Origin of the sequence: Streptomyces sp. NBC_00237 (assembly GCF_026342435.1) — a bacterium.
In the GTDB taxonomy this organism is placed as follows: Bacteria; Actinomycetota; Actinomycetes; order Streptomycetales; family Streptomycetaceae; genus Streptomyces.
The window spans coordinates 399781-515123 of record NZ_JAPEMT010000003.1 but is presented as its reverse complement, the minus strand read 5'-3'; the positions used below and the strand labels follow the sequence as shown (position 1 = coordinate 515123).

The window sequence follows — 115343 nt, the reverse complement described above, 5'->3', positions numbered from 1 at the left end:
GCAGGGCGGCCCGGTCGCGGAAGCGGTGCACGACGATCCACGGGGCGTCGGCCGCGGCCGGGCGGAAGAGGCCGCCGCCGAGGTTTCCGGGGAGTTCACCGGCAGCGGCCAGCACGCTCAGTGCCCAGGTCCGGAACTTCTCCTCGTGACCGGGTTCGACCGTTCGGGCGGCGATCAGGGCCACGTCTCCGTGCGGGGTGAGGACGGTGGTGTCGGGGGCGGGCACGGCGTCCGGCATGGCGGGGCTCCGGGGCGGGTCGTTTCGTACGGAGCCCCGGTCGTAGGCAGTTTTGGGGAGACGTACGAGAGAAGGGAGGGGCGGAGGGGTGGGACAGAACGGTGGGGTTCTGTCCCACCCCGCAGACCGCGTCAGGCGCGCGGCGCCGCGTGGACGAAGTGCTTGGTCTCCTGGAACTCCTCCAGGCCGCGCACCCCGTTGAGGCGTCCCATGCCGCTCTGCTTGAAGCCGCCCTCCTCGAACATGTCGTGCACGACGGCCCAGGTGTTGGTCCACACCGTGCCGGCCTTGATCTCGCGCTGGATGCGCAGCGGGCGGTCCACGTCGCGCGTCCAGATCGACGCGGCGAGTCCGAACTCGGTGGCGTTGGCGCGGGTGACGGCGTCGGCCTCGGTGTCGAAGACTTCGAAGGTGGCGACCGGGCCGAATACCTCCTGCTGCACGATCGGCGCGTTCAGGTCCTCGACCTCGACGAGGGACGGGGCGAGGAATGCCCGGTCGCGTGCGCCCTTGACGAGGATCTTCGCGGAGGCGGCGGCCTCGGTGACGACGTTCTCGACGCGCTGCGCGTTGCGCTCGTCGATCATCGGGCCCATCTCGCTGGCCGGGTCGTCGCCGGGGCCGACCTTGACCGCTTCGAGGGAGGCGATCATGCGGCGGCGCAGTTCGTCGGCGATGCCCCGCTGGGCGAGGATGCGGCTGCCGGTCATGCAGAACTGGCCGGTGAAGGTGGTGATCGCCTTGGTGAGGACCGGCACGACGGCGTCCAGATCCGCGTCGTCGAAGACGAGCATCGGGCTCTTGCCGCCGAGTTCCAGGGAGAGCGGCTTCAGGGTGGGCGCCGCGTTGGCCATGATCGTACGGCCGACGACGGTGGAGCCGGTGTAGCTGACGACGTCCACGTCCGGGGAGGAGATCAGGAGCGGGGCGCCTTCGTTGCCGGACTCGGTGAAGACGTTCATGACGCCTGCGGGCAGGTTCTCCGTCTGGGCGACGAGTTCGCCGATCAGGCCGTTGACCAGGCCGGTCTGGCCCGGCAGCTTCAGTACGACGGTGCAGCCCGCGGCCAGTGCGGGGGCGAAGGAACGTACGGCCAGGACGACCGGGGAGTTCCACGGTGCGATGACTCCGGCGACACCGGCGGCCTCGCGCAGGGTCATCGAGTAGAGGCCGGGGCGGACTTCGCCCGCGCTGCCGTGGTCGCTGAGGGCGAGGGAGGCGTAGTAGCGGAGTTTGGGGATGGTGAGGTCGATCTCGAAGGCGGCCTCGCCGAGGATCTTGCCGTTCTCGCGGGCGAGCAGGGTGATGAACTCCTCGCGGCGTGCCTCCAGGTGGTCGGCCATCTCGAAGAGGGCCTTGGCGCGGAGGTTGCGGTCGCGGGCCCAGTCGGTGGTCTCGAAGGCGGCACGGGCGGCGGCGATGGCGGCGCGGGCCTCGTCGGCTCCGGCGTCGGCGAAGGTGCCGAGGACTTCGCCGGTGGAGGGGTTGAGGGACTCGGTGCGGCGGGGGGAGTCGGTCCACTCGCCGTTGATGTAGTTGCGGGCGTGCTGGGTCATGACATGTCCTTGCGAATGAAGTGAGTTGACGGGACGTCAGATCTGGCGGGCGATGTGTTCGGCCGTCGCGATGACCGTGAGGTTGGTGGCCGCCGACGGGACGTCGGGGAAGATCGAGGCGTCGACGACGCGCAGCCCGGTGACCCCGCGCACGGCGCCGAGCCGGTCGGTGACCGCCGTCGGGTCGTCGTCGGCGCCCATCGGGGCGGTGGAGGTGGGGTGGTGGTACGTGTCGAGGGTGGCCAGCATCGACGCCTCGATCGCGGCGTCGGTGTCCGCCTGCGGGCCGGGGTTCAGTTCGGCGCTGATCAGACCGGCCAGCGGCTCGGTGGCGGCGATGCGACGGGCGAGCCGGATGCCCTCGACGAGGCGGTGCCGGTCGTCGGGCTCGGCGAGGAAGTTGAGGTCGATGCGGGGCGCGGCCTCGGGGTCGCGGCTGGCCAGGGTCAGGGTGCCCTGCGACTGGGGGCGGACGAGCGCGACCGCGAGGACGAAGCCGACACCGGTGGGGCTGGTGGCGTGGTCGAAGAGGTGGGTGGCGGTGATGTGCAGATCGAGTTCGCCCTCGGCGGCCCCGACGGAGGCGGTCCACGCCTTGGCGCCGATGACGGGGGTCTGCGCGCCGATGCGGTCGGGGTCGGCGGCGTACGCGTTGTAGAAGAAGGGGTGGTCCTGGAGGCGCAGGCCGACGGGCAGGTCGGCGACGACGGGGATGCCGAGGGCGGTGAGGTCCTCGGCCGGACCGATGCCGGAACGGAGCAGGGCGGCGGCACTGCCGTACGCACCGGCCGACAGGATCACCTCGCGGGCCCGGATCTCGGTGCCGTCGGCCAGCAGCACGCCGACGGCCCGGGTGCCCTCGAACAGGACGCGGTCCACGAGGGTTCCCGCACGGACGGTCAGGTTGGGGCGGGCCCGCACGGCGTCGGTGAGGTACGCCATCCCGGTGTTGACGCGGACGCCGTCGCGGACGTTCATGGGGTAGGGGCCGACGCCGTGCGGGTCGGTGCCGTTGAAGTCGTCGACGGCCGGGATGCCGTCGGCGAGGGCCGCGTCGACGAAGGCGCGCTGCATGGGCGAGACGTCGTCCCGGGTGAGCTGGGCGACCGGCAGCGGTCCGGTGCGGCCGTGCAGGGCGTCGTCGCCCGCCCCGGTGGCCTCCAGCGCCTTGAACGCGGGCAGCAGGTCCTCGTACGACCAGCCCTTGAGCCCCCGCTGCGACCAGCGGGCGAAGTCGGACGGCAGGGCGCGCACCGCCACCGAGCCGTTGACTGCGGACGAACCGCCCAGCACCTTGCCTCGGAAGGTCTCCACGGGGTGCCCGATGAAGCCGGGCTCGGAACGGTAGCCCCAGTCGTGGCCTGTCCAGCCGCCGAGGACGCTGCTGGAGGCGACGGACTCGGGGTAGCCGTCGGGGGCGTAGGCGGGTCCGGCTTCCAGCAGGAGGACCGTGCGGTCGGGGTTCTCGGTGAGCCGGGCGGCGAGTACGGCGCCTGCGGAGCCGCCGCCGACGACGAGGGTGTCGTGCGGTGCGGGGGTGGAGGGGGTGTTGTCGTGCATGGGGAACTCCTGGGTCGTCCGCCGGCCGGTCAGCCGAACGAGGACGACGCTAGGTGGGCCCCGGCGGGTGCGCATCGGTCGCCGTATCGGTCATGGCGGACATCGGCCCGCCACCCCTGTATCGGTCACGGCGGACACCGGGCCGCCACCCCTGTATCGGTCACGGCGGACACCGGGCCGCGCACCCGTACCGGTCACTGCGGACACCGGCCCGCGCCCCCGTGTCGGCCGTGGAGGGCACCAGCCCGCCCCCGTCGTGTCGCGGTACGGCTCAGCCGACGGTCCGGCGGTAGACCTGCCGCGACCCGCCCTCCGGACCCGGCTCCGCCGCCTCGGCGGGGGTGAACCCCAGAGACGCGTAGAAGACGCGGGCCCCGCTGGCGACGGCGCCCGGGTGGTCGGCGCCGAAGGTGACCACTTCGAGGGTGCCTGGCCCCCGGACGAACCGTTCCGTGGCACCGGCCATCAGCGCCCGGCCGACGCCCTTGCCCCGGCCCGCCTCCGCGACCACCAGCCAGTGGACGTGGTGGACCGGAGGCTCCGCGCCGAACAGCAGCCCGCCGACGATCCCCGCCTCGGGGGTTTCGGCGACCAGCGCCATGGACCGGCGCAGGTGCGCGTGCACCGCGTCGTGGAAGCCCGGCTCCTCGACCATCGGGCCGAACCAGTGCTCCACCTGGCCCGCGAGGGCGAGGAAGCCGGGAAAGTCGCACTCCTGCGCACGTCTGACGATCATCCGGCCATTCTGCCAGCGGGGGCACTCCCCTCGATCGGCTGAGAGACGGCTCCGCCCCTCACGCGATCAGCCGCATCCCGTTGTCGAAGTCCACCCGGGCCAGCTCCCCCCGCGCGACGATCCCCAGCTTCGGGAAGACGTTGGAGAGGTGGTGGCCCACCGTGCGGGGGCTGATGAGGAGATGGGCGGCGATCTCCCGGTTGGTCAGCCCTTCGGCGGCGAGGCGGGCGACGCGCAGTTCCTGCGGGGTGAGTGCCGCCTCGTCGCGGACAGTGTCGCGGCGGAGCTGTTGGCCCGTCAGTTCCTGTTCGTTCAGGGCCCGTTCGAGCAGCGGTCGGGCACCGAGGCGGCGGAAGACGTCGGCGGCCTCGGCGAGCTGCACGCGTGCGTCGGTACGGCGCCGGGCGCGCCGCAGCCACTCGCCGTACAGGAGGCGGGTGCGCGCGTGGGTGAACGGCCGGTCGGACGCCCCGGGTACGTCGAGGGCCGCCCGGAACTCCTCCTCGGCGCGGTCGGCGGCCAGCAGCGCCGTGCTCTGGTGCGCGGCGGCGATCGCCCAGGCGGCGCCGGTGCGGTCCGCCCAGGAGCGCAGCGTCCGCAGGGCGGCTTCACCCGCTTCCGGGCGGCCCGCGCGGACGGCCGCCTCCACGGTGTCGGCGGCGGCGAGCAGGACGAAGGTGGCGTGGGCCGCCCGGTGTCCGGGTTCGGCGAGGGGCAGCAGCCGGTCGAGGGCGTCCTGCGGGCGTCCGGCGAACAGGGCGGCCTTCGCCCGGTGCCAGTACGCGGCTGCGCTCAGCGCGCGCACTCCGCGCGGCACCGACTGCTCCAGCGTGCGCGCGGTGAGCCGGAGGGTCTCGGACTCGTCGCCGCGCAGTGCCGCGAGCCAGGCCAGGGAGTTGCGGCACTGGGAGGCGGCGTGGTCCGCACCGATCTCCTCGGCGAGCTTCAGCGTCTCGGAGGCGTCCGCCGTGGCCTCGGTCCAGCGCCCGCCCATGATGTCGATCATGACGGTCTGCGGCACGGCCAGCACCAGGGCGCTCGTCGCGTCCGTCCCGCGCAGTTCCTCGGCCTTGCGGCGGAACGCCTCGGCCAGGACCGGCTCGACGCCCCACGCGACGGCCAGCGGCGCGGGCGGCATCAGCCGCCAGGACACCGCGCCGAGCCGGGCGACGGTCTCCTCCGCCGGGACCCGCTCCCCCGCCCGACCGTCGCCCCACCACTGGGTGAGGGCGGGCAGCAGGGCCGCCTCCGCCGCGCCCGGCCCCTCCGTGCCCGCCTCTCGGGTGAGTTCGGCGACCCGGCACAGTGCCGTGGCCTGCCGCTCCGGGGAGCCGCCGGCCCAGCCCGCCCGTACGGCGAGGCAGGCCAGTTCCACGGCCTGCGCGGGGTCGGACACGGCGAGGCTGTGGCGGAGCAGCAGCTGGTGGGCGCTCTCCTGGTCGCCGTGGGCGAACTCGATGATGCCGCGCAGCCCGCCGCTGGCCTCGGCGGCTTCGGGCTCGGACACCAGTCGCGCCGCCCGGTCGAGAAGTTCACCGGCCTTGCCCAGCTGGCCGCACTCCCAGGCGGCGCGTGCCGCGAGGGCGAGCCGTCGGGCGGCGTCGGCGGGCGCCGGGGACAGTTCGGCGGCCCGGCCGAGCGCGCGGGCGGCGGACGCGAAGCCGCCTCGGGCCCTGTCGGTGCGGGCGCTGCTTTCGAGCAGGGCCGCCACCTCTTCGTCGCAGTCGTCGGCGGCGGCTGCCAGATGCCAGGCCCGCAGGCCGTTCTCGACACCGTGTGCGCGCAGGACCTGCGCCAACGCACGGTGCACCGAACGGCGTTCGGGGAAGCGGGCCTCTTCGTAGACGACCGCGCCGACGAGCGGCGCGAGGAACCGGACCCGGCCGTCCTGTACGGCGAGCAGTCCCGACCGCGTCACCTCCTCCCAGGCGCTCGCTCCGGCGTCGAGCCCGGTCGCGGCCTCGCGCACGAGGCCGGGGTCGCCCCGGTCTTCGGCGGCGGCGACCAGCAGGAGGGTTCGTGCGGAGGGGGAGAGCCGTGCGGTACGGGCGCCGAAGGCGCGGCGCAGCCGGGGACCGACGGGCAGCCGCTCCCCCGATTCGGCGGTGAGGGTGGGGAGTTCGCGCAGGGCGAGGGGATTGCCGCAGGCGACCCGTACGGTCCGCCGCACGGTCTCCTCGTCCGCGTCCGGCACTTCGGAGCGGAGGTACTCCGCCGCCTCGGTGTCGGTCAGCGGCGGGAGCGCCAACGGCCGCAGCCCCTCCCAGGGCCCGCACGCGGCGGGGTCGGTGTGACCGGTCAGCAGCAGCACCACGGGGTCGGCGGGCAGCCGCCGGGCGACGAACCCCAGGCACTCGGCGGTCGGTTCGTCGAGCCAGTCCGCGTCGTCGACGGATATCAACAGGGGCCGCTCCGCCGCGAGTTCGGTGAGCAGGGTCAGGGTGGCGACGCCGATGAGGAACCGGTCGGTGACGTCTCCGCTGTGGCCGAGTGCCGCGTGCAGGGCGGCGGCCTGCGGCGGGGGCAGGGCGTCGATGCGGTCGGCCAGCGGCCACAGCAGCCCGTGCAGGGCGGCGAAGGCGAGCCCCGATTCCATCCGGCTGCCCCGGCAGCCGATGACGGTGAAGCCGTCGGCGCGTTCGGCCGCGTACTCCAGCAACGCGGTCTTGCCGATGCCCGGGTCGCCCCAGAGCACCAGTGCCGCCCCCTTGCCCGCGCGCGCCCCGTCGAGGGCGCGGTCGAGCTCTGACTTCTCTTCGAACCGCCCGTACACAACCATTTCCCTTGGATCCTATGCGGCTCCGCGTGCGGCCCGACGGGGGCCTGCGGCGGGGCCGACCGATACGGTGACCGATGCGCGGGAGTGGTCGGGCTCCCTAGTGTCACCGCCATGACCAGCACTTTCTTGGCCAGCGCTTCTGTGGACAGCGCTTCGTTGGCCAGCACTTCCTTGGCCAGCGCTTCGTCGGCCAGCCCTTCGTTGGCCGGTGGCGCTCACGTCGCCGGGCCGGACGGCACCGGACACGACGGCACCGGACACACCGGGGCCGCGCTCGTCGAGCAGGTGGCCGGGGCGACCGGTGCCGACCCCGGCGACCGCCTCCTGCACGCCCGTGGGGCGTGGGCCGTCGGCGGGTTCACCCCCTCGGCCCGGGCTGCGGAGCTGAGCACCGCCGCTCTCTTCATCGAGCCCGCGACCGCCGCCACGGCCCGGTTCTCCAGCACGCTCGGCGGCCCCGGCGGGCACGACGGCGATCCCGGCGACCACGGTCTCGCGGTCCGGATCGGCGGTCTGGACCTCGTGATGTTCACGCTGCCGGTGTTCTTCGTGCGGACCGGCGCGCACATGGTCGAGTTCCTCCGGGCGACGAACTCCCCGGACCCCGACGCCGTGCCCGCGTTCCTGGCCCGCCGCCCGGAGGCGGCGACCGCCCTGGGGCTCGCCCAGCAGTCCCGCCCGGCGGCGGGCTTCACCGCTCTCGCCTACCATTCGGTGCACGCCTTCGGGCTGACCGACGCGGCGGGCACGGTCCGTTGGGCGCGCCTGAGCTGGCGGCCCCTGCGGCCGGTCGATCCGCTCTCCCCGGAAGATGCCTCGGCCCGGCCGGGCGACTACCTCTCCCGGGGCCTGCCCGGCGAACTCCCCGCCCGTTTCGACCTCGTGGCCCACCTCCCCGGGGACGGGGACGAGGTGCACGACCCGACCCGCCTGTGGGCCTCGGACCGTACGGTGCCGCTCGGCACCCTCACCCTGGACCGTGCCGGAACGCCGTCCGTGGAACCCGACTTCGACCCGCTGCGGCTGCCGGAGGGCGTCGCCGCGCCCAGGGACCGGCTGGCGGCCGACCGCAGCCGGGTGTACCGAGCCGCGCGGGCGCGCCGCGCCTGAGCCGCACGCCCCGCACCTGACGGCGGCCGTACGGCACACGACCGTACGACTGCCTCCTCGTGCTCGTCCCGGGGACGAACGGCCCCGCCCCGTCCTCGGCGATCCCTCTCCACCCTCGACCGATCTGGAGCCACCCCACCATGTCCGACCTGCGTTTCCTCGCCCTCTCCGGCAGTCTGCGCCGCGAATCCCACAACACCGCCCTGCTGCACGCCCTCGCCCGCCGTGCCCCGGCGGGCGTCACCGTCGAGGTCCACGAGGGCCTGGGCGAACTGCCGTACTTCAACCAGGACCGGGAGGACGTCCCGCCCGCCTCGGTCGTGGACCTGCGCAACCGGGTCCGGGAGGCCGACGGCCTCGTCATCGCGACGCCGGAGTACAACTCGGCGATCCCCGGCGTGCTGATGAACGCCCTCGACTGGCTGTCCCGCCCGGCCGGGGACTCCAGCCTGCTCGGCAAGGCCACCGCGATCCTGGGCGCCTCGCCCTCCCAGTTCGGCACCGCGCGCGGGCAGCTCGTCCTGCGGCAGATCCTGCACCGGGTCCAGGCGCCCGTGGTGGCGCACCCCGAGGTGACCGTCTTCCGATCCCACCAGCGCTTCGACGCGGACGGCACGTTCCTCGCCGACGAGTTCACCGAGAGCCTGCTGAGGGAGTTGCTGAGGGAGCTGGTCCACCTCGCGCAGCACACCCGGGCGCGCGCGGAACTGGAACTGGCGGAACCGTCTGCGGTCTGACCGCCTCTCCGGCGGGCGCCACCGTGCCCGCCGACCCCGTGCCGGGGGCCACCGCCGTGGTCCCCGGCACCGGCATGTCCGCAGCGCGCGGCGCGGGCGCTGCGACCGGAGCCGTGAGAGGCAGTACGTACCGGGTGCGGGGCCGCGTCCGGCCGTCCGGCGTGCCGGCACCGAGCACTCCGTGGGCGATGGTGAACGCCGCGCAGGCCAGCAGGACCGCGCCCAGCCCCTTGCCCTGCCGGGGACGACGAGCGCGAGACCCAGCACGACGGCGGCGGCACAGCCTTCCCGCAGGCGTCGCCGTGCGAGGGCGACCACCACGATCAGGGCCAGACTCACGGCGGGGAGCAGCACTTCGTGCGTGAGGGGCGGCGGGCCCCAGGACTGGGCGAGGGGGAAGATCCTCGCCTGGTCGGCGTAGCCCGCCACCAGCGCGTTCTCCGCACGCCGGCCGATCGGCGTCCCTACGGCGACGACGTGGAGGACCGCGAACGCCAGCAGGTACGCCGCTGTCCTGCGGCCGGAACCGGAGCGGAGGAAGGCGGGCGTGGGGCGGGCTGGCATGGCGCGGGTTCTGCTTTCGTACGTCGGGATCGCGGGCCCGTGGAGATGCGGGCTCACGGACCGGGGGACGCGGGCCCGAGAGGGGCTCGGGCCCGACGGAGCGCTCCGGACGGCACGATGCCGTCCGGAGCACGGGTGTTGCCGGGAGGCCGGCCCTGTGGGTCAGGGTCGGCGGGTGGCCCGGTCCGCCTGCTGGACGAGGCGGGTCACGGCCTCCGGGTTGCTGACCATCGCGGCGTGCGAGCTGCGCACCTCCGTGATGTGTGCGCCCGCGCGCCGGGCCATGAACCGCTCCAGGCTCGGCGGGATCGCCTGGTCCTGGGTGGCGACCAGGGCCCAGGAGGGCAGCTTCTTCCAGGCGGCCTCCTTCGTGGGCTGCCCGAACACCTCGACGGCGATGGGGCGTTGGGAGGCGGCCATGAAGTCCGCTTCGCGGGCCGGTACGTCGGCGGCGAAGGCGGCGCGGAAGCGGGCGGGGTCGAGGAAGACGTCCGTGCCGGTGGTGTTGTCCGGGCGGGTGTACGTGAACGTCTGCTGGGGCAGCGCCGGGACGGTGGGGTCGGCGTGCTCCTCCAGCAGGGAGCCCAGCGACTCCCCCGTGTCGGGCACGAACGCGGCGACGTACACGAGTGCCCTGACGTCGGGGACGGAGGCGGCGGCATTGGTGATGACCGCGCCGCCGTAGGAGTGGCCGACCACGATCTTGGGGCCCTTGATGCTCTTGAGGAGACCGGTGACGTAGGCGGCGTCGTGGTCGAGTCCGCGCAGCGGGTTGGCGACGGCCCGTACCGGATAGCCGTCGCGGCGAAGGCGGTTCACGGTGGCCTCCCAGCCGGAGGCGTCGGCGAACGCGCCGTGGACCAGGACCACCGTGGGCTTGGTCCGGTGCGCCGCAGGGTGGGCGGGCGCGGGGGCCTGGGGAGCGGCCCGGTCGGGCGTCGCCGAGGCGGCGGGGGTGAGGGTGGCGAGCGCGGCCACGGCAGCGGCGGCGGTGGCGCCGACGGCGAGGGTGGTGCGGGGGCGTGCGAGCTTCACGGTGTGTCCGTTCCTGGGAAGGGTTCTTGGGAAGGGTTGTGAGGACAGTTCTGGAAAAGGTTCTGGGTTGGGGGCGAGGGGACTTGGTGGTTCAGCCGCTGCGCGAGGACGCCGGTGGCGGTGTCGGTCACCTCGGTGCCTGCCGCGCTCGCGAGTGAGGTCCACCGCTTCGGTGGCGGTTTCGTGCGGTGCTCCTGCGCGGGGTTTCGGCAGGGCTCCTGCGCGGGGTTTCGGCGGTGCTCACGCGCGGTGGGTGAGGACGGCCTTGACGGTGGAGCCCGCCCTGACGTCGGCGACCGCCTGGTTGATGTCTGCCAGCGGGTAGGTGGTCACCAGCCGGTCCAGCGGGAAGCGGCCAGACCGGTACAGGTCGAGGAGACGGGGAACGAGGAGTCCGGGCGCCTGGTGGCCCATGACGGAGCCGGTGACGGTGCGGCCCTTGAGGAGTTCGAAGGCGTTGGCCCTGAGGTCGGCGTCGAGCGCCGCGACGCCGAGGACGGCGGCGGAGCCGAGAGGGGCCAGCACCGACACGGCGGCGTTCATCACGGGGACGACGCCGGTCGACTCGACGCTGTGGTCGACGCCGCGCCCTGCGGTCAGCTCCCTTATTGCTTCCGCCGCGTCGGCGGTGGAGGCGTCGATCACGTCGGTGGCCCCCAACTCGGTTGCCAGGGAAAGGCGTTCGGGGTTGCGGTCCACAGCGATGACCCGCGTCGCCCCGGAGGCGACGGCGGCCATCAGCGCCGCGAGCCCGACCGCTCCGAGCCCGAACACGGCGACGCTGCTTCCGGCACGCACCCGCAGCGAGTTGAAGACGGCGCCCGCCCCGGTGATGAGCCCGCAGCCGAGCGGGGCGAGGGTGGTCAACGGCAGGTCCGCGTCGACCTTGACCAGGCCCCGGGGGTGGGCGAGGCCGTGCGAGGCGAACGAGGACTGGCCGAAGAAGTGGTCGTGCACGGGGTCGCCTGATGCGTCGCGCAGGCCCACGGAGCCGTCGGCGCGCCGGGAGTGGAAGTTGAGAGGGACGTGGTGGTCGCAGTAAGCGGGCTGCCCGGCAAGGCAGTTGGGGCAGACCCCGCACGAGTCGAGGCTCAGCACGACCCGGTCGCCCGGTGCGAAGCCGGTGACCGCCGCGCCGACGGCCTCGACGGTGCCCGCCCCCTCGTGACCGAGGACCACCGGGTGCGGGGTCGGCAGGTTCCCGGCGGCGGCCTCCAGGTCGGTGTGGCACAGTCCGGCCGCCGTGTAGCGGACGAGGACTTCGTCGGGGCGGGGGTCGTCGAGTCGCAGTTCCTCGATCTGGAACTCCTCGCCGGGCTTGCGGGACACGGCGGCGGTGACGGTGGTGGGCACGATGGGGCCTTCTTCGGTTTCGGGTTGCGGGTTTCGGCTTCGGCTTCGGCTTCGGCTTCGGCTTCGGCTCCGGCTTCGGCTTCGGCTTCGGCTTCAGGTGAGGACGACTCGGGGGTGGGGTGGACGACCGACAGGGGCCCGCTCGCCCACCCCGCCCGGCCCGGTGCGGGGGCCGGGCTTCGCTGCCGTTCGGCCGGATCGGACCGCGTACGGCACGGGACTGGGTCTACTTCGCGCTGCGGCCCAGCAGCAGGTCCGCCGCCTTCTCGCCGATCATGATGCTCGGCGCGTTCGTGTTGCCGGTGGGCTCGTGCGGCATGACCGACGCGTCGGCGACGCGCAGGTTCGACACCCCGTGCACGCGCAGTTCGGGGTCGACGACGGACATCGCGTCCAGGCCCATCCGGGCGGTGCCGACCTGGTGGTGGCCGGAGACGACGGTGGCGCGGACGTGGTCGCGGAGCTGGGCACGGGTCGCGACGCCTTCGCCCGGCAGCACCTCGCCATCGTTCCACTCCTTGAGCGCGCCCTGCCCCGCGATGTCGCGGAGCTGCTCCAGGTTGTCGACGAGGGTCTCCACGTCGCGCGGGTCGGAGAACACCTTCGGGTCCAGGACCAGCGGGGCGGCCGGATCGGCGGAGCGCAGCCGCACCTCGCCCCGGCTGTACGGGTGCAGGAGCTGGCCGACCGCCGAGAAGCCGTGCTCGGGCAGGTCCGCGCCCGGCACCGGGTAGGGGAACGACAGGAACAGCGGCTGCACGTCGGGGACGGCGAGCCCCGGCCGGGTGGCGGCGAAGTACTGGGCCTCCAAGCCCTGCGCCGCCCACGCGGGCAGCGGCTGCTTCGCCTTCCAGACCAGTGGCGCCGACCAGTGGTCCTGGAGGTTCTGCCCGACGCCCGGCAGGTCCGCCCGGACCCGCAGCCCGAAGGACCGCAGGTGCTCGGCGGGACCGATGCCGGACAGCATCAGCAGCTGCGGGGTGCCGAACACGCCGCCGGAGAGCACCACTTCGTGTGCGGAACGGGCGATCCGCTCCTGTCCGTCGACGACGTACGCGATGCCCGCCGCCCGGTCGCCCTCGAACACGATCCGGGTGACCAGCGCGCCGGTGACCACGGTCAGCAGCGGGCTGTCCTGCACGGCGTGTCCGTACGCCACCCAGGTCGACTGGCGGCGGTGGTCCTTGATGGTGTGCTGGGTGAAGCTCACGCCGTGCTGGTCGCCGCTGTTGTAGTCGTCGTTGAACGGCAGGCCGTACTGCTGGGCCGCCTCCACCCAGGACCGCACCAGGGCGTCCGGGCCGGGGTTGCGCTGGACGTGCAGGGGTCCGCCCGTGCCGCGCCCGCCGTCGGTGCCGCCGTCGAAGTCCTCCATGCGGCGGAAGTACGGCTCCACGTCCCGCCAGGACCAGCCCGCCGCGCCCCGGTAGGCCCAGGAGTCGTAGTCGGCCTGTGCCCCGCGCACGTAGATCATGCCGTTGAACGAGCTGGAGCCGCCCAGGGTCCTGCCGCGCGGCCAGGGCAGCCGGCGTCCGTCGGCGTGGGTCTGCGGCTCGGTCTGGAAGGCCCAGTCCCAGGGGCTGTTCCAGAGCTGGATGGAGCCCGTGGGGTCGTGGATCGCCTCGGTGTCGTCGACCGGGCCCGCCTCGACGAGGAGGACCCTGCGGCCCGCGTCGACCAGCCGCCGCGCGACGACGGAACCGGCCGAACCGGCGCCCACCACGATGTTGTCGAAGTCCCTGCTGTTCATGGCTGTACCACTTTCCGCTGCTTCCGTACTGCTCGCCGATGTCCCCTCCTGCCCGGCAGGGGGAGCCGATCGGCCCGTGCGGTGATCACTGTGGCGGGAACGGGCGCACGGCGGATCGGTCATCGGATCTGTCACCGTGACCGGGATCGGCGGCCAATGCCCCACGGCATGACCGGGCATGACCGGGCGTGACGGGCTGTGATCGGGTGTGCGGACACAAGAGCGTGCAACGCCCCATACCGGGTGCCAAAGTTTCGCGTTGTGGACAGCGCCCGCGACTCTCTGTTGTGCTCTCGTCAAGAATTCAACCTGTTCCCGTATCATCGCCGCGGTGATGATCGGAAGAATGACGGAGCTGGACGCGGTGCGCCGCGTCCTCTCCCGGGCGTCGGAGGGCGCCGGTGGCGGCCTCCTGTTCGTCGGGGAGCCAGGCTCGGGCAAGACGACACTCCTGGACCGGGCCGCGCACCTGGCGGAGGGCATGACCGTCCTCGACTGCCGAGGGGCCCTCGCCGAGAGCCATCTGCCCTACTCGGGTCTGCACGAGCTCCTGTGGCCGCACACCGCGGAACTGCACCGGCTGCCCCCGGCCGGGCGGGCCGCACTGGAGTGCGCGCTCGGCGTCGAGACCGGGCGCGCGGAGCGCTACCTCGTCGCCACCGCCCTGTTCCGACTGCTCACCCTCCTCGCCGAAGACCGTCCCGTCCTGCTGCTCGTCGACGACCTCCAGTGGCTCGACAGCGACTCGCGCGACGCGCTGCTGTTCGCCGTGCGGCGGCTGCGCGCCCACCCGGTGGCCGCCGTCCTCTCCACCCGCCCCGGCATGCACCACCTCGCCGGGCACACGGGCCTGGAGCACGCCGCCCTCGCCCCGCTCACCGACGCCGAGGCACGCGACGTCGTGGCCCGCCACCTGCCCGACGCCGACCCGGCGACCGTGGAGCATGTCCTGCGCGTCTCCCGGGGCAACCCCCTCGCTCTGCTCGAAACCGCGAAGGCGGCGGCCCCGCACTCCGCGTCGCGTCCCCTTCCGGTGGGCCAGGTGTTCTCCCATGAAGTACGCCAACTGTCCACCGTCGCCCAGGACATGCTGCTCCTCGCGGCGGCCGGACAGCACGAGCCCCTGGAGACCCTCCTGAAGGCGGCCGCCCGCCTGGGCCTCGATGCGCGCGGCCTCGACGAGGCGTTCACCGCGGGGGTGCTGCGCTTCGACCGGGGCCGCACCGAGTTCCGCCACCCGCTGCTCCAGCAGACCGTGTACGAGGAGGCCAGTCCGGTCCGCCGGATGCTCACCCACCAGGCGCTCGCCGAAGTCGCCACGGCGGAGCGGCGGGTGTGGCACCGGGCGGCCGTCCTCACCGACCCGGACGACGACGTCGCCACCGCCCTGCACGAGCACGCCGCACGGTGCCTGGAGCGCGGCGCCCCGCACGCGGCGTCCCAGGCCCTGACGCGTGCCGCCGAACTCTCCACCGAGCCCGCCGACCGGTCGCTGCGCCTGGCGAAGGCGGCGCACACCGCGTGGCTCGCGGGCGACGCCCGCCAGGTGCGCGAACTGCTGTCCCGCATCGACCCGGCTCCGGCCCCGGCTCCCGTACGCGGCCGGGTGCTCGCCCTGCGCGCGCTGCTGGAGTACTTCACCGGCTCGGCGGAGCGGGCCGCCCGCCTCGCCGTCGAAGCGGGCCTGCTGCTGGCTCCCACCGACCCGGAGTACGCGGCGGGGGCGCTGCATCTGGCCGTGCGCGCCCTGTGGTCGCACGGCGACTTCGCGGGCATCGCCGCCCTCACGGACGGTCTCCCCTCCTTCGCCGGGCGCGAGGACCTGACCGCCGAGCTGACCCAGCGCATCCGGCTGAGCCTGAACTCCGTGCCCGTACCGGCGTCCCGCGACGACTGGCCGCGCACGCAGTTGCAGCGCCCCCCGCAGCACGGCGGGTTCGACCTGGGCCCGGTCCCCTCGCACCACGCGGTGTCCACGGACACCGAGGACCTGGCGGCCGACTCCTACCACAGCCGCGCAGGACAGCTGCGCCGCTCGGGCGCGACCCAGGCCCAACTGCCCGAGGTCCTCACCGAGTTGGCCGCCACCGAGATCCTCTCCGGGCACTGGCAGCAGGCCGGGGAACATCTGCGGGAGTCCCTCCAGCTGTCCCAGGAACACGGCCTCGTGGTCCTCCAGGCGGCCAACGAGATCAGCCTCGGCTGGCTCGCCGCCCTGCGCGGCGACGAGGACGACGCCCGCCACCGCGTCGACACCGGCCTGCGTCTCCTCTCCCCCCACCCGCGCGTCTTCATGACCGCCCTCGCGCACACCGCCCTCGGCCTGCTCGAACTCGGCCTGGGCCGCCCCTCGCAGGCCCTCGACCACTGGCTCCCGGTGCTCGCCGACAAGGGCCCCGCGGCCCACCCGCCCACGGCGGCGCTGGTCGCGGCGGACGTCGCGGAGGCGGCGGAGATGAGCGGACGCGTCGACGAGGTACGCGCCTTCTGTGCCGCCTACGCGGCCCACGCCGACCGCAGCGGCACGCACCCGGGCACTGCCCGGGTCACCGCCCACCGCATCAAGGGCCTCCTCGCCGAGGACCAGGAGGTCGCCCTCGCCCACCTCTCGCTGGCGGTCGAGGCCGAAGCGGGCCGCACCCCGCACCGCCCCTTCAACCTGGCCCGCGCACACCTCCTGCACGGCGAGTGCCTGCGCCGACTGCGCCGCAGGTCCGAGGCGCGTACGGCACTGGAAGCGGCCCGTACGATCTTCCGCTCCCTCGGCGCGACCCCCTGGGAGTCCCGCGCCGAACGCGAACTCGCCCACGGCCACCCCTCCGCCGCTCCCCCCAGAACGCGTCTGGGCCTGACGCACCAGGACAGCCGCCACGCGGCCCGTGGCCACACCAACAAGGAGATAGCCGCCCGTCTGCACCTGAGCCCCCGGACGGTCGGCTACCACCTCTCCAACGCGTACGCGAAACTCGCCGTGACCAGCCGCTCCCAGCTCCGCCACATCCCGGCACTGGTGACGCCTGAGCCCTGACCCACGGCCTCTCCGGTGCCGGGCCGGTTTCCGTCACGGCGCGCCGAGCCTCTACCTTGAGTTCCGACGGACTGCACAAGTCGCTCTGAAACCAACGGAGTTGAGCCATGGCATCAGATCCGGCGGACACGGTCTCCGCCAGCGGAGTCGGCTTCGGGGACTACTATCGGGCGCACGTGGGGCCGCTCGTCGCCCTGTCGCTGCTGCGGGGCGCGGACCTCGTGGAGGCGGCGCGGCTCGCCCAGGACGCCATGACGGTTGCCCGCCGGTGGACGGACCTGCTGGACGAGAACGCGGCGGGGACCGTGAAGGACGCCAGGACCCCCGTGGTGACCGCTCAGGCGCTGCGGTCCTGGACGTGCCGGATGACCGTCGGCGGCGGCTGCGGGGTGCTCCGCCCGGTGCGCGGGACGGTGCCCGCCCTGCTGGGGCAGGGCAGCGCCGACGCCCTGGTGCAGGCCCGTATCGTGGTGGCGCTCGCCCCGCTGACAGAGCTGAACGAGCGCCAACTCGACGTCACGGCCTTCCGGTTGGCGGGCTGTGCGCCGGGAGCGATCGGGTACGAGCTGGGCCTGTCGATGCGGAAGGTGCACCGCACCCTGCGCCACGTCGACCAGCTGCTCGCAGCGGAATCAGCAATTCTGCGGGCCGGAAGGGCCGAGGGGACCACAGGGGCGGACGTCAGGCTCGCGGAACTGCTGGGCGAGCTGACTGCCGCACTGGATCCCGTACTCGACCTGCGGGCGGGGCTGGACGAGGTGTGCGGCTCCGCGAGTACGGCCCAGGTGTACGACTCCGCGAGTACGAGTACGGAAAATACCACCGCCCATCGCGCCCCCCTGGCGCCACTGTGGAACCTCGGCTCCACGCTTCCCGTGCCGCCCTTCGGCGCACCGGTGCCGCACTCGTTCGCCGAGCCCACGCCGTCCGGGGTACGGGCGTACGCGGCCGGTCTCGCCCGGTGCGACGCGCAGGACCGCGCGGCTGCCCTCGGCGGGTTCCCCTGGGCCGAGCTGGCAGCCGTACGTATCGGAGCGGTGCTCGCTCTCCAGGTGGAGCGGTTCCGGCGGGAGGCCGAGAGGTCCGGGACCCGGGCCACCAGGGGCGAGTTCCCGACGGAGGACGCCCGGGCGTTCGCGGTCGCACTGGCACAGGACGCCGCGCTCGCCGCGCCGACGTTCGACGCGGTGAAGGACCTCGACGTCCCGCGCCGCGTCGGCTTCCTTGCGGCGAGCCTCGCCCATGACGACCCCTGGACGAACGAGGTCTCCTACGACGGGATCGAAGCCTCCCTCGCCCTGGCCCAGTTCCGGCGAGCGGCGGTGCGGGCGGCGCTGCGCGCGTCGGACCGGCCGGGCGAGGTCCCCTCCCCCGGGCCCGGCGGCTCGCTCACCGAGGCCCTCACCCAGTCCCTGCGCGACACCCACCGGATACTCCTCCAGCTCGACGAACTGAACAGGGACCTCTCGCGCGCCGAGTCGACCCTGCCGGACGGCTACTACGTCGACATGACCCGGGACTTCGACCTCCACCAGAGCTTCCACGCGGACCTGGCCCTGGGTATCGACGCGGTGCGCAAGGCCCTGTCGCAGCCCTGAGGGTCGCTGGTGGACCAGCGGCACAAGGTGACTGGGCGCCCGGTGCGGGCCGGGCCCATGCGTCAGGACACGTCGAACACCAGCCACTTCCCGTCGCAGTGCTCCTCGCCGTGGGAGGTGTGGTTCGGTACTCGGGCAGCTCGGCGTCGTCGGTCCGCGCTTCGCGTCGAGCCGGAACACGGTGCCCACGCCCTGCTCGCCGAGCCGTTCCAGGTCCCCTAGGCTGAAAAGCACGGATCGCCCGAAAGGACCGAAATGCCGCATGCCCGCGTTCAGCAGCTGTCCGACCAACTGGTGGCCAAGTGGACCTCGCCCCAGGGCGTTGAACTCATGGCGGCGGGTGCCAAGGTGGTGGCCGGCCTTCTCGAACACGGCCCGCTCACCCCGCAGGAGGCCGCACGGCTGCTGGGCTGGCCCGCCGACCAGGTCCTGGACCGCTTCCACGCCATGAACTTCGGCCTGGAGACCGACCCGGACGGCCGCATCACCGGGGCTGGCGTTTCCCTCAACGACCGCCACCCGCACACCATGGAGCTCCACGGACGCCGTCTCTTCGGCTGGTGCGCCATGGACGTCCTGATGTTCCCCGTTGTCTTCAAGGAGCGCGCGAGTACGGTCACTTCGCGCTGCCCCACCACCCGTGAGCCGATCTCCCTCACCGTCACCCCCGACGGCACTCGCGATGTCAGCCCCTCCACGGCCGCCGTCACCCTCGCACCCGCCACCGGCGCCGACATCCGCGAAGTCTTCTGCAACCGGGTCAACTTCTACGGCACGGCGCAGCTCGCCGAGCAGGTAGCAGCCCAGGACCCCGACCTGGCCGTATGCAGCGTCGACACGGCCTGGACCGTCGGCAAGCGCCTGGCCGATCTCTTCTGATCATCCGGTCCGCCCTGTCGGCAGGATCACAGCGCGCATGACGGGAATCAGGCGTGCGGCGGGGAGCGCGCCGCCACAATGAGGGCCGGAGCCGGTGCCCTCAAGCGCTCGGGGGAGCCGTCGTGATCTGCGGCGGGAGGGAATCCGCCCTCCCGGAAGTGGAGTTGGACGTGCCGAGAGTCATCAGCCCGAGGCGTGGAGTCATCGCCTCTTCGGTTGCCGTCGTCCTGCTGGCGGGCTGCACCAGCGAGCCGCCGCCGCTGGAGTTCGGGACGGCGAAACCCTCCGGGCCTCGGCTCGACGCACAGCCCCCGAAGGGGGGTTCACTGCCGTTGGCGCAGTGGCCGGACGCCTGCGCAGTCCTCCTGGAGGAGGAGATCCGGGCGATTCTGCCGCAGGCGAAGGACTTCGAGCGGGACCCCATCAAGGTCTCCGTCCTCAACTTCAACCCGCTCGCCACGTCCGCCCCGGGAACCACGGGTGACGTGCCCAAGGGCGGCTGCGAGACCGAGTTCGGCCTTCCGGCCAAGTATGTGAGCAAGCAGAACAGCAGGATCACCATCGTCTTTCAGGGGCTCGCCGACCCCGCACTCGTGGCTGAGGGATACGCGAAGGATCGCGCGTACGAGGTGAAACACGGTACGAAGGGAGCCGAGAAGTTCCAGGACCTCGGGGCCTCGCTCGGGCCGACGGGCTGCTTCACCAAGGCGCCCGGAGCGCTGGTCTGCCATCAGGGGCCGTACGAGTTCGAGGTGGACGGTTCGTCGACCGCCGACGGTGTGGGCGAGTACACCGAGTCCCGCAAGAACTGGCGGGAGAAGGTCCTGGTCCCTGTCGTCCGTACGCTGAGTGCCCGCATGCCCGCCGGATCCTGACCTCCAGCTGTGCGGTCCTGTGCGTGCTGCGACCGTACGCCGAGCTGAGCGGAGGCGTCCCTGGGACGTACGCGATACTCACGGGATGACCCATGGAATGCTGGCCGGCAAGGCCGTAATGATCACAGGCGCGTCGAGCGGGATCGGGGCGTCCGCCGCCCGTCTGTTCGCTTCGGAAGGCGCGGCGGTGCTGCTGATGGCCCGCCGCGAGGGGGCGCTGAAGCAACTCGCCCAGGAGATAACCGCAGCGGGCGGCCGGGCGGCGATCAGCGCGGGCGACGTCGCGGTGCCCGAGGACGTGCAGCGCGCCGTGGACGCCACGCGCGAGAACTTCGGTGCCCTGGACGCCGCCTTCAACAACGCGGGCTACGCCGGTGAGGAGTTCCTGCCGCTCCACCAGCTCGGCGACGACACGTTCGACCGCACGATGGACGTCAACGTGCGCGGCACCTGGAACTGCCTGCGCTCCCAGATCCCGGTGATGCTCGAAGCCGGGAAGGGAGCGATCGTCAACACCGCCAGTACCGCCGCCATGGTCGCCACGGGCGCGCCCGTGCCCTACGTCGCCGCGAAGCACGCGGTGCTCGGCATGACGAAGGCCGCTGCGGCCGAGTACGCCAACCAGGGCATCCGGATCAACGCGCTCGTCGTCGGCACGACGCGGACGGAAATGATCGCTCAGGCGGTCGAGGCGCGGCCCGAGTTCGAGGAGGCATTCGTCGCGCGGCAGATGCAGAAGCGTATGGCCGACCCGGTCGAGATCGCCCAGGCCGCCCTGTGGCTGTGCAGCGACCTCTCCTCGTTCTCCACCGGAACGGCACTGGCCGTCGACGGAGGACTGACCTCGAACTGACGAGGAGCGCTCGCGGGTCCCGGGCCGAGGTCCCGGGCCGAGAGGGAACGACCGAGGCCGCCGCTCCGACCACCGGCCGCATCCGCACGCCTCCCCCGCACCTCTCCCCCGCGTCTCCGAAACCGGACGGTGTTCGATCGCGTCCTGAACCTCGATACGCTCGGTCGCCGTACCGCACGGACACGGGGGACAGCATGCATCAGCCGCTCTATACGGAACGGTCGTGGAATCCGCTGGCGCGGACCGTCGAACTGACGGAGGAGGGCCTGCTTCGCGGCGGCAGGATCACGCCGCTGAGCGAGCTCAACCTGGCGGCCATGGCGGAGGCGTTCCGCCGCGGCCAGTGGCTCGGCGGCGGTGGCACGGAGCGACCGCTGGAGCGGCTGGCCGAGGGCAGCGGTGTCGTCCCGGTCACCCGGGTCACCGGGACGACGGCCCCCGTGCGGGTGCGCCAGGCCGCGGCGTTCGCCCGGGCGCTCGGCGAGTTGGCCGTACGGTGCTGCGGCGGGCCCGCGCGGCTGGACGTCCTGGCCGGGCAGGCGCGCGGGGAAGGGGTGCCGCTGTGGATCGCGCGGCGGTACGCGCATGGTCCCGCCGGGCCGGTGGGCGTGGCGGTGGACCGCCGGCTGGTGCGCGTGGACGTCTGGGGGCCGGGAGCTCCCGCCGTACGGATACGGGCGCCGCACGGTTGCGTGAGCAGCACCGCCGACCGGGCGCAGGGGCTGCGGATGACCGTCGGCGACGTACCGGCTGTTCTGGTCCTGGCGAAGAAGATGCGCAAGTCGAAGAGCTACGTACAGGCGCGACTCCCCCAGGGCGTATGGGAGTTGTGGCGGGCGAACCGTACGAGCTCGTGGTTGCTGCGGGACGGGCAGCGGGTCGCCCTGATCCAGCGGCCCCCGCGCCGCCCGGTCCTGGACCCCGGCTCGGTGCTGCTGCCCCTGGCGGCCGTGCGCTACGAGAGCGCGGACCCGCTGGACGCCGTCATGGCCCAGACCTTCGCGGTGGCTCTCGGCCTGGGCGACACCACGGGCACGGCCCGCTTCCGCATCCGGCGCACGGGCTCCGACGAACCGATCGCCACGGACGTCGACTGGGACCGCACCTGGTTCAGCAACCTAGGCAGCGGCAGCGACGACAACGAGTCGGGCGGCTCGGACGGCTGGGGCTCCGACGGAGGAGACGGCGGCAGCGGCGGGGGCGACAGCGGGGGCGGAGACGGTGGGGGCAGTGGAGGCGGGGGCGACTAGGCCGTCTCAGCTGGTTCTTGACGGCTGGGCCCCGCTGCCGGAGCGCGCGCCGGGACGGCATCGCGGACTCGAGGCGCCCGATGCGCTGGAGCAGCACCCCGGTGGGCTCCCCCGCCGCGTGCGCGTACCCGGCGATGCTGAGCAGATCGGACCGCAGGCCCGGGAACCGGGTGGTGATCAGAGCTCCTTGGCAGACGGCCCCGGCCTGCACGAGCTCCGCCTCGCGCTCTGGCCCGGCGGGCAGCTTCAGGCCCCGGTCCACGCGGGAACGGGCGTCGGCCAGCATGGTGCGGACCATGGGAACGGGGCGAAGGCATCCGCCTCATCGGGCTCGGGCGGCTCCTGTTCGAGGGGCTGTGGTTCCTCCGCCGGCGGGGCGGACCCCTGCGTCTGCTCGGACCGTGAGCCGTCCGGCTACACCAGGAGCTTGCTGAAGCTGAAGCCGTACGGAACCGGCGCCTGCCCGTCGGACCACGCGGCGGACGCGGAAGCGCCACCGTCGGCCGCACCCCACTGCGACCGCGCCGGGACCGTCGGCACCCAGGCACGCGTAGCGGGCCCCACCCGCACGCGGGGTTGAGCAGCAGGCCGCAGGGGAAACCTCAGCAGGGAGTTGATGCATGGTGGAACGGCGCATGTCGGTGGCGACCCACTGGGGCAGCTTTGTCGCGGTGGTCGATTCCGGTCGGTTGGTACGCATCGAGCCGAGGGGCGATGACCCCGCGCCCTCACCCATCGGCCCCGGGATGGTGACAGCCGCCAACGACAGCGCCCGCGTGTTGCGCCCCGCAGTGCGCAAGGGCTGGCTGAACGGCCTGCCGCGCGCTCACGACACGGCCAGGGGCGCGGACGCGTTCGTGGAGGTGAGCTGGGACGACGCGCTCACGCTGGTGAGTGACGAGCTGCGTCGAGTACGTTCACAGCACGGAGACAGCGCGGTGTTCGGCGGGTCCTACGGCTGGGCGAGTGCGGGCGCGTTCCACAACGCGCAGGGTCAACTCCACCGGTTCCTGGCGTTGGGCGGGGGATACACCGACTCTCGCAACACGTACAGCACCGCCGCCTTGGAGGTCATCCTCCCCCACGTGATCGGCGGTCATCCGTGGAGCTACCAGTCCCGGATGCCGATGTGGGACGAGATCGCCGAGAGCTGCGAGCTCGTGGTGGCGTTCGGTGGGCTGGCCCTCAAGAACAGCCAGATCAACCCTGGCGGGCTGGCCAGACACCAGACGCAGAACCTGCAACGCCGGTGCCGCGAGGCGGGGGTGCGGTTCGTGAACGTCAGCCCCATCCGCAGCGACACCGCAGGCTTCCTCGACGCGGAGTGGCTGCCCGTCGTCCCCAACACCGACACCGCCGCGATGCTCGGTATCGCCCACACCATGCTGGTCAACGGGTGGCACGACGAGGACTTCCTCCGCCGTTGCTGCGTCGGCTTCGACCGCTTCGCCTCCTACCTGACAGGCGAGATCGACGGCGTCCCCAAGGACGCCGCCTGGGCAGCGAGGATCACGGGCATCAGCCGTGACACGATCACCGACCTCGCTCGCCGCCTGACCACGCGACGTTCGCTCATCATGGTCAACTACGCGGTGCAACGGGCAGACCACGGCGAACAGCCGATCTGGATGTCCGTCGTGCTGGCCGCCATGGCGGGCTCGATGGGACGGCCGGGCTGTGGCTGGGGCGCGGGTTACGCGACGATGGACGCGACCGGCGTCGCCCCCGGCCGGCCCTCCGTGGCTGCGATTCCCCAGGTTCCCAACCCCGTTCCGGACTTCATCCCGGTCGCCAGGATCGCCGACACCCTGCTGCATCCGGGGAAGACCATCGACTACGACGGCCGGCGCCTCACGCTGCCCGAGCTTCGCCTGGTCTATTGGTGCGGAGGCAACCCGTTCCACCACCACCAGGATCTCCACCGGCTGTCCCGCGCCTGGCAGACCCCGGACACGGTGGTGGTGCACGAAGCCTGGTGGAACACCACGGCCAAGTTCGCGGACATCGTCCTCCCCGTCGCCACCAGCCTGGAGCGTGACGACTTCGCCGCCGGATTCTCCGATCCCCACCTGGTCGCGATGCCGAAGGTCCGCGAGCCGGAGGGCGCGTCACGTACCGACCACCTGATCTTCGCCGCCCTGGCCTCCCGGCTCGGATACGAGCAGGAGTTCACGGAGTCGCGTTCCGAGGCCGCATGGGTCCGGCACCTCTATGAGCAGACGAGGGCCGAGCTGGGCGACGATGCCGCCCTGCCCGGCTTCGACGACTTCTGGCGCGACACCACCGCCGCGCTGCCGACGTTGACCGGGCCCTTTCCCGGCAGCTTCGAGGCGCTGCGTACAGATCCGCGGCGTTTCCCCCTGCCGACGCCGTCGGGCCGGATCGAGATCTTCTCCGAGGAGATCGACTCGTTCGGCTACGACGACTGCGCCGGGAATCCGACGTGGTTCGAACCGGCGGAGTGGCTCGGTGCTGATCTGTCCGGCCGTTTCCCGCTGCACCTGATCTCGAATCAGCCCGCCTCGCGCCTGCACAGTCAGTACGACAACGGTGGCCACAGCCTCAGTTCGAAGATCCGTGGCCGTGAGCCCGTGACGCTCAACCCGTCGGACGCCGCGTCGCGCGGCATCGAGGACGGCATGATCGTACGTGTCCACAACGACCGGGGCAGTTGTCTGGCGGGCGCGGTCCTGTCGGAGGACGTCATGCCCGGCGTCGTGCAGCTGTCCACGGGAGCCTGGTGGGATCCGGTCCAGCCGGGCCTGAGCGGAACTCTGGACCGCCACGGCAACCCGAACGCTCTCACGGCGGATCGGCCGTGCTCGCGCCTGTCCCAGGGGCCGAGCGCTCTCAGTGCGCTGGTCGACGTCGAGTTGCACACCGATCCCCTTCCCGATGTGCTCGCCTTCGCGCCACCGGACCTCGAACACTGACGCGAAGGCGCTTCACCCGCCGTTTGCGCCTGCGTAACCGCATGAATACTGTGCGCATTTGTGACTGCACTTCAAGACCTCAAGTACGGCCAGTGGTTCAAGGGCGCCGACGTCGACGGCGACGGGTTCATCACCCAGCAGGACGTCCGGATGATGAGCGAGCGCTACATCGCCGCCCGAGGCGCCGCGCCGGACTCCACGACCTCCCGCCAGCTCTCCGAGGGGATGGACGGGTTCTGGATGAACGTGATCGCCCCGATGGATCAGGACGGTGACGGGAAGGTCGATCTGCGGGAGATGACCGAAGGCTTCAGGCGGGTCCTGACCGATCCCGCCCTGTACCCGGAACAGATCGCGCCGGTGACCGACCGCTTCTTCGACCTCGTCGATCTCAACGGAGACGGCAAGATCGACCAGGCGGAGTTCCAGCAGATGTTCGACTCGGTCGCCGGCGTTCCCGGCGAGGACTGCGCCTCGGTCTTCGCCGCCTTGGACCGGGACGGCTCCGGCGCACTGGACCGCGCCGAGTTCCACCAGGCGATCACGGAGTTCTTCTACGGCGACGATCCGGACGCCCCCGCCAACCACCTCTTCGGCAGGATCACCGGCTGACGGGGCCGCACACGGCGCCTCACCAAGTCCCGTCGCCCGAGGCCGCACGGACAGCCCTCACGCCGCGCACCAAGACCGTCGTCCGGTTCACCCGCACGGCAGATCGGGCCTCTTTCCCCTCATTGGGCTCGCTCGCCCCCTGTCCGCCGTCGGGCTCTTCCGCCGCGCGGACATGGCGGAATGAGCGCAGCATGGGCGTGGTTGGCAGTTCCTCGTTGGGGAGTGCTCATGGCGACAGACCAAAACCCACGGCCCGCAAGCGGTGATGAGGGCGGCGGCGAGTGGCTGCCGGTTCTGGATGTGCCTGCTCCCGGGCGGCAGCGGCGTTGGACGGTACTGCTGCGCTGGCTGTTGCTGGTACCGCAGTTCATCGTGGTCGGGGTGTTGGGGGTCGCGGCGTTCTTCGTCACGATCGTGGGCTGGTTCGCCGCCCTGTTCGCGGGGCGGCTGCCGGACGGCGTCTTCCGGTTCCTCGGCTCCGTCCTCGCGTACAGGACCCGGGTCAACGCGAGTGCGACGCTCCTCGTGGACCGGTATCCGCCCTTCTCCTTCGCGGCCACCGGCTATCCGGTGCAGATCCAGGTGCGGCCCACTCCGCTGAATCGTGCCGCGGTGTTCTTCCGGTTGGTCCTGATGATCCCTGCGGTGATCATCGGCGGTCTCCTGCAGAGCGGCTGGGCTGCGGTCAGTTGGGTGTTCTGGCTCGTCACTCTCGTTCTGGGGCGTCTGCCCGCACCGCTGTACGCCGCGACGGCCGCTGTTGCGCGGTACACGCTGCGGCTCAACGCGTACGTCTCCCTGCTCACCCCGGCCTATCCCCAGAAGTTGTTCGGCGACGCCCCCGCCCCGACGAAGGAAGCGGCGGCGTCCGGGACGCGGCCCCTGGTGCTCGACACCACGGGCAGGGTTCTCCTCGTCCTGTTCCTGCTCCTCGGCCTGGCCGGGCACATCGTCAACGCCACCACCGACTACCGGTCCGACGACAGCGGTTCGACGGTCATCTCCACACCCTGACCGCCTGGTGCGGGCGGGGACCGCCCCGGAGGGCATCCGCGTGCAGCCGTTGGAGCGGGCAGGTGCCGGTGGGCCCACGTGATCACCTGGCCGGGCAGCCCGGTGGGCGAGGGGGTGGACAGCCTTCTGTTTTCGGACATGTTCCTGCCCTGCGCGTGCGGTACGGGGAGTACGGATTTCCGAAGGATCTTCACGGGAGAGCCATATTCACAGGGGAATCTCCTCTTCCGGGTGGAGCGGGCACATGCCGACAGTGAGATCGAAGACGGTAGCGACCTCCCGGCCCGTTGCGACATGTCCGTATGACGGCCACCCGGACGGGCGCCCCTACCGCGGATGATCACCCTCCGTGTAGTCATGGCCAAAGCGGCTCCGCCGAGTCCAGGACCGCCACCGCCATGTACCTAGGGGTTATCTGTCATGTCCGGAATCACCCGTCGTCAGGCCGTGAAGGCCGCCACAGGAGCTGCCTCAGGCGTGGCTCTCGTCTGTGCGGCCACCTCCTGGGCGGCCAACGCGTCGACCAAGAACACCAGCGAGGCCGCCCCGCCCAACAGGAGCGGCGATCCCCAGTCGTTCGACGAGGTCTTCCAGGGCCGTCGTATCCAGGGCCGGCCGGCCGGCGGGTCCGGCGCCCGGATGTCCGAGCACGCCGGACACGGTGGTGGCTACCGGGTCCTGATAGACGGCCGGGAACTCCATGTGATGCACCACGAGAAGAGCGGCTGGAGCAGCGCGATCAACCACTACGAGAGGTTCGCGACCCCACTCGACGCGGCACGCACCGCGGTCGTCTCCCTCAAGGGCGCCTTCGTCGTCCCCTTCAACCCCACCGCCTGAGCCGGGAGCTGCCGTCATGACCGTACGCAAGAACCAGGCGAACCTCACGTCGTCCGAGAAGAAGGCGTTCGTCGACGCCGTACTGGAGGTCAAACGCATCGGCGTGTACGACGAGTTCGTCGCCGCCCACCGCCTCCGCTTCGCGCTGGACATGAACACCGGGGTCTACGTGGGCCACTTCGGCCCGTCGTTCCTGCCCTGGCACCGCAAGTTCCTCATTGACTTCGAGAACGAACTCCAGAAGATCGACCCGTCGGTGTCGATCCCCTACTGGGACTGGACCGCCGACAACACCGTCGCCTCCTCGGTCTGGGGTCCTGACCTCCTCGGCGGCACCGGACGCCCCCTGGACGACCAGGTGATGGACGGCCCCTTCGCGTACTCCGCAGGCAAATGGCCGATCACGATCCAGGTCGACAGCCGCCCTTTCCTCGCCCGCAATCTGGCCTACCGCGTCCCCACGCTCCCGAGCAGGGCCGAGGTCGACGCCGCCCTCGCCCTCCCCACCTACGACTCCGCGCCCTGGCGCGACGGCTCGGCGGGCTTCCGCGCCACGCTCGAAGGCTCGGCGGGATACATGAGCATGCACAACCGGGTGCACACCTGGGTCTGGGGGCAGATGGAGACGAGCGTCTCCCCGAACGACCCGGTGTTCTGGTTGCACCACGCGTTCGTCGACAAGCTCTGGGCCGACTGGCACGCGCTGCATCCGACCAGCGCCAAGTACCTCCCCGCCGGAGGAACGGCCGATGTGATCGATCTGAACGACGCCATGCCGCCCTGGACCGACACGACCCCGCAGAGCATGCTGGACCACACTCCCTTCTACACCTACGCATGAGCCTTCTCGCCGCCGCTCTGTGATCACCAGGAGACCTGTGCCTTCGCCAGTCCTGGAAGTCAGGCGGTGCACAGGGTCGCGGCGGGGCGACGCCCCGCCGCGAACACGGCCGACGCGTGCGCCGCGCTCGCACCCGGGCAGGCGGTAACGCGCTGATCCCGCAGCGCGCGCCGGGTGCGGAGGGGGCTGCGCTTCCGCCGGACGACGAGCGCGTCCTGGCGGCCATGCAGCCATGCGAACTGGGCCGTGCCCACTTCGTACACCGTGGCCGGTGCTTCCCTGCCGCACCCCGTCCGCCCCACGAATCGTCAACCGTGCACGCCGTCTTGTCTGTTGACACGGCCACTGGAACAGTGCCCACGTCAACTGTTCTCCGACTGGTAGGAGAAATCGATGTTGCGAAAGACGGCAGGGCTCTTAGGCGCCGCCGCAGTCCTCACGTTGGGGGCTACGGCTCCGGCCGGGGCTGAAACCGCACCGGCAAGCGGCGGGAAGTTCGCCGCGCAGGCCACGGCAGCCGGACTCGATGCGAGTCAGGCGGCCGCGTTGCAGAAGCGGGTGGGCAGCCGGATCGCCGAGGAGGGCGGTCGTCAGGTCTCAGCGAACCGGATAGCCCTGGACGGAGCCAGCATCCTGGTGGTCGTTCCGGGAGAGACGTACGCGCGTGACCTGGCTGGCGGCCAGAGCGAGGCCCAGGCGAAAGAGTGGAACTGCCCCGAGAAGTACTTCTGCATGTGGCGCGGTACCAACGCGACCGGCGAGCGGAAAGACCTGTACTACTGCCGGGACTACGGGCTGACCAACTGGACGGGCAACGGCTCCTGGTCCAACAACCAGGTAGGCAACGTACAGGCCGCGTTCAAGCGGCAGAACGGCACCGTCATCCACTGGTCGCTCCCCTCACCGAGCCACAACACGAATTACAACTGGGACCCGGTGTGGGCCGTGAAGCCCTGTTAATGCCGCCTACACCCGTACGGCCCGCACCTCCCAGGTGCGGGCTCACCGGCGGACCGTCGGTGGTACTGGCCGCACCGTCCAGCAGGGCCAGGACCGTTCGCGCTGCCCGAGGGTGACGGCCGTCCCGACGGCCCCGTCGGCGAGGTCCTGGCGACGTACACGCTCGTCGCCGAGCCGCTCGGCGACGGGGCCGACGGGCAGGGTTACCGGGCGGTCTTGGGAGGCTGCCACGAGGTGGGCCGGTGCGACGCGGACCGCCGCCTCCCAGCCACAGCTCGGGGCGTTCACAACTCCGCGCGTCGCGCTGTGCCTTCAGGCAGGTCGGCCGCGTTCACGGCTCGCCCGCCTCACGGACCCCGCCGGTCGTGCCGAATCCCGGCAGCGGCTGATTTCCCCGAGGGCGCTCAACCCTCCGCCGACCTCCTGCGGTCCTGTTGTGAAGGCGGTTCCGTCACGTTCACGGGAACCGCACACATCCCGCACGGCACGGACAGCGACGAGGAGCACGGCATGACGTTCACGACGTTTCGGAAGACCGCACGGGTCGGCGCGGTGGGTATCGCGGCGGCGGCGATGGCGGCCACCGCCTTCACCGCCCCCGCCCAGGCAACGCCGGACGCCGCACGCGGCGCGGCAGGTCACGAGGCGACCCGGCGCGCCATGGACGCCGAAGTGACGGCGGGCATCCCCGGCATCACGGCACAGGTGCGTGACGCGCACGGCGTGTGGAAGGCGACGTCGGGCGTCGGCGACCGGACCACCGGTGCGCCGCGCGGCAAGAACGACCGGTACCGGGTCGGCAGCATCACCAAGACGTTCGTGGCGACCGTCCTGCTCCAGTTGGAAGCCGAAGGGAAACTCGACCTCGACGACACCGTGGAGGACCACCTCCCCGGCCTGGTGCGGGGCAACGGCAACGACGGCAGCAAGATCACCGTGCGTCAGCTGCTCAGCCACACCAGCGGCTTGTTCGACTACCTGGCCGACGAGGAGTACGTCGCGACGTACCTGCGCGGCGAGGGGTATCTCAAGCACCGCTACGACACCTTGCCGCCCCTGAAGCACGTGAAGGTGGCGCTGTCCCACCCGCCGCTGTTCACGCCGGGGAAGGAGTTCTCGTACTCCAACACCAACTACATCCTGGCCGGGCTGATCCTGGAGAAGGCGGGCAAGCGGACGTACGAGGCACAGGTCCGCGACCGGATCATCAAGCCGCTGGGCCTGAAGGAAACGACCAATCCCGGCAACAGCATCCGCATCCCCCGCCCCAGCAGCCGCGCCTACTCCAAGCTGTTCGACGCACAGCCCGACCGGATCGACGACGTCACCGAGATGAACGGCTCGCAGGGCTGGGCCGACGGCGACATCATCTCCACCAACGGCGACCTGAACCGCTTCTACCGCGCCCTGATGCGCGGCCAACTGCTCCCGCCCCAGCAGCTCAAGGCCATGAAGACCACGGGCCCGTTCACCGGCAGCCCCACCATGTCGTACGGGCTCGGTCTCACGAAGACGCGGACGAGCTGCGGCATCACGCTCTGGGGCCACGGCGGCGGCATGGTCGGCTCGACCTCCCTGGCCGTGACCACGGAGGACGGCCGCCACCAGTTGGCGTACAACCGCAACGGAGACTGGAGCACGGGAGCCCCGGACGCCATCATGGAGGCCGAGTACTGCCCCACGAAGGCTCCCCGGAACTGAGCCCTCGGTAGCGGCAACGCCACGATGCCGTGTCCGAGGGCGGAGTCGCAGGCCGCGCAACTCTCCTCGGGGGAGCGGGCGTTGCTCGCCCGTCGGGCACGGCTCGGGCCGGGAGCCGGAAAACCCGGCCGGTCTGATCCTGACTACCCGTCAGATTGATCCATGACGTCAGAGAACCTCACAACGTGCCCTCTTTCCTTGCGTGTTGACCTGGGTGTCATGCCGTCATCGACCGGGCATCGCCGACGAAAACGCACCTTCCGCACTTCTCAACACCCACACGAGGAAAGACCTCACGGTCCGTCAACTCGCGGGTAGCATCGCACGATGATCGGCTCCGCTCCCGGCACCGGCCGATCGAAATCGTCCCCCCACCCGAGGATCTCGATGACCTCCATACCCGAGGCGCTGTTGTGGTGCCTCAGCGCAGGTACGGCTGCCGCCGTGGTTCTGACGGCAGCCGTGGCCCGCGCCCGGACGCACAGCGCCGACCTTCGACAACGCCTCGCCACGTCCGAGGCGCAGCACCTCGCCTCACAGCAGTCCAACAGCGAACTGACCGCCCGGCTAAGGGCCGTCGAGGCGGAGATCCAGCACCTCGCCGGCGCCCGGCTCCCCGATCTGTCGCAGGCGCTCGCCCACCCCCACGTGCCCGTGCGCGGCCTGCTCGACAACCGGTTCGCGGGCACCGGCACCGACCTCGCGCTCAGCGCCGTACTGGAGCAGACCGCCACCGCCGTGACCAAGGAACGCGAGCGGGTCGACGCGGCGGCACAGTCCACGCTGCGCGGCGCGACCACCACCATCCAGGCGCTGCTCTACCGGCTCCAGACCTCGCTCCAGGACATGCAGCACCGCTACGACGACCCGGGCGTCGCCCAGGACCTGCTGGCCGCCGACTTCCTCAACGAGCAGGCGCTGCGCCGCATCCAGGCCACCGGCGTGGTCTGCGGGGCCTGGCCGGGACTGACCCGGGAGGACTCCTACCTCGCGGAACTCGTCGTCGGGGCCTCCTCCCGACTGCGCGGATACGAACGGGTGCAGATCAGCAACCAGTTGCGCGACCCGGTCGCCGTGGTCGCCCGAGCCGTCGAACCGATCGCGATCACCGTGACCGAGCTGCTGGCCAACGCACTGCACCACTCGCACCACGGGCTGCCCGTCGCCGTGACCCTCCAGCAGGGCAACCGAGGCGCTTCGGTCATCATCGACGACTACGGCGTCGGCATGCACCCGGACGAACTCCGGCGCGCGGAGGAGCTGTTGTCCGGTGACGACGAGCTGCTGTTCACCCAGCTCGGCGACCCGCCCCGGTCGGGCTTCGCCGCCGCGGGCCGACTGGTGCGCCAGTACGGCTTCGGTGTGCACGTCGAGCCTTCGCCGTACGGCGGGGTGCGCGCCGTCGTGTACGTCCCGGGCGATCCTCTGCTGACCGTACTCGACGAGAACGTGCAGCCCATGTCCGTCATGGCGCCGCTGCCGCACCACTCCGGTGCGCCGGACCGCCCGCACACCCCGCTGCCGTCGCGCGCCGCGCAGGCGGCCCCGAGCGCCTCTTCGGCGGCGCAGGCACCTGCCGCACGGCGCGAGGCGGGCGCTGATACGCCCGTCCGCTCCCGCACGCGTGCCACGCAAGCCACGGATGCCACCGCCGGTGGGTCCCCCGGCGCTCCGGCCGATGCCGCAGCCGAAGGCGGACTTCCCCGCAGGCAGCGCCGCAGGCCCGCTGCGGAGGCCGAACAGAGCCTCCCGCGCGCCGAACCCGCCCCCGCGCGCACCCCGGAGGACAACGCCTCCCGCTGGGCCGCCCTCCAGCAGGGCACCGAGTCCGGCCGGGCCGCCGGACGGGCCGGGACGGAATCCGGGGAACAGCCTCCCGGCGACCCCCGGCCCCCTCGTCACCCCGAAGGGAACGCACTCTCATGAACAGCCCCGTACGCCGCCGCGTCACCGAGGACAAGTCCTGGGTGCTGGCCCCGCTCCTGGAGCTGCCGCACGTCACCCACGCCGCCGTGATCTCCGGCGACGGGTTCGTCGAGGGGGCCTCCCCCGGCCTTCGGCGCGAGGCGGCCGAGGGCGTCGCCGCGATGATGTCCGCGCTCCAGGGCGCCGGACGGGCGGTGACCGCGGCCTTCGCCGAGCAGGAGGACGCGACCCTGCGGCAGACCGTCATCGAGTCCGAGGAGGGCTGGGTCTTCGCGATCCCCGCAGGCCGCAACACCTGCCTCGCCGTGTTCGCGGCGCCCGAGGTGAACATGGGGGTCGTCGCCCATCACATGCAGGTCCAGGTGACCACCCTCGGCGCCAAGGTCATGAACAGCCCGGCTCGGGATCTCGGCAGCCCCGCATGACCCCGCGCCAGAGCAACAGGCGTCTGGTGCCTGCCTATCTGGCGACCGGTGGTCGCGCCACGCCCAGCCGCAACACGTTGGACAGGCTCTCGCTCCTGCGCGGTTCGGGAATGCCCGTCACCAGTGAGGTACGCCCTCAGGAGCACCGGGTCCTGGAACTCCTCGGGCCCGGGGCGCTGTCCCTGGCCGAGGTGGCGGCCCACCTGGGGCTGCCCGTCAGCGTGACGAAGGTGCTGGTGGCCGATCTCGTCGACGCCGGGCGGCTGTACGCCCGTGTCCCCATACCCGAAGCCGAACAGTTCGACCGGCAGATCCTGGAGAGGGTTCTCGATGGACTCCGCTCTCTCAAGTCCTAGCAACTCCGCTGCCGCAAGCCCGAGCACCGGCGGCATCTACCTCGCGAACGACGACCAGACCCTGGTCAAGCTGCTCGTCGCGGGCCCGTTCGGCGTCGGCAAGACCACCCTCATCCGGACGCTCTCCGAGACGCCGCCGCTGCACACCGAAGAGGTCATGACGCAGTCCGGCGCCGTCGTCGACGACCTCGCCGGGGTCCGCAACAAGACCACCACCACCGTCGCCATCGACTTCGGGCGGCTCACGCTCCCCGGCGACCTGGTGCTCTACCTGTTCGGCACCCCCGGCCAGAAGCGGTTCAGGCCGCTGTGGCAGGACATCGCACGGGGTGCCCTCGGTGCCCTGGTCCTCGCCGACACCCGTCGTCTCGCGGACTCCTTCGAGGTGATGGACATCGTCGAGGAGGCAGGACTGCGGTACGCGGTGGCCGTCAACACCTTCCCCGACTCCCCGCACCACGACGCCGAGAAGCTCCGCGAGGCCCTCGACCTGCACCCCGAGACGCCGCTCGTGCTGTGCGACGCCCGCGACCGGAACAGTTCCGTCGACGCGCTCATCGCCCTCGTCACCCACGTACTCGCCCATACGCCCCTGGAGAATCCTTGACCTCCCCCCACCCGCCGGGCGCGGCCCCGCCCCGGGGCTGCCCCGCGCACGCCCAGGGCACGGCCGACCCCTACGCCCTGCCGCAGCCGAGGCAGGACCGGGGCCCCGCCGGTCGTGGCGGCCATCCGCTCGACGGCGCCGACCTCGACACGCTCGTACGGCTCTACGACCCGGAGTTCGCCGCCGACCCGCACCGCTACTACGCACACCTGCGCCGGTACGGAGCCCTCGCACCGGTGGAGATCGCACCCGGTGTGACGGCGATGCTGGTCACCGACTACCGTGCCGCGCTGGAACTGCTCAACGACTCCGCCACCTGGTCCAAGGACTCGCGCGCCTGGATGGAGACGGTGCCGCCCGACTCGGCGGTCCTCCCGATGCTGGGCTGGCGGCCCAACGCCCTCTTCAACGACGGTGACGTGCACCGCCGTTACCGCCAGGTGATCACCGACAGCTTCCGGCTCGTCGAACCGCACGAACTGCGCGCCCGGGTGCGGCACGCGGCGGACACCCTCATCCAGGGCTTCGGCGCGAAGGGCATGGTCGACCTGGTCGCACAGTACGCCCAGTTGCTGCCGATGCTGATGTTCAACAACCTCTTCGGCATGCCCGACTCGTACGGCAGGCAACTGATCGCCGCCGTCGGCGGGTTGATGGACGGGGCCTCCCCCGAGGAGGCCACCAGCGCGAACGCCGCGTTCGAGGCGTACATCACCGAGATGGTCGCCACCAAGAAGGCGCGGCGCGGTCCGGACGTGACCTCGTGGTTCATGGACCACCCGCACGCCCTGTCCGACGAGGAGGTCATGCAGCAGATCGTGCTGACCATGGCGGCGGGCAACGAACCGCTCGCCAACCTCATCGGCAACGCGCTGTCCCGGATGCTCTCCGACGACCGCTACTACAGCACTCTCACGGGCGGCGCGCTCACCGCGCGCGACGCCATCGAGGAGGTGCTGTGGAACGACCCGCCGGTGGCCAACTACGCCGCGCACTACCCGCGCCGCGACGTGTTCTTCCACGGCACCTGGGTCAGGTCGGGGCAGCTCGTCCTGGTGTCCTACGCGGCGGCGAACACGCAGTCGGGAGCCGTCCTCCTCGAACAGGGCAACTCGGGCCGCGGAGCCCACCTCTCCTGGTCGGCGGGCCCCCACGCCTGCCCGGTGCAGCGGCACGCGCTGGTGATCGCCACCACCGCCATCGAGCGGCTCACCGCCTGGCTCTCCGACATCGAACTCGCTCTACCGGCTCAGCAGTTGGAGTGGCGGCCCGGCGGTTTCCAACGGGCTCTCTCGGCCCTTCCGGCCCGCTTCACCCCCATCACCCCCCACCAGACAGGAGCCACACCGTGGGACAGCAGCCCATCGCCATCGACCCGTCCGGATCCGACGTCCACGCCGAAGCGGCCCGCCTCCGCGACCTAGGCGACGCGACCCTCGTCCGACTGCCGGACGGCCCCGAAGCCTGGGCCGTCACCCGGCACGGCCTGCTCAAGGAACTCTTGACTGACCCGAGGGTCTCCAAGGACGCCCGGCAGCACTGGCCCGCCTGGCAGCGCGGCGAGTACCAGGACACCTGGCTGGCGACCTGGGTCGGCGTGAACAACATGTTCACGGCGTACGGAAGCGACCACCGGCGGCTGCGCAAACTGATCGCCCCGGCCTTCACGGCACGGCGCACCGACGCGATGCTGCCCTCCGTCGAGCGCATCGCCGCCGACCTCGTCGACCGGCTGGCGGCCACCCCCGCCGGAACCCCGGTCGATCTGCGCGCGGCCTTCTCCCACCCGCTGCCGATGCAGGTCATCTGCGACCTGTTCGGCATCCCCGAGGGCGGCGGCACCCGCACCGAGCTGGCCCGGATGTCGGAGATCATCATGACCTCCGTCGACCCGGAAGAAGCCGGCGGGGCCTACGCCGAAATCCAGGGGCTGCTGCGCGACCTCGCCGAGCTCAAGCGCCGGGAGCCCGCCGAGGACCTGACCAGCGTCCTGGTCACCGCGCGGGACGAGGACGGACAGCGGATGAGCGAGCAGGAGCTGATCGACACGCTCCTGCTGGTCCTGGTCGCGGGCCACGAGACCACCGTCAACCTCATAGGCAACGCGGTGCACGCCCTGCTCACCCACCCCGAGGACCTGGCCCTGGTGCTGGCCGGTGAGGTGTCCTGGAACGACGTCATCGAGGAGACCCTGCGCTGGGCGCCCAGCGTGGCCAACCTGCCGCTGCGGTACGCGGTCGAGGACATCGAGATCCCCGACGGGCCCACCATCCGCAAGGGCCAGGCGATCCTCGCCTCGTTCGCGGCCGCCGGACGCGATCCGCGCCAGCACGGGGACACGGCGGACGTGTTCGACGTACGGCGTCCGAGCCCCGAGCACCTGGCCTTCGGCCACGGCATCCACCGCTGCGTCGGCGCCCCGCTGGCCCGTATGGAGGCCCAGATCGCACTCCCGGCGCTCTTCGCCAGGTTCCCCGACCTCCGGCTCGCGGTCCTCCCGGAGTCCCTGGAACCGGCGGGCGGCTTCATCGTCGGGGGCCTGCGCGCGCTCCCGGTCCTGCTCACCAAGGACTGACCCGCGACGGCCGACCGGCCCCTCCCGCTCCCGTCGGCACGACCGGCGGGAGCGGGTACCGGCCGCACGGGAGACATCCGGCACCCGCGGTGGCAAGATCGGCGCAACGCACCCGCACCACACGCAACGCACGCGCACCACGACCGCACCACGATTCCGTTCGGCTCGCCCCCTGGGGCATGGGCCGAACCCCTCGTCTGGAGGCGTCTTGTCCGCTCGCACCGTGCTGCCCCTCGTCAAAACCGTCACGACCGTCACCGCCCTCACCGCCCTCGTCCTGGTGACCACCGGCTGTACGAGCACCAAGACCGCCGGTTCCGGCGGCGGTTCGCAGATCTCCCTCGTGACCGAGGGCAAGCTCACCACCTGCACTCATCTGCCGTACGAACCCTTCCAGTTCCGCAAGGGCAACGAAGTGGTCGGCTTCGACGTCGACATCGTCGATCTGGTCGCCAAGGACCTCAAGGTCACCCAGGAGATCGTCGACACCCCCTTCGAGGGCATCCAGACCGGCGAGGACCTGAACGCGGGCAAGTGCGACCTGGCGGCAGCCGGGATGACCATCACGCCGGTGCGCGAGCAGAACCTCGACTTCTCCGGGCCGTACTTCGACGCCACCCAGGCCCTGATCGCCAAGAAGGGCTCCCCCTACATCTCCCTCGCGAGCCTGAAGGGAAAGAAGCTGGGCGTCCAGCAGGGCACGACGGGCGAGACGTACGCGAAGAAGAACGGCGCGGGCGTCGAGACGGTGCAGTTCGAGGACGTGGCGCTGCTGCTCACCGCCGTGAAGACGGGGCAGGTGGACGCCGCGATCAACGACAACGGCGTCCTCTTCGAATACGTCCGCAAGAACGCCGACACGGCGGTCACCGCCGAGTTCGACACGGGCGAGAAGTACGGGATAGCCGTCCGGACCGGCAACACGGCCCTGCGCAAGAAGATCGACGAGGTCGTCAAGGCCGCGCGGGCCGACGGCCGTTACGACGCCCTCTACAAGAAGTGGTTCCCCGCCGCTCCCAAGAAGTGAGGAACCCCAGCTGATGACTGTGTCCCAACAGTCCCGACTGTCACGGCTGTCCCGACGACAACGGACCCGGGCGGTACGGGGATTTCAGTACGCCGTGCTGCTCGTCGTGGCACTCGTGGTCGCGCTGGCCGCCGACTGGGGCGAGATCCGGCGCGCCTTCTTCGACGTCGAGGTCGCCAAGGCCCAGTTCCCCGACATCATCACCACCGCGCTGGTCAACACCGTCCTCTACACCCTGCTCGGCTTCGGCTTCGGCCTGGCGCTCGGGCTGCTGCTCGCGCTGATGCGGCTCTCGAAGGTGCCGCCGTACCGCTGGCTGGCCGTCGCGTACATCGAGTTCTTCCGAGGGGTGCCCGCGCTCCTGGTCTTCATCGCGCTGGGCTTCGGCGTCCCGCTGGCCTTCCAGCTCTCGCTCAACCAGTACGTGACGGTCATGCTGGCGCTCGGCCTGGTCGGCGCCGCGTACATGGCGGAGACGATCAGGGCGGGCATCCTGGCGGTGCCCAAGGGGCAGACCGAGGCGGCCCGTTCGCTCGGGATGTCGCAGGGCAGGGCGATGGTCTCCATCGTCATCCCGCAGGCGCTGCGCATCGTACTGCCGCCGCTCACCAACGAGTTGATCCTGCTGACCAAGGACTCGTCGCTGGTCTATCTGCTGGGGCTTTCGCTGTCCCAGTACGAACTGGCGAAGTTCGGCAGGGACGCGCTGAACCAGAACCGCAGTCTGACCCCGATCCTGATCGCCGGACTCTGCTACCTGGTGATCACCCTGCCGCTGGGCCATCTCGTCCGGCGGCTCGAAGCACGTACGTCAAGGGCGAGGTGAGCGAGGTGGAGAACTCTCCGGCCGCACGAAGGGTGCCGGACGCGCCCGCGATCGAAGTGCGCGACCTGCACAAGTCGTTCGGCCCGCTGGAAGTGCTCTCGGGCATCGACTTCACCGTCGCGTACGGCGAGGTGGTCTGCGTCATCGGCCCCTCGGGCTCCGGGAAGTCCACGCTGCTGCGCTGCGTGAACCTGCTGGAGGAGCCGACCTCCGGCACGGTCCGGGTGGCGGGCGACGAAGTCACCGACCCGGACGTCGACATCGACCGGGTGCGCCGTGGCATCGGCATGGTCTTCCAGTCCTTCAACCTCTTCCCGCACCTGACGGCCCTGGAGAACCTGACGCTCCCTCAACGCCGGGTGCTGGGAAGGGACAAGGCGGAGGCCAACCGGATCGGCCGGGAACGCCTGGCCCGGGTCGGCCTCACCGACAAGGAGGCCGTCTACCCGGCGAAGCTCTCCGGCGGCCAGCAGCAGCGCGTCGCCATCGCCCGCGCGCTGGCGATGGACCCCCGGCTGATGCTCTTCGACGAGCCGACCTCGGCGCTCGACCCCGAGCTGGTCGGCGACGTACTGGCGGTGATGCGCTCGCTGGCCGACGAGGGGATGACCATGCTCGTGGTCACGCACGAGATGAGCTTCGCCAGGGAGGTCGCGGACCGGGTCGTCTTCATGGACGGCGGAGTCATCGTCGAGGAAGGCACGCCGGACCAGGTGATCGGCTCCCCGAGCCACGCCCGAACCCGCTCCTTCCTCGCCCGCCTCCTCGACCCGGCAGCGGCGGGCCTGGGCGAGGACGGAACGGGAGGGGGGTCACCGGGAACCCGGACCCCTCGGCCGTAGCACTCCGTGATTCACCCATCACGAAGCCCGCCGGAGCGACCGCACTCGCACAACACCCTTTGGTTACTTGTGAGTTGTGCACGGTCGGCTGGTGACAGTTGTGACTGCCGGGCTCCGCTTCCTCGTGACAGATTCGTCACCGTCAGCAAGGCGAGAGGGCGGGCGAGGGTGAGGGAGAGCGCGTGAACAAGGGGTATGCCGTGTTCTGCGACACGGACCGGCACTTCTACGACGCGCCGCACCGGATGAGCACCGAGGCGCAGGGCGGCAGGGGCTCCCTGTACGCGGCGGCCACTCTGCCCGTGCCCGAAGGCTGGCAGCGGCACCGGTCGGGCGACTGGCTCGCACTGCGGCCCGTGGAGGCCCAACTGCCCTTCCAGGGCTGGAAGATCCACGTGTCGGCCACGCTGGACAACGCCGAGTCGGTGCTGGAGCAGGTCATGGCGTACTGCCTGCCGCGCTCCATCGCCTTCAAGTTCGTGCCCAGCCGGTACCTGCTGCACAACCGCAACGCCAAGTACGCGGACCGCGCGGCCAGCGGCAAGTTCATCACCGTCTACCCAACCGACGACGAGCAGTGCCGGAGCATCGCCACCGACCTGGACGCGGCCCTCGCCGGATCGCAGGGTCCGTACGTTCTCAGCGACCTGCGCTGGGGCGAGGGGCCGGTGTACCTGCGGTACGGCAGCTTCACCCGGCGGGACTGCTACGACGAGAACGGCGAGCAGCAACCGGCCCTGGAGAACGCCGACGGAGTCCTCGTGCCCGACCTGCGCGGGCCCGCCTTCCGGATACCGGAGTGGGTCGAGACCCCCGCGTGGCTGCGGCCGCACCTCGACGCGCGGAGCTCCGCGACCGTCGCCGACATGCCGTACGTGATCGAGAAGGCGCTGCACTTCTCCAACGGCGGCGGGGTGTACGTCGGCAAGGACCGCAGGTCAGGAGCCAAGGTGGTCCTCAAGGAGGCCAGGCCGCATGCGGGGCTCGCGGCCGACGGGGCGGACGCGGTGGCCCGGCTGAAGCGCGAACAGGACGCACTGGAGCTGCTGTCCGGGCTCGGCTGTACGCCCGAGGTGCTGGACTCCTTCGTCCTGGGCGACCACCACTTCCTGGTCCTCGAATTCGTCGAGGGCAAGCCGCTCAACTCCTTCTTCGCCCGCCGCCATCCGCTGATCGAGGCCGATCCGGGGCCCGAGCGGCTCGCCGAGTACACGGCGTGGGCGCTGCGCATCCACGCGCTGGTGACGGAGGCGGTGGCCAAGATCCATGCGCGCGGTGTGGTCTTCAACGACCTGCATCTGTTCAACATCATGGTGTCCGAGGACGAGTCCTCGGTGACGCTCCTCGACTTCGAGGCCGCGGCGCCCGCCGCAGAGAACCGGCGGCAGACGGTCGCCAACCCGGCGTTCGTGGCGCCCGCCGACCGGCGCGGCTTCGACGTGGACCGGTACGCGCTGGCCTGTCTGCGGCTCTCGCTGTTCATACCGCTGACCAGCCTGCTCGCACTGGACCGTACGAAGTCGGCCCATCTGGCCACGATCGCGGCCCGGCAGTTCCCGGTCGCTGAATCCTTCCTGCGGGAGGCGGTCGAGGAGATACTGCGCGATCCGCAGGCACCGGCGGGCGCAGCGAGCACGGCGGGCATCAAGGGCACCAAGGGCCTGACAGACCCGACGAGCGCCGTGAGCGCGGAATCGTATCTCCCCGTTGCCCCCGGCGACTGGCCGCGCAGCCGGGACTCCCTCGCGGAAGCCATCCTGGCCACGGCGACGCCCGGCCGCGAGGACCGGTGTTTCCCCGGCGACATCGCCCAGTTCGCCACCGAGGGCGGCGGCCAGAGCTTCGGGTACGGCACGGCCGGGGTGCTGTACGCACTGGCCGAGAGCGGTGCCCCTCGCTCCGCTGCGGGCGAGGAGTGGCTGCTGAGTCGTACCAAGGAGCCGGAATCCGGCACTCCGCTCGGCTTCTACGACGGTCTTGCGGGCGTCGCCTGGACGCTGGAGGGCCTCGGCCACCGCGCCCGCGCCCTGGAGCTCACCGAACTCGCCCTCGCCCAGCCGTGGCAGGAACTCGGCCCCGACCTGCACAGCGGCCTCGCAGGCTTCGGCCTCGCCCTCGACGCCCTCGGTGCGGCGACCGGCGAAAGCGCCCTGCACGAAGCGGCGCTGCGCTGCGCGGAACTGGTCGCACGGCCGCACGGCGCGGCACCCGGCGGCAGGGCGCCGCGCGCCGGACTCCTGTACGGGGCTTCCGGAGGCGCCCTCCTCTTCCTGCGGCTGTACGAGCGCACGGGGGACGCCGCCCTGCTGGACCTGGCATCCGACGCGCTGCGTCGGGACCTCGACCGGTGCGTGCGCAGTGCGAGCGGCACCCTCCAGGTCGACGAGGGCTGGCGCACGATGCCCTACCTCGGGGCGGGCAGCGTCGGCATCGGGATGGTGCTCGACGACTACCTCGCGCACCGGCCGGACCCCGACCCGGACGGCGACTTCGAGCGGGCCCGCCGGGACATCGTGGCCGCCGCGCAGGCCACCTTCTACGCGCAGCCCGGACTGTTCCGGGGCGCCGCCGGCATGGTGCTGCACCTGAGCCGCACGACGACCGGCGGCCCCGGCACCGGACCCGCCGACGTACGGCGCCAGATCGACGCGCTCGCCTGGCACGCGGTGCCCCACCGGGGGCATCTCGCCTTCCCCGGCGAGCAGATGATGCGCCTTTCCATGGACCTCGCGACCGGCTCCGCCGGTTGCCTGCTGGCACTCGCTGCCGCCTCCGGTCGTCCGACCGTCGACGGCCGGTCCGCGCAGCTGCCCTTCCTGCCGCCTCCCCCGGCGGCCCACGAACCGGCCCCTTCCGGGGTCGTACCGCAAGACGACCGTCCCCAATGAAAGGAAATGTCATGAGCATTCTTGACCTCCAGTCGATGGAGACCCCGCAGGAAGAGACCATGGGCGGCGGGGGTGGCAGCCGCGCGAGCCTGCTGCTCTGTGGCGACAGCAGCCTGAGCCTCACCACCTGTAACTGACGTCGGCACTGACGCCGTCAGCGGTTCGGGGCCCCGGGCGGAGCTTCTCCGCCCGGGGCCCTCGCCACGTCGGGCCCCGTACACGTCAGGCCCGGTACACGCCGGGCCGGGCCCGCGCACGGCCCGGACGGCGCTCGACCCGGACCACACACGCGTACGTACGAGGGAGTGGGACGCCACCTGTGACGACCCGGACCCGCAAACACCTGACCTCCCCGGCCGACCGGCTGCTGCTGGCCGTGGCCCGGCACACCAGGGGCCGCGCGACGGGTGTGTTCACCGCGTCCGCGCTCGCGGCCTGCGCTGCTGTCGCACTGCCCGCCGTCGTCGGGCGCACCCTGGACCTGCTGCTCGCACGCGATCCCGAGGCCAAGGGCTGGCTGGTGCTGTGCGTCGTCCTGGTGGTCGCCGAAGTGCTGCTGGAGGCCGCCGAAGCCCTGTTCACCGGGACGGCTCAGGCCAGGTCGACCGCGTGGCTGCGCACCTTCGGCATGGCACGACTGCTGGGTTCGGCTCCCGGGAACGCCGCCCGCTTCTCCCCCGGCGACACCGCGACCAGACTGTCGGTCAACGCGACCGAGGCCGGTGCCGCGCCGGGTGCCGCCGCCGGTCTGGCAGCGGCACTGATCGCCCCGACCGGCGGTCTCGTCGCGCTGGCCCTCGTCGATCCGTGGTGCGCGCTGGCGTTCGCGGCGGGCCTGCCGCTGCTGCTGCTGGTGCTGCGCGCCTTCGCCGTCGGGACGTCCGACAGCGTCGCCCGCTACCAGCAGGTCCAGTCCTCTCTGGCGTCGCTGCTGACCGAGGCGCTGGCCGGGGCGCGCAGCATCGCCGCCGCGGGCAGCGTGGACCGTGAGCGCTCCCGGATCCTGGCACCGCTGCCCGAACTGGGAGTCCAGGGAGCCCGCATGTGGACCGTGCACGGCCGCGCCGTGGCGCGCAGCGGTGTCCTCCTTCCCCTCCTCACGACCGCGGTGACGCTGGTGGGTGGACTGGGCGTGGTGTCGGGCCGGATGAGCGTCGGCGAACTCCTCGCCGCCTCCCGGTACGCGGCCCTGGCCGCCGGGGTCGGCACGGTGGCCGGGCTCCTCGGCTCCCTGGTCCGCAGCCGCACGGCGGCCCGCCGCCTGTCGGCGGTCCTCGCGCTGCCCGGCCTCGCCCACGGCGGCCTTCGGCTGCCGCCGGGCGGCCCCGGCACCTTGGAACTGCGCGACGTCTCGGTCGCGCACGACGGAAAGTCCCTGCTCAGCGGGGTGTCGCTGGTGCTCCCCGGCGGTACGACCACCGCCGTGGTCGGTCGCAGCGGCTCCGGCAAGTCGACCCTGGCGGCGGTCGCGGGGCGGCTGCGCGACCCGGATGCGGGGACCGTACTCCTGGACGGCGTACCGCTCAGGGAACTCGAAGCCGATCAGCTCCGCTCCGAGGTGGGGTACGCGTTCGAGCGCCCGGCGCTCTTCGGGGCCACCCTCGCCGACGCGCTGGCCTCGGGTGCGCGCACCGCGTCGCCCGCCGAGGTGCGGGCGGCGGCGCGGGCGGCCGGTGCGGACGACTTCGTACGGCTGCTGCCGCAGGGGTACGACACGGCCCCCGGCGAAGCACCGCTCTCCGGCGGGGAGTTCCAACGCCTGGGCCTGGCAAGGGCGTTCGCGCACGCGGGCAGGCTCCTCATCCTCGACGACGCGACCTCCAGCCTGGACACGGCGACCGAGCGGCGCGTCGAGGAGGCACTCGCCCACGACGTGGGCCCCGGAACCCGGCTGTGCGTCGCGCACCGGCTCTCCTCCGCCGCGCGCGCGGACCTGGTCGTCTGGCTGGACGAGGGGCGGATACGGGCGGTGGGGCCGCACCGCGAACTGTGGCGCCAGAGCGCCTACCGCGCGGTGTTCGCCGCAGACCCGGCCTCGGCCCCTCAGCGGGGGGACGCGTCGCTGGCCCCCTCGACGGGGGACGTGTCATGAGGGCGGGCTGGAGCGGGGCGGCCGCACGGGGGGCTGCCGGGCACGAGGGCGCTCGGAACGGCGGCGCACGGAGCGAAGGCGTCCGCGCCTGGCTGTGGCGGGACGGCCGGAGGTTTCTCGCGCGGCGCAAGGGGGTGGTGGGGCGGATCGCGGCGTGGTCGCTGGTGGAGTCCGCCCAGACCTTCCTGGGCGGCTACTGCCTGGCGCAGGCGCTCGACCGGGGCTTCCTCGTGGGACGGGCGGGAGTCGGTGCGGCATGGCTGGCGCTCGCCGCGCTGGCGATCCTGGCGGGCGGGCCGGTGACGCGCGGCGTCTTCACCCAACTCGCCCTGCTGGTCGAGCCGTTCAGGGACGCCCTGGTACGGCGTGCGGTGGATCAGGCACTCCACCACGCCGTCGCGGGGCGCGACGGCGCGGACATCGAGGCACCCGGGGCGCGTCCCCGTACGACAGGTGCGTCCGGCAGTGCTGTCTCCCGGCTTTCCCAGCAGAGCGAGATCGCCCGGGACAGCTTCGCCGGGCTGGTGCTCACGGCGCGGTCGTTCGTCTTCACGGCCGCGGGCGCGCTGGCCGGAATGTTCGTACTGGCACCGGAGTTGCTGCTGGTCACCACCCCTCCCCTGGTGCTCGGACTCGGGCTCTTCCTGGCCACCTTGCGGCCGATGGCGGGAGCCCAGCGGGCCGCCCTGGATGCGGAGGAGGAGTTCACCGACCGTGCGCGTACGACCGCCGCCGGATTGCGTGACGTGGTGGCCTGCGGTGTCCAGGCGGAGGTGGGTGCGTACGGCACGGAGTCCGCACGGGCGGCGGAGCGGGCGGCGGGCGTGCTGGCGCGCTGGGCGGCGGTGCGGTCACTGGCGCTGGGCATGGCGGGTCAACTGCCTCCCCTGCTCCTGCTGTTGGCGGTTCCGTGGTTGCTGGACCGGGGCCTCACCGCAGGCACGCTCACGGGTGCGCTGACGTACCTCGTGCAGTCGCTGCTGCCCGCCCTGCACACGCTCATGACGGCACTGGGAGCGGCGGGCACGCGACTGCTGGTGGTGCTGGACAGGTTCGCCCCCGCTCGCGGGAGCGACGGTAACCGTGCGGCCGACGCCCCGGCCCGCACCGCAGTCGAACCCGCCCCCCCACCTCCCGCTCGCCTCCGACCCCCGGCCGCCGAACTCCGTGACGTCACCCTCGCCTACGGGCCCGGCGCGCGCCCCGTCCTGGACGGCCTGCACCTGACCGTCGGTCACGGGGAACACCTGGCGGTGGTGGGCCCCAGCGGCATCGGCAAGTCCACGCTGACCAACGTCCTCGCGGGACTGCTGACACCCGACCGGGGCACGGCCCTCCTCGGCGGGCGTCCCGTCCGCGACCGTACTCCCGCCGAACTGGCGCGGTGGCGTGCGCTCGTTCCCCAGGAGGCGTACGTCTTCACCGCCGGCCTCCGCGACAACCTCACCCACCTGCGCCCCGACGCGACGGACACCGAGCTCGCGGAGGCCGTCGCCGCACTGGGTCTCGGGCCGCTGGTGGCTCGGCTCGGCGGCCTCGACGCCACCCTCGTACCGTCGCAACTCTCCCAGGGAGAGGCGCAGTTGCTCACGCTGGCCCGCGCCTTCCTGTCGCCCGCCCCGCTCCTCGTTCTGGACGAGGCGACCTGTCACCTGGACCAGGAGTCGGAGGAGAGGGCCGAACGTGCCCTGGCGCAACGGCCGGGAGCGCTGGTCGTGGTGGCGCACCGGATGTCGTCCGCCCTGCGTGCGGACCGGGTCCTGGTACTGGACGGCGTACGGGCGGACTGCGGGACGCACCGGGAGCTGCTGGAGCGGTCCGCCCTCTACCGGGACCTGACGGGACACTGGCGGGAGGGACCACGGGAGCGGCCCCCGTCCGCTTCCGGGCCGGACGGGCCCCCCTCACACCCAGCCGGCACCGTGCGCGATGCGTATCGCGTCCACCCGGTTGCGGGCGCCGGTCTTGCGGATGGCCGCCGCCAGGTAGTTGCGCACGGTCCCCCGGGACAGATGCAGGGAGAGCGCGATCTCACCGACGCCGGACCCGGCGGCGGCCAGGGCGAGCACGCTCAACTCCCGTGGCGTCAGGGGGATTTCCGTGGCGTGCAGGAGGCCGACGGCCAGTGACACGTCGACGTACCGCTCTCCTCTCGCGACCGCGCGGATCCCTGCGGCCAGTCGCTCGGGAGAGCCTCCCTTGTCGACGTAGCCGAGAGCGCCCGCGTCGAAGGCGCGGCGCAGCACGCCCGGCCGGTGGGGGGCTGCCAGCACCAGCAGCCCGGCACCCTTGGGCCGCGTGGGGTCGGCGGGGCGCGCCGCGTCGCGCGGTGCGTCGGGGGCCGTGGCCGGTAAACCGAGTAAGCCCGCCGAGCCCGGTAAGCAGGCCGCGTGCGACGGTGCGGGCCGAGGCAGGAACTCCTCCGCGTCCGTCACCCACACGTCCGCCCAGCCCGGGTCCTCCGCGACGGCGTCCGCGGGCCCGCGGAACACGTCGAAATCCTCTTGCTCACGCAGCAGCACCACGAGGGCCGAACTGAACAGACCTGTCGGATGGGCGACTTGGACACGTATCACACTGCACTCCTTCACCAGGGACCCCGCGCGGGCCCAAAGGGACTCCGCCACTCCAGTGCCCATGCCGGAAGCGAAGCAACACCCCGGGCCGGATCCCGCGAAGCACGGGGGGCTCATCGCCCGTCGCCGTGCGCCACCATGCGCTCCGAACAAGCGTGCGCGCAGGTCTCCCGGTGGAGGCCGGGCGGGGGGGAGGCGGAGACGCCAGGGCCACGATCGGCACGTTGGTCGCACACCGCGCGATCGGGTGCGGCCCATGCGTCGCACCTACGCCGCCCTCCGCACTTTGACGAACAGAAGTACGCCTCACAACTCCTTCCCCACAGGGGAGTTGCTGCATACGGTCGCCCCAACCAGCCGTTACCCCTATGCCGAGGAGTAAGTACATGAACCCCAACATCCGTGCCGCAGCCGCCACGGCGGCACTCGTCACCGGACTCCTCGCGGCAGGCGGCGTCGCCGGCGCGGCGGAGAGAACCGACGCCGACAGCCTCTCCGCGCACATTCAGAAGGCCGTCGTCGCCGAACAACAGCTCGACGGGACCACCGGCGGACCGGTCCTGGGCTTCATCGTGAATCCTGCCGCCGCCGAAACCGCGACCTCCTGACCGTAGGGAGGTGCCTACCGTGGACGATCACGGCGAAGACCACGTCAACTGGTGTCCCAGCGGGGACGCCCACCGTCCCGAGTCCCTCGTCCTGGGCGTCAGATCGGGCGAGCACGGCCAGGTCGTCTACCTCGACGAACCGGTGCCCGCGGCGGACGTGCTGTCGAGCATCCCCGCAGGCATCGCACCGAGCCGGATCCTTCGATTCGCCTCGCACTGCACGCCCGCCTGCGCGAACCGGGTGGGAGACGACTGCGGCCTGATCCGGCGCATCCAGACCCTGCCGACCCCGCGTGACAGCGGAGCCGTGCCGCGCTGCCACCTCCGTCCGCGCTGCAAGTGGTGGAACCAGACCGGAGTGGACGCCTGCCACCGCTGCCCCGCCCTCGCCACGCTCCACTCCGCCGACGACCAGCTCGCCACGCTGGTCGCCGACCCGTCCACGACCGTCGAGCAATTGGAGGACTGGATCGCCGAGGCCGAGCGAACCGGGTGAAATGGGGGCGTCGCCAGCAAGGTCCGGCGGGGCCTGCGCGATGCCCCCGCACAAGAGCTGAATCATCGTCGCGCGGCGTGCCATGCTCAGGGCATGACTGACCGCGATGAGCTGGGAGAGGCTCCACCGAGTGGCGAAGGCTGTGGGGACGTGGACGGCACCCCCGTCTTGTCCACCAGCCACTACGTCGTGCCCCGGCGACCCGTGGGGGACGACGGCCAGTCGCTCGCCGTGTCGGTGTCCGCGGTGCAGGAGGTCCTGAACGCTCTGCCCGGCTCCGCCACGTTCCTGATGCCGGTGTACGGGCCCGACAGCGCGGTCGTGGACTTCCGGGTGGTGGCCGCTTCACCCGATGCGGTCGACATCGGCGGCCGCCGGGGCAAGGAGATGGTCGGCCTCAGCGTCCTGGAGACGTACCCGACGGTCGCGGACAGCGACGTGTGGCGCGGGTACCTCGCGGTGCTGGAAGGCGGCGGCCGCTACGATGGGGAGCCGTTCGAGTACGAGGAGGCGCTCGCCGGAATACCGCGCCGGTCGCGCTTCGCCGTGCGTGCGGCGGCCTGCCACGGCGGGCTGATCGTCTCCTGGGTGCGGCTGGACACCGGCGAGCGCGAGCAGCGCCGCCTGGCGGTGATGCAGCGTCTGGGCGGGATGGGGTGGGCCGACTGGGACCTGGTGCTCAACGAGATCACCTGGTCGGACGAGGTCTTCGCGGTCTTCGGCCGTGACCGGGCGCTGGGCCCGATGACGCTGGAGGAGCTTTCCTCCCAGGCGCTCCCGGAGGACCGCCCCGGGGTGGGCGAGACCGTGCGGCAGTTGCTGAGCGGGGGCGACCCCGTCGACCACTCGTTTCGCATCACCACACCCGACGGCGAATTGCGGCACGTACGCATCGTCGCGGAGGCGGAACTCGACGTGGACGACGTACCCGTGGAGGTCCACGGCTTCTTCCAGGACCGCACCGGACTGAACCGGGCCGCGCAGGAAGTGCTGGAGCACCAGCAGGCGGCCTCCGCCCAGCGCAGTCTGCTGGCCGCCGAGAAGGACCTCGCCGCCCGCCTCCAGCACGCCCTGCTCCCGCTGCCGCAGCAGTCCCTGCGCCTGTCAGGACTGACGGTGGACGTGGCGTACCACCCCTTGCAGGAGGGTCTGAACGTGGGGGGCGACTGGTACAGCGCCATCGAACTCCCGGACGGCAGCGCCCTGTTGGTCGTCGGGGACGTCGCGGGGCACGGGCTGGACGCGGTCGCCACCATGGCCCAGTTGCGCTTCACCGCCAAGGCCATGGCCATCACCGGCACGCCCCTGCCCGAGATCCTCACCCGCCTCAACACCCTGCTGCTGCACACCGCCGGGCGGAACTACGGCACCGCCACGATGATCATGGGCCGGTACGATCCCGCCACCGCCCGGCTCACCTGGGTGCAGGCTGGGCACTTGCCGCCGCTGCTGCTGCGCGAGGGCCAGCCCCGCTATCTGCCGGTCCCCCGGGGCATCCTGCTCGGTGCCATGGCGGCGCCCGTCTACGAGGAGGCCACCCTCCAACTGCTGCCCGGCGACCACCTGTTGCTCTTCACCGACGGCCTGGTCGAGGTGCCGGGCCGCGACGTCTACGAGGGCCTCGCCCGCCTCGCCCGCTCCGCCGCGGACCACGCGGGAGACACCCGCATCCTGGACGCGCTGGTCGGTCCCGACTCCCGCCACGACGACACCTGCGCACTGCACGTCGCCCTGTGACCGTGCCGCCGCGGGGGCGAGACCTCCCGCCGCCACGTCAGATCGCCATGGCCTCCTGGGTCCACCGGCTCACCCGGTAGGGAACCCACCAGGCCAGCGGGCCCAGATGGAGGACGAGGCGTTCCCCGGTGAAGTCGTCGAGCGCGTCCCGGGGCACGTCCTGCTGCGGGGCTCCGTAGGCGAGCGCGTCGACGGCGGTGCGGTAGTGCGGCTCGTCCGCGGTGAAGCGCTGGAGGTTGCCCCAGCGGCGGTCGCGGATCTGGAAGAAGCCGGGGCCGTTGCGCCACAGGCACTTGCCCAGGTAGTGGCCACCGCGCCAGGTGGCCAGCGCGGCCTGGGCGTCGGGATGGCCGTGCAGGGTGCGGGGCGGCTGGAGGTGGCTGAGGACGAGCGGGTCTTCGGGGCGGGCGGGGTCCAGGCGCAGGTCCCATTCGACGAGTACGGCACGGGCGGTGAGGTCGCGGACCAGGCTGAGCGCCCGTACGGTGCGGCGGGCGGCGGCGAGGCCGTCGGTCGCGGTGAGGTCGACGGGCTCGGCGAGCCGGACCCGTCGGGCTCCGCTCTCCCAGAGCCGGTCGGCCTCCTCGGCGATGGGGCCGGTCAGTTCGAGGTCGCCCAGGAGCATTCCGGGAAGGGCGCAGGCGACTTCGTCGTAGTCGCGCCAGGCGGTGACGGCGAGGGGGGAGGCTGCTTCGGCGGGGGCGAGGGCTGTGTCCATGGCGGCGGTCTTTCCGTCTCGGGTCGGCGGGCGGGCTCGGTCAGGCCAGTGCGGGGGTGAGGTCCGGTGCCGGGTCCCGCTCGGGGCCCTGGTCCGCGTCCGGTGCCGGGACCGTGTGCCGGTGGCGCATGAAGTCCAGGCGCAGGAGGTCTTCGTTGACGGCTGCCGGGGCGAGGTGGACGTACTGTCCTGCGTCGGTGAAGACCAGGCCGAGGCGCACCCACTCGCTGAGGAGTGCTTCGACGTCGGCCTCGGTGCGGTCGTGGTCCCGTACGCGTGCGGTCGCCTTGCGCAGGAGGGCGGCGGGGGCGTGCGGCTGGTCCAGGAGGCGGAAGAGGGCGATCTCGAAGGGGTCGGTGAGTTCTTTCGTGTGCCAGTCGAAGGCGCGCCGCCTGCTGACCAGGACGATGCGCTCACCGAGGTCGGTGTGGGTGAGGCGGGCGTCCGCGTGGTGCTTCTTCCAGAGGGCGAGGACGTCGTTGAGGGCGGACACGGTGGGTTCGCCGATGCCGCGTTCGGGGGCCTCGAAGACGTACGCCAGGTCGTACAACTCCCGTTCCGGGAGGTCGTAGGTGAAGCGGTAGTGGGCTTCGGGGCGCAGGCCGTCGAAGCCGAGTTCGGGGCGGTTGAAGTACGGGCTGAAGCGTTCGATGGCGATGCGGGCGGAGAGGTCGACGGGCGGGTCGAGGTGTTCGAGGGCGGCGATCTGGCCGATGACGCCGTCGTAGTCCTCGGCGCTCTCGCCGGGGAAGCCGTGGAGGTAGTTCCAGGAGACGGAGAGCCCGGTCTCGGCTCCGTCCCGGAGCATGCGGACGTTCTGGCAGCCGCTGACGCCCTTGTCCATGAGGTCCAGGACGCGGTTGTTGAGGCTCTCGATGCCGGGCTGGACGTAGATGAGGCCCGCGTCGGAGAGGGTGCGCAGCTGGCTGCGGCGCATGTTGGCCTTGATCTCGATGTGCAGGCGCAGGTCGTAGCCGCTGTCGATGATGCGGGGCAGCACGGTGTTGAGGTAGCCCATGTCGAGGATGTTGTCGACGACGTACATGTCGAGGACCTTGTGCGTGCGGGCCAGGTCCATGATCTCGTCGTAGAAGACGTCGGGGCTCTTGCTGCGGAACTGCATGAAGGAGCCGTTGAGTCCGCAGAACGTGCAGTGGTGCTTCTCGCCCCACCAGCAGCCGCGCGCGCCCTCGACGACGAGTTTGGGCTCGACCCAGTTGCGGGCGACGGAGGCGGCGAGGCGTTCGAAGTAGCCGCTGTAGTCGGGCGGCAGGATCGTGGCGGGCGGCAGCGGGCTGGTGGCCATGGCGTTCGGTACGGACTCCCCGTCGTCGGCGCGGCGGCACAGGCCCGAGACCTTGCTCAGGTCGCCGTCCTCGCTGAGCGCGGTGAGCAGCTGGGGGAAGGCCGCCTCGCCCTCGCCGCGTACGACGAAGTCCACGAAGTCGAAGTTGCGGTGCAGGGCGGCGCCCTGTTCGGCGTCGCAGTTGGCACCGCCGATGACGGTCTTGATGTGCGGGGCGAGCCGCTTGACGTGCTTGGCGGCGGCCAGCGCCGCGGTGTTCTGCTGGAAGGTGGAGGTGAAGCCGACGACGTCGGGGTTCTCGGCGACGATGCGGCGGGCGATCTCGTCGACGAACTCCGGTACGACGGCGTGGAGTTCGTGGGACATCTTCATGCGGGCCTTGTTCAGGCGGGTCCGCATCGTCTCGGTGAACTCCTTCTGCCGCCAGGCCGGGTCGTCGTACAGGGCGGAGGAGAACACCCAGTCGCCGCAGCCCATGAAGTAGGAGGAGAGGGCGTAGTACTCGTAGTCGTCGGCGGTGAACTCGGTGCGGGCGGTGATCCAGTCGGTGAATTCGAGGTTGGCGTGCAGGACGGTCGCCGTCGCGCCGGGCACGCGCTCGTCGACGCTGCGTTTGAGTATCCCCAGGGCGAGCGACGGAAGGTCGATGGGCGACCAGGGCATATTGACGAGCAGGACACGCACGGGGAGCACTCCTTGGGGGCGGGGAGGGGTGGAGCCGGTCCGGGGCGCGAACGCCCCGGACCGGTCCTCTGTACGTACGTACGTGAGTGGCGAGTCGCCCACTCCGAGGTGCGGGAGCGGCGAAGTGCCTACTCCTCGTCCTGACCCTCTTCGGTGTTGCGGAAGGGAACCGTGACGGTGATGCCGACGCTCGGCTTGCGGTTCTCCTCGTCACCCGCGAGCGGGTCGTTGTTGATGATGTCCTTCTGCATGGTGGGTCGTCCTCTCCGTGGAGTGGTGCGATGTGCTGTCACCGGCCGGTACGGGCTTGCGCTCCGTGGGACCGGACTCCCCGCGCCGGGCGGCGGGGGATGCTGTGGGGGTGGTGCGCGGACGGCCTCGCGAAGCGCCGTCGCCGCGCGGGGTGCGGGAGCCCCGCAGGGTGCGGTCGAGGAAGAGGACGGCCGTGCGCAGGGCCAGGACGTGGTCGGCGCCGTCGTAGCCGTCGTGACCGGTGTCCAGCCAGAGGAGGTCGTGCTCCTTCTGACGCTTCGTCAACTCCGCCGCGTAGTCGTCGATCTGACCGGGCGGGCACTTCGCGTCGTGCCGGGCCGCGACGATCAGGAGAGGGGCCCGGAGGTCCGGGAGCCAGGTGTGGGGCGAACTGCGCGCGTACGCCTCGGGCAGCTCGTCGGGGGTGCCGCCGAAGAGCCGTTCGTCGAGGGCGCGCAGTGCGGGGGTGGTCGTGGCGTGGGCCCGGGCGAGGTGGGCGACGGGTTTCACGGCCACCCCCGCCTGCCAGAGGCCGGGGCGGACGCCGAGGGCGAGCAGGGTGAGGTAGCCGCCCCACGAAGTGCCCCACAGCGCGAGGGAGTCGGGGTCCGCCCAGCCTCGCTCGACGAGGTCGGCGCGGGCGGCGGCGAGGTCGGCGACCTGGGTGAGGCCGACGCCCTCGGTCATCGCGGCCCGCCAGGCGGGCCCGTACCCGGTGGAGCCCCGGTAGTTGACGCGGGCGACGCCGAACCCGGAGGCGACCAGGGAGTGCACGGTGCCGTCGTAGGCGTCCCGGTCGTGGTCGGCGGGCCCGCCGTGCACGAGGAACACCGTGGGCACGGGACCGCGCGCCCCCTCCGGGAGCGTGACCAGGGTGTGCAGGTCACCGTCCGCGCCCGGGGTCCACACGTCGTACGACACGCCGGGCACGGGGTCCGGCAGGCGCGGCAGGGTGGGCAGCGGGGTGCCCGCACTGGAGGTGGCGCGCGGGGGTTCGGCGGTGCTGGTCCAGAGCGTGTGGAGGTCGCCGCCCGCGTGTTCGACGGCGTCCAGGAGGGTGCCGGGGGCGGTGGGCAGGACGGTGAGGGTGCGGGTGTCGAGGTCGGCGCGGTGCAGGATGCTACGCCCGTGCCGGTCCTGGCGGATCAGTACGCTGCGGCCGTCCGGCCGCCAGCGCGCGGTGATCTCCGTGTCGAAGCCTGCCCAGGCGTGCGTGCGCACGGGCTCGCCCGGCCGCCAGGTGGCGAGGAGGTACCGGCCCGCGTGCTCCCGTACGAGCAGCAGATCACGGCGGCCCGCCGCAGAGGTGAAACCGAGCGACCACAACGCCGCACGTTCTTCGCCGAGTTGGGCGACGCGGGCCCCGTCCGACGTACGGAACACGGTCACGGCGTACGGGGAACGGGCCTGCCCTCCGACCGCGAGGAGGTCTCCTTCGGTGCTGATGCCGGTCAGGCTGGCGTGGTACGGAAGCCGGGTGACCCGGCGTGCGGGCCCGCCGCGCCGCCCGCCGTACACGGTGGTGCCCTCCCCGTCGCCCAGCGCGAGGGCCACGGCCCCACCGGCGCTGACCGCGAGTCCGCGCGCCTGGCCGACGGGAACCCCGCGCAGACCGTCGTGCGTCGGCCCGCCCTCGAAGGGCTGGAACCGCCACCGGCCGAAACCGTGCGTGTCCTCCTCGAACCACCACACGTGGGCGTCGGCGTCGACGGAGCAGTGGAAGGTGCCGCCCGGCCGGTCGGTGACCTGGCGTGCGGTGGCGGTGACGGTGTCCCAGGTGAAGACCTCGCAGCGGCCGTCCGCGTCGGCGGTGAACGCCATGCGGGTGGGGTCGAGGGAGCACACCTCGGGGAGGGCCGCGCGAAAGACGCGGTAGCGGGGAGCGGGGGCGGTCATGAGAGGCTCCCGGTCCCGGCGTCGTCGGCCCCTGCCACGCCGCCGGTACGGCTCTCCGGCTGCCCTGCCGTACCGCCCGTGAGCGCGCGGGAGCGGGACCGGCTGGTGTACGCCGCCAGGGCGAGCAGCGCCGCAGCGCAGCCCAGCGGGGGCCACGCCGCACCCGCCTCGGCCAGCACCCCCGCCGTCGCGGGGCCGAGCGCTGCCGCCCCGCCCGCTCCGGTGGCCAGGACCGCCCCGGCCCTGGCCTGGAGGTGCGCCGGGGCGGCGGCGATGGCCCGGGACTGGAGCACGACGGTGGCCACGGGCATGACCAGGCAGATCCCGCCGAACAGAGCCGCCTGCCACCAGGGCGAACGGGTCGCGGCCAGGGCCCCGGTGAGCGGTACGAGGAGCCAGGTCACCGCCAGCACGCTGCGGGCCGCTCCGATGCGTACGGCGAGCGCGGGGGCGGCCAGCGCTCCCCCGATTCCGGCGGCTCCCGCGACGGCCAGAACCGCTCCGGTGGCGGTGCCGCCGTGCCCGTCCTGCTGAAGGGTGAGCAGAACGCCGAAGTAGAGCGCGGCCAGCACTCCGTTGACGACGGAGGTCCAGACGAGCACGAGGCGCAGGACCGCCGAGTCGGCCACGAGCCGCAGTCCTGCGGCGAGTTCGGCGCGGGGCGAGAACCGGGAGCGGGTGGGAGCCGGGCCGGGCACGGCCGGTGCGGTGGCCTCCGTAGGGGGCTCCGCCGGTTGCGCCTGGCCCTTCCCCGTCGGCCCGGCGGAGCCGCCCGGAGCACGCAGGTCGGCCCGCATCGACCGTACGCAGACGGCCGTCACCGCGTACGACAGGGCGTCGACGGCGAAGGGCCAGGCGCGGCCCAGTTGGTAGAGGGCGCCCCCGAGCACGGGGCCGAGGACGAGGGCCAGCCGCTCCCCGACCTCCAGTCGGGCCACAGTACGGGCGTAGCCCTCCGGCGGGGTGAGCATGGCGACCGTGCCGCGCGCGGCGGCCTCGTACACGGCGGTGGCGAACCGTTCGACCAGCACTCCGGCCAGCACCAGCGCCAGAGGCGGTCGCCCCGTGGCGACCGCGACCGCCACGACCGTCATGGCCACGGCCGCCGCGCACGCGGACCACACCATCACCGGTTTACGGGCTCCACGGTCGGCGGGCACGGCCGCCAGCGGTCCGAGGACCAGGCCCAGGACCGCCGAAACGCCGACCACGACGCCGACCGAGGCGGGCGAATGCCCGAGGGCCAGCAGCAGGAGCGGAAGGACCACGCCGGAGGTCTGGCTGCCGAGGGCGTCGGCGGTGTTCGAGGTCCAGAAGAGGCGCAGGTCGCGTGGCGCGGCACCGCTTCCCGCCGAGCCCGGGACACCGCTTCCCGCCGAGCCCGGGGCACCGGACATCGGCGGTCTCGGGGGGCCGGACATCGGCGGCTCCGGGGAGCTCGGGTCGTGGTCCGCCTGCGCCGCCGAAGCCTCCGCCATTGCCCGCCCCCTTCCGGTTCTCCCACTCGTGCACGGCGGCACTGCCCGGCTCACACGGGCACACCACACCTGTTCACGATTCGTCCAAGAAATTGCAGAAAGAGCGAAGGAACGGAAACGAGCCGGAGCCTAACCACCCGACTTCGAGCCCCACAAGACTGCTGCCACACCTGCCGAGTGACGCCCGGCGGCTCAATTCCGTTTGTGCACAAGGAAGTTGTAGGCGGCCACACCACCATTCGGCGCTTACCGGCGCCGGGCCCTGCGCCGCAGCCCCGCACACCCGGAAGCCGCCTCCTCGCGTCCGGGGAGCATTCGCTCGGGCACACGGGCGTCACGCATTCCCTGACCGGAACCGGACCACTTCATTCCCAGAGGCGAAGGCTCACGCCGGGCGCGTCGCCGTGCGGCCCGGGAACGCCGCTCAGGGCCGAGGCGATGCGCTGACGGAGCCGGACTTGTCGGGACGCCGCACCGAAAGCCCTTTCCCTCGCCATCATTGGCCGGAAGCGATCGTGAAGCTTCCAGCGTTTTCCGGCCGCGCCAGGACGGCGATTCCAGCCGTGCGGCGTTCTTGCCGCGGTTCTTCCCGCCGTTCGTCGACTCCGGGGCACGCACGAAACCCACGGGCCCGTGACCGGGGCCCCACGGCCGGGGCCCCGAGGCCCCGGCCCTCCCTGGCTCAGGGGGCCGCGAGGAATTCGAGCGTGTCGATCACGCGGTTCGAGAAGCCCCACTCGTTGTCGTACCAGGCGACCACCTTGACGTGGCGGCCGTCGACGCGGGTGAGGGCCGAGTCGAAGATCGACGAAGCGGGGTTGCCCGTGATGTCGGACGAGACGAGAGGGTCGTCGGAGTATTCGAGGACTCCGGCCAGCGGGCCTTCCGCCGCCGCCCGGTACGCCGCCAGCACGTCGTCGCGCGTCACGTCGCGGGCGACGGTCGTGTTGAGTTCGACGATCGAGCCCACCGGCACGGGCACGCGGATCGAGTCGCCGGAGAGCTTGCCTTCGAGGTTGGGCAGCACCAGGCCGATCGCCTTGGCGGCGCCCGTCGTGGTCGGCACGATGTTGACGCCTGCGGCGCGGGCGCGGCGGGCGTCGCGGTGCGGGCCGTCCTGGAGGTTCTGCTCCTGGGTATAGGCGTGCACGGTCGTCATGAACCCGTGCTCGATGCCCGCGAGTTGGTCCAGGACGGAGGCCAGCGGGGCGAGCGCGTTGGTGGTGCAGGAGGCGCTGGAGACGACCGTGTGGACGGCCGGGTCGTACGCGTCGGTGTTGACGCCGAACGCGAGCGTGACGTCCGCGCCTTCCGACGGCGCGCTGACCAGTACCTTCTTCGCGCCCGCGTCAAGGTGGGCACGGGCGGCCTTGGCGGAGGTGAAGCGGCCGGTGGCCTCCAGGACGATGTCGACGCCGAGTTCGGCCCACGGCAGCTGCGCCGGTTCGCGCTCGGCCAGCACCCTGATGCGGCGGCCGTCGACGACGAGGGCGTCCCCGTCGACGGTCACCGGGCGCCCGAGCCGTCCGGCGGTGCTGTCGTAGGCGAGCAGCCGGGCCAGAGTGGCGGGCTCCGTCAGGTCGTTGACGGCGACGACCTCCAGGGCGCTGTCGCGCTCCAGCAGGGCGCGCAGCACGTTGCGTCCGATGCGGCCGAATCCGTTGATGGCGATACGCGTCATGAGTGGGGCCTCTTCCCGTGTGTACGAGTGTGTACGAGGTGCTTTGCCCCACCAGACTCGCCCGTGGCAGCCCCCGCCGACAGTGGCGGGAGCGCCATGGTTCACCAGGATTCCGCCAGGTGGGACGCCCGGGTCCGGCGCGCGGATCACCGGCCTCTGGTGAAGGTCCGCCGGTACTCGGTGGGGGTGGTGCCGAGGATGCGCTGGAAGTGCAGGCGCAGGTTCGCGCCGGTGCCGAGCCCGGTGTCGGCTGCTATCTGCTCGACACTGTGCTGGGAGCGCTCCAGCAGTTCGCGTGCCAGGTCGACGCGGGCGCGCATCACCCACTGCATCGGCGTGCAGCCGGTCTCCTCGACGAAGCGCCGGGAGAACGTGCGCGGCGAGACCCCCGCCCGGCGCGCGAGCAGGTCGAGGGTGAGGGGCTCGCCGAGCCGGTGCAGCGCCCATTCGCGGGTGGCGGCGAACCGTTCGCCGAGCGGCTCGGGAACACTCCGCGGTACGTACTGGGCCTGGCCGCCGCTGCGGTACGGGGCGGCGACCAGGCGCCGGGCGGCGTGGTGGGAGGCGGTCACGCCGAGGTCGCCGCGCAGGATGTGCAGGCAGAGGTCGATGCCGGAGGCGGCGCCCGCCGAGGTGAGCACGCTGCCCTCGTCGACGAACAGCACGTTCGGGTCGACGTGGACGCGGGGGTGCCGGGCGGCGAGGGCCCGCGTGTAGTGCCAGTGGGTCGTGGCGCGCCTGCCGTCGAGCAGGCCGGTGGCGGCGAGTGCGAACGCGCCGGTCGAGATGGCGGCGAGCCGGGCGCCCCGGTCGTGGGCGGCGACCAGGGCGCCGACGACGGCGGGCGGCGGATCGTCACGGTCCGGGAACCGGTACCCGGGCACGAACACCACGTCGGCCCACTCCAGCACCTCCAGCCCGTGGGCGACGTGGTACGCGAGACCGTCGCCGCCGGTCACGAGCCCGGGCGCCGCGCCGCACACCCGGACTTCGTACGGCATGCTCACGCGGGTCGTGAACACCTGGGCGGGGATGCCGACGTCGAGCGGCTTGGCGCCTTCGAGGACGAGGACGGCGACGCGGTGAGGTCGGGACGAGGACACGGGAAGAGGCTACGCGGGGCCGTGGCCCGGGCCACCGGCCGGTACCGCGCGGCGACGGGCCACGGGACGCGGCACCCACCGCCCACGGTGCAATCGCTGGACTCCGGGCGGGGCGCCCCGGAAGCACCCTGACCTCACGCACTCTGCTCGCGAGGCCGGGCCGCCCCACGTCACGGAGGTCCACGAGGCAGTGGCGACCGGGCGTGACGTGGAGGTCGGCTTCCTGCGGATGGGTGTGCTCACGTCGGACACCCCGCACGCAGCACCGGAGGGACCGACTCCCCCACCAGAGGGACAGGCACCCCAACCCACCTCTCTTGCAGGGGAGTTCCACCCAGTCCGACCAACAACTTGGGGTGACGACCCATCAGGTCCGGGGCATGATACTCCGTCAGCCCGCGAAGATAGATGCCCCCCACACGCTTATGCCCCGCAGGCCGGATGCTTGCATGGTGTGATGATCGTTTATCCGCAGGAAACAACCGGACAGAAGACGTATGTGGACCGCGTCCTGGAGCGCTGGCAGGAGGACGAGGACACCGAGGCCCTCGTCCAGGGGGAGCAGCGGCTCACCCGGGCCGAGGCACGGCGGCGGCTCTTCGGGCTCGGGCACGCGCTCCGGGCGCAGGGGCTCGCACCCGGGGACGGCGTGGGGCTGTTCCTGGCGAACCGGGTGGACTCCGTCCTGGTGCAGCTCGCGGTTCATCTGATCGGCTGCCGCGTGGTGTTCCTCCCGCCGGAGCCGGGTCCCGGCGAACTGGCCGCGCTGGTCGAGCAGTCCGGAGCGAGCGCCGTGGTCACCGACCCGCTGTTCGCCGAGCGCGCCGCCGACGCCGCCGCGCGCAGCGTCCACTCCCCCGTACTGCTGAGCCTCGGCCCCTGCGCGCAGCCCTGCACCGACCTCCTCTCCGTCGCGGACGGACGGCCCACGACCCGCCCCGACGGGGTGCCCCCGCTGACCGCCGACGAGCCCGTCACCGTGCTCTACACCGGGGGCACCCTGGGCCGCCCCAAGCTCGCCGCGCACAGCCGTCGCCTCTACGACGCGCTGGTGGAACTCGTGGACGACGACGCCCCGGAGGGCTCCGCCGCCACCTTCCTGCGGTCCGCCGACCCGGGTGCGGAGAGGGTGCTCGTGGCCACCCTGCTCACCCACGGAAGCGGCCACCTCACCACGCTCCAGGCCCTGGTGACGGGGGCGACGCTCGTCGTGCTGCCGGAGTTCGACGCGGACGCGGCGCTGACCGTGCTGCGCGAGGAGCGGATCACCGCCACCATGTTCGTACCGCCGATGCTGTCCGCGCTCCTCGACCATCCGGAGTGCCTGCCGGGTGCCCTGCCCGCGCTGCGCAGGATCGCGGTCGGCGGCGCGGCCATCTCTCCCAGCAGGCTGCAACAGGCATTCGAGGTCTTCGGCCCGGTGGTCAGCCAGGGGTACGGCCAGTCCGAGGCGCTCGGCATCACCGTGTTCGGCGCGGACGAACTCGCCTCCGAAGGCCCCGGACGACCGGAACTCTGGCGCAGCTGCGGGCGCGCGATCTCGGACGTGCGGGTCGAGATCCGCGCCGAGAACGGCACGGAGCCGCTGCCGCCCCGGCAGGTCGGCGAGGTGTGCGTGGCGGGCCGTACGGTGATGCTCGGCTACTACCAGGACCCCGCCCGCACGGCGGAGGCCCTGCACGAGGGCTGGCTGCGCACGGGCGACTTGGGCTACCTCGACGCCGACGGCTACCTCTACCTGGTGGACCGGGCCAAGGACATCATCGTCACCGGCAGCACCAGCGACAACGTCTACTCCCGCGTGCTGGAGGACTTCCTCCTCACCCTGCCCGGCGTGCGCGACGCGGCGGCGCTCGGCGTCCCCGACGCGGAGTACGGCGAGGCCGTACAGGTCTTCCTCGCCACCGCCGAGGGCGCGGACGTCGTCCCGGAGGCGGTGGGCGCGGCGGTGACGGCCGAACTGGGCGAACTGTACGCACCGCGCGGAACGGTACTGCTGGACCGCCTCCCGACGACCAAGGTCGGCAAGGTGGACAAGAAGGCCCTGCGCGCGGCATGGGCGAACGGAACCCTGGACGCGCGGTAGCGGCCTCGGGGCCGTGGAGGCGGTGTGGCACGGACCCGTGCGGCCGGAACGCGGGTGGTGCGCTCGGGAGCTACCGTCGTGACCATGACTGACAACTCACCGCGCTCCGTCACCGTCGAGCGCTCCGGTCCCGGCCGGTTCACCGTGACCAACGCCCGAGGGGGCACCCTGAGCTTCGGCATCGGCGGGGACTCCGACTTCACGCCGGTCGAGCTCTTCCTCGCGGCGATCGGCGGCTGCACCGCGGTCGACGTGGAGGCCGCGACGGGTCGGCACACGGAGGCGACCGTGTTCTCCGTCACGACGAGCGGCACCAAGGTCGAGGACGAGGGCGGGAACCGGATGACGGACCTTCAGGTCGCCTTCTCCGTGGCGTTCCCCGACGGCCCTTCCGGGGACCGGGCCAGGGCGATCCTCCCCCGGGCGGTCAAGAGCTCGCACGACCGGATCTGCACGGTCAGCCGCACCGTCGAGGCGGGTACCCCGGTCACCACGAGCGTGCGGGACGCCGCCTCGGGACCCGGCACGGAGTGAGTCCCCCGGCCCGCCCGGAACCGGGTTCCGGGCGGGCCGGGGCTGGCCCGGGAACGCGTCGAGGGCCATGATCGACGCAGTCGAACCGACAGGACGGCAGGAGAAGACCGTGAAGTTCCGGAGTCTGGTGGAACCGCCCGAGCCCATGCGGGGGCTGGAGGTTCCGCCCCAGGTGGTGGAGGCGCTCGGCGGGGGTGCCCGGCCGCCCGTGACGATCACGGTCAACGGCCATTCCTGGCGGAGCCGGGTCGCCGTTCTGCGGGGCCGTCATCTGCTCGGGCTCAGCAACGCCAACCGGCAGGCCGCCGGTGTCGCGACCGGTGACGAGGTCGAGGTCGAACTGGAGCTGGACACCGCACCCCGCGTCGTCGTCGAGCCCGCCGACTTCGGCCAGGCCCTGGACGCCGATCCCGCCGCCCGGGCGGCGTACGACGCGCTCTCGGACAGCCGCAAGCGCGAGCACGTACGGTCCGTCGAGAGCGCGAAGAAGCCGGAGACGCGCCTGCGGCGCATCGAAAAGGCCCTCACCACCCTGCGGGGCTGAGCCCTACCACCCCGGACCAGCGGCTTTCGCCCCCATCTACTCATGTGGGGGTACCGGCACGGCGTGCTTGGATGGGCCTGTGGCCCAGATAATCGATACACCGTTCGTCGGCCGGGCGAACGAACTCACCCGTCTCACCGGCGTGCTGGAGCGGGCCGTGGCCGGCGACCCGCGCGCCGTCCTCGTGGCCGGGGACGCCGGGGTCGGCAAGACCCGCACGTTGACCGTGGTGGCGGCGCGTGCCGCCGCGACGGGCATGACCGTACTGACTGGCCACTGCGTGGACCTCGGCGACGTCGGCCTGCCGTACCTCCCGTTCACGGAGATCCTGGGTGCGGCCGCCGCCGACGAACGGCTCGCCCCGGCCTTCGCCGCGTACCCTGCGGTGGAACGCCTGATGGGCACCGCGGCGGGGGCAGGTCCCGGGCCCGACGCCGGCGGTCGCCTCCAGCTCTTCGAGGGGATCGCCGGGCTCCTCGCGGACCTGACGCTCCTGACTCCGCTCCTCCTGGTCATCGAGGATCTCCACTGGGCGGACCAGTCGTCGCGTGACCTGCTCCGCTTCCTGCTGAGCCGGGGTGTCCTGCAACGGCCCACGCCCAGCGGCCCGCCGCACCGGCTCGCGGTCTTCGCCTCGTACCGTACGGACGACCTGCACCGCCGTCACCCACTGCGGCCCCTGCTCGCCGAGCTGGTCAGGCTGCCCGCCGTCGACCGGCTGGAACTGCGCCCGCTGGCCGACGCGGACGTGGCCCGGCTCGTGCACGCGGGGCGCACCGGACCCGTCTCCGACCGTGCGGTCCGCCGCATCGTCGACCGCGCCGAGGGCAACGCCTTCTACGCCGAGGAGCTGCTCGCCGCGCTGCCAGAGGGCGACGAGGAAGCGGACGCGGCCGCCATGCCCAGCGGCCTGGCCGACGTCCTGCTCATCCGGATCGAGCAGCTGTCCGAGACCGCCCAGCAGGTCCTGCGCACGGCGGCTGTGGCGGGGCGGCGGGTCGGGCACGACCTGCTGCGCGACGCCGTACAACTGCCGCAGCAGGAGCTGGAATCGGCACTGCGCGAGGCGGTGGGTCACCAACTGCTGGTGACCGACGACGCCACGACGTACTCCTTCCGGCACGCCCTCACCCGCGAGGCCGTGTACGCGGATCTGCTGCCCGGCGAACGGGTCAGACTGCACGGGGTGTTCGCTGCGATCCTCGCCGACGAGGGCCGTTCGGCGAACAGCGCTGCGGAGCGCGCCCATCACTCACGCGCGAGCCACGACCTGGCCGACGCGCTGGCGGCCTCCCTCGAAGCCGCCGACCACGCCCAGCACCTCCGTGCGCCCGCCGAAGAACTGCGCCACCTGGAGGCCGCACTCGAACTCCTGGCCGTGGTGGACGCGTCCGCGCATCCCGAGCACAGCGACCCGGTCACGCTCACCCTGCGTGCCTCGGCCGCCGCCGCACACGCCGGGGACCCCCATCGCGCGGTCCAGCTCTCCCGTTCCGCGCTCACGCGGGCCGGCTCGGAGGCCGACTCCGAACTCGCCGCCCGCCTGCGCTACACCCTCGCGGGCAATCTGATCCGGATCGACAATCTGGAGGCCGCGTTCGCGTACAGCAGCGAGGCACTCGGGCTGATCCCGGCCGAGCCGCCCTCGCGCACCTGGGTGTGGGCGGCCGCGACCCACGTCATGGCCGCCCGTTCCATGGGCCGTGACGCGGACGCCGAACGCGTCGCCCGGCAGGCCCTGGACATCGCCGAGCGGCTCCGGCTGGCGGACGCCCAGGCCGATCTGGTGATCTCACTGACCGGCCTTGAGGCGCACAACCGGCGTACTCCGCAGGGTCTCCAGCGGCTCCTCCAAGCCCGTGAGCTGGCCCGCACCGCCGGGAACCTCCAGGTGGAGATGCGGGCGCTGTACAACCTGGCGATCGGTCGCTACGAGTGCGGCGACATGGACCAGTGCCTGTCCTGGGTCGGCGAGGGGCTCGACCGCGCCCGCCGTTCCGGCCTCCTCTCCTCCCCGTACGCCATGGAGTTGCACTATCTCCAGTCCCTGCTGCTCTACACACTGGGGCGCTGGGACGAGTGCGTGGAGAAGGCCACCGGCGACGTCACCCTGCGCACGGCCAACTCCGGGTTGGTGACCGCGCCCGCGCTGTGTGTCGCCCTGGCGCGCGGCGAGTTCGACGTGGCGGTCGGTGGCTCCCGTGCACTGCTCGACGGCCCCCCGGACTGGATGGCCTCGGTCGTCGCGAGGATCGTGCTCATCGACGCCGCGGCGCTGCGTGGTGACACCGAGGACTGTGTACGGCAGTTGAGTGCCGCGGTCGACACGCTCACGGAGGGCGTGCCCACCGACAGGCCCGACGTCTTCGTCCGGCTGGCCGCGCTCGGCCTGTCGGCCGTCGCGGACGCGGCGGAGGAGTCCCGCCTGGCCGGTGACGCGCAGGCCACCGGCCGCTGGACGGACACCGCGGCCGAGCTCGTCGAGCTGGCCAGGACCACGGCGGACCACCAGGACGGCTCCGAGCTGGGACCGGAGGGCCTGGCCTGGCTGGCCCGCGCCCGGGCCGAGGCGGTGCGTGCCGTCACCGGCCCGGACGTCGCCGCCTGGGAGCGGGCCGTGACCGCGTTCGGCTACGGCGAGCCCTACGAACTCGCCCGGTGCCGAAGGCGGCTCGCGGAGGCGCTGCTCACGGCCGGCCGCCGCGACGAGGCGGCCGAGCAGGCCCGTGCGGCCAAGGAGACGGCCGTGCGGCTCGGTGCCGTACCGCTGCGGGAGGCGCTCGACGCCTTGCTACGACGCGGCCGTCTTGCCGACGCACCGGCCGCCGGGGAGCGGATCGCCGACCTGACCGCCCGGGAGAGCGAGGTGCTGCGGCTGCTCGGTCAGGGGCGCACCAACCGTCAGATCGGCGAGGAGTTGTACATCAGTGGCAAGACGGCCAGCGTTCACGTCTCCAACATCCTCGCCAAGCTGGGTGCCGCGAGCCGTACCGAGGCCGTCGGCATCGCCTACCGCGAGGGCCTGATCGAGCCGGAGACCGGCGCGTCGGGCTGAGCGGCCACTGCGCGATGCCCGGTGCGGGGAGGGCCCTGTGGGGCGCGGATTGTTGGAGCACCTCGCAGGCGGTCCCTGCGTAGGCGAACGTCTCGGATGCGATGTCCCACCGCTGCCCGACCCCGGTGGCGAGGGCGTGCTCACCGATCCCTGGGGTTCCCGGGGTGCCGGGACGTCATGGCGGCCGCACGGTTACTGCGCGGTGGCCGCGAGCAGGCGCCGGTAGCGGCCGACCGCGCACGCACCCGTGCCTCACATCCGCGTCCGCGTCCGTGTCCGTGTCCGTGTCCGCATCCGTGTCCGCATCCGTGTCCGTGTCCGTGTCCGCCGAACACTGGCAGACCCCCGCTACTCAGTGATACTTTGTAGTGGTACTCAGCAATACGCAGTACCGCAAGGACCGAGGAGAACTCGTGAGGTCCTGGACGACTTGGCAGTACGTCTCATCACGCATCGACAGCCTCAAGGAGGGCGGACGATGAACTTCTGGGAAACCATCACGGGCAGCGATCTCACCAGGGAGTGGAAGGCGTTCGAAGCACAGGCCGCAGCCCTGCCGGACGACTACCGCGCCGCATGGGAACAGATCAAGGTCAACCTCTTCCCCCACGGGGACTTCACCGGCCGCAGCCTGCTGCCGATCCTCGACAGCGCCCTCGGGCTCCTGGAAGAGACGGCTGCCGACGAGCAGAGCATCCACGACGTCCTCGGCGACGACATCCCGGGCTTCTGCGCGGCGCTCGCCGGTGGCGAAGGCGCCCGCACCTACCGCGACCGGTGGCGCGAGCAGTTGAACAAGAACGTCGCCAAGAAGCTGAGCCGGTTGGGAGGCTGACATGACCATCCAGGACATCATCGAGGGCAAGAAGCAGTGGCGGGCGCACACGGCCCGGGTCAAGGCACTGCCGCCGGATTACCAGATCGTCTACAAGGAGATGCAGAAGTACTTGTTCAAGGTCGGCCCGGTCGACCTGCCCGACGGGCCCCTGCTCCCGGGAATAGTCGACTTCTTCGAGGAGGGCGTCATAGCGGGCAAGGGAGTCATGGAATTCATCGGCCCCGACGTCGCCGCCTTCTGCGACGACCTGATCAAGGACTCACCCACCTACGCGGACGCCTACCAGCAGTCCCTCGGCGGGGACCCCGGCACGGCCGGGAAGTAACACCCGATCAGCATGTTCGGGAAGGGTGGTGACGACCCGGCACCGACGTAGCCCGGCGGGGGCGGGGGGACGGATACGGGCATGCCGTGTCGGCGGTGACCCGATCCGGCCGTGACCGGGGACGCCCCGGCCTCAGCCGGGGCACCCGGATCGCATCCCGTAGCGGTACCGACTGCGGGTTGTCACCGGCCTGCCCGGGTGTCAGCAGGTCCGACTGTGGACGGCCGCGCCCGTCAACAAGCCTCTACCGCTCCCGCCCCGGCGCGACCTGTCCGGTTACCGCCCACCTGGACATTGTCAGGCGGCTCGGCTGACGTCCAGCCGTTCGGCCGACGGCTCGTATCCAGCCGCCCTGTAGGTGGCGACGGCGGCAGCGTTCGAGCTCGGGGTACTGACGAGTGCGCTTGACGCACCCATGTCCCGCAGCGCCGCCGCAGCGGCGACGCTGATCGCCGTCCCGTAGCCGTGACCGCGATGGTCGGCGTGCACGCCCATCGGCTCCAGCAGACCGGGCTTGCCGGGACCGGCCGACCAGACCGTCGCTGCGGCCACCGCGTTGTCCTGGTCGTCGTAGCCGATCAGGCAGCGGGCGTCGGCGTAGACCGGCCCGGCTGCGAGGACGTGCCAGACCTCCTCGGTGAACTTCTGGCCGCCGAACGCCGAGCGGTGCACCGCGGTCCGCACCCCGGCCGTCTGGGGACCGGCCACCTCGATCCGCAGGCCGGAGTCCTTCACCGGCTCGGAGAGGTCGCGTCGCAGCGGCGTCCACGGCTCGTCCGGATTCCAGCCCGCCTCCAGGAGGACCTCGCGGAGCAGGGCGCCGTTGGGGATTTCGAGGCCGATCTCGCCGGGCGGCAGGACCCCGCGCTCCGGATCGTCGAAGTCCGCCAGCAACTGGCGCGCCAGGGCATCGTCCTGTCGCAGGTCCGGCGCGGTCGTCAGGCGCAGCACATCGGGGCCGTCCAGGTATCCGACGGCAATGATCCGTCCGTCCACGCTCCAGGTGCGGACGGACGCGGCCAGCCGCTCAGCGCCCAGTGCCCAGGCCCAGCCGAGGTCTCCCGGATGGAGTTGCAGGGGCGTGTGATCGTCCTGCCATGCGCGGAGGGCATCTACGACCCCGGTCAGCCCGTCAACACCGGGCTCGTCAAGAACGATCGTCATGTCCCGCATCTCACACCGTCAAAGCGACCGGCCGCATCTGGATTTCTGCTCGTCGATCGCCTGGGGTGCCCGGTCGCGCCGCTGGCGCGCGGCGCGACCGGGACGGGGTTCAGCTGATCGGGCCGAAGATCTCGGTGCGGTCGAAGTCGGCGTCCATGCCGTCCAGCACCGCTCCCAATTGCTTCTCCTCGTACCTGAAGTGCGTCTCCATGACCGCCTCGATCCCGTCCAGGTGACGGTGTGCCACCTCCGGGTCGGCCGAGTCGGCCAGTGCCTTCCGCAGTCCGCCGATGAGGTGCTCGATCATGTTGTGGTCCTGCGTCAGCTTCGCGACCACCGGCGCCAAGTCGGGTCGCGCCCGCACCAGTTCAGGGAACAACGAACCGTCCTCGGCGCGGTGGTGGCCGGACAGGGCGGCGCAGAAACCGTGGCAGAAGAGCAGCAGGTCGGTGGCGGCGTCGGCGGGGTGGCCGCCGTCCAGTCCCGTACGGGCCAGCGCCAGCGCGGTGCGCAACGTGCCGTGCACCCGCCGCAGTTCCTCACCCCAGGCGGTGACGCGGTCAGTCGACAAGGACGCCCTCCCGTCGCAGCCAGGCCGCGCACGCGGTCGTCCAGGACGCCGTGTGCGGTTCGCGCGCGATGAACGTGTGCGGCCGGCCGCCGTACTCCACTCCGTCGGCCAGGCCGATGCCGTGGTTGCCGCCCGGGTAGACGTGCAGCTCCACCGGTACCCCGGCGGCCGCCAGTGCCCGGGTCCACTCCAGGGCGTTGGGCAGGCCCGGCGGGTCCTGAGCAGCGGCCCATACGAAGGTCGGGCACACCGACGCGTCCACGTGCTTGGCCGGGGACAGCTCGTCCTTGATGGGCAGCAGGTCACCGAGCAGGCTCTCCACCACCGGCGGCGGCAGGAGGTCGAGGTCGGCCAGCGCGTAGGCCAGGATGGCGAAGTCCGGTCGGGGCGGATCGACGACCCCCTCCTCGATGGACAGGACCCGGCCGGTCATGAGCAGGCCGGCGAGTTGGCCGCCCGCGCTGGAGCCGATGACGCCGACCCGGCCGATGTCGAGGCCGTGGTCGCCGTTGCGGATGTGGTCCAACCCGGCCCGGGCGTCTTCCAGAGGGGCCGGGAACCGGTCCGGCAGCAGCCGGTAGGACAGGACGAAGGCGTGGAATCCGAGGCCCGACAGCCAGCGCGCGTAGCCTTCGCCTTCGTGCGGGGGAAGTTCCCGGAAGCGGCCGCCCGGCAGGACGAGGACGGCGGGTCGGGGGCCGAAGAAGCGGTCCTCGGCGGGGTAGAGCGTGATCTTCTGTGAGATGGGGGTGGTAATGGCCGTAGCCACCTTTCGATATGACGCCTCCATGCCTGACGATCGAACCGCCACCGGCACGCGACGCTGCCCGGCATCATAATCGCGAAGATCGCTGGTGCGCCATCGCACCGCATTCCGGCCGGTTCCGGCCAAGAAGACGTCCGGCCACGGCTGTTGCTGACCGCCGAACCGATCGGCCCCTCCACCTCGGCTCGGCACCGAGGCGATGGAGGCGCATATGACGGGGCGTCATGTCGCTTGTGTGGACGCTGTGTTGCGGGAGTGCAGGACCTCTTGTGAGGTCAAGGGGGATGGGTCAGTCTTTCGGTGTCGGCCGGTCGGCGGCAAGCCGGAATCCACCGCACGTTGGCTTGTCATGCCCCTGTCGCGTGTTCCCCCCGCAGCTGCACCTCGGTGCACCACCCCCATGAGGAGGATCCCTCCGATGTCGATGCGTCCTGCACCTTTCCTCACCGGTTCCGTCGCCCGAAGATGGGCGGTGGCCGGTGCCACCTCCGTCGCCGCCCTCGCGCTCGGCACCGTCTCCGTGCTGCCCGCCGCCGCCGCTCCGGCCGCCGCCGAGGGCCGGATCGAGAACGCCGGCGCCGCCGGGGCCGTTCCCGGCAGCTACATCGTGACGCTCAAGGACTCCGTCGTCGACGCCGAGTCCGCTCAGGGCCAGGCGCTCGCCAAGCGGTACGGCGCCAAGGTCAAGGACACCTACGAGCGGGCCCTCAACGGCTACGCCGTCGAGCTGTCCGAGGCCCAGGCGAAGAAGTTCGCCGCCGACCCCGCGGTCGCCTCGGTCTCCCAGGACCGCGTCTTCACGATCGACGCCACCCAGCCCAACCCGCCCTCCTGGGGCCTGGACCGCATCGACCAGCGGGCTCTGCCGCTCGACCGGAGCTACACCTACCCCGACACCGCGGGCGAGGGCGTGACGGCGTACATCATCGACACCGGTGTACGCATCACCCACAGCGACTTCGGCGGCCGCGCCAGCTACGGCTTCGACGCGATCGACAACGACAACACCGCCCAGGACGGCAACGGCCACGGCACGCACGTCGCGGGCACGGTCGGCGGCACCGCGTACGGCGTCGCCAAGAAGGCGAAGATCGTCGGCGTCCGCGTGCTCAACAACCAGGGCTCCGGCACCACCGCCCAGGTGGTCGCGGGCATCGACTGGGTGACGCGGAACGCCGTGAAGCCGGCGGTCGCCAACATGAGCCTCGGCGGCGGAGTGGACTCCGCACTCGACACCGCCGTACGCAACTCCGTCGCCAGCGGCATCACGTACGCCGTCGCCGCGGGCAATGACAGCGCCAACGCGCAGAACTACTCCCCGGCACGCGTCACCGAGGCGATCACCGTCGGCTCGACGACCAGCACCGACGCCCGCTCCAGCTTCTCCAACTACGGCAGCGTGCTGGACCTGTTCGCCCCGGGATCCTCCATCACCTCGTCGTGGAACACCGGCGACACCGCCACCAACACCATCTCCGGTACGTCGATGGCCTCCCCGCACGTGGCGGGCGCGGCCGCGCTCTACCTGGCGGGCAACAGGACCGCCACTCCGGCGCAGGTCTCCACCGCGCTGACCACCGCCGCCACCCCGAACGTGGTCGGCAACCCGGGCACCGGCTCCCCCAACAGGCTTCTGAACGTGGGGAGTTCGACCACTCCGCCCGGCCCGCGCTTCGAGAACGCCACCGACGTGGCAATCGGCGACAACACCACCGTGGAGTCCCCGGTCACCGTCAGCGGTGTCCCGGGCAACGCTCCGGCGGCCCTGAGCGTCCCGGTCGACATCAAGCACACGTACATCGGTGACCTGAAGGTCGACCTGGTGGCCCCCGACGGCAGCGTCTACAACCTCAAGGCGTTCGGGACGGGCGGCAGCGCCGACAACATCGCCCAGACGTACACCGTCAACGCGTCCTCCGAGGTGGCCAACGGCACCTGGAAGCTGCGGGTCAGCGACAACGCCGCCCAGGACATCGGCAAGATCGACCTCTGGGCCCTCCAGTTCTGATTCCGGCACCGGCCGCCGACGACCGCGCGCCGGACTGACGTACAGCGCATGACCCACAGCACATGACGTACAGCACATGACGTACAGCAGGGGGCGGACGCCATACGGCGCCCGCCCCCTGCCTCACGCGCGCGGGCGTCCGTCAGTCCCCCTCGCGGGGTCGTCGGCGCGGGAGGTGACGGCGTGCCCGGCGGAGGGCTCGGGCGGGGATTCTCCGGCGGCGAGGTGCTCCAGCACCTCGGCGAGTTCCCGGCAGGCGTCCTCCACCGATCGCCGGGTGGCGCGCTGTTCGGCGACCATCGCGGACAGCATGAGCGCCGTCAGCGCGGTCGCACCGTTGAACGCCTGGAGTTTGACCATGACCTCGACGGCGGACAGACCGAGGAAGGCACCCTGCTGCGTATTCGCTTCGAACGTGGTGAGCACGGACGCGAACAGCGCGCACACCATGCTTCCGGCCAGCTGGAATCGCAGTGCCGCCCAGATCAGCAGCGGAAAGACGAGGAAGAGCAGACTCAGTTCACCCAGGACGGCCAGGGGCACGATGATCACGGCCGCAAGGCCCAGGCACAGCATCTCCTTCCAGCGGCCCAGCTCCACCGGTCCGGCCGCTCCCGCCAGCACGAGCAGGAGCGGAGTGACGAGCAGGACGCCCATCGCGTCGCCCACCCACCAGGCCAGCCACACGGACCAGAACTCCCCCGCTCCCAGGGAGCCGGTCACCACTTGCAGCCCGACTCCTGTCGTCGCGCTGATGAGCATGGCGCCGAGCCCACCGAGGAACACCAGGGCCAGTCCGTCCCGCACACGGGAGACACCGACCCTGAATCCGGCCTTGCGCAGCATCAGACAGGCGCAGATCGGGGCGAGGGTGTTGCCCGCCACGGTGACGAGCGCGACGGGGTCGGGCGTGGTGAGGGACGCGATGACGAAGAAGGATCCGGCGGCGATCCCCGGCCAGACCGAGAGGCCGTAGACGAGCAGTGCGGCGACGGCGACGCCGGTGGGCGGCCAGAGGGGGGTGACCGTCGCGCCTTCGACGGTGAGCCCGCCGAGCAGGCCCAGACGCCCGGCCACGTAGTACAGGAAGGCAACGGCCAGCGTCCTGAGAACGGCCTCCGAGGACAGGCGGAATCGCCGGGTCACCAACACAGTAGCCATCAGACACCGCGTCGGCCGTTTCAGCCATGCGAATGCTCCGCCGGTCCCCCAGGAGTACGTCCGCGACCTCCGGGGACGCTCAGCCCCTCGCCCGCCCTTCCGGCGTGCGGTGGCCGCCGCTACCGGGCACCACCGTCGTGGCCGACGATGAGCACGGCGGCGTCGTCCTCGTGCCCCACGGTGTCCGCCAGCCGCATGACGCCGTTCACGAGAGCGTCGATCCCCAGGTCGGCAGCGGCGTAGATCTCGGCCAGCCGCATCACCCGGCGCAGCCCCTCGTCGAGGCTCAGGGACGGTCCCTCCACCACCCCGTCGGTCAGCAGCACGACGACCCCGCCCGTGGTGAGCCGGTGGCAGACCACGGGGTACTCGGCGCCTTCGAGTACGCCGAGCGGGGGGCCGCACTCTCCTTCGTCGGCACCGGACCGTCCGTCGGCAGTGGCCCAGATGTGCGGGATGTGGCCGGCTCGGGCGCATTCCAGGACGCCGGTGGCCGGATCGAGCCGGAGGAAGGTGCACGTGGCGAACAGGTCCGCGCCCAGGGAGACCAAGAGGTCGTTGGTACGTGCAAGCAATTCCCCGGGGTGGTTCGTCACGTGGGCCAGCGCACGGAGCCCCACCCGGACCTGCCCCATGAAGGCCGCGGCCTCGATGTTGTGCCCCTGCACGTCTCCGATGGACAGGCCGATGCGCCCGTCGGGCATGGTGAAGGCGTCGTACCAGTCCCCTCCGACGTTGAGCCCGTGATGGGCGGGCATGTAACCGGCGGCGAGCCGGACGCCAGGGGGGCTCGGCAGGTCCTGAGGCAGCATGCCGCGCTGTAGGGCCACGGCCAGCTCGACCCGGGAACGCTGCGCCTTGGCGAGCTCCCGGGCCTGGGCGGTCAGCGCGCCGAGCCTGGCAAGCAGTTCGTCCCCGTCGTCGGCGGTCTGCGTACGAAACATGCGATCGCCCCGGTTCCGTGAGAACACCTCACGTCGGTCAGTGGCCTTCCGCCGGGCGCACCAGTGGCACGGCCTGGTGACTCACTCTGCCGGGGGACGACCGTGATCGCACCCTGTCGCGGCAGACCTCGCCGCCGCCGGGCCGTCCTGGCACACCCGGCATATCGCGGACGTATCGAGAAGCGCATACACGGGCGCATCAGCGCTCCGGCTTCAGTGGAGACGCGAACACCAGAAGACAGGGCAGCAGAAGGGAAGCGTGGCATGAGCTCGGGTTCCGCACGCGGGGTCGGCAGGCGGCAGTTACTCGGATGGAGCGGGGTGGCGGCCACCGGGGCGATGGTGGGCGGCGCGCAGTTGTCGGGGGCCGGGGCCGGTCATGCCGCCCCGGCCGGCCCGGACGCCGTTCCGCCGGACACGCGGCCCGGCGGCGCCTACGACCGGTACGTGGCGAAGCTGGCGGCGGAGGGCAGGTTCTCCGGTGTGGTGATGCTGGCGCACCGAGGCCGAACGGTGCTGTCGCGGAGCTACGGCATGGCCGACAAGGAGAGAGGTGTCCGCAACCATCCGGGCATCGCGTTCAACCTCTCCTCGGCGGGCAAGCCGTTCGGCCCGGTGGCGGTCCTGCAGTTGGCGCAGCAGGGCAGGCTGCACCTCTGGGACACGGTGGGCACCCACCTGAAGGGCTTCGCCAGGGAGGTCGCCGAGAAGGTGACCATCCACCACCTGCTCTCCGGCACCTCCGGACTGGACAACCCGCCCGAGGACCTGGAACGCGTCTTCCAGAGCCGCGAGGAGGTACGCGAGTACAGCGAGCGGTGGGCCCGGCAGGCGAAGCTGGTGGCCGCCCCCGGCTCACCGACCGAGCACATCGGTGCCGAGATCGCCATTCCCGCGATGATCGTGGAGGCCGTGACGGGGACGACGTACTGGGACTACGTCGAGGAGAACGTCTTCCGGCGCTGCGGCATGACGGGCACGGCGTACTTCACCAGGCCGCAGTGGCTCACCGACCCGCACATCGCGCACTCGTACATGCGCCAGGCGGACGGCAGCCTGGTGGATGCCGTCCGCAACCTGGACAAGGGCAGCCCGGACCCGTACCAGCTGGGCAAGAACCCCGCCCGCACCTTCATCGACGCCCCCGGCGACGGCGGCTTCGCGACCGCCCCCGACCTGGTCAGATTCGCGCAGGCGCTGACCGGAGGAACGGTCCTGGACAGCCACTACGCCGAACTGCTCACCGGCCCGAAGATCCCCCACGGCCCACAGGGCGGCGGCCTGGCGCGCGGGACGGCGGCCCCCGTCGACGCGTCGTTCGGGGCGTACCAGATGCCGGTCGGCATCGTCAACGGCCAATGGCTGAAGGGACGCGCGGGCGTCAACCCCGGCAGCTTCGCGAGCTGGAACATCTACCCGGACACCGGCTGGGTCGGCGTCATCCTGGGCAACCAGGACGGCGCACCCTTCCCCCAGATCATCGAACAGGAGATGCAGGCCGTCCTCGGCCCGGCCCGGCTCCCTTCCCGGTAGGCCCCCACCACGGCCGACCCGGGAGCACCAGAAGAGCGGGGCCGTGTCTCCCGACGGCCCCGCTCCGTACCTCCGCCCGTCTCGTACTCCTAGCGCACCCGGTACACCTGTCCCGTCTGCGCCCCCTCGACCGCGCGGACGTACGCCGTCGCGACGCGTGCCACCGGGACGGCCTCCATGCCGACGAAGAACGGGCCGTACGCGGGAAGGGACTCCTCCACCACGGTGGGACTCACCACGTTGATCCGCTGCGGGGCGATCTCGATCGCGGCGGCCCGCGCGAACGCCTCCACCGCACCGTTGGCCGCCGAAGCAGCGGCGCCCGCCACGATCGGCTCCTCCGTCAGAACACCGCTGACCAAGGTGAACGAACCGTTCGGTGCCACCGCCCCGAGGCCCTGGCGGACCAGCTCCACCTGGCTGAGCGCCTTGCCCCTGAGCGTCGCCGCGAAGTCGTCCGCCGCCAGGTCGGCCAGCGGCTTGAACACGGCGTCGCCCGCCGCCACGGCCACCGCGTCGAGTCGGCCGACCTGCGCGTACAGCCGCGACACGGCAGCCGGATCGGTGACGTCGCAGATCACGTCGCCGCCGGTCCGTCCCACACCGACCACCTCGTGGCCGCGTTCCACGAGCGCCTTGCCCACCGCGGAGCCCAGCGTGCCACCCGCGCCGACCAGAAGAATCCTCACAGCCCACCGTCCCTGTCTGTTGCAAGCGAGAACCGGGCCCGATCACCCGGCAGGTCCGACGCTACGGTCCCTTCCCGTTCGCCGGAAATGCCGTCTGGGCAGCGACTATGCTCCCCAGGCATGGATGTCGAGCTGCGTCACCTCAGAGCCCTGGCGGCCATCGCCGACGCGGGCACCGTCACCGCCGCCGCGGCCGAGCTGCACATGACGCAGCCCGCCCTCTCGCGCACCCTCGCCCAGTTGGAGACCCGTACGGGAGTGCGGCTGGTCGACCGCTCCTCCCGACGGCTGAGCCTCACCTCGGCCGGGGCGACCCTCGTCGGCCACGGGCGCGCCATCCTCGCCCACCTCGACGCGGCACTCGCCGAGGCCCGGGCCGTCGACCGGCCGCTGAGGCTCGGCTACACCTGCGCCGTCCTCGGGCAGCAGACCGTACCCCTGCTGCGTTCCTGGCGGCGCACGCACGCGCGGACGCCGCTGAACGTCGTACGGGAGGACAACAGCACCGCGGGGCTGGCCACCGGCGACACCGATGTGGCGGTACTGCGTACCGTGCCCGCGGATCCGCGCATCCGCACCGAGGCCCTCTACACGGAGGACCGCGTCGCCGCCCTGCCCGACGACCACCCGCTGGCCGCCCGGGACACCGTGAGCCTGGCGGAGCTCACCGCCGGTCCCGCACTGCCGCTGGCCCTGTGGCCGGACACCGGCACGGCGTCCGTGGAACTCTGGCCCCCGGCGCAGCGCCCCGGCGGCACGGTCGAGGTGCGCAACGTCGACGAGTGGCTGAACCTCATCGCCACGGGCGGGGCCTTCGGGGTGGGCGCGGCGGGCACGGCCCAGAGCCACGGTCACCCCGGGGTGCGCTTCGTCCCGCTCGACGACGCCCCCGCCGCCACGGTCTACCTCGCGTACCCGGTCCACCCCACGCACCCGCACACCGAGGAGTTCCTGGCGGCGGTGCGGGAGGTGGTGAGCGTCAGCCCTTCGGGTACGCCCCGCTGACGAGCTTCTCGCGCAGCACCTGCCACTGCGCCGCCATGTCGTGCACCAGGTACAGGTCCCGGCGTCGGGTCCACGGCTGGCCGGACCGCGGGTCGTACGTGTGGGGCATGGAGTGCCCCTCCGGCGCGTACGCCTTCATGCCCCGGTCCCGTGTGGTCTGCACGCACCGCTTGATGTGGTCGCGGAAACCGACCACACCGGCCGTGCCGATGCCGCCGGGCAGGTGTTGCCTGGCCTTGGCGACCTGCGCGGCCACGCCGTCGGTGCTCAGGTAGGTGATCGTGCCGTCCGGCGCGACCACCGGTTCGATCGACGTGACGTGCCGCATCCGGTACTTGGACTCCAGGAAGCGTGCGATCTCCCACTGCGCGTACACCGGCACCGTGCGGTGCCTGCGGATGCGGGCGACGGTGTCGGCCAGCTCCTCGTTGACCGGGCCCGGCTCGGGGCGCACCTTCGTCGGGTCTCCGCCCCCGGCCGGGGGCCGGTTGCCGAAGCCGTACGCGACGAGGAAGTCCAGCTTCCGCAGGGGCGCGGTCTCGGGACGCCAGTCGAAACCGACGTCGTACAGGTGCGGGACGAGGGAGCGCGCGGCGCCCCTGTCGTCGAGTTCGGCGGACAGCACCGGCAGCATGCGGCGGGCCAGCTCGTCGGGGGCGTGTCTGTCGCCGGGGTGCTCCTGTGCGGCGGCCGGGGTCGCGCCGAGCGCTGCGGGCACGGCGATGGCGGCGGCCAGTCCGGCCGCGAAGTCGCGTCGCTGCATGGTGAGGTGAGCCCCTATCTCTGAGTGGTGCCCGTCAGATCTCTGGGGGCGTTCCCCGTCGACCGTTCCTGCTGCGACGGACGTACGGCTGAACACCGTGGGGCGTTCTCGTGGCGGGAACACGGCGCCGGGAACGCGGCGACCGCGACGGCCGCCCGCCGGACCGACAGCCCGCCTGGCCGTAGGGGTCGACGGTGCGCGGCTCAGTCGACCTCGACGTACGTGATGATGAGGATGCTGCCCAGGGCGGTCCCGTAGAACACGATCCGCGGACGACGGCCACGGACGTGCTTTCGGGGGCTCAGGCAACGTCCGTCGCTCCGGCCTCGTCCTCATCGCGTGGGGCGAGCCCCTTGTCGGCCCGCAGGTCTTCCCCGTCCCGGCGCTCGTCGAGGTCGATGCCCTCCGCGGAAAGGGTGCCCCACCACGTACCGGCCCGAGCCCTCGGAAACCCCTGGGGAACGGAAGTTCCCCGGAGCCGGGCAGAGTTCAGGCGACCGCCCAGGCCGCCTCGATCATCGGGAAGATCTCGTCCAGCGCGGCGTCCGGGTCGGCCGCGTCACGGGCCAGCGCGTACGCGTCGATGACGAACCTCGCGATCGTCCGGCAGGCCGTCGCGCTCTGCGTCAGGCCGGAATCGGCGACGAGGGCCGCCGCCAGCGACTCCGCGTGGCGCAGCCGCATCGACTCCTCGTACTCCCGCAGGGCACGTGACGCGTCGATCATGCGGTAGATCGGAACGGTGCCGTCCGCCGTGCAGTGCCGGACCATCTCCTGGATCTCGCGGCGCAGTGCGGGGATGAGCGGTTCGTGCGGTGCGCGGTGGGTGACCGCCTGCGTGAGGCGGCGCTCGAAGTCGTCGTCCTGCTCGAACACCAGGGCCTCTTTCGAGGCGAAGTGGGAGAAGAGCGTGGTGACGGCCACGTCGGCCTCGGCGGCCACGTCGCGGATGCCCACCGTGTCGTACCCACGCTCCAGGAAGAGCCGCAGGGCGGTGTCGGCGATCTTCTGTCGGGTCGCGGCCTTCTTGCGTTCACGGCGTCCGGTCGTCGGCACAGTCATGCCGCTGACACTAGCAAGGACAAAGGAGTAACCGTTCCAAACATAGAACCGTTAGTGTTACGGTCGGCCGCATGAAGAGAGTGAGCTTCGCCGAGTTCGGCGGTCCCGACGTCCTGCACCTCGAAGACGCAGAGGAGCCCCACCCCGGCCCCGGCCAGATACGCGTCGCCGTACGGGCGGCGGGTGTGAACCCCGTCGACTGGAGGGTCCGTGAAGGCCAGTTCCAGGAGGTCCGCCCGGTCGTCCTGCCCGCCGGAGTCGGGCAGGACGCCTCCGGGGTGGTGGACGAGGTCGGCGAGGGCGTCGGAGGAGTCGAGGTCGGCGACCACGTGTTCGGGCGAGGCACGAGCACGTATGCCGAGTTCGCCGTGCTGTCGGCCTGGGCCCCCATACCCGAGGGGCTGACCTTCGAAGAGGCGGCCGGATACCCCTCGGTGGTGGAGACCGCGCTGCGCATCGTCCGCGAGTCCGGCGTGCGGCCCGGCCAGACACTGCTGGTCAGCGGCGCGTCCGGAGGAGTGGGATCGGCGGTGCTACAGATCGCCCGCGACCGGGGCATCACGGTGATCGGCGTGGCAGGAGCCGCGAACCAGGCGTACCTGCGGAGCCTGGGCGCCCTGGCCACGACGTACGGCGAGGGCTGGGTCGAGCGGGTGCGGCGGCTCGGACGGGTCGACGCGGCGCTCGATCTGGCCGGGTCGGGCGTGATCCGCGAGCTGGTCGAACTGACTGGGGATCCCAGCAGGGTGGTCTCCATCGCCGACCTGGGTGCCCCGGAGTTCGGCGCCCGGTTCTCCGGCGTGACCGGAGACGTTCCGCAGGCCCTCGCCGAGGCCGTACGCCTCATCGCGCGGGGAAAGCTGCACATCCCGGTCGAGAAGGCGTACCCGCTCTCCGACGCCTCGGCGGCACACAGCGACAGCCGGGCCGGTCACACGCGCGGACGCCGGGTCATCGTCGTCTGAGCCGTTCCCCGTCCGGTCACGGGGGTTGCGATGAGTTTGACCGGCCCGGAGAGTCTCACCACTGTTATCGCCCCCAGCACCCAGCACCCAGCACCCAGCACCCAGGAGGAACGCGTGGTTCAGCTCTTGAGAGTCCAGAACTTCAATGTCTCAAGTGACGGCATCGGTGCCGGTGAGGACCAGACCCTCGAAAGGCCGTTCGGTCACGTCGACCCCGAGAGGCTGTTCGCCTGGGCCGGTGCCACGGCGAGCTGGCCCATGCGCACCGACCCCGGGGGGAGCCGGGGCCTGGACGACTACCTCACGCGGGACTACGCGCGCAACATCGGCGCCGAGATCATGGGCCGCAACAAGTTCGGTCCTCAGCGCGGGCCCTGGCAGGACCACGAGTGGCAGGGCTGGTGGGGTGACGAGCCCCCGTTCCGTACCCCGGTGTTCGTCCTCACCCACCACGAGCGTCCTTCGCTCACGCTCTCCGACACCACGTTCCACTTCGTCGACGGCGACCCTGCCACGGTCCTCACGCAGGCCCGGGAGGCGGCGCAGGGCAAGGACGTCCGCCTCGGCGGCGGGGCCACCACCATCCGGCAGTTCCTCGACGCCGATCTCGTCGACACCCTGCACGTGGCGGTCTCGCCGATGAAGCTCGGTACGGGAGTGCGTCTCTGGGAGTCCCCCGACGAGCTGCTCGACCGGTTTCACCTCGACGTCGTTCCCAGCCCGAGCGGGGTGAAGCACCATCTGTTCTGGCGGAAGTGACCGGGGTCTCGCCGCCGTGCCCTTCGCCACTGCCCGGACGTGTCGCCACGCTTCGGCGCAGCCGGGATGAGCGCACCGGGGACATCCGTTTCCCCGCTCCTTCGCGGTTCGCGTCGGGCGTACGGATGTCCCCGCCGGTGAGCCCTTGGGGGCCCCTGGGCCGGTCTGGCCCAGGGCACTCCCTCAGGCGGGGAGGAAGACGTCCTCGTGGGCCCCGTCGAGGATGAACCCGTTGTCGAAGCGGACCCGCACGCTCACGCGCGGCGCCCGTTCCTGGAAGGCGGTCCACGCGGGCTCCAGAGAGCCGACCTTCTCTTCGAGCCGCCTCCTGCTCTCCGTGGGCATCTCGCGCCCGAAGTCGTCGAGCAGCGACTTGAGCCGCTCGTACTCGCGCACGTCGTCGCTCTCGTCCTGATGGCCGTCCACCTGCTCGACGGTCCCGCCGGTGCCCGCCGCCAGGGACAGGGCCCCGACGACGACCCCCGACACCTCAACCGAATCGGTCAGCCGGGTGTCCGCTGCCAGCACCACCCGCTGGCCTGCCGTCAGAGTCATCTGCTCCCCATCTCTCCTGCGTCGGCCGCGTCGGTCGTGCCCGCTGCGTCCGCGCGGTGCAGGAACGCCTCGACGAGGCGGTCGGTGAAAGCCTGGTCGACGGGCTCCGCCGTCACCAGGACGCGGTGGTAGACCGGTCCCACGAGCTGGTCGATCTCCGCCGCCGGGTCGAGTCCGAGGGCCAGCTGGCCGCGTTCCACCGCGCGTTCCAGCGGGAGCCGGTCGCGTCGGCGCTGTTCGTCGAGGTATCCGGACCGCAGGGCGGCGGCGAACGCGGGATCGTGCTGGGCGTGCCCGATGAGGGCCTTGAAGACGGCACCCGCGTCGGACCGGGTGAGGAACAGGGCAAGTTGGCGCAGGTGGGCGCGCAGGTCCTGGGCCAGGTCGCCGTGGTCCGGCGGGGTCAGGGCTTCGGCCGCGTCCTGGAGGAAGGCGTCCAGGAGGATGTCGGTCTTGGTCTTCCACCAGCGGTAGACGGTCTGCTTGGCGACGCCCGCCCGGGCGGCGATGCCCTCGATGGTGACGCCGCTGAAACCCTTCTCGACCAAGAGGTCGTCGGCCGCCTCCAGCACTGCCTGGCGGGCCTGTTCGCTGCGGCCGTGCCTGTTGCCGTGGTGGCGTGCCGCCGGTTGCGGCCGGACCGCCTCGGCGCCCGTACGTCCTTGCTCCATGTCTGCCTCCCGAGGTCAGAGTAGGCCAGAACCTCTAGACGCTACGCAACGGTGCGTCTAGCCTGGGTTGATGACACCACCCAGCACCCTCGAAGACCCGCGCGTCGCCTCCGCCCTCGACCGGATGTTCCGGCATGCCGAGCAGGAGTCGCGGAGCGAGGCGGATGCCGGGGGGCCGGACGTGGGGCGGGCCCGCGAGGTGGCCCGGCAGGAACGGGTTGGCATGCGACCGCCCCGGCGGCAGGACTCCCGGCCTGGCCCTCGGTTTGCCGACGGGTCCTGCGCCGAACGGCGGCTGTTGAGCAGACCGAGCCGTGTCACCGACCGGAAAGAATGATCTTCCCCATACGTTGCGCTGGTGAAGATCAGACGTCGTCTCGTCGCCGTGGTGCTGCCCCTCGCGCTGGCCGTACCCGCCCCGGCATTCCATCAGGCCACGGCGGCGGGGCTGCCGAACGCGATCCGACCGGCCGCAACTGTCCCGTTGGCGGCTCCGCCCTCCCTGGGCATGGTGGTCTCCGCGGCCCCGGCGGCGAAGCTGCGGTTCACCCATCGCGCCGGGTGCCCCGTGGCTCCGAAGGACCTACGGCTGGTCCGGATGAACCACTGGGGCTTCGACGGGCGCCTGCACCACGGCGAGCTCATCGTGCACCGGCGTGCCGTTCCGGCCCTCACACACGTGTTCCGCACGATGTTCCAGGCCCGCTTCCCCATCCGGAAGATGCGCGTGATGGCCGAGTACCGAGGCAACGACGAGGCGGCCATGGCGGACGACAACACCTCGGCCTTCAACTGCCGCCGCGTCACCGGCGACCCGTCCAGGCTCTCCCGGCACTCCTACGGCGACGCCCTCGACATCAACACCGTCGAGAACCCCTACGTCGACGCGTACGGCAGGGTCCATCCCTCCGCCGGACGCCGCTACCTGCGCCGCGACCACCCCGCCAAGGGAATGATCCGACGCGGTGACGTCGTCACCCGCGCCATGGCTCACGTCGGCTGGTACTGGGGCGGCCGCTGGAACCAGCCCGACTACCAGCACTTCTCCGCCAACGGCCGGTAGGGCGAGACCTACGACCGGCAACCGCCCGGCCACCGGGCCACCGGGCCCCATGCCCGGCTGGCCCGGCGATCGGGCGATCGGGCGATCGGGCGATCGGGCGATCGGGCCCAAGGGACTACTTTCCCTGGGCCGCACGCCAGTTCTCTTGAGTCATCGCGAACTCGACCGTGCGCAGATCCGTACCGGGCGGGAACCACTCGGCGTCCGCCAGAAACTCACGGACGCGTTGCAGGCCGAGAGCGGTCAGCGTTGCCTGGGAGGCCGTGTTGGCCGCCGCCGCCATGGCATGGATCCGGGCCAGTCCCAGGTCCTGGAAACCATGCCGGAGCAGTTCACGAGATCCCTCGCTGCCGAGTCCCTGCTTCCAGTGGCGCCGCAGAATCTTGGACCCCAGTTGCCCGTCCTTGGCTTCCTGCTCGGCAGGTCCCGGCGACCGCAGGAGCCAGACGCCGACGAACTCTCCCTCCACGAATCCGGTCCAGTACCCCAGCCCCGGAACGCGCTGGGCATCCGCGATGTTTCCGTGCAGCGCTTCCTCCACCTGCTCACGGCTTCGAGCACCGCCCAGGTAGCGCATGACCTCGGGGTCGGAGTCGAGCTCGATCTGGTGTTCCAGATGCTCGACGGACAGCGGGACCAGGTGGACTCGTCCGGATTTCAAGATCGCTTGAGACATGGGGCAGAGCATCGCAGACTCCACGACGCACCCCGACTCCGGGGTCCACGCGGCCGGATCGCCCAGCAGGCATGCCGGTCCCGCGCCCAGGTAGATGCCCAGAGGCCGTTGCTTGCGGCACGGCGTCGGCACCTGCCCGGCGGTACGTCCTGAACCGCACGGAGACAGCCTCCGGCTGCCGACCGGGCGTCCTCACACCACGGAGAGCAGGTCCACCACGAAGACGAGCGTGGAACCCGCCGGGATCAACGGCGAGGGGGACTGCTTGCCGTAGCCGAGTCGCGGGGGAATGACGATCTCGCGCCGACCGCCGACCTTCATCCCTCTGAGCCCCCGGTCCCAGCCCTTGATGACTCTGCCACCGCCCACCGCGAACTTGAACGGCTCGCCCCGGTCCCAGGAGGCGTCGAACTCCCTTCCGGTCTCGAAGGTGACCCCGACGTAGTGGACCCGTACGACCCTGCCCGGCTTCGCCTCGGGCCCGTCCCCGACGACGAGGTCCCGGACGGTCAGTTCCTGCGGAGCGTCACCCTCCGGGAGTTCGATCGTTGGCTTCGTCCTGTCACTCATCGCTGCCTCGTCGCTCTTCGCCGGAATTCCTCGTACGGAACAGCCGGGCGCACGGTCGCTCCATGCGGTGGGTGATCACGCTACCGAGAACGCCGGTCGACGTGCGACAAGACCGGCTCAGGCCGTGAGCGGGGCCACCGGCCCAGGGGTGGCCGCTGCCGCATCAGCGGCCGTGTTCCGGATGGTCCTGACAGGCGTCGTCGCCCTGAACGGGTTGGGCGGGCCCGTGCGCCGGCCCGGCTGGTGTTCCGAATCCCGCCACCGAAACGTTGCGGTGCCGACAGGATGGCCGCATGAGCCAAGAGGACGCGGGGCCGGGCGGACGGCCCGTGACAGTGAGACTGCCGGTCGAGCCGGTGGAGGCCGCGGTCGAGGCCGATGCGCTCGATGCCATGCGGCAGAACGGCATCCTGGGCGTGCGCGGCCCGCTGTTCGGGGTGGCCGCCCAGAACGCGGCGGACGGACGGTGCTGGCGGGTGGTCGCCGAGGTGACCGACGGCTGCCCCCAACAGGCCCGCGACGCACTGAACTCGCTGCTGTGGCGTCAGGCCAAGGACGACGCCCAGGACAGGGAACAGCGACGGGCTCTGCTCGCCTCGGTCGCCCGTCTGGAGAGCGAGCGCGTCGACGAACTCGCTGTGCTCGGCACCCGTTACCGCATCGTGCGGGCCGAGGAGTACGTCGGCCTGGACACGCTCGGCGACATCGAACTGCCGCGCCCCACCGACCCGGAACCCCTCACCCCCGACTGGGCCCGGAGTGCCAGGGTGCCCCGGCCCAGTCGGGGGTGAGGGGCTGGTCCTGGACCCGGACGCCCCCTCACCCCCACCCTGGCTGCCGAACGGCTGTCGCTGCGCGACCTGGCGTACTCCGGCTCCCGGTTCCCCGACTCCGTACTGCACGACTCCCGGCACGCCCTGGAGACCCACCCTGACGTCCTGCTGCTGCCCGCGACGTTCAGGATCGTGGAGCGCAACAGCGCCGGCACCGCGTGGACACCCGGCAGCACCCTGCACGCCACCGCCCACGACGCCCGCAGGACCCTGGACTTCGCCCTGGTCCGGATGGAGCCGCGCCAGCGCGGTCTCCTGCCCATGTACGGCGCGCACGAGACCGACGCACGCACGGTGGTCGCCGAAGGAACCGGCCCCTCGGTACCCGAACTCGCCGTGTACACCGGGGCCGCAGACCGCCTCCGCGCCGAACGGCTCAACCAGATCGAGGTGAACGGAGCCGTCTCCCGGATCGGCCGCATCCGCCGGCTGCTGCGCTGGGGACCCGACGGCCCGGAAGGCCCCCGCCCCTCCGACATCAGCAACCACGCCCCCGAGCGCATCCACCCGCGCCTCGACGAGGACGGCGTCGTCCACCACGACGCGGAGGAAGCCGACGCGTGACCCCGCACGGCCGTACTCCATGATCGACCGCCGCCGGGCGGGTGAGGCTCCGCCGTGCCGGGCTGTGAGAATCAGGGGACGGCAGTTCGTCCGGAGTCGCCGCTGACGCGTACCCGAACTCTCGGGGCAGGACACGCCAGTTCGGCAGCGACGACAAAGAGGAGCGGTGATGAACGCGAGGCCCCAGGGGACATCGGCTTCCCCGTGGTTCCGGCTGATACGAGGCGGTGGTGCCCCGCGCCTTCGTCTCGTCTGTTTCCCCCATGCCGGGGGTGCGGCGAATTTCTTCCGCTCCTGGGCTCCTCTGGTGCCCGATGACGTGGAACTGCTGGCGGTGCGCTACCCGGGGCGTGAGGACCGGATCTTCGACCCGCCGGTCGAGCGGATGGAGGAGCTGGCGGATTCGCTCGCGGATGCCTGCGCGAGCCTGGCGAGCAGTCCCCTGGCGTTCTTCGGCCACAGCATGGGCGCGTCCGTCGCGTTCGAGGTCGCGGTACGCCTGGCGGCGGCGCCCGGCGCGGTCGGGCCCCGTGCGCTGTTCGTCTCCGGCAGAGCGGGGCCGGGCAAGAACCGTTCCCGAGGGCTCGCCGACGCGACCGACGAGAAGCTGGTCGAGGAGCTCGCCGCCATGAGCGGCTCGACCGCGAAGGCCCTCGCCAACAAGGAGCTGCGGGAACTGCTGCTGCCGCAGATACGGGCCGACTACCGCCTCATCGAGCGGTACACGGCAGCGGTACCGTCGCCGCCTCTGGACATTCCCGTCTGCGCCTACTACGGGGACCGGGACGACAGGGTGGACGAGGACGGGGCGAAGGCGTGGTCCGAGGTGACCCGGTCGGCCTTCGTCACACGTTCCTTCCCTGGCGGGCACTTCTATCTTGAGGAGCACATGGCGCCTCTGGTGGCGGACTTGTTCACCCACCTCGGTACGAAGGACTCGGCCTGAGGGGGGTACATTGCGTGACGACCACCGCGGGAGCTCGGGAGTAGCCGGGCTGAGAGGGCGGACGGGAGTTTCTCCCCTTGCCGCCGACCGCATGAACCTGGACCGGGTAATGCCGGCGTAGGAAGGGTGTTGACGATGGATGCTGCCTCCAGGGCGTCACCGGCATCCATATCCATGCCGTACCCGCGGCGTTCGTCACCGAACAGCTCCACACACTCTTCGCCGACGTCCCGGTGGACGCCGTCGTCGCGGCAGCCGTCGCGGACGCCCTGGAGCGGCACCGTCCCCGGTACGTCGTCCTCGCCCCCGTGATGGTCTCGACCAGCGGCCACCGCCTCCTCGCCACCGACGCGGTGGCGGTGCCGCGCGACCGCTCGCAGCGCGACGACTGGCAGACCGCCGTCCGCGCCGCGCAGGAGCACCTGACGGGGGCTCTGCGCGCTGCCGACACCCCGCGGGTCGGCAGCGACCACGGTCCCGTCCACCACTTCCACCCGTACTGGAGCTGATCTGCATGACCACGACCTTCTGCGACGAGCTGTGGACCGACACGGCCGGGATACGTACGGCCATCGACAAGCTGCCGTTCGTCACGGGCCTCGGCGACGGCACCCTGGACCGGGAGAAGTTCGTCCACTACCTGGCCCAGGACGCCCACTACCTGCGCGACTACGCCCGCGCGCTGGCCAGCGCCGCCGCGAAGGCGGACCGGCCGCAGGACATCGCGTTCTTCGCGAAGTCCGCCCACGACGCCGTCGTCGTCGAGAGCTCCCTGCACGAGAGCAACGTCGTCGACGTCGACGCCTGGACACCCTCCCCCACCTGCACCGGATACACCTCCTACCTGCTGTCCGTCGCCCACACCCAGGGCTACCCCGAGCTGGCCGCCGCGGTCCTGCCCTGCTTCTGGATCTACGCGGAGGTGGGCCGGGCGCTCCTCGAACAGGCCGGTGACCTCGCCGCCCACCCGTACGGCGACTGGATCGGCACGTACGCCGACGAGGAGTTCGAAGCCGCCACCGAGCACGCCCGACAGATCGTCAACCGGCTCGCGGACCAGGTCGACCCGGCCACCCGCGCCCGGATGCGCACGGCCTTCACGACCGCGTCCACCTGGGAGTGGATGTTCTGGGACGCCGCCTGGCGGATGGAGTCCTGGCCCTTCGACACCGCTCCCGCCCAGGTTTCGGAGCCCGCGAAGTGACGACCGGCGTCGAACCCACCACCCCGAGACCGGCCCCGGCGAACGAGGCTCCGCTCACCCTCGGCCAGCCCACGCCCAAGGTCCTGACCGGCCTCGACCAGGGCGCCTTCTGGGCCAACCTGGGCGTCAGCCTGCTCGGCTTCAGCGGCATGCTGGTCGTCCTGGACCCGCTGGGCACCGGCAGTCCGACCCTGTCGTTCGCCGCCGCCGTCACCGCGTCCGTCGTCGGCACCCTGATCGGCACCGCCGCCCTCGGCCTCGCCGCCATCACCGGGGCCCGCACCGGCGCGCCCTCGATGGTCCTGCTGCGCGGCCTGTTCGGCGCGAAGGCGTCCTACCTGCCGACCGTCCTCAACGTGCTCCAGATGGTCGGCTGGGCCGTCTTCGAGCTGGTCGTCATCTCCACCGGCCTGAAGATCCTGGCCCGTCAGGTCTTCGGCGACCCGGGACCCGGCTGGCTGTACGTGCTCGTCGCGGGCGCGGTGACGACCGCGCTCACGCTCCGCCCGCTGGGCGCCCTGCGCATCATCCGCCGTTACGTCACCGTCGCCGTCGTCCTGGCCATCCTCTACCTGGGCTGGGACCTGGCGGGGCGCGGCATCCCGATGGAGGGCGGCTCCTGGAAGGACTTCTGGTTCGCGGCCGACAGCGTGATCGCCGTATCGATCTCCTGGCTGCCGTTGGTCGCCGACTACGCGCGGCACTCCCGCAGCGAGAAGGAGGCGTTCGGCGGCCTGGTCGTCGGCCAGACCCTCGCGGGCATCGCGGGCTCGGTCCTCGGCGTGGCCGCCCTCGCCATGATCGCGTTCGACAGCACCGACCCGTACAAGGTCTTCGACCCCTTCACCGCCACCAGCGTCGGCGTGGTCTGCTTCGGTGTCCTGGTGCTGCGCGAGGTCGACCAGTCCTTCGCGAACGTGTACTCCACCGCGGTCTCCGCCCAGAACCTGCTGCCCCGGGCCGACCGCCGCGTCCTGTGCCTGATCAGCGGCAGCCTGGCCACCGGTCTGGCGCTCCTGGTGAACATGGACAGCTACGCCAGCTTCCTCTACCTGATCGGCGCGGTCTTCATCCCGATGTTCGCCGTCCTGGTCGTGGACTTCTTCGTCCTCGGCGGCCACCGCACCTGGGACGTCTCCGAGCAGGCCCCCACCCGCTGGGTCATGCTCGTGCCCTGGGCACTCGGCTTCGCCGCCTACCAGCTGATCGCCCCCACGAAGATCGCGGGCTGGTCCGACTTCTGGGCCTGGCTCCAGGACACCGTGGGTCTCACCGTCCAGCCCTGGATGAGCGCTTCCCTGCTCTCCTTCGCGGTGGCCGCCGTCGCCACCCTCGCGGTGGGCCGAAGGCGTCGGCACGTTTTGAGTGTGCCCGGGTCGCATCCCGGCCCGTGACGAAGCCCGTCCGAGACGCCCGGGTTCCCCCGTGGCTCCGACCACCGGGCCCGGCTCACCTAGGGTGAGGGGAATGGAGATCATTCTGGTGAGTGGGCCCTCGGGGTCGGGGAAGACGACCGTCGCGCGCATCCTGGCCGAGAGCATGCTCTCGCCCAGTGTGCATCTGCACACGGACGACTTCTACGCGGCGATCAAGCAGGGTGCGGTGGCGCCGTACCTGCCGGGGGCACACGCGCAGAACGAGACCGTCACCGGGGTGACCGCCCGGGCGGCCGCCGGATACGCCGCAGGGGGCTATCACACGGTGGTGGACGGGGTGATCGGGCCGTGGTTCCTGGAGGCGTACGAGGAGGCGGCGAAGGCCGCGGGGGTCGGGCTGACGTACGTGGTGCTGCGGCCCGACCGGCAGACCGCGCTCGACCGAGGGACGTCCCGCTCCCAGCACCCGCTCACCGACCGGGAGGTACTCGGCCAGATCTACGACGGTTTCGCCGACCTCGGCCCCCACGAGGACAACGTCCTCGACTCCACCGGACTCACCGCAGAGGAGACGGCGGAGGCGGTACTCGGACTTCGGCGCGACGTCATGGCGGGCCGCGACGCGGAAAGCGGGTGAGGACGGCGATGCCCACACCGGGAACCACGGCCGTCCTGGCACTTCTGCCGGAAGCCGACCCTCTGCTGGACCTCGCCGCCGGGGTGGACGCCCGCGCGGTGCGACCGGGTGTCCCGGCACACGCGGCGCTGCTCTATCCGTGGCTGGCCGCCGGGCGGATCGGTGCGGCGGAGCTGGACCGGCTGCGGAACGCACTGGTGCGGGGCGCGGCGGGAGCAGACCGGATTCCGGTCCTGCTGGCCGAGGCCGAGCGGACCGGTGGGTTCGTCGGCGTCCCGGTGCCCGAACTGCACGCCCTGGCCACCGCCGTGCGCACCGCGTTCCCCGAACAGGTCCCGTACGGGGGCCGGTTCGGGCAGGATCCGCCGGTGCACGTCACCGTGGCACTGGACGCCGACGCCGACACGGCCGCCGACATCGCGCACCGCGTCACCGGCCGCCTGCCGATCCGTACCGAGGTCTCCACCGTGCACGTGGTCACCCTCACGCCCGACGGCTGGCGGGGTCTCGCGAAGCTGCCGCTCACCGGCTGACCGGACAGATCGTCCGAAATCGGGACACGTCGAGAGTGCCCCCGTGTCCGCCGACCGGGTGCGTGAGGCCGCCGGTCACCCACTGTTCCGCGAGGCCCTCCGGATCGCCGACGGCGGTCTCGCCGACCCCCCTTCGGGCTCTTCGCCGGTGTCGCCTCCGCCCGGGCGGCGGACACCTCGCGCTGGACGCGTACGCCAAGGGCCTGACGACGACGGACGGGGACTTGGCACTGCTGCTGGCGCAGACGCCTTGCCCGACGGTCACCGGCCCGGGTGGCCCGGCACGTCCCGAAGGCGTCCGCCCCACCCCGGCCCGGTCAACCGGAATGCCCGTTCCCCGAACGGGTGTTCACAGAGTGAACCCATCGGGTACCCCTTACTCCATGTGGTGATTCGGTGGCACGCTGTTCGTGTTGATCAGGTCAGCTCACACAGCACAGCACAGCACACCGCGTCGCTCCGCGTGCGGGAAGGGCATGGACATGCAGCAGGAAGCTGATCGGGGGAGCCCCTCCTCCGCCTCGGATCCTCGGTACGGGGAGACCGGCGGGCAGCGTCGGGTGCCTCGGCACGTCGCCTGCGTCATGGACGGCAACGGCAGGTGGGCGCAGTCGCGTTCGCAGCCGCGGACCTTCGGGCACAGCGCCGCGGAGGCAGCCGTGATCGACGTCATCGAGGCGGCGCGATCGGCCGGAGTGGGGTGGCTGAGCCTGTACGCGTTCTCCACCGAGAACTGGGGACGGCCGAGCAACGAGGTCGACTTCCTGATGCGGTTGGTGCGGCGCGTGGTGCGCAAGCACGCGTTCTTCCTGCACGCACGGGGCATCCGCTGCCGCTTCCTCGGCGTGAGCGATCCGCGCATTCCCGTCGCACTGGCCCAGGACTTCGACGACTTGATGACGCTGACGGGCGACAACCGGGGCATGACCCTGACCGTGGCCTTCGACCACGGCGGACGCCGGGACATCGTCGAGGCCGCGCGCTCGCTCCTGCGCAGTGGGACCCCGGCCGACGCCGTCACCGAGCAGACTTTCGCGGACCACCTTCCGTATCCGGACACGCCCGACGTGGACCTGGTGATCCGCACCTCCGGCGAGCAGCGCATCTCCAACTTCATGCTCTGGCAGGTCGCCTACGCCGAGTGGGTCTTCCCGCCCGTCCTGTGGCCCGACTTCCGCGCCTCCCACTTCCTCGCATCCCTGCACGCCTACCGGCTGCGCGACCGCCGCTTCGGCGGCGTGCTGCCGAACGAGATCGGAGCGACCCGACCGTGACCCTCCAGGACACACCCCCTTCCGGTACCCGAAGCGGCCCTCCGGCAAGTCCGGACTCGCGGTTCGCCTCGTTCTTCGACGACCCCCGGTGGGCCCTGGCCATGATCCGGGCGACGGTGCTGGAAGCCGCGCACCCGGCGATCGGCGCGGCCCTCATCGAGAACTCCACGTTCGTCGCCCACCCGTGGCGGCGCCTGCGCAACACCTTCCTCAGCATGCAGCGCATGGTCGGGGCCGACGAGCAGACGCGGGAGCGCGAGGCGGCGCGGCTGAACCGCATGCACGCCCGGCTGAAGGGGACCGACGCCAGGAACCGGCCGTACGACGCCATGGACCCCGGTGCGCGCGCCTGGGTGGTGGCCACCCTCTTCGAAAGCTCCGTCACGATGTTCCGGCTGAGCGGGCAGCCCCTGGAGCAGGAGTTCATGGAGGAGCTGTACGCCGAGTTCCAGGACATGCTCGGCGAAATGGGCGACGAGCCCGGCCACCTGCCCGAGACCCTCACCGCGTTCTGGCCGTACTACGACAAGGTGGTGGCCGAGGAGCTGGAGAACACGGAGGCGATGCGCGTCATCCTGTACAAGCTCTTCGACCACCTCCCCGCTCCCCCGCTGCTGAGCGGCCTGCCCACCCTGTGGGCGACGGGCCGGGCCCTGGTCGCCCCCGTCGTCGGGGCGATCGCCGTGGCTTCGCTCCCCGAGCCCTTCCGCCGTCGCGCGGGGCTGCCCGAGATGCCCGGCGCGCACACCCTGATGCAGGGCGCCTACCTGGCCGTCGGGCTGACCCGCTTCCTGCCCGCGCGCTGGATCGCGCCGGAGAACGTCATCAGCCTGCTCTCCCTGACACCCGACAGCGACGACCCGCGCGCCCGCACCGTCGCGGCCCTGCACTCCCGGGTGAAGCGGGCCGGTGCCCTGCTCAGGCTCCTCTCCCCGCTTCCCGACCGGCCGGAACCCACCGGGTACGCGACGCCCACCGGGTACGCGACGCCGCCGACCGCGACCGCGCACCGGCACGACGCGGAGGACTTCTTCCGGCAGGTGCTGGACCAGACCGGCAACGGCTCCCTGGACTGGCCGGATCTCGCCGCCATGGCCCGCGAGCTCGCGAGCCGTCTGGACCTGGACGAACCCGAGGAGACCCGGCTCTACCAGGCGTTCGCGGACTGGTGGCGGGAGCTCCAGGCGGCCCTCGACACCGACGGCGACGGCAGCGTCAGCGCCCAGGAGTACGCCGCCGCCGCGCCCTCCCTCGCCGGGCCCGCGCTCATCAGGGTGGCCGAGGTCCTCTTCGACGTGACCGACAAGGACGGCAGCCAGCACATCGACGCCGACGAGTACCGGGCCCTGTTCCGCACCGCGTTCCACCGCGAGGCCACGGGGGCCGACGGTGCGACGTACACCCGCAGCGCCTTCGTGAAGGAGTTCCTCGCGTTCATGTCGGGCCGTCAGCGCACCACCCCGTTCGACCCGCTGCTCGCCGAGGCGTGAGGCCGGGCAGTCAGCCGTGCGGCCGGGCAGTCAACTTCGCGTCAGCAATGGCCATTTATGGCTGACAGAATGTCCGGCATGTTGAGTTCTGTGAAATCCGCCGCCGCTCTCCGACGGGTGGCCCGTATATCTCTGGATCTGCTGCTGGTCCTGGTAACAGTCGCAGCAGTGCTGTGGCTGGTGGGGCAGATGTGGTCGGTGTTCTGGCCGATCGTCGTGGCCCTCCTCCTCACCACCCTCACCTGGCCGCCCGCGCGCTTCCTGCGTCGGCACGGCTGGCGTCCGGCCCCGGCCGCGGGACTGGTCACGCTGGTCTTCCTGCTGGTCGTCGCGGGCGTCGTGACGGTGATCGCGATGCCGGTGGCGTCCCAGGCGGGGCAGCTCAGCGACAGCGTGGTCGCAGGCATCCAGCAGGTGCGGGAATGGGCCTCGGGGCCGCCGCTGAACATCGGTGACGACCAGATCACCAGCGCGCTCGACGAAGCGGTCAAGCGCATCCAGGACAGTGCGGGCAGTGTGCTCACCGCCTTCGGAACCGGTGTCAGCACCGTGGTCAACGGTCTGGTCACCGCGGTCCTCGCGGTGTTCCTGATGTTCTTCTTCCTCAAGGACGGCTCGCGCTTCCTGCCGTGGCTGGCCCGCCAGCTTCCGGGCCGGGCCGCCACCGACCTCCCGGTCGTGGCCAAGCGGTGCTGGCGCACCCTGGGCACCTTCGTACGGTCGCAGGCCCTGGTGGGGCTCCTGGACGCCGTGTTCATCGGCATCGGCCTGTGGATCCTGGGCGTGCCGCTGGTGCTGCCGCTGGTCGTGCTGACGTTCGTCTCCGCGTTCGTACCGATCGTCGGAGCCCTGTTCGCGGGCTTCGTCTGCGTGCTCATCGCCTGGGTGTCGAACGGCTTCGCGGACGCCCTGATCGTTCTGGCGATCATCGTGGTGGTCCAGCAGCTGGAGGGCAACGTCTTCCAGCCGATGATCCAGAGCCGAGGACTCGGACTGCACGCGGGCGTGGTCCTCATGGTGGTGGTGCTGGGCGGCAACCTGGCCGGTGTGGTGGGCAGCCTGCTGGCGGTGCCCGTCGCCGCGCTGCTGGCCGTCATCTGGAACTACCTCCGCGACCAGCTCGACAGCCCCGCACCCGAGCCTTCGGACGGGACCGTACCGCTTCCCTGAGCGGCGGCGTGTGCCGGGCCGCGTACACACGAAAGACAAAGAGACGTAACACGAGAGCGGAATGCGCGGCCAACTCCCTTTCGTTTCTGCTGACATGACTACCGGAGTAGCGCTCAGCGCGACCGACGCCGAAAACCAGATCGATGCCACCGTGCAGCTCGCGCGCGAGGCCGAGGCCGCCGGACTGAAGTCGGCCTGGTTCGGACAGACCTTCGGTCCGGACTCACCCCAACTCGCGGCGATCGTGGGGCGGGAGGTGACAGGGCTGCACGTGGGCACCTCGGCGATTCCCGTCTTCGGCCGCCACCCGCTCCTGGTCTCCAGCCAGGCCCAGACCGCCCAGGCGGCCACGCACGGCCGGTACCACCTCGGGCTGGCGCTCGGCACCAAGCTGCTGACCGAGAAGGGCTTCGGCATCCCGTACGAACGGCCGATCGCGCGCCTTCGTGAATTCCTCACCGCACTGCGGCAGTTGACCGACACGGGCAACGCCGACTTCCACGGCGAGCTGCTCACCGCCACGACACCGATCTCCGCGCGCGTGCCGGGGGCCGAGGGCGGCGTGCCGTTGCTCGTGGCCGCGATGGGCCCCCAGGCGCTGCGGGTCAGCGGTGAGCTGGCGGACGGGATCCTGCCGTATCTGGCAGGGCCGCGCGCGCTGAGCGAGCACATCGTTCCGGCCGTCACCTCGGCGGCCGAGGCAGCGGGGCGGCCCGCGCCCCGGATCGTCGCCCTGGTGTACGGCGTGGTCACCGACGACGCGGACGCCGTACGGGAGAAGGCCGCCGAGCAGCTCTCGTTCTACGAGCAGTTCCCGTCCTACGCACGGGCCATCGAGCTCTCCGGGGGACAGCGGGCCGTCGACGTCGCGGTGATCGGCGACGAGGAGGAGGTCGCCGCCGAGGTGCGGCGCTACCGGGACGCCGGGGCGACGGAGGTGGTGTTCGCGGGCACGGAGATCGCCGGAGAGGCCGACCGCCGCCGCACCTGGGCACTGCTGGGGGAACTCGCCGGCTGAGGGGCGACGCCACGGCCGGGCGCGTACGCCTTGCGGACAGCCGACGCGCCCGGCCGACGCGCCCGGCCGTCCCGTACACCGGGGCGGCTGTCGCAGTACGGGTCAGCACGGAGCACCGTACGGGCCCGTCCAAACGCCGTAGAAGCAGCGCCGCCCCCGCGGACTTCAGCGCTTCGACTGCCGGTCCGCCGCAGCGGACTCCACAATGCTGCTACGGAAAGTGTGCGAGGCAGCACAGTACGGCCAGGGGGCGGCATTTCGTGCGCCGCAGGATCCAGTTCGTCTGGTACTACCAGATCGTCGAATCGCACAGTTGCGTACGCACCTTGGGCACGTACTTCACCAGGACGGCCTCGCTGGGCCTGCGTTACAACGAGGCCGCGCTGCGGCGGCGTCCGGTGTGAGGCTCGCGTCCGGCGCGGCGGAGGCGTCGGACGACACCGAAGCGTCCGGCTGGAGGAAAGAGGGGGAAGTGCCTTCGGAGGGCGGGGTGTTGGTGCCTCCGGTGCCGCCGGAGGCTGGGGGCGGGCTGGGCGCACGGTGTCCTGTCGGGTGGCTGCCGCTCCCCGGGGAGGGATGCCGGTTGATCCGCCAGCTCCCCCGACCCAGGAAGGGGTTGCCTGACGCTCCGCCCTCCCCGGTCGGCCGGTTGCCGTTGGTCTCGCCCCTGGTCGGCGGCGGAGTGCCTCCGAACCGCCGCGTGACTCCGGGCGGCAGCCCCCTGATGCGGTTCCTCACCCACTGAACCGGCCCGTTGCCGATCCCCCAGAAGGCACGCCCCGCACCCGCTCCGGCCGCGCGCCCTCGTCCCGTCCCCGTCCCCGTCCTCCAGCCATCGCGCCCACTTCATCGCCGTGCGACTCCACCTTCCCCAAGTGTCGTGAGGCCGGGGCGAGTCGTCACGGGGTGCACTCCCCGACGCCGCGAACGCCACGCGCGTACACCCGTGTCCGCCGGACGTCGGACGCCGGACGCCCACCGGGTACCGAACGTCCGCCGGACCTGCTCATGCCCCTCGTCGCGGCGGCACGCGCAGGGATTCCACCGCGAGGCGGGCCGCCGTACCGATGGCCGCGTCGGCCGCGGGCTGGTTCGCGGCCGTGCGGGCGGCGCGGGTGAAGACCGCGACGGCGTAGCGTCCGCCGTCCGGGTACTCGACGACGCCCACCTCGTGGCGGAGCGTCGGCAGCGTGCCCGTCTTGCCCGCCACTCGTACGTCGTCGAAGGGGAAGCCGGACGCCAGCCGGTGCGGCCAGACCTGATGGGCGAGCACGGACCGCAGTTCGGCCGCGCCCTCGGGCGCGCACGCCTCGTCGTGCCAGACGGCGGCGAGCAGCCGGGTCAGCTCGCGCGGGGTGCTGCGGTTCGTGCGCTCGGGGTCCAAGACGCGCAGGCGGGCGGTCAGGCCGGGGTCCACCAGCAGGCGCGCCTGGTCTCCGCCACAGTCCTCGTCGATCGCGGTGAGCAGGTCGCGCCCGGTGTGGACGGCCACGGTGCGGGTCAGCCCGAGTGCGGCCATGGCCCGGTTCACGCCGTCCAGGCCGACCCGGTCGTAGAGCACGTCCGCCGCCGCGTTGTCGCTGACCGTGAGGGCGAGGGCGAGCAGGTCCCGCAGCGACATGCGGACCGGGTCGCGGAGCATGGCCACGCCCGTGCCTCCGGCAGTACGGCCGTGGACCGGGACCTCGACCTGTTCCTTCGGGTCGAGGTGCCCGGCGTCGGCGAGCCGCCGTACCGCCACGGCCAGGCAGAGCTTGTGCGTACTGGCGGTGCTGACCAGGGCGTCGGCGCCGATCCCCACCTCCGCGCCGCTGTCCAGGTCGAGCGCGTGCAGCTGGCCCGTGACGCCCGCGTCCGCGAACACCGCGCGCAGCCGGGCGCGCACCGCGCCGGTCGCCGCCCCGCTCATGGCGCTCCTACCGCTCACAGCGCTCCTACCGCCCATGCCGCTCGTGCCGCTCATACCGCTCATACCGTGAATCCCAGGCGCGGGACCGGCGCCCAGGGGCGCCCTGCCGCGACGGTCTGTGCCACCGGGATCATTCCTCCGTACTCGGCCAACGCCTCTTCCACCACCGCAGCGAACAGTTCCACCGCCGGGTCGCCCTGGCGGCTGCGCAGCCAGGCCGCCGACAACCGCTCCAGGAGCGGTGCCCCGGCAAGCGCGCGCCACACCGCTCCGGCGGGCACCTCGCGCTCGCGCGGGGCGAAGGCGACGGCGGTACCGGACAGCACCATGCCGGTGACGAACGCGGGATCGCGGCCGGCGATCACCGTACCGGGTTCGAAACCGTGCCTGCGGCAGGTGGCGAGGATCTCGTCGTGCAGTGCGGGCCCGGACTGCCGGGGGAAGAGCACCAGGTCACGGCCGGTGAGTTCGGCGAGCGCCAGCTGTCCTGCCGGACCGGTGCTGGTGCTGGTGCTGGTGCTGGTGCTGGTGCTGGTGCCAGTGTCGGTGCCGGTGCCGGTGCCGTCGTCCGGGACGACCACCCCGAGAGGGCGGCACATCACCTCGCCCAGCGCGAGGCCCGCCACGTCCACCGGGTGCCGCAGCACTCCGGCGTCCAGGCTCCCGGCCGCCAGTTCCGCCAACTGCGCCTGGGCGCCCCGTTCCCGCAGTTCGAGGCGGACTCCCGGCGAGCCCTCGCGGAACCCGCCCACCAGCGCGGCGACCACCGCACTGTCCAACTCGGGCGGCACCGCGGCCCGCAGCAGCCCTGCCGCTCCGCTGCGCACCCTGGCCGCCGTCCCCTCCAGGGCGTCGGCCCGCTCCAGCAGCGGCCGGGCCTCGGCGAGCACCAGCCGACCGCCCTCGGTCAGTTCCGCTCCCCGGCTGGTGCGGTCGAAGAGTCTGACCCCGAACTCCTTCTCCAGTCGCTGGATGCGCTGCGACAGCGACGGCTGCGCCATCCCGAGGCGTGCCGCGGCCCGCCCGAAGTGCTGTTCCTCAGCGACCACCACGAAGTACCGCACGTGCTTGATGAGGTCCATGAACAGGCATCATAGTCATTTCGGTATGGAGATCATCGGCATAGGACTGTTGGACGCCGACGCGCTGCGACTGTTTCGATCGCCCCATGTCCGACACGAGACGCGCCGCGAGGCGGCGCCCCTTCCTGCTCCTCGTCCTCGTCCTGGTGCTGGTCGCCGGTGCGGGCACCGCCGCCTGGCGGCTGCTGCTCCAGGGCGAGGAGAAAGACGCGCGGGCCGTGGCCGTCGACGCCTTCCTCGACGCGTGGGCGTCCGGCGACGCACCGGCGGCCGGGCGCGCCACCAGTGACCCGGCCCGGGCCACCGCCCGGCTGACCGCCCACGCCAAGGACCTGCCCGGTGCGCGCTTCGAGCTACGGCGAGGCGAACGGGACGGCGGGCGAAGCAGCGGACGGGACGGCGACCTCTACCCGTTCCGCGTCACCCTGCACCTGAAGGGCGGCGACCGCTTCACGTACGACTCCGTCGCGCCCCTCGTGCGTACGGGCGACGACTGGCGGGTGGCCTGGAGCCCGGCGGTCGTGCACCCACGGCTCACCGACGGCAGCAAGCTCGCGGCGACGACCGAGTCCCGGCGCGCGGAGATCTTGTCCGCCGACGGCACCCCGCTGGACGGGCTCGCCCCGGCCCTGGTCGGCGCGCCGGGCACCAGCGGCCTGCACTACCGCTACGAGAAGCAGTTGGCCGGGCGGGCGGCGTCGGGCGTGGCCATCGTGGGCACCAGCACCGGCCGCACCCTGGCCACCCTGCACACCTCGAAGGGCGACGGTGGCAGTCCCGTACGCACCACTCTCGACAAGTCGACCCAGAAGGCCGCCGAGGCCGCGCTGCGCGGGCTGTCGAAGAACGCGGCGATCGTGGCGGTCCGGCCCAGCACGGGCGAGATCGTGGCCGCCGCCGACAATCCGCCCACCGGCGAGAACCGGGCGCTGCGCGGCCAGTACCCGCCCGGCTCGGACTTCAAGGTGGTCACGGCCGCGGCGCTGATCGGCGGCGGGATGAGCACGAGCACACCCACGCCGTGCCCGAAGTACGTGACCGTCAACGGGCAGAGGTTCGAGAACCAGGATCTGTTCGAGCTTCCCGAGGGGGCCACGTTCGCCGACGACTTCGCCCACTCCTGCAACACGGGCATCATCGCGCAACGCGACCGGCTGACTCCGAGTTCGCTCACGGACACCGCGAAGGCGTTCGGCATCGGGCAGAGCTGGGACGTCGGCGCGGTGACGTTCGACGGCTCGGTGCCGGTGGCCACCAGCGCCAACGACCAGGCCGCGGCGATGATCGGGCAGGGCCGGGTGCAGGCCAGCCCCCTCGTCATGGCCTCGGTGGCGGCGACCGTCAAGGACGGCACGTTCCGGCAGCCGGTGCTCGTGCCCGCCGCCGTGAAGCAGCGGGCGAAGGCCCCGGTGCGGCTGGAGCCCCCGGTCGCCTCCCAACTCCGCACGCTGATGCGGGCGGTGGTGACCGAGGGCTCCGGCAAGGCGCTGCGCGGCATGAGCGGGGAACCCGGCGCGAAGACGGGCACGGCCGAGTACGGCGACGCGACTCCGCCGCGTACGCACGCGTGGTTCATCGGCTACCGGGGCGACCTGGCCTTCGCGGTGCTGATCGAGGACGGCGGCTCGGGCGGCAAGGACGCGGGGCCGGTGGCGGCGGCGTTCCTGAAGGGGGTGGAGGAGCGGCGATGAGGGGGGACGGAACGCCTGGGTGACGTACCGTCAGAACACGCGTGTGCTAGGCGCATTCGCGTCCGCGCAGCCACGGCGCACGCGTCGCCCGGGACACGCGTGCGCGCTCTTCCCCGCCCGTTCAGCGGGCGTTGCCGCGCCGTCCATCCCGGAACCCTACGTTCTGCCTGCCAACCGGCCCCGGAACCTGGAGTGATCGCTCATGGAACGCCGTACCTTCCTGCGCGCCGCCGTCATCGGCTCGTCCGCGACCGCCTTCAGCGGCTCCCTGTGGCTGGGCGCCGCCCACGCCGATCCCGCACAGCCGGGCGCAGGACCGTACGGGTCCTTGGGCGCGGCCGACGCGAACGGCGTGCAACTGCCGTCCGGGTTCCAGAGCCGCGTGGTGGCCCGCTCCGGCCAGAAGGTGGCGGGAACGTCGTACACCTGGCACCCGGCCCCCGACGGCGGCGCCTGCTACGCGGACGGAACGGGGTGGATCTACGTCTCCAACTCGGAGGTCAACCCGTCCGGGGGTGCGGGCGCGATCCGCTTCTCGTCGACCGGTGCGATCACCGGGGCCCACCGCATCCTCTCCTCCACCCGGCAGAACTGCGCGGGCGGCAAGACCCCGTGGAACACGTGGCTGTCCTGTGAGGAGGTCGACCGGGGGTACGTCTTCGAAACGGACCCGTGGGGTGTGAAGGCGGCCGTGCGGAGAGACGCCATGGGCCGGTTCAAGCACGAGGCGGCCGCCGCCGACCCGGATCGCAAGGTCGTCTACCTCACCGAGGACGTCACCGACGGGTGCTTCTACCGCTTCACCCCCACCACCTGGGGCAATCTGGCCTCGGGCCAGCTGGAAGTACTGAAGATGGGCTCCGGCACCAGCGGCCCGGTCACCTGGGCCAAGGTCCCCGACCCGTCCGGCGCGTCCCAGTCCACCCGCTCCCAGGTGTCCGGCGCGAAGCGCTTCAACGGCGGTGAGGGCTGCTACTACGCGGACGGCGTCTGCTACTTCACGACCAAGGGCGACAACCGGGTCTGGCGGTACGACGCCGCCGCTTCCACCCTCGACCTGGTCTACGACGACTCGCTGGTGACCGGCGGGAGCGCCCCGCTGACCGGCGTCGACAACGTCACCGGCAGCGCTTCCGGCGACCTGTTCGTCGCGGAGGACGGCGGCTCCATGGACATCTGCGTGATCACCCGGGAGAACGTGGTGACCCCGTTCCTGCGCCTCACCGGCCAGTCCGGTTCGGAGATCACGGGCCCTGCCTTCTCCCCGGACGGCACCCGCCTCTACTTCTCCAGCCAGCGCGGCACGAGCGGCAGTTCCTCCGGCGGCATCACCTACGAGGTGACGGGCCCCTTCCGCAGCTGACCGACGCCTTCCTGCCCACCTCGCCTTGGCCTGACGGCACCGCGCGGCCCCGATCAGCGTGCATCAGTATGCTGGCGCCGGTCAGGGGGAGGGGAACGCCATGGGACGGCTGCCGGCGGCACAGCGGCGGAGACAACTGGTCGAGGCGGCGATCCGGGTGATGGCCCGGGACGGCGTCGCGAAGACCACGACGCGGTCCGTCGTGGCGGAGGCCGGGGTCTCGCTGAGCGTCTTCCACTACTGCTTCGGCTCCAAGCAGGAGTTGCTGGAGGCGGTGATGGACACCATCTCCGAGCACTCCGAGTCGGACGTCCTGGCCCGGCTGACCCGCAAGTCCACGCTGCGCGAGACGATCCGGGCCGGCTTGCAGGCGTACTGGGACCACGTGCTGGCCCATCCCGGCGAGCACATGCTGACGTACGAACTCACCCAGTACGCCCTGCGGGAGCCCGGCTACGAGCATCTGGCCCGGCGGCAGTACGAGCGCTACCTCAGCGCCCACACCACGGTGCTCCGTCAGCTCCCCGCCCTTCTGGGCGTGGAGCTGACGGTGCCCGAGCCGACAGCCGCCCGGTATCTGGCCGCGCTGACGGACGGGCTCACCCTCACCTTCCTCGTCCTGGGCGACGAGGCGAGGGCCGCCGACGTGCTGGACACCGTCGCGGACCAGATCCTGCTGCTGGTACGGGAGTGATCCGCCGGGTCCTCACGGGGGTCGGCTAGCGGGCGTAGACCGCGGCCTCCCGCAGCGAGTAGCCGTACTTGGTGGCCCGTGCCGTGCCGTGCACCCGGACGTACCGTGCCTGTACGGGGGTGAACACGGCGGTGTCCAGGGCGCCGTCCGCGTTGTCCGTGGACCACACGGTCCGCCAGGCGGTCCCGTCGTCCGAGACCTCGATCCGGTAGCCCCGCGCGGAGGCGGACTCCCAGTCGAGGGAGACCCGGCCGACCGTGCGGGCGGCGCCCAGGTCGATGTTCAGCCACTGGTCGTCGGACCAGTCGCTGGCCCACCTGGTGCCGTTGTCGCCGTCCACGGCCCGCCCGGCGGCGTAGCTGGTGAACGGGTTCCACTCCGTCGAACTGGCGCTCGCCGGGGCACCGGAGGCGAGGTTCGCCCCGGCCTGGTGGCGTTCGGTCGCCCCCCAGGTGGTGAGGTAGGACTCCGCGCCGTTCATCAGGTCCTGCACGGTGTCCTGGCCGCCGCTGAGCCGGATCTGCTCGATCCAGTCGGGCACCGTACCGGCGTGGGCGGCACCGTCGGTGTTGATGTCCCAGACGCGTTCGCCGGTGCGCTGGCGGTCGAGGACGGAGCCGCCGTCGGCGCTGCGGTAGGGGTAGGTGACCGCGTTGGGAGCGTCCGGGCCGACCGGTCCAGGCCAGCCGCCGACGCCGTTCATGTCGGTGCCGTAGCCGAGTCCGACGCCGTACTTCTGGCGCAGCGGCCTGGTGCCCGCGGACTCCTTGGCGAAGCCGTCGGCGCCGGACATGTACGACGCCTTGAAGCCGCCGAGGCGGTAGAGGCGTTCCAGCCAGCTGTCGTCCATCCAGCTGTGGCTGGAGAGCACGCCCGGGTAGGCGGCGGACTCCAGCAGGTCCAGGGTGCGCGAAGCCGCCTTGACGCTCATGTGGTCGAGTTCGAGCATCATGTTGCGTTTCATCAGGCCCTTGACGGCGTACTCGCCGAGGCCGGTGAGTCCTCGGACGTTGCACTTGCCGCCGTTGTCGGCGGGCACCTTGACGCCCGCGGGCAGCAGTTTGGTCACCTCGGCGGGGGCCGGGACGTTGCCGGAGGGGTTGTCCTGCTGCGGTCCCGCGCACTGCTCGGTGCGCCAGAAGGTGCCGGTGGACAGGAACTGGCCGATGTTGACGGCTGTTCCGATGGTGCCGTTGTCCATCCGCACCCCGCAGAGCGCGTTGTCGAACTTGTGGCACAGGAACATGCTGCTGACGCCCAGCTTCTTCAGCTCGTCCAGGCCGCGGTCGATGTCGTCCTTGCCGCACTGGGCGACGTCGAGGATCTGCTTGCAGCCGAAGGGCTCCGAGGTCTCCACGCCGAGCACCACCGCGAGCTTGCCCTGCGCGGCCACCTGGCGGGCCTGGGCGGAGTCGGTGACGATGCGGAAGAAGCCCTTGCCTGGACCGCCGTACAGCTTGTCGACGTACGCCTGCATCTCGTAGGTCTTGCGGGCCTGGAGACGGATGGAGTCCATCTCGTCGCAGCCCCGGTCGCGGGCGTAGATCGAGCACAGCAGGCCGTTGGAGACCAGGTCGTTGACCAGCACCCGCTGGCCGCCGCGCCAGGCGCGCTCCAGCCAGGCGTAGTAGTTCTGCTGGTGGCTGAGGGAGTCGTGGGCGGGCCAGTCCTTGAACGTGGGCCAGCCGACCGGGTCGTGGTGGCCGTCCGCGCCGCCGGTGACGTTCTCGAAGAGGGCGAGCGCGCCGTCGGGGTAGTGCTCGGGGCAGTCCTTGAGGGCGTCGGTGACGCCCGCCTCGGAGAACGGCTTGCCGCAGATGATGCGGCCGCCGAAGCCCTCGTTGGACATCACGTGGTTGTGCGCGTCGACGAAGCCCCGGACCTTGCCCTGGGCGTCGGTGCCCTTGAAGGGTTCGCCGGTGACGTTGAGCTGCGAGTCGGCGGCGGGCCGGGCGGTGGGCTCCCACCACGGCGTGTCGGCACCGGCGGCCGGTGGGGAGGCCATGCCGAGGGCCAGCAGGAGGGTGAGTACAGCGGCGAAGAGGCCGCGTCTGCGAAGGAGGGTCATCCGGGCTGCCTTCGGTCCGGGATGGGCACGCGCACAACTTACCCGCGCGTAGGTCCCGACGAGAATGGCGTGGTCCTGACAGTCAGTCAAGAGTCCGGGACAGATGACCTGTTCGGCGTTTCGCGCCGTCGCGCGGGGACGGCACACAGCGCCCACGACCGTCGAACCGGAACGACACGCGACGCCCACGACCGTCGCACCGGAACGACACGCGACGCCCACGACCGTCGCACCGGAACGGCACACGACGCCCACGAACGGCTCCCGGGCGTCGCGTGCCGTCCGGGAGCGGGCTCGGGCGGGCGGGGTTCACACCCGGCGCAGGACGTGCAGCAGGTACTCCTCGCGGTGCAGCGGGTTGTGGTCGGTGCGCGGCCGGGCCGGGGGCCGTCGCGCGCCCGGCACCGGCCGGTGACGGGCGAAGGAGGACTCCCACAGCCCCTCTCCGCCGGTGAGGCCGGGAAGCCCGCGTTCCAGCACGTCGACGGAGGCCGCCGGGATCTCCCCGGTCAGCAGGCACCCGTACCGCTCGATCCTCGGTGGCGCCGGTACCGCACGCAGCCGGGCCAGCAGCGGCAGGATCTGGCCGAGCGCTCCTGCGGGGACTTCGAGGCGGAACTCGTGCACCGGCTCGTGCACCGTCGTCGTGGCGCTGCGCAGGGCCGTCATGAGGACCAGTGGGGTGAGGCGGCGGAAGTCCGCGGCGGTGCTCGTGACGGAGCAGAAACCGGAGTGCGTGAGCGTGACGGCGCAGTCGCTCACCTGCCAGCCGTACAGGCCCTGTTGGAGGGTCCGGCGGACGGTGTCCTCCACGGCGCGCAGGAACGCGTGGGGCATCGACCCGAGTTCGACACCGAGCCGGTAGTCCACGCCGCTGCCCTCCGGCCCAGGCTCCACGCGCAGTCCGACGGTCGCGACGAAGGGGTTCCCGCCCTCCCCTCTCATTTCGTGTGCCTGTCCGCAGCCGCTGACGCGCTCTTCGTGGAGGGTGGTCGTCGCGGAGAACGAGACGGGGATCGCGTACTCCTCGGCGAGCGTCGTCGCGATGACCTCCTTCTGCACCTCCCCGTACAGCGAGACGGAGACCTCGCGCCGGATCTCGTCGTGCCGCAGCCCGATCAGCGGGTCCTGCTCGGCGAGTTGTACGAGTGCGGTGTGCAGCGCACGGCGGTCACCGGGACGGACCGGCGCGACGACGGTCTCCAGGGTGGGCGGGGCGAAGTTTTGGCCCGCCGTCGTACGCGGGCCGCTCTCGCCCACCGTGTCGCCCACGCGTACGTCGACGAGGCCGAGCAACTGGCCGATCCGACCGGCCGGGACCGTGTCGGAGCGGGCACAGGTGCCCTCGGTGAACACCCGCACCCCGGTCACCCTGCCCTCGCGGGTCTCGCCCCGGCCCTGCCGGAGGGTCACGTGGTCGCGTACCCGCACCGTTCCGTCGAACAGCCTGACGTACGCGGTCCGTTGCCCGGACTCGCCCCGCTCGACCTTGAAGACCGTGCCCGACACCGGCCCTTCGGGGTCTCCCCCGGCGCGCGGCAGCAGTTCCCTGATGCCCTGGGCGAGGGCGTCGATGCCGGCGCCCGTGGCGGCCGAGCCGAAGAACACCGGGTGGATCCGGGCCTGTCGGGTCTGCCGTACGAGTTCCTGGCGCAGCCGGGTGGACGGCAGGGGGTGCGGCAGGGCGTCCAGGTACGCCGCCAGCACGGTGTCGTCCTGTTCGGCGAGGCACTGGCCGAGGCGGTCGGCGAAGGCCGTGTCCGCGTCCGTGTCCCCGTCCGTGTCCCCGTCCCCGTCCGCGTACGGATGGAAGGAGGCGGTGGGCAGGCCCGCGTCACGCACCGCTCCCAGGGGGGCGAGGGCGGGGGTGAGCCGCTCGCCGAGGGAGCGGAGCAGGCCGGTCTCCTCGGCGCCCCTGCGGTCGATCTTGTTGACGAAGATCAGGGTCGGGATGCGCAGCCGTCGCAGGGTGCGCATCAGGACCCGGGTCTGCGCCTGGACGCCCTCGACCGCCGACACCACCAGGACGGCACCGTCGAGTACGCCGAGTACCCGTTCCACCTCGGCGATGAAGTCGGGGTGTCCGGGGGTGTCGATGAGGTTGACCGTACGGCCGTCGAGCGCGAACGACACGACGGCGGACTTGATGGTGATCCCGCGTCGGCGCTCCAGCGCGAGGCTGTCGGTGTGGGTGCTTCCCGCGTCCACGCTGCCGAGCTCGTCGACGACACCGGCGAAGTGCAGGAGCCGTTCGGTCAGGCTCGTCTTGCCCGCGTCCACATGGGCCAGGATGCCCAGGTTGAGGACGTCAGAGGCGGTCGGGGAGGAGACGGGGCGCGTGTGGGTGCGGGCGCCCGTCGATGCGTGCTGCTTCGTGTACACAGACAATCCGGTTCTCTGAAGTGGTGGGAATGACCTTCGGAGGGAACGCGGAGAGTCGGCGCATGTGATGTCTCCTTGCGGGGGGTACGGAGGCGGGTGGTACGGATTGCTTGCCGCACGATGCAGCAGGCGGGCCGGAGGCGCAACCGAATTAGGGTGCGCGGGACCGGGCGGGCGGCGTGACGGGCGCTACCGGCGCGGGGCCGGGGTGCGGGCATCGACCTCGGTGAGCCAGGCGTCGGCGATCAGCCGGTGGCCGAGAGGGCTCGGGTGGACGCCGTCCGGGGCCAGTTCCGCCGCCTCCCGTTCCTGTGCCGCGCGGCGCAGGGCGAGGTCCGCGCGGACCACCTGGGCCCCGTTGTCCCGAGCCGCTCGCAGGACGGCGTCGGTACGGGGCAGCAGGTCGTCGAACCAGTCCTCCTGCTCCGGGGTGACGGGCAGCAGGAAGGGGGTGATGACGACGAGCCGTGCGCCGAGGGTCTCCGTGGTGCCCTTCAGCAGGCGGTCGAGGCACGCTTCGAACTCGTCGACGGGGCTGGGGAGTTGACTGTCGTATCGCCGCCAGGTGTCGTTGATTCCGATCTTGACCGTGACCACGGTGGGCCGGAGAGCGGTGACGTCGGTGGTCCAGCGGGATTCGAGGTCGTACACACGATTGCCGTTGAGTCCCTTGTTGATGATCCGGGGGGCGCGGCCCGGGGCGGAAACGGGACCGGGACCGGCGGTCGCCCGGTCGCGCAGGGTCCGCGCGATCTCGTGGACGTATCCGTCGCCGAGCGAGGTGGCGACTGTCCGGTCGCGGCCCGCGTCGGTGATGGAGTCGCCGATGAACAGGAGCGTGTCGTCCGCGTTGATGTGCATGTCTGCCGTCCTGGTGTCGGGTGAGGGGCGCGTGTGAGAGACGAGGCGATCGTCGCTCTGTCGCGTGCCGGTCGGCTACGGCTGGCGCGTCGGTCGTCGTCCTGCGAGTCGCCGCAGCGTCGCGGCCTCGCGCCCCAGCACGGCGGGATCGTCGCCGGGTACGAACTCCAGCAGCGCCTCGACGCCCCGGCCGTTCAGCAGGCGGAGGGCAGCGGTCCACAGGCCCTCGCGTTCGGCCAGCCGCAGCCTGCTGTTGCCCGGCCACCACGAGAAGGCGTGCACGGCGGTGACCCGGTCGCCGAGCTCGGCGAGTCCGGACAGTGCTTCCTCGTCGGGGACGTCGAGCGGCGGCTGCCAGTAGGTGCGGACGGTGTCCGAGTCCACCTCGTCCAGCAGCCGGACAGTCGAGGCGACGGTGTCGGTGAGCGTCCCCCGGTGGAACTCCGGTGCGAGCTCCAGTCCGTGGTCAGCGGCGATCCGGGCCGCCTCCCGCAGACAGGCCACGGTCGTGTGCCGCTCGTCCGGCGCGGTGGCCTCCGATCCGGTCGTGCCCGCCCAGACCCGTATCCTCGGCGCTCCGAGGATGACCGCGGCCCGGGCGACAGCGGGGAATTCGGTCAGTTCGCCCGGGGTGGCGCGGAAGTACGAACCGTACGAGCAGCAGGCGAGCCCGGACCGGTCGGACACCTCACGGACCGCGCGGACGGTGTCGGGTTCCCCCGGTGGCGCGTGCACGTCCGCTCCCCACTCGACCACCTCCAGGCCCGCGGCCTCGGCGCACCGCGCGACCTCGGCGGCGGGCAGCCGACGGAAGGTGACCGAGCACAGGCCGAGCCTGGTCGCGCCGCTGCCGGTACCGGACGGCGGACGGCTCGGGGCATCGTCCGCCACGCTGCGCCTCTTCTCCCCGGTGACATCCTCGGTGACGTCTTCGGTGAGGTCTTCGGTGACAACCTGCGTGACGTTCTCGGTGACGTCCTCGTCCACTCCACTGCCTTCCTGCCGTTGTCGTGCGACTCGCGTGGGCCACCCGGTGACGGGGCGGACGGATCGGGCCGCCCCGTCACCGGGCGCCGGTCATGCCGCGTTCGGGCCCACGTCCGCAGCCGTGAGGGGGTGCCGGAGAGCGGGAGCCGTCGCGTACTCGTCGGCGCCGATGTCGCGCACGCTGCCCCGCTGGTCCCCGTCGATGTCGTCGGCCACACCCGGGCTCCCCCACGTGGCCGCGCCGATCGCCGGGCTGCCCGACGACAGTCGCAGGACGCCGTCCTGGCCCCGGACGAGCCGGGGATCGGCCCGGGTGAAGCCGCCGGACGGGATGTTGCCGTTGGCGGCGCCGCCCCAGAGCATGTTGGTCTGCCAGGTGAAGCGGGTGGTGGCTCCCATCGCGACGAGGCTGCCGGAGTCGCCGACCAGCAGGTTGTCGGCGACGACCACGTCCTGCGGTGCGTACGTCCGGTTCTCGCCCACGAGCGTCTTGGCGTTGTTCAGCAGGGAGTTGTGCACGATCACCACGCGGTCGCAGGCATCGTTCCCCCTCCTTTCGTCCTCCGTCTCGCCCGAGTTGTGGTCACGGGTGGATCCGCTGCCGATCACCAGAGCGTTGTCCGACATCCCGCTGACGTGGTTGTTGACGATCAGGTGGTCGTTTCCGTAGAGGCGTATGCCGTCCTTGCCGTCGATCAGGTAGTTGCCCTCCACCCGGGTGCGGTTGCCGTGCCGCAGCACGATCCCGCCTCGGCTGTCGCGGACGGTGTTGTACCGGACGGTGTTGTCCGAGGACTTCACCGAGATCGCCTCGGGGTCCCCGTCGCAACGGTCGAACAGGTTGTACTCCACGACGGCTTTGGCACCGGACAGCGCCCGGCCACTGGAGCCGAGCCGGATCGGCTCTCCGCCGTTGTCCCCCGTGAAGCTGTGGTCGGAGAAGTGGTTCTTGAAGATGTGTACGTTCTGGGCCATCTCGGTCTTGCGGGAGCTGTCGGCGAGAGGCCCCTCGACCACGAGGAAGACGCCGAGGGTGGTCTTGCCGTGGAAGTGGTTCCTGTCGATCTTCGTGCTGTCCCCCCGCACGACGACCCAGTCCTTGTCGCCGGTGTCCGCGAACTGGAAGTCGTTGCGGGTCAGTCGGATCGACGAGCAGCTTTCGGGTATCTCCATCCTGGTGCTCTGCCGGAAGGCGAAGCCGCTGATGGTGATGTTGCTCGCGTTGCTGAGGGCGAAGCCGCGTTGACCGCGCAGGACGACACCGCCCCGGCTCTTCGCGACGATGGTGATGGGCGCGGCGGCGGTGCCGTTCTTGCCGGAGACGGTGATCGCACTGCCCGACGGCACGGTGTAGGTGCCGTCGGCGACGACGATCCGGTCACCGGGTGCGGCACTGTTGATCGCGCTCTGGAGTGCGGCCAGGGAGGCCACCGGTATGTCGGCCGCCGATGCGCTCCCCGACAGCGAGGTGGTGAGGGGCACTGCGGTGAGTGCTGCGACCGCTGTGCTTCTGAGGAACGTGCGTCGTTGCATGCTGCCTCCTGGGGCAGTTGAGGATGTGCCGACAGGCCCCGGCCCTCCGGGACACGCGTACGAGCAGCTACGGAGATACGCGTACGAGCAGGTACGGAACGGGTGCGCTCAGCGCGCCTGAGGGCCGACGTCCGCCGGGGTCAACGGCCCGCGCCTCGGTGCCCGACGGGAGTACTCGTCCGCGCCGACGTCCCGGGCCCAGCCGCGTAGCTGCCCGTCGATGTCGCGGGTGACGGGCGGCCGCCGGAGGGTTCCGGCGTTGATCGCCGGGCTGTCGGCGGCCGGTCGCAGGACGCCGCCCGCACCCCTCACCAGCTTCGGGTCGATACGGGTGCCGCCGGTGGCGGGGAGGTTGCCGTCGGCGGCCCCGCCCCACAGGAGGTTCCCCGACCAGGTGAAACGTACGGTGTTCGCCATCGCGACCAGCTGGCCCGAGTCCGCGACGAGCAGGTTGTCGGCGACGGTGACGTCCCTCGGTTCGTGCGGGCGGTGGCTCTCCCCGGAGAGCGTGCCCTGGTTGTTCACCAGGGTGTTGTACGCGATGAGGACCCGGTCGGGGGCGTCGTTGCCCCGGCGCTCCGCGGGCGTCTCGCCGGGCACGTGGTCGCGCGCCGAACCGCTGCCGATCACCAGGGCGCGGCCGGACAGACCGGCGATGTGGTTGTTGACGATCACGTGGTCGTCGCCGTAGATCCGCACGCCTTCCGTGCCGTCGATCAGGTAGTTGCCCTCCACCCGGGTGCGGTTGCCGTGCCGCAGCACGATGCCGCCGAGGCTGTCGCGGACGGTGTTGTACCGGACGGTGTTGTCCGAGGACTTCACCGAGATCGCCTCGGGGTCCCCGTCGCAGCGTTCGAACAGGTTGTACTCCACGACCGCGTGGGCCCCGGACAGCGCACGGGGGCTGACGCCGAGCCGGATCGGCTCGCCGCCGTTGGACCCGGCGAAGCTGTGGTCGGAGAAGTGGTTGCGGTGCACGTGGACGCGCTGGGCCATCTCCGCCTCGCCCGCGCCCTCGATCCCGAGGTAGATGCCGAGCGTGCTCTTGCCGTGGAAGTGGTTGTGGTCGACCTCGCTGTCGTCCGCGCGCACCATCACCCAGTGCAGGCCCTCGATGTCGGCGAGCTGGAAGTCGTTGCGGGTGAGCCTGATGTGCGAGCAGTCCGGGGGGAGGTCCAGGGTGCTGCTCTGGCGGAAGGAGAAGCCGCTGAGGGTGATGTGGTGGGACGCCTGGAGGACGAAGCTCCGCTCGCCGTTCAGCACGACGCCGCCGGGGGTCCGGGCGGCGACGGTCACGGGGGCGTGCCGGGTGCCCCGCTTGTTCCGGATGGTGAGGGGCCGGTCCGAGGGGACGGTGTAGGTGCCGTCGGCCACCACGATCCTCTCCCCCGGGCGGGCCCGGTCGATCGCGGTCTGGAGTTCGTCCAGTGAGCCGACGGTCGCCGGGGCCGCCGTCGCGCTCGCGGTCGGCGGTCCTACGAGGGGGGCGGCGGCCAGTGCCGCACCTGTCGCGGTGCCTATGAGGAACGTGCGTCGTTGCATGATGCCTCCGTGGGCTGGTGGTTCGAGGTCGGGCTCAGCCGTCGGCCCGGTCGGCCGAGGGGTCCAGGAACAGTTCGATGACGGGTACGGGGGTGTCGGGACGCCGGACCGGGATCTGGAGGGTGAGCGTCCCGGCGGGCTGTCCGCCCATCTCGGTGTTGACCGCGGGCCGGTCCGGGTCGATGTGGACCCGGATGATCTCGGACGCGTCGTTCAGCAGCTGGGCGTGGCGCACCCGCCCCGCCAGGCCCGGCAGGTGCAGGTGGCGCGGCGGCCAGGCGAAGAGGTGGACGTAGAGCCGGTCGCCGCGCTGGGTGTACCGGCATTCGGCGGGGGCGGTGTACGGGGACGGGCCGCAGCCTCGGACCGACCTCTCGTGCAGCTCCGTCCACCGGCTGATCTCGCCGAGGACCGAGGCATCGCGGGGGTCGAGGTCGCCGCGCCCGGTGGGGCCCACGTTGAGGAGCAGGTTGCCGCCCTTGGACACACCGTCGACGAGCATCCGTATCAGCAGGTCGGCACTCTTGTGGTCGAGGTTGTCGCGGTCGTAGCCCCAGCTCCCGTTGAGCGTCTGGCACGCCTCCCAGAGCACGGGGCGGCCGTCCTGGGTCATCGGTCCTGAGGGCTGGTACTGCTCGGGGGTGACGAAGTCGCCGGGGAGTCCGGTCCTGTCGTTGACGAGGACGTGCGGCTGGAGTTCGCGGACCGTCTCCAGGAGTTTCGGGGAGTCCCAGTCGTCGGGCCCCTTGCCGCCCCACCAGGTGCGTCCGGCGTACGAGAAGTCGAAGAACAGGTAGTCGACACGGCCGAACGAGGTGAGCAGTTCGCGGACCTGGCCGTGCAGGTAGCGCTGGTAGTCGCGGATGTCCCGGTCGGCGTGCCGGGCCTTGAACTCCTCGTCGTCGCGCTGCGGGTGGGTGCCGTCCACGGGGAAGGACGGGTGGTGCCAGTCGATGAGCGAGTAGTAGAGGCCGACCTTGAGCCCTTCGGCGCGGCACGCCTCGACGAACGGGCCGACGAGATCGTGGCCGTACGGGGTGTTGGTGACCTTGTACGCGGTGAGGGCGCTGTCCCACAGGCAGAAGCCGTCGTGGTGCTTGGCGGTCAGGACGACGTACCGCATGCCCGCCGCCTTGGCCGACCTGGCCCACTGGACCGGGTCGTAGCGGTCCGGGTCGAAGTGGTCGAAGTAGACCTGGTACTGGTCGTCGGTCAGCTTCTCCCGGCTCTTGACCCACTCGTGCCGTGCGGCGAGGGAGTAGAGGCCCCAGTGGACGAACATGCCGAACCGGGCGTGGGTGAACCAGGACGTGTCCGGGGCTTCCGCGTTGGCCGGGGCCTCGGACGGGCGGGCCGACGGAGTGTCGGTGTGCGGGGGCATGGGGGATCGCTCCTTGTCGCAGGGGGTGGTGGAGGTGCGGCGTCAGCCCTTCAGCGCGCCGGAGGACAGACCGCTGACGAAGGAGCGCTGGAAGAACAGGAAGACGATCACGGACGGCAACAGGGCGAGGAGGGCCGCGGCCATCACCACGCCGGGCGTGACGTCCGGGTCGATCCGCAGGGTCCGCAGTGCCAGCGGGAGCGTGTAGGAGGAGGCGTCGACGGAGACGAGGAGGGGCAGCAGGTACTGGTCCCAGATCATGGTGAAGCCGAAGACTCCGATGACGCCCAGGGCGGGCTTGCACATCGGCAGGATGATCTGGAAGAAGATGCGCAGATCACCGGCGCCGTCGATGCGGGCGGCCTCCTCCAGTTCCCGGGGCACGTCCTTCATGAACTCGGTCATCACGAGGATGGAGAATCCCCAGGCGCCCAGCGGGACGATCATTCCGGCCAGGGTGCCGATGAGGTTGACGTGGAGGAGCGGCAGGTCGGAGAGGATCAGGGACAGCGGGAGGGCCAGGATCTCCTCGGGCAGCATCAGCGTCGCCAGGATGGCGACGAGCACCAGTGTCATCCCGGGGAAGACCTTCCTGGCCAGCGCGTATCCGGCCAGGACGGACACGGCGACCTGGAGCAGCAGCCCGAAGCCGACCACGAAGAACGAGTTCAGCAGGTACGCGAGCACGCCCTGGTCGAAGGCGACCGTGAAGTTGTCGAGGGTGACTCCCGAGGGAATGACACTCAGCTGCGTCGGGTCCTTGACATGGCCGAAGGCGCTGACGAGCAGGGCCAGCAGCGGCCCGGCGAAGACGATAAGGACCAGGAGGTAGACGACGGCCTTGAGGGCCCGTCCGCCGGGGCTGCGGCTCTCGGTCAGGCCGAGTGCGGTCTCGGTCGGCGCGCTCATTTGCTTTCCCTCCGCCGCAGCAGTTGGACGACGACGGTCAGGATCAGCGTCGCGACGAACAGGAGGACGGCTCCCGCCGCGCCGACGCCGAGCCGGTTCTGTTCCAGTCCGAGTTTGTAGATGAGGGTCATGACAACCTCGGTGGACCCGTCGGGCCCTCCGTTGGTGAGCAGGAACACCTCGGTGAACACCCGCAGTCCGCGGATCGCAGCGAGGATGAAGAGGATCGAGAACACCGAGCGCAGTCCGGGCACGGTCACGTACCGGATCCGCTGCCACCGGGACGCGCCGTCGACCTTGGCGGCCTCGTACAGACCCCGGTCCACGCCCGTCAGACCGGCGAGGAAGATCATCATGTCGTAGGGGGCGCCCCGCCAGATGCCGGTGAGCATGATGGAGGCCATCGACGTGTCGGGGTCGTTGATGAACCCCGAGGGGCCGAACCCCACCAGTCCGAGCAGGGAGTTGAGCATCCCGTCCTCGGTCGGGTGGTACATGATCCGCCACAGTTCGGCGACGACCGCGATGGGCACCACCACCGGCAGGAACGCGGCGGAGCGTACGAATCCCAGGCGGCGGCTCTGCCCTTCCATCAGGAGCGCCAGGGCGAGGCCGAGGGCCATCGACCCCGCGGTCTGCCCGGCGGCGAGGACGACGGTGTGCCAGGCGGCCTCGCGGAAGCCGGAGGACTGGAGCACCGTGGTGTAGTTCTCGGTGCCGACCCACGTGTTCCCCAGGTAGGGCTGAACCTCCTGGAAGGACATGGTCAGTGCGCTGACCATGGGGATGAACTTGAAGTACAGGAAGAGCAGCAGGGCGGGGGCGAGGAACAGCCAGGGCGTCCACCGCCGTCCCGATCTGCCGCCGTTCCTCCGGCGGCCGACGGCCCCCGCGCCCCGGCGGCCTGCTGTGCGGGTGGCGGGGCCCGGTGCGGGGGGAGCGGCAGGACCGGCCTGGTCGAGGCTCATGACGCGGCGATCCCCTGCTCCTTGAGGATGCCCGCGAGCTGCTTGTCGAGCTCACCGAGCTTGGCCTGGAGGTCCAGGCCGCAGTCGGCCATCAGGGCGTTCACGGTGTCCGCCGTGGCCTGCCGCACCGGGGTCCAGTTCGGGATGGACGGGGCGTAGCGCCCGGAGGCCAGGTACACCTCGGCGTAGGTCTTCCAGCGGGGGTCGGGGCGGACCTGGGAGATGTTCACCGTCTTGTTGACGGGGAGCTGGACGACGAAGCCGGTGTCGCCCTCCATCCCGACCTTCTGGCCCTGGGCGGAGATGGCGAAGTCGACGAAGGCGTCCTGCCCTGCCCTGTTCTCGGAGCCCGCCATCAGGTAGACGGAGCCGCCCTCGGCGAGGACGGTGGCGTCCTTCGGTCCCTTGGGCATCGGCACGACCTCGTACGTGTCCTTGCCGAGGGTCTCGTCGAATCGCGGCAGCAGGTACGGGCCGACGACGAACATGCCGGTCTTGCCCGCCTCGAAGGTCTCGTTCGTCGGCGGGGTGTCCATGGTCACGGAACCCGGCTGGACGGACTTGTCCTTGCAGCCGAGGTCGCGGAACCACCGCATGGCCTCGACGGACGCCTTGCTGGTCATCGCCGGTCTGTACGTGCCCTTGCCGGACTCGGTGATGAAGTCCCCGCCCGCGGCCCACAGGAAGTTGGAGAAGTACCAGGAGGCGTAGCCGCGCTTGGTGGAGAGCGGGGCGGCGAGTCCCGCGGTGTTCTGCTTGCCGTCGCCGTCGGGGTCCTGGGTGGTGAACGCCTTGGCCATCGCGGCGAAGTCGTCCCAGGTGCGCGGGGCGTCGAGCTTCAGCTTCTGCCGCCAGTCCTTGCGGATGAGCAGCGCGGACGCCTGCGCCGAGTACGGCAGTGCGTACTGCTTGCCCTGCACGCTCTTGCCGGAGTCCAGCCCCTGGCCGATCAGGTCCTTGCTGTTCTTGATCTTGCTCAGGTCGATCTCCCGGAGCAGGCCCTGGCTGTGCATCGCCCCGAGCTGCGTCACGTCGTTCATGACGATGTCGGGGAGCTTCTTCTGCGCGGCACGCTGCTGGAGCTTGGTCTCGAAGTCGTCGAAGATGGCCGTGATCTTGACCTTGTGGCCGGTGGCCTTCTCGAAGGCTTGGGCGAGCCTGAGCGTTCCCTGCTCGCCAGGTCCGCCGGGTTTCGTCCTGGTCCAGAGTTCCAGCGTGGCGTGGGGGTCCTGCTTGGCATCCACTCCAGCGGGCCCGGACGTACAGCTGGTGAGGACCAGTGCCGAGGCGAGAAAGCCCGCACCGATCCATCGCGATCTCCGCATGACAACTCCTGTTTCGCCTCTGCCCAGTTGGCCTAGAAAGCGCTTGCTCGGACGGTAACGGTGTCCGAATCAGCGGTCAACAGTCCGATGAATATGAAGTTTCCTGCGGTTCAGCGAGAGGCCAAGTGGACACACTTCCCCGCAAGATCCCAGAAAGCCGACGGCTAGATCCGGGCAGTGACATTCCATAGATCCGATGTATGGTCCGACGGGCCGCCAGTGAACAGACAGAGGAGAGACCCGACATGAACGAACCGGCCACCGCACCGACAGCCCTGCTGGTCATGGAGGAGGAACGCCGGGCGGACGTCTACCCGCCCGAGGTACTGGCCGGGATCGACCGGCTGGTGACCTGGCAGGGGCCGCCCCTCACCCGGCGGCGACTCGACGAGGAC

At 71.7% G+C, this 115343-nt stretch carries 101 protein-coding genes, 3 pseudogenes and 1 riboswitch (2 of these 105 only partly in view); of the genes and pseudogenes, 60 read left to right on the top strand and 44 right to left on the bottom strand.

Annotation, left to right across the window (positions count from 1 at the left end):
• From OG897_RS29195 to OG897_RS29175, 5 genes are all read right to left on the bottom strand, one after another.
• Positions 1-238 carry the 5' portion of an antibiotic biosynthesis monooxygenase gene (locus OG897_RS29195; RefSeq protein WP_266661367.1) on the bottom strand. The gene continues 482 nt to the left of window position 1, outside the view, so 238 of the gene's 720 nt are visible here — the first part of the coding sequence; its start codon is at positions 236-238; the stop codon falls past the left edge of the window.
• 131 nt (positions 239-369) lie between these two features.
• Positions 370-1794: an aldehyde dehydrogenase family protein gene (locus OG897_RS29190; protein WP_266661366.1), complete on the bottom strand. Its 1425-nt coding sequence runs from the start codon at positions 1792-1794 to the stop codon at positions 370-372.
• Between the two features lie 36 nt (positions 1795-1830).
• Positions 1831-3354, bottom strand: a complete 1524-nt coding sequence (locus OG897_RS29185; protein WP_266661364.1) for a GMC family oxidoreductase — start codon at positions 3352-3354, stop codon at positions 1831-1833.
• A gap of 271 nt (positions 3355-3625) precedes the next feature.
• On the bottom strand, positions 3626-4090 hold the full coding sequence (locus tag OG897_RS29180; protein WP_266661362.1) for a GNAT family N-acetyltransferase: 465 nt from the start codon (positions 4088-4090) through the stop codon (positions 3626-3628).
• Positions 4091-4148: 58 nt separating this feature from the next.
• Positions 4149-6869, bottom strand: a complete 2721-nt coding sequence (locus OG897_RS29175; protein ID WP_266661360.1) for a helix-turn-helix transcriptional regulator — start codon at positions 6867-6869, stop codon at positions 4149-4151.
• Positions 6870-6980: 111 nt separating this feature from the next.
• Here OG897_RS29175 and OG897_RS29170 point away from each other — a divergent pair, with 111 nt between their 5' ends.
• Both OG897_RS29170 and OG897_RS29165 read left to right on the top strand, forming a co-directional pair.
• Positions 6981-7979, top strand: a complete 999-nt coding sequence (locus tag OG897_RS29170) for a catalase (RefSeq protein WP_266661358.1) — start codon at positions 6981-6983, stop codon at positions 7977-7979.
• 140 nt (positions 7980-8119) lie between these two features.
• On the top strand, positions 8120-8716 hold the full coding sequence (locus OG897_RS29165) for an NADPH-dependent FMN reductase (protein ID WP_266661356.1): 597 nt from the start codon (positions 8120-8122) through the stop codon (positions 8714-8716).
• 726 nt (positions 8717-9442) lie between these two features.
• Here OG897_RS29165 and OG897_RS29160 read toward each other — a convergent pair.
• From OG897_RS29160 to OG897_RS29150, 3 genes are all read right to left on the bottom strand, one after another.
• Entirely contained in the window at positions 9443-10315 is an 873-nt protein-coding gene (locus OG897_RS29160; protein WP_266661354.1) for an alpha/beta fold hydrolase, read from the bottom strand.
• Positions 10316-10555: 240 nt separating this feature from the next.
• The gene (locus OG897_RS29155; RefSeq protein ID WP_266661352.1) at positions 10556-11668 is read right to left on the bottom strand and encodes an NAD(P)-dependent alcohol dehydrogenase; all 1113 of its coding nucleotides are present in this window, start codon (positions 11666-11668) and stop codon (positions 10556-10558) included.
• Positions 11669-11894: 226 nt separating this feature from the next.
• Positions 11895-13418, bottom strand: coding sequence for a GMC family oxidoreductase (locus OG897_RS29150; RefSeq protein ID WP_266661350.1), 1524 nt, complete (start codon positions 13416-13418; stop codon positions 11895-11897).
• A gap of 334 nt (positions 13419-13752) precedes the next feature.
• On the opposite strand from OG897_RS29150, the gene OG897_RS29145 reads away from it, so the two are divergent.
• The 6 genes from OG897_RS29145 (at position 13753) to OG897_RS29120 (ending at position 21901) form a co-directional block, all read left to right on the top strand.
• Positions 13753-16446, top strand: coding sequence for an AAA family ATPase (locus OG897_RS29145; protein WP_266662479.1), 2694 nt, complete (start codon positions 13753-13755; stop codon positions 16444-16446).
• A 107-nt stretch (positions 16447-16553) separates the two neighbouring features.
• Entirely contained in the window at positions 16554-18044 is a 1491-nt protein-coding gene (locus OG897_RS29140) for a hypothetical protein (protein ID WP_266661348.1), read from the top strand.
• Between the two features lie 255 nt (positions 18045-18299).
• Positions 18300-18923 (top strand): organomercurial lyase, encoded by a 624-nt coding sequence (gene merB / locus OG897_RS29135; RefSeq protein WP_266661346.1) that lies wholly within the window; start codon positions 18300-18302, stop codon positions 18921-18923.
• A gap of 170 nt (positions 18924-19093) precedes the next feature.
• Positions 19094-19798 carry a hypothetical protein gene (locus OG897_RS29130; RefSeq protein ID WP_266661344.1) on the top strand — a complete coding sequence of 235 codons (705 nt, stop codon included), beginning with the start codon at positions 19094-19096 and terminating at the stop codon, positions 19796-19798.
• An 85-nt stretch (positions 19799-19883) separates the two neighbouring features.
• Positions 19884-20651, top strand: coding sequence for an SDR family NAD(P)-dependent oxidoreductase (locus OG897_RS29125; RefSeq protein WP_266661342.1), 768 nt, complete (start codon positions 19884-19886; stop codon positions 20649-20651).
• Positions 20652-20845: 194 nt separating this feature from the next.
• A complete protein-coding gene (locus OG897_RS29120) occupies positions 20846-21901 on the top strand; it encodes a hypothetical protein (RefSeq protein WP_266661340.1) in 1056 nt (351 codons plus the stop codon).
• Positions 21902-22315: 414 nt separating this feature from the next.
• Here OG897_RS29120 and OG897_RS29115 read toward each other — a convergent pair whose 3' ends face one another.
• Positions 22316-22441 carry a hypothetical protein gene (locus OG897_RS29115; RefSeq protein WP_266661338.1) on the bottom strand — a complete coding sequence of 42 codons (126 nt, stop codon included), beginning with the start codon at positions 22439-22441 and terminating at the stop codon, positions 22316-22318.
• Positions 22442-22521: 80 nt separating this feature from the next.
• On the opposite strand from OG897_RS29115, the gene OG897_RS29110 reads away from it, so the two are divergent.
• The 5 genes from OG897_RS29110 (at position 22522) to OG897_RS29090 (ending at position 28141) form a co-directional block, all read left to right on the top strand.
• Positions 22522-24834 (top strand): molybdopterin-dependent oxidoreductase, encoded by a 2313-nt coding sequence (locus OG897_RS29110; protein WP_266661336.1) that lies wholly within the window; start codon positions 22522-22524, stop codon positions 24832-24834.
• A 60-nt stretch (positions 24835-24894) separates the two neighbouring features.
• Positions 24895-25446 (top strand): EF-hand domain-containing protein, encoded by a 552-nt coding sequence (locus OG897_RS29105; protein ID WP_266661334.1) that lies wholly within the window; start codon positions 24895-24897, stop codon positions 25444-25446.
• A gap of 228 nt (positions 25447-25674) precedes the next feature.
• Positions 25675-26460 (top strand): DUF4389 domain-containing protein, encoded by a 786-nt coding sequence (locus OG897_RS29100; protein ID WP_266661332.1) that lies wholly within the window; start codon positions 25675-25677, stop codon positions 26458-26460.
• A 420-nt stretch (positions 26461-26880) separates the two neighbouring features.
• Positions 26881-27300 (top strand): tyrosinase cofactor, encoded by a 420-nt coding sequence (locus OG897_RS29095; RefSeq protein WP_266661329.1) that lies wholly within the window; start codon positions 26881-26883, stop codon positions 27298-27300.
• 16 nt (positions 27301-27316) lie between these two features.
• Positions 27317-28141 (top strand): tyrosinase family protein, encoded by an 825-nt coding sequence (locus OG897_RS29090; RefSeq protein WP_266661327.1) that lies wholly within the window; start codon positions 27317-27319, stop codon positions 28139-28141.
• A gap of 59 nt (positions 28142-28200) precedes the next feature.
• Here the strand turns inward: OG897_RS29090 and OG897_RS29085 are convergent, their stop codons facing one another.
• Positions 28201-28395, bottom strand: a complete 195-nt coding sequence (locus OG897_RS29085; RefSeq protein ID WP_266661325.1) for a hypothetical protein — start codon at positions 28393-28395, stop codon at positions 28201-28203.
• Between the two features lie 139 nt (positions 28396-28534).
• On the opposite strand from OG897_RS29085, the gene OG897_RS29080 reads away from it, so the two are divergent.
• Entirely contained in the window at positions 28535-29101 is a 567-nt protein-coding gene (locus OG897_RS29080) for a peptidase inhibitor family I36 protein (RefSeq protein ID WP_266661323.1), read from the top strand.
• Positions 29102-29143: 42 nt separating this feature from the next.
• Here the strand turns inward: OG897_RS29080 and OG897_RS29075 are convergent, their stop codons facing one another.
• Positions 29144-29389: a hypothetical protein gene (locus tag OG897_RS29075; protein WP_266661321.1), complete on the bottom strand. Its 246-nt coding sequence runs from the start codon at positions 29387-29389 to the stop codon at positions 29144-29146.
• Between the two features lie 222 nt (positions 29390-29611).
• Between OG897_RS29075 and OG897_RS29070 the strand changes: the two genes are divergently transcribed.
• From OG897_RS29070 to OG897_RS29005, 14 genes and pseudogenes are all read left to right on the top strand, one after another.
• The gene (locus tag OG897_RS29070; RefSeq protein WP_266661320.1) at positions 29612-30802 is read left to right on the top strand and encodes a serine hydrolase; all 1191 of its coding nucleotides are present in this window, start codon (positions 29612-29614) and stop codon (positions 30800-30802) included.
• Between the two features lie 387 nt (positions 30803-31189).
• On the top strand, positions 31190-32728 hold the full coding sequence (locus OG897_RS29065; protein WP_266661318.1) for an ATP-binding protein: 1539 nt from the start codon (positions 31190-31192) through the stop codon (positions 32726-32728).
• Positions 32725-33153: a roadblock/LC7 domain-containing protein gene (locus tag OG897_RS29060; protein ID WP_266661316.1), complete on the top strand. Its 429-nt coding sequence runs from the start codon at positions 32725-32727 to the stop codon at positions 33151-33153. The genes OG897_RS29065 and OG897_RS29060 overlap by 4 nt, the downstream gene beginning before the upstream one ends.
• A complete protein-coding gene (locus OG897_RS29055) occupies positions 33150-33509 on the top strand; it encodes a DUF742 domain-containing protein (RefSeq protein WP_266661314.1) in 360 nt (119 codons plus the stop codon). Before OG897_RS29060 ends, OG897_RS29055 begins: the two co-directional genes overlap by 4 nt.
• Entirely contained in the window at positions 33484-34116 is a 633-nt protein-coding gene (locus tag OG897_RS29050) for an ATP/GTP-binding protein (RefSeq protein WP_266661312.1), read from the top strand. The genes OG897_RS29055 and OG897_RS29050 overlap by 26 nt, the downstream gene beginning before the upstream one ends.
• Positions 34113-35540, top strand: a complete 1428-nt coding sequence (locus OG897_RS29045; RefSeq protein WP_266661310.1) for a cytochrome P450 — start codon at positions 34113-34115, stop codon at positions 35538-35540. Before OG897_RS29050 ends, OG897_RS29045 begins: the two co-directional genes overlap by 4 nt.
• Positions 35465-36691, top strand: a complete 1227-nt coding sequence (locus tag OG897_RS29040; protein ID WP_266661308.1) for a cytochrome P450 — start codon at positions 35465-35467, stop codon at positions 36689-36691. Before OG897_RS29045 ends, OG897_RS29040 begins: the two co-directional genes overlap by 76 nt.
• A 208-nt stretch (positions 36692-36899) precedes the next feature.
• Complete coding sequence (locus tag OG897_RS29035) at positions 36900-37718, top strand: ABC transporter substrate-binding protein (protein WP_266661306.1); 819 nt, start codon at positions 36900-36902, stop codon at positions 37716-37718.
• A 13-nt stretch (positions 37719-37731) separates the two neighbouring features.
• The gene (locus OG897_RS29030; RefSeq protein WP_266661304.1) at positions 37732-38544 is read left to right on the top strand and encodes an amino acid ABC transporter permease; all 813 of its coding nucleotides are present in this window, start codon (positions 37732-37734) and stop codon (positions 38542-38544) included.
• A complete protein-coding gene (locus tag OG897_RS29025; protein WP_323188113.1) occupies positions 38541-39386 on the top strand; it encodes an amino acid ABC transporter ATP-binding protein in 846 nt (281 codons plus the stop codon). The genes OG897_RS29030 and OG897_RS29025 overlap by 4 nt, the downstream gene beginning before the upstream one ends.
• Positions 39387-39568: 182 nt before the next feature.
• A complete protein-coding gene (gene lanKC / locus OG897_RS29020) occupies positions 39569-42274 on the top strand; it encodes a class III lanthionine synthetase LanKC (protein ID WP_266661302.1) in 2706 nt (901 codons plus the stop codon).
• Between the two features lie 11 nt (positions 42275-42285).
• Positions 42286-42411, top strand: a complete 126-nt coding sequence (locus OG897_RS29015) for a SapB/AmfS family lanthipeptide (RefSeq protein WP_266661300.1) — start codon at positions 42286-42288, stop codon at positions 42409-42411.
• A gap of 182 nt (positions 42412-42593) precedes the next feature.
• A complete protein-coding gene (locus tag OG897_RS29010; RefSeq protein ID WP_266661298.1) occupies positions 42594-44366 on the top strand; it encodes an ABC transporter ATP-binding protein in 1773 nt (590 codons plus the stop codon).
• A pseudogene (locus OG897_RS29005) lies at positions 44363-46216 on the top strand (ATP-binding cassette domain-containing protein); the annotation flags it as partial. The gene OG897_RS29010 and the pseudogene OG897_RS29005, both read left to right, overlap by 4 nt.
• A 54-nt stretch (positions 46217-46270) precedes the next feature.
• Here OG897_RS29005 and OG897_RS29000 read toward each other — a convergent pair.
• Positions 46271-46942 (bottom strand): response regulator transcription factor, encoded by a 672-nt coding sequence (locus OG897_RS29000; RefSeq protein WP_266661296.1) that lies wholly within the window; start codon positions 46940-46942, stop codon positions 46271-46273.
• Between the two features lie 386 nt (positions 46943-47328).
• Here OG897_RS29000 and OG897_RS28995 point away from each other — a divergent pair, with 386 nt between their 5' ends.
• From OG897_RS28995 to OG897_RS28985, 3 genes are all read left to right on the top strand, one after another.
• Positions 47329-47550 carry a hypothetical protein gene (locus OG897_RS28995; RefSeq protein WP_266661294.1) on the top strand — a complete coding sequence of 74 codons (222 nt, stop codon included), beginning with the start codon at positions 47329-47331 and terminating at the stop codon, positions 47548-47550.
• A gap of 19 nt (positions 47551-47569) precedes the next feature.
• Positions 47570-48046 carry a hypothetical protein gene (locus tag OG897_RS28990; protein WP_266661292.1) on the top strand — a complete coding sequence of 159 codons (477 nt, stop codon included), beginning with the start codon at positions 47570-47572 and terminating at the stop codon, positions 48044-48046.
• A 93-nt stretch (positions 48047-48139) separates the two neighbouring features.
• On the top strand, positions 48140-49783 hold the full coding sequence (locus OG897_RS28985) for a PP2C family protein-serine/threonine phosphatase (RefSeq protein WP_266661291.1): 1644 nt from the start codon (positions 48140-48142) through the stop codon (positions 49781-49783).
• Between the two features lie 37 nt (positions 49784-49820).
• Here OG897_RS28985 and OG897_RS28980 read toward each other — a convergent pair whose 3' ends face one another.
• The 7 genes from OG897_RS28980 to OG897_RS28950 all read right to left on the bottom strand — a co-directional run bounded on the left by OG897_RS28980 (position 49821) and on the right by OG897_RS28950 (position 58901).
• Positions 49821-50501 carry a DUF5825 family protein gene (locus OG897_RS28980; RefSeq protein WP_266661289.1) on the bottom strand — a complete coding sequence of 227 codons (681 nt, stop codon included), beginning with the start codon at positions 50499-50501 and terminating at the stop codon, positions 49821-49823.
• Between the two features lie 40 nt (positions 50502-50541).
• Positions 50542-52491, bottom strand: a complete 1950-nt coding sequence (locus OG897_RS28975) for a RiPP maturation radical SAM C-methyltransferase (RefSeq protein WP_266661287.1) — start codon at positions 52489-52491, stop codon at positions 50542-50544.
• 128 nt (positions 52492-52619) lie between these two features.
• Positions 52620-52742, bottom strand: coding sequence for a hypothetical protein (locus tag OG897_RS28970; protein WP_266661285.1), 123 nt, complete (start codon positions 52740-52742; stop codon positions 52620-52622).
• Complete coding sequence (locus OG897_RS28965) at positions 52702-54639, bottom strand: prolyl oligopeptidase family serine peptidase (RefSeq protein WP_266661284.1); 1938 nt, start codon at positions 54637-54639, stop codon at positions 52702-52704. The genes OG897_RS28970 and OG897_RS28965 overlap by 41 nt, the downstream gene beginning before the upstream one ends.
• Positions 54636-56117, bottom strand: a complete 1482-nt coding sequence (locus OG897_RS28960; RefSeq protein ID WP_266661283.1) for an MFS transporter — start codon at positions 56115-56117, stop codon at positions 54636-54638. Before OG897_RS28960 ends, OG897_RS28965 begins: the two co-directional genes overlap by 4 nt.
• Before the next feature lie 682 nt (positions 56118-56799).
• Positions 56800-57798 (bottom strand): type I glyceraldehyde-3-phosphate dehydrogenase, encoded by a 999-nt coding sequence (gap, locus tag OG897_RS28955; protein ID WP_266661282.1) that lies wholly within the window; start codon positions 57796-57798, stop codon positions 56800-56802.
• Between the two features lie 146 nt (positions 57799-57944).
• The gene (locus OG897_RS28950; RefSeq protein ID WP_266661281.1) at positions 57945-58901 is read right to left on the bottom strand and encodes a GlxA family transcriptional regulator; all 957 of its coding nucleotides are present in this window, start codon (positions 58899-58901) and stop codon (positions 57945-57947) included.
• Between the two features lie 457 nt (positions 58902-59358).
• Between OG897_RS28950 and OG897_RS28945 the strand changes: the two genes are divergently transcribed.
• From OG897_RS28945 to OG897_RS28920, 6 genes are all read left to right on the top strand, one after another.
• Positions 59359-60987 carry a class I adenylate-forming enzyme family protein gene (locus OG897_RS28945; protein ID WP_266661279.1) on the top strand — a complete coding sequence of 543 codons (1629 nt, stop codon included), beginning with the start codon at positions 59359-59361 and terminating at the stop codon, positions 60985-60987.
• An 84-nt stretch (positions 60988-61071) separates the two neighbouring features.
• Positions 61072-61521 carry an OsmC family protein gene (locus OG897_RS28940; protein WP_266661277.1) on the top strand — a complete coding sequence of 150 codons (450 nt, stop codon included), beginning with the start codon at positions 61072-61074 and terminating at the stop codon, positions 61519-61521.
• Between the two features lie 67 nt (positions 61522-61588).
• Positions 61589-62065 (top strand): YdeI/OmpD-associated family protein, encoded by a 477-nt coding sequence (locus OG897_RS28935; protein ID WP_266661275.1) that lies wholly within the window; start codon positions 61589-61591, stop codon positions 62063-62065.
• Positions 62066-62144: 79 nt separating this feature from the next.
• The gene (locus OG897_RS28930; protein ID WP_266661273.1) at positions 62145-65120 is read left to right on the top strand and encodes a helix-turn-helix transcriptional regulator; all 2976 of its coding nucleotides are present in this window, start codon (positions 62145-62147) and stop codon (positions 65118-65120) included.
• A gap of 478 nt (positions 65121-65598) precedes the next feature.
• Positions 65599-65955 (top strand): DUF1048 domain-containing protein, encoded by a 357-nt coding sequence (locus OG897_RS28925; RefSeq protein ID WP_266661271.1) that lies wholly within the window; start codon positions 65599-65601, stop codon positions 65953-65955.
• Position 65956: 1 nt separating this feature from the next.
• Complete coding sequence (locus tag OG897_RS28920) at positions 65957-66283, top strand: DUF1048 domain-containing protein (RefSeq protein WP_266661269.1); 327 nt, start codon at positions 65957-65959, stop codon at positions 66281-66283.
• A 97-nt stretch (positions 66284-66380) separates the two neighbouring features.
• On the opposite strand, the pseudogene OG897_RS28915 reads toward OG897_RS28920, so the two are convergent.
• From OG897_RS28915 to OG897_RS28900, 4 genes and pseudogenes are all read right to left on the bottom strand, one after another.
• Positions 66381-66491, bottom strand: a pseudogene (locus OG897_RS28915) (IS5/IS1182 family transposase); the annotation flags it as partial.
• 89 nt (positions 66492-66580) lie between these two features.
• Positions 66581-67447, bottom strand: a complete 867-nt coding sequence (locus OG897_RS28910; RefSeq protein ID WP_266661267.1) for a GNAT family N-acetyltransferase — start codon at positions 67445-67447, stop codon at positions 66581-66583.
• Between the two features lie 109 nt (positions 67448-67556).
• Positions 67557-68018 carry a hemerythrin domain-containing protein gene (locus OG897_RS28905; protein WP_266661265.1) on the bottom strand — a complete coding sequence of 154 codons (462 nt, stop codon included), beginning with the start codon at positions 68016-68018 and terminating at the stop codon, positions 67557-67559.
• Complete coding sequence (locus OG897_RS28900) at positions 68008-68787, bottom strand: alpha/beta hydrolase (protein WP_266661263.1); 780 nt, start codon at positions 68785-68787, stop codon at positions 68008-68010. The genes OG897_RS28905 and OG897_RS28900 overlap by 11 nt, the downstream gene beginning before the upstream one ends.
• Positions 68788-69208: 421 nt before the next feature.
• Between OG897_RS28900 and OG897_RS28895 the strand changes: the two genes are divergently transcribed.
• Entirely contained in the window at positions 69209-70792 is a 1584-nt protein-coding gene (locus OG897_RS28895; protein WP_266661261.1) for a S8 family peptidase, read from the top strand.
• A gap of 123 nt (positions 70793-70915) precedes the next feature.
• On the opposite strand, the gene OG897_RS28890 is transcribed toward OG897_RS28895, so the two are convergent.
• Both OG897_RS28890 and OG897_RS28885 read right to left on the bottom strand, forming a co-directional pair.
• Positions 70916-71953, bottom strand: coding sequence for an MASE1 domain-containing protein (locus OG897_RS28890; RefSeq protein WP_266661259.1), 1038 nt, complete (start codon positions 71951-71953; stop codon positions 70916-70918).
• A 119-nt stretch (positions 71954-72072) separates the two neighbouring features.
• Positions 72073-72897 carry a PP2C family protein-serine/threonine phosphatase gene (locus OG897_RS28885; RefSeq protein ID WP_266661257.1) on the bottom strand — a complete coding sequence of 275 codons (825 nt, stop codon included), beginning with the start codon at positions 72895-72897 and terminating at the stop codon, positions 72073-72075.
• A 264-nt stretch (positions 72898-73161) separates the two neighbouring features.
• On the opposite strand from OG897_RS28885, the gene OG897_RS28880 reads away from it, so the two are divergent.
• Positions 73162-74430: a serine hydrolase gene (locus OG897_RS28880; RefSeq protein ID WP_266661255.1), complete on the top strand. Its 1269-nt coding sequence runs from the start codon at positions 73162-73164 to the stop codon at positions 74428-74430.
• Between the two features lie 89 nt (positions 74431-74519).
• Here the strand turns inward: OG897_RS28880 and OG897_RS28875 are convergent, their stop codons facing one another.
• Positions 74520-75119 (bottom strand): short chain dehydrogenase, encoded by a 600-nt coding sequence (locus tag OG897_RS28875; protein ID WP_266661253.1) that lies wholly within the window; start codon positions 75117-75119, stop codon positions 74520-74522.
• Between the two features lie 120 nt (positions 75120-75239).
• Here OG897_RS28875 and OG897_RS28870 point away from each other — a divergent pair, with 120 nt between their 5' ends.
• A complete protein-coding gene (locus OG897_RS28870; protein WP_266661251.1) occupies positions 75240-76124 on the top strand; it encodes a LysR family transcriptional regulator in 885 nt (294 codons plus the stop codon).
• On the opposite strand, the gene OG897_RS28865 is transcribed toward OG897_RS28870, so the two are convergent.
• Positions 76099-76887, bottom strand: coding sequence for a hypothetical protein (locus tag OG897_RS28865; RefSeq protein ID WP_266661248.1), 789 nt, complete (start codon positions 76885-76887; stop codon positions 76099-76101). The two genes, OG897_RS28870 and OG897_RS28865, sit on opposite strands and share 26 nt — an antisense overlap.
• Before the next feature lie 489 nt (positions 76888-77376).
• Positions 77377-77949 carry a TetR/AcrR family transcriptional regulator gene (locus tag OG897_RS28860; protein WP_266661244.1) on the bottom strand — a complete coding sequence of 191 codons (573 nt, stop codon included), beginning with the start codon at positions 77947-77949 and terminating at the stop codon, positions 77377-77379.
• A 71-nt stretch (positions 77950-78020) separates the two neighbouring features.
• Between OG897_RS28860 and OG897_RS28855 the strand changes: the two genes are divergently transcribed.
• Together OG897_RS28855 and OG897_RS28850 are read left to right on the top strand one after the other, a co-directional pair.
• A complete protein-coding gene (locus OG897_RS28855; protein ID WP_266661242.1) occupies positions 78021-78914 on the top strand; it encodes an NADP-dependent oxidoreductase in 894 nt (297 codons plus the stop codon).
• 114 nt (positions 78915-79028) lie between these two features.
• Positions 79029-79673 carry a dihydrofolate reductase family protein gene (locus tag OG897_RS28850; protein ID WP_266661240.1) on the top strand — a complete coding sequence of 215 codons (645 nt, stop codon included), beginning with the start codon at positions 79029-79031 and terminating at the stop codon, positions 79671-79673.
• Between the two features lie 183 nt (positions 79674-79856).
• Here OG897_RS28850 and OG897_RS28845 read toward each other — a convergent pair whose 3' ends face one another.
• Both OG897_RS28845 and OG897_RS28840 read right to left on the bottom strand, forming a co-directional pair.
• Complete coding sequence (locus tag OG897_RS28845; protein WP_266661238.1) at positions 79857-80228, bottom strand: hypothetical protein; 372 nt, start codon at positions 80226-80228, stop codon at positions 79857-79859.
• Entirely contained in the window at positions 80225-80899 is a 675-nt protein-coding gene (locus tag OG897_RS28840; protein ID WP_266661236.1) for a TetR/AcrR family transcriptional regulator, read from the bottom strand. Before OG897_RS28840 ends, OG897_RS28845 begins: the two co-directional genes overlap by 4 nt.
• Positions 80900-80969: 70 nt before the next feature.
• Between OG897_RS28840 and OG897_RS28835 the strand changes: the two genes are divergently transcribed.
• Positions 80970-81236, top strand: a complete 267-nt coding sequence (locus OG897_RS28835) for a hypothetical protein (protein WP_266661234.1) — start codon at positions 80970-80972, stop codon at positions 81234-81236.
• A 21-nt stretch (positions 81237-81257) separates the two neighbouring features.
• Positions 81258-81962 carry a M15 family metallopeptidase gene (locus OG897_RS28830; protein WP_266661232.1) on the top strand — a complete coding sequence of 235 codons (705 nt, stop codon included), beginning with the start codon at positions 81258-81260 and terminating at the stop codon, positions 81960-81962.
• Between the two features lie 115 nt (positions 81963-82077).
• Here OG897_RS28830 and OG897_RS28825 read toward each other — a convergent pair whose 3' ends face one another.
• Both OG897_RS28825 and OG897_RS28820 read right to left on the bottom strand, forming a co-directional pair.
• On the bottom strand, positions 82078-82638 hold the full coding sequence (locus OG897_RS28825) for a GNAT family N-acetyltransferase (RefSeq protein WP_266661230.1): 561 nt from the start codon (positions 82636-82638) through the stop codon (positions 82078-82080).
• A 192-nt stretch (positions 82639-82830) separates the two neighbouring features.
• Complete coding sequence (locus OG897_RS28820; protein WP_266661228.1) at positions 82831-83208, bottom strand: FKBP-type peptidyl-prolyl cis-trans isomerase; 378 nt, start codon at positions 83206-83208, stop codon at positions 82831-82833.
• Between the two features lie 293 nt (positions 83209-83501).
• Here OG897_RS28820 and OG897_RS28815 point away from each other — a divergent pair.
• The 12 genes and pseudogenes from OG897_RS28815 to OG897_RS28760 all read left to right on the top strand — a co-directional run bounded on the left by OG897_RS28815 (position 83502) and on the right by OG897_RS28760 (position 94657).
• A pseudogene (locus OG897_RS28815) lies at positions 83502-84605 on the top strand (DUF5954 family protein).
• Positions 84606-84774: 169 nt separating this feature from the next.
• A complete protein-coding gene (locus OG897_RS28810) occupies positions 84775-85551 on the top strand; it encodes a thioesterase II family protein (RefSeq protein ID WP_266661226.1) in 777 nt (258 codons plus the stop codon).
• Between the two features lie 16 nt (positions 85552-85567).
• Positions 85568-85693, top strand: a riboswitch (TPP riboswitch).
• A 22-nt stretch (positions 85694-85715) separates the two neighbouring features.
• Complete coding sequence (locus tag OG897_RS28805) at positions 85716-86060, top strand: bifunctional hydroxymethylpyrimidine kinase/phosphomethylpyrimidine kinase (protein ID WP_323188126.1); 345 nt, start codon at positions 85716-85718, stop codon at positions 86058-86060.
• A gap of 5 nt (positions 86061-86065) precedes the next feature.
• Positions 86066-86755: a thiaminase II gene (gene tenA / locus OG897_RS28800; RefSeq protein WP_266661225.1), complete on the top strand. Its 690-nt coding sequence runs from the start codon at positions 86066-86068 to the stop codon at positions 86753-86755.
• Positions 86752-88149 carry a cytosine permease gene (locus OG897_RS28795; RefSeq protein ID WP_266661224.1) on the top strand — a complete coding sequence of 466 codons (1398 nt, stop codon included), beginning with the start codon at positions 86752-86754 and terminating at the stop codon, positions 88147-88149. Before tenA ends, OG897_RS28795 begins: the two co-directional genes overlap by 4 nt.
• 73 nt (positions 88150-88222) lie before the next feature.
• Positions 88223-88768 (top strand): AAA family ATPase, encoded by a 546-nt coding sequence (locus OG897_RS28790; protein ID WP_266661223.1) that lies wholly within the window; start codon positions 88223-88225, stop codon positions 88766-88768.
• A gap of 8 nt (positions 88769-88776) precedes the next feature.
• A complete protein-coding gene (locus OG897_RS28785) occupies positions 88777-89301 on the top strand; it encodes a 2'-5' RNA ligase family protein (RefSeq protein ID WP_266661221.1) in 525 nt (174 codons plus the stop codon).
• A gap of 482 nt (positions 89302-89783) precedes the next feature.
• Complete coding sequence (uppS, locus tag OG897_RS28780; protein WP_266661219.1) at positions 89784-90575, top strand: polyprenyl diphosphate synthase; 792 nt, start codon at positions 89784-89786, stop codon at positions 90573-90575.
• Positions 90572-92065 (top strand): oxygenase MpaB family protein, encoded by a 1494-nt coding sequence (locus tag OG897_RS28775; protein WP_266661217.1) that lies wholly within the window; start codon positions 90572-90574, stop codon positions 92063-92065. The genes uppS and OG897_RS28775 overlap by 4 nt, the downstream gene beginning before the upstream one ends.
• A 69-nt stretch (positions 92066-92134) precedes the next feature.
• Positions 92135-93235 (top strand): AI-2E family transporter, encoded by a 1101-nt coding sequence (locus tag OG897_RS28770; RefSeq protein WP_266661215.1) that lies wholly within the window; start codon positions 92135-92137, stop codon positions 93233-93235.
• 94 nt (positions 93236-93329) lie between these two features.
• Positions 93330-94253 carry an LLM class F420-dependent oxidoreductase gene (locus tag OG897_RS28765; RefSeq protein ID WP_266661213.1) on the top strand — a complete coding sequence of 308 codons (924 nt, stop codon included), beginning with the start codon at positions 93330-93332 and terminating at the stop codon, positions 94251-94253.
• Positions 94254-94513: 260 nt separating this feature from the next.
• Positions 94514-94657, top strand: a complete 144-nt coding sequence (locus OG897_RS28760; protein WP_266661211.1) for a hypothetical protein — start codon at positions 94514-94516, stop codon at positions 94655-94657.
• Between the two features lie 602 nt (positions 94658-95259).
• Here the strand turns inward: OG897_RS28760 and OG897_RS28755 are convergent.
• Positions 95260-96162, bottom strand: coding sequence for a serine hydrolase (locus tag OG897_RS28755; protein ID WP_266662473.1), 903 nt, complete (start codon positions 96160-96162; stop codon positions 95260-95262).
• Positions 96163-96221: 59 nt separating this feature from the next.
• Positions 96222-97244: a LysR family transcriptional regulator gene (locus tag OG897_RS28750; protein WP_266661209.1), complete on the bottom strand. Its 1023-nt coding sequence runs from the start codon at positions 97242-97244 to the stop codon at positions 96222-96224.
• An 86-nt stretch (positions 97245-97330) separates the two neighbouring features.
• Between OG897_RS28750 and OG897_RS28745 the strand changes: the two genes are divergently transcribed.
• From OG897_RS28745 to OG897_RS28735, 3 genes are all read left to right on the top strand, one after another.
• Positions 97331-98935, top strand: coding sequence for a penicillin-binding transpeptidase domain-containing protein (locus tag OG897_RS28745; RefSeq protein ID WP_266661207.1), 1605 nt, complete (start codon positions 97331-97333; stop codon positions 98933-98935).
• Positions 98936-99137: 202 nt separating this feature from the next.
• Positions 99138-100298: an alkaline phosphatase PhoX gene (locus tag OG897_RS28740; protein WP_266661205.1), complete on the top strand. Its 1161-nt coding sequence runs from the start codon at positions 99138-99140 to the stop codon at positions 100296-100298.
• 100 nt (positions 100299-100398) lie between these two features.
• Complete coding sequence (locus OG897_RS28735; protein WP_266661203.1) at positions 100399-100992, top strand: TetR/AcrR family transcriptional regulator; 594 nt, start codon at positions 100399-100401, stop codon at positions 100990-100992.
• A 25-nt stretch (positions 100993-101017) separates the two neighbouring features.
• Here the strand turns inward: OG897_RS28735 and OG897_RS28730 are convergent, their stop codons facing one another.
• The 10 genes from OG897_RS28730 to OG897_RS28685 all read right to left on the bottom strand — a co-directional run bounded on the left by OG897_RS28730 (position 101018) and on the right by OG897_RS28685 (position 114948).
• The gene (locus OG897_RS28730; protein WP_266661201.1) at positions 101018-103060 is read right to left on the bottom strand and encodes a discoidin domain-containing protein; all 2043 of its coding nucleotides are present in this window, start codon (positions 103058-103060) and stop codon (positions 101018-101020) included.
• A gap of 309 nt (positions 103061-103369) precedes the next feature.
• Positions 103370-105340 carry a translation factor GTPase family protein gene (locus OG897_RS28725; RefSeq protein ID WP_266662471.1) on the bottom strand — a complete coding sequence of 657 codons (1971 nt, stop codon included), beginning with the start codon at positions 105338-105340 and terminating at the stop codon, positions 103370-103372.
• Between the two features lie 291 nt (positions 105341-105631).
• Entirely contained in the window at positions 105632-106303 is a 672-nt protein-coding gene (locus tag OG897_RS28720) for an SGNH/GDSL hydrolase family protein (RefSeq protein WP_266661199.1), read from the bottom strand.
• 75 nt (positions 106304-106378) lie between these two features.
• The gene (locus tag OG897_RS28715; RefSeq protein WP_266661197.1) at positions 106379-107290 is read right to left on the bottom strand and encodes a sugar phosphate isomerase/epimerase; all 912 of its coding nucleotides are present in this window, start codon (positions 107288-107290) and stop codon (positions 106379-106381) included.
• 90 nt (positions 107291-107380) lie between these two features.
• Complete coding sequence (locus tag OG897_RS28710) at positions 107381-108823, bottom strand: polysaccharide lyase 6 family protein (RefSeq protein WP_266661196.1); 1443 nt, start codon at positions 108821-108823, stop codon at positions 107381-107383.
• Between the two features lie 108 nt (positions 108824-108931).
• Positions 108932-110365, bottom strand: coding sequence for a polysaccharide lyase 6 family protein (locus OG897_RS28705; RefSeq protein ID WP_266661195.1), 1434 nt, complete (start codon positions 110363-110365; stop codon positions 108932-108934).
• 34 nt (positions 110366-110399) lie between these two features.
• Positions 110400-111746: an alpha-L-fucosidase gene (locus OG897_RS28700; RefSeq protein ID WP_266661194.1), complete on the bottom strand. Its 1347-nt coding sequence runs from the start codon at positions 111744-111746 to the stop codon at positions 110400-110402.
• A 42-nt stretch (positions 111747-111788) separates the two neighbouring features.
• Positions 111789-112655, bottom strand: a complete 867-nt coding sequence (locus OG897_RS28695) for a carbohydrate ABC transporter permease (protein WP_266661193.1) — start codon at positions 112653-112655, stop codon at positions 111789-111791.
• Positions 112652-113623 (bottom strand): carbohydrate ABC transporter permease, encoded by a 972-nt coding sequence (locus OG897_RS28690; RefSeq protein WP_266661191.1) that lies wholly within the window; start codon positions 113621-113623, stop codon positions 112652-112654. The genes OG897_RS28695 and OG897_RS28690 overlap by 4 nt, the downstream gene beginning before the upstream one ends.
• Entirely contained in the window at positions 113620-114948 is a 1329-nt protein-coding gene (locus OG897_RS28685) for a sugar ABC transporter substrate-binding protein (protein WP_266661189.1), read from the bottom strand. The genes OG897_RS28690 and OG897_RS28685 overlap by 4 nt, the downstream gene beginning before the upstream one ends.
• A 245-nt stretch (positions 114949-115193) precedes the next feature.
• Between OG897_RS28685 and OG897_RS28680 the strand changes: the two genes are divergently transcribed.
• Positions 115194-115343 carry the 5' portion of a hydroxyacid dehydrogenase gene (locus tag OG897_RS28680; RefSeq protein ID WP_266661187.1) on the top strand. It continues 861 nt past the right edge of the window, so only the first 150 of its 1011 coding nucleotides appear in the window; the start codon lies at positions 115194-115196; its stop codon lies off the right edge, out of view.

Bases quoted from the DNA above. Each gene is read 5' to 3' on its own strand.
- OG897_RS29190 (WP_266661366.1), bottom strand. From the start codon at position 1,794: ATGACCCAGCACGCCCGCAACTACATCAACGGCGAGTGGACCGACTCC.
- OG897_RS29185 (WP_266661364.1), bottom strand. From the start codon at position 3,354: ATGCACGACAACACCCCCTCCACCCCCGCACCGCACGACACCCTCGTC.
- OG897_RS29180 (WP_266661362.1), bottom strand. From the start codon at position 4,090: ATGATCGTCAGACGTGCGCAGGAGTGCGACTTTCCCGGCTTCCTCGCC.
- OG897_RS29175 (WP_266661360.1), bottom strand. From the start codon at position 6,869: ATGGTTGTGTACGGGCGGTTCGAAGAGAAGTCAGAGCTCGACCGCGCC.
- OG897_RS29170 (WP_266661358.1), top strand. From the start codon at position 6,981: ATGACCAGCACTTTCTTGGCCAGCGCTTCTGTGGACAGCGCTTCGTTG.
- OG897_RS29165 (WP_266661356.1), top strand. From the start codon at position 8,120: ATGTCCGACCTGCGTTTCCTCGCCCTCTCCGGCAGTCTGCGCCGCGAA.
- OG897_RS29150 (WP_266661350.1), bottom strand. From the start codon at position 13,418: ATGAACAGCAGGGACTTCGACAACATCGTGGTGGGCGCCGGTTCGGCC.
- OG897_RS29145 (WP_266662479.1), top strand. From the start codon at position 13,753: ATGATCGGAAGAATGACGGAGCTGGACGCGGTGCGCCGCGTCCTCTCC.
- OG897_RS29140 (WP_266661348.1), top strand. From the start codon at position 16,554: ATGGCATCAGATCCGGCGGACACGGTCTCCGCCAGCGGAGTCGGCTTC.
- merB (WP_266661346.1), top strand. From the start codon at position 18,300: ATGCCGCATGCCCGCGTTCAGCAGCTGTCCGACCAACTGGTGGCCAAG.
- OG897_RS29125 (WP_266661342.1), top strand. From the start codon at position 19,884: ATGACCCATGGAATGCTGGCCGGCAAGGCCGTAATGATCACAGGCGCG.
- OG897_RS29120 (WP_266661340.1), top strand. From the start codon at position 20,846: ATGCATCAGCCGCTCTATACGGAACGGTCGTGGAATCCGCTGGCGCGG.
- OG897_RS29110 (WP_266661336.1), top strand. From the start codon at position 22,522: ATGGTGGAACGGCGCATGTCGGTGGCGACCCACTGGGGCAGCTTTGTC.
- OG897_RS29100 (WP_266661332.1), top strand. From the start codon at position 25,675: ATGGCGACAGACCAAAACCCACGGCCCGCAAGCGGTGATGAGGGCGGC.
- OG897_RS29095 (WP_266661329.1), top strand. From the start codon at position 26,881: ATGTCCGGAATCACCCGTCGTCAGGCCGTGAAGGCCGCCACAGGAGCT.
- OG897_RS29090 (WP_266661327.1), top strand. From the start codon at position 27,317: ATGACCGTACGCAAGAACCAGGCGAACCTCACGTCGTCCGAGAAGAAG.
- OG897_RS29080 (WP_266661323.1), top strand. From the start codon at position 28,535: ATGTTGCGAAAGACGGCAGGGCTCTTAGGCGCCGCCGCAGTCCTCACG.
- OG897_RS29070 (WP_266661320.1), top strand. From the start codon at position 29,612: ATGACGTTCACGACGTTTCGGAAGACCGCACGGGTCGGCGCGGTGGGT.
- OG897_RS29065 (WP_266661318.1), top strand. From the start codon at position 31,190: ATGACCTCCATACCCGAGGCGCTGTTGTGGTGCCTCAGCGCAGGTACG.
- OG897_RS29060 (WP_266661316.1), top strand. From the start codon at position 32,725: ATGAACAGCCCCGTACGCCGCCGCGTCACCGAGGACAAGTCCTGGGTG.
- OG897_RS29055 (WP_266661314.1), top strand. From the start codon at position 33,150: ATGACCCCGCGCCAGAGCAACAGGCGTCTGGTGCCTGCCTATCTGGCG.
- OG897_RS29050 (WP_266661312.1), top strand. From the start codon at position 33,484: ATGGACTCCGCTCTCTCAAGTCCTAGCAACTCCGCTGCCGCAAGCCCG.
- OG897_RS29030 (WP_266661304.1), top strand. From the start codon at position 37,732: ATGACTGTGTCCCAACAGTCCCGACTGTCACGGCTGTCCCGACGACAA.
- OG897_RS29015 (WP_266661300.1), top strand. From the start codon at position 42,286: ATGAGCATTCTTGACCTCCAGTCGATGGAGACCCCGCAGGAAGAGACC.
- OG897_RS28995 (WP_266661294.1), top strand. From the start codon at position 47,329: ATGAACCCCAACATCCGTGCCGCAGCCGCCACGGCGGCACTCGTCACC.
- OG897_RS28985 (WP_266661291.1), top strand. From the start codon at position 48,140: ATGACTGACCGCGATGAGCTGGGAGAGGCTCCACCGAGTGGCGAAGGC.
- OG897_RS28980 (WP_266661289.1), bottom strand. From the start codon at position 50,501: ATGGACACAGCCCTCGCCCCCGCCGAAGCAGCCTCCCCCCTCGCCGTC.
- OG897_RS28970 (WP_266661285.1), bottom strand. From the start codon at position 52,742: ATGCAGAAGGACATCATCAACAACGACCCGCTCGCGGGTGACGAGGAG.
- OG897_RS28965 (WP_266661284.1), bottom strand. From the start codon at position 54,639: ATGACCGCCCCCGCTCCCCGCTACCGCGTCTTTCGCGCGGCCCTCCCC.
- OG897_RS28960 (WP_266661283.1), bottom strand. From the start codon at position 56,117: ATGGCGGAGGCTTCGGCGGCGCAGGCGGACCACGACCCGAGCTCCCCG.
- gap (WP_266661282.1), bottom strand. From the start codon at position 57,798: ATGACGCGTATCGCCATCAACGGATTCGGCCGCATCGGACGCAACGTG.
- OG897_RS28945 (WP_266661279.1), top strand. From the start codon at position 59,359: ATGATCGTTTATCCGCAGGAAACAACCGGACAGAAGACGTATGTGGAC.
- OG897_RS28940 (WP_266661277.1), top strand. From the start codon at position 61,072: ATGACTGACAACTCACCGCGCTCCGTCACCGTCGAGCGCTCCGGTCCC.
- OG897_RS28935 (WP_266661275.1), top strand. From the start codon at position 61,589: ATGATCGACGCAGTCGAACCGACAGGACGGCAGGAGAAGACCGTGAAG.
- OG897_RS28925 (WP_266661271.1), top strand. From the start codon at position 65,599: ATGAACTTCTGGGAAACCATCACGGGCAGCGATCTCACCAGGGAGTGG.
- OG897_RS28920 (WP_266661269.1), top strand. From the start codon at position 65,957: ATGACCATCCAGGACATCATCGAGGGCAAGAAGCAGTGGCGGGCGCAC.
- OG897_RS28910 (WP_266661267.1), bottom strand. From the start codon at position 67,447: ATGACGATCGTTCTTGACGAGCCCGGTGTTGACGGGCTGACCGGGGTC.
- OG897_RS28895 (WP_266661261.1), top strand. From the start codon at position 69,209: ATGCGTCCTGCACCTTTCCTCACCGGTTCCGTCGCCCGAAGATGGGCG.
- OG897_RS28890 (WP_266661259.1), bottom strand. From the start codon at position 71,953: ATGGCTACTGTGTTGGTGACCCGGCGATTCCGCCTGTCCTCGGAGGCC.
- OG897_RS28885 (WP_266661257.1), bottom strand. From the start codon at position 72,897: ATGTTTCGTACGCAGACCGCCGACGACGGGGACGAACTGCTTGCCAGG.
- OG897_RS28880 (WP_266661255.1), top strand. From the start codon at position 73,162: ATGAGCTCGGGTTCCGCACGCGGGGTCGGCAGGCGGCAGTTACTCGGA.
- OG897_RS28870 (WP_266661251.1), top strand. From the start codon at position 75,240: ATGGATGTCGAGCTGCGTCACCTCAGAGCCCTGGCGGCCATCGCCGAC.
- OG897_RS28865 (WP_266661248.1), bottom strand. From the start codon at position 76,887: ATGCAGCGACGCGACTTCGCGGCCGGACTGGCCGCCGCCATCGCCGTG.
- OG897_RS28860 (WP_266661244.1), bottom strand. From the start codon at position 77,949: ATGACTGTGCCGACGACCGGACGCCGTGAACGCAAGAAGGCCGCGACC.
- OG897_RS28855 (WP_266661242.1), top strand. From the start codon at position 78,021: ATGAAGAGAGTGAGCTTCGCCGAGTTCGGCGGTCCCGACGTCCTGCAC.
- OG897_RS28845 (WP_266661238.1), bottom strand. From the start codon at position 80,228: ATGACTCTGACGGCAGGCCAGCGGGTGGTGCTGGCAGCGGACACCCGG.
- OG897_RS28840 (WP_266661236.1), bottom strand. From the start codon at position 80,899: ATGGAGCAAGGACGTACGGGCGCCGAGGCGGTCCGGCCGCAACCGGCG.
- OG897_RS28835 (WP_266661234.1), top strand. From the start codon at position 80,970: ATGACACCACCCAGCACCCTCGAAGACCCGCGCGTCGCCTCCGCCCTC.
- OG897_RS28825 (WP_266661230.1), bottom strand. From the start codon at position 82,638: ATGTCTCAAGCGATCTTGAAATCCGGACGAGTCCACCTGGTCCCGCTG.
- OG897_RS28820 (WP_266661228.1), bottom strand. From the start codon at position 83,208: ATGAGTGACAGGACGAAGCCAACGATCGAACTCCCGGAGGGTGACGCT.
- OG897_RS28810 (WP_266661226.1), top strand. From the start codon at position 84,775: ATGAACGCGAGGCCCCAGGGGACATCGGCTTCCCCGTGGTTCCGGCTG.
- tenA (WP_266661225.1), top strand. From the start codon at position 86,066: ATGACCACGACCTTCTGCGACGAGCTGTGGACCGACACGGCCGGGATA.
- OG897_RS28790 (WP_266661223.1), top strand. From the start codon at position 88,223: ATGGAGATCATTCTGGTGAGTGGGCCCTCGGGGTCGGGGAAGACGACC.
- OG897_RS28785 (WP_266661221.1), top strand. From the start codon at position 88,777: ATGCCCACACCGGGAACCACGGCCGTCCTGGCACTTCTGCCGGAAGCC.
- uppS (WP_266661219.1), top strand. From the start codon at position 89,784: ATGCAGCAGGAAGCTGATCGGGGGAGCCCCTCCTCCGCCTCGGATCCT.
- OG897_RS28770 (WP_266661215.1), top strand. From the start codon at position 92,135: ATGTCCGGCATGTTGAGTTCTGTGAAATCCGCCGCCGCTCTCCGACGG.
- OG897_RS28765 (WP_266661213.1), top strand. From the start codon at position 93,330: ATGACTACCGGAGTAGCGCTCAGCGCGACCGACGCCGAAAACCAGATC.
- OG897_RS28755 (WP_266662473.1), bottom strand. From the start codon at position 96,162: ATGAGCGGGGCGGCGACCGGCGCGGTGCGCGCCCGGCTGCGCGCGGTG.
- OG897_RS28750 (WP_266661209.1), bottom strand. From the start codon at position 97,244: ATGGACCTCATCAAGCACGTGCGGTACTTCGTGGTGGTCGCTGAGGAA.
- OG897_RS28745 (WP_266661207.1), top strand. From the start codon at position 97,331: ATGTCCGACACGAGACGCGCCGCGAGGCGGCGCCCCTTCCTGCTCCTC.
- OG897_RS28740 (WP_266661205.1), top strand. From the start codon at position 99,138: ATGGAACGCCGTACCTTCCTGCGCGCCGCCGTCATCGGCTCGTCCGCG.
- OG897_RS28735 (WP_266661203.1), top strand. From the start codon at position 100,399: ATGGGACGGCTGCCGGCGGCACAGCGGCGGAGACAACTGGTCGAGGCG.
- OG897_RS28730 (WP_266661201.1), bottom strand. From the start codon at position 103,060: ATGACCCTCCTTCGCAGACGCGGCCTCTTCGCCGCTGTACTCACCCTC.
- OG897_RS28720 (WP_266661199.1), bottom strand. From the start codon at position 106,303: ATGCACATCAACGCGGACGACACGCTCCTGTTCATCGGCGACTCCATC.
- OG897_RS28710 (WP_266661196.1), bottom strand. From the start codon at position 108,823: ATGCAACGACGCACGTTCCTCAGAAGCACAGCGGTCGCAGCACTCACC.
- OG897_RS28705 (WP_266661195.1), bottom strand. From the start codon at position 110,365: ATGCAACGACGCACGTTCCTCATAGGCACCGCGACAGGTGCGGCACTG.
- OG897_RS28700 (WP_266661194.1), bottom strand. From the start codon at position 111,746: ATGCCCCCGCACACCGACACTCCGTCGGCCCGCCCGTCCGAGGCCCCG.
- OG897_RS28695 (WP_266661193.1), bottom strand. From the start codon at position 112,655: ATGAGCGCGCCGACCGAGACCGCACTCGGCCTGACCGAGAGCCGCAGC.
- OG897_RS28690 (WP_266661191.1), bottom strand. From the start codon at position 113,623: ATGAGCCTCGACCAGGCCGGTCCTGCCGCTCCCCCCGCACCGGGCCCC.
- OG897_RS28685 (WP_266661189.1), bottom strand. From the start codon at position 114,948: ATGCGGAGATCGCGATGGATCGGTGCGGGCTTTCTCGCCTCGGCACTG.